Raw genomic sequence first — 115,343 nt, forward strand, 5'->3', positions numbered from 1 at the left:
ATGGCTATGGTGTCGTCATTGCGGGGGGCATTTGCGTAAGCAATTTCAGTAATGGGGATGCACTGGATCACCTCCCCCTCCAGACCCACCACAAAGTGGCTGCTGGTGGAGGTTCCGCCCTTTTGTGGATCCTGATCCGCCAGGCTGTCAAAATAATTCCTGTTGTTTTCTGCCGTGGACCCCGGATTTGCCACATAATGGATCACGATATTATTAACCCTCTGCCTGCTGACATCCGGTCTTGAAAATATATTCTTCCTTATAAAATCCTGTTTTACCCATTCAGGCACTTCCGCCGCTTTCAGGTCCACCGTATAGGGCCGTTCCCACCCCCAGAGATAATAACCTCCGCCAAATCCTGCGCCTATGCCCAGCACAAATGCAAGTAAAAGGGCGAGCACCGGTACTCCCCGCCTTTTGCCGCTCCCCCGCGAATCATTCTTCCCTTCGCGCTGGGATCTGTTTCTGGTTTCGCCGTGTGAGCCGCTTCGGGTTTCGCCTTGTAAATTGCTTCGGGTTTCATCCCGTGAGCCGCTTCGGGCCAGGCGGCTGCCTGCTCCACGGGAACTGCGGCTGCCTGCATCCGCGCGGATCTGTGCTATGTGCCCCTTCTCCGCGTGGTGGCCTTCCCCTGTGCGAAGACTTTCCCCTGTGCGGTGGCCTCCCCCCGCGCTGTGATCCTCTCCCGCTGCGGACGCGTTCCCTGAACCAGCCCGCTTTCTTAAGGCCGCTTCCTCCCTGGAACGTGAACGTCCGGCTCCTTTTGCCCTGGAACGGCCCGGAACTAACGCCCCCTCAGCGCCGTTATCCTGCCTGGTTCCTCCCATATGTGAAGCACCCACAGGCCTGTTCTGCCTGGTTCCCTGACTTTTCCCGGGCTCCAGGGGAACGTGGCGGATGTCATCCCCTATCTCCATGTCCTTTGTATAATCTTCCCTCATCTGACGTATACCTTTCATTTTGTTTCCGATTTATCTTTTTATAAAACCATACCCTCAGCGGACAAGGGGACACATGTTTTCACACAACAGATCAGTAATCCCGCGTCATTACCGCCGGACGTGCGCCCACTGGCGTTAACGCGGCCAGCCTCAAAAAAACAGCGGTTTGAGCGTATGCGATTGTCCACTAAAGGTATTATCAATATAACATTTTTTGATTTAAAACACAATGGATGTTGCATTTCACAATTCTTACGATAAAATGTAGGAATGAGTGCAACTTTATGGAATCCTCAAACGTCTAACACACAGAAGGATACGAAAGGAGGATACAATACATGGGCTTTCAAAAAAATACGGCGGACACCGAACGGATTCTCACGGACAATTATGAGAAATATTACCGCCTGGCATATAGCTATATGCGCAATGAAGACGATGCTTTGGATGTAGTCCAGGAAAGCGCCTATCGGGCGATCAGGGACTGCGGCAAGGTTAAGAATAAAGACTACCTGTCCACATGGATTTACAGGATCGTAGTCAACACTGCCCTGGATCTGTTACGGAAGAAAAAGAAGGAGACACTGACCGAGGAACTGCCGGAGATCCCGGTGGAGGATCAGTATCAGGAAACGGAACTGCGGACCATACTGAACCAGCTGGACCACAAAAGCAAAACAATTATTATCCTCAGGTATTTTGAGGACCTGAAGCTGGAGGACATTGCAGATATCCTGGGTGATAACCTGAACACGGTAAAAGCCAGGCTGTACAGGTCCCTGAAAAAGCTAAGACTAAACCTGGAGGCCGAACATTATAAAGATGTTGCAGATAAATTTTAGAAAGGAGTAATGCTCATGAAACAGGATGAAAAAAAACAGATGGACATGTTAAAGCAGGAATATGACCACATTCCTGTGCCAAAAGAAGCTAAGACGCGCATGCAGACGGGCATTGCCCAGGCAAAAAGAGAACAGAAAGGCGTGATCATTATGAAATTTGCAAAACATACAGGCGGGGTCGCAGCAGCAGCCATGCTGACCATTACCCTGCTGGCTAACTTAAATCCTACCACAGCCAATGCAATGGAGCAGATACCCGTGATCGGATCCATTGCCAAAGTAGTTACCTTCCGTACCTTTGAAGATAAAAAGGGCAATTTTGAAGCAGATATCCAGGTTCCCCAGGTAACTTTGGAGAACAGTGGAGAAACCCAGGTCCCTGCCAATAAATCCATTGAGGAATATGCCAATGAATTCATTGCCGACTACGAAAAAGAACTGGCCGCAAACAATGGTGAAGGCCATTATGGAGTGGATTCCCGATACAAGGTGGTGACTGACACTGACAAATACCTGTCCATCCGGATCGACACCACCCTTACCATGGCCAGCGGCACTCAGTTTGTTAAGATCTTTACCATTGACAAGACAACAGGAAATGTCATAACCCTGGCAGAACTTCTGAAAAACAAACCGGCAGCCCTGGAAGCTGTCAGCGATCAGATCAAGCAGCAGATGGAAGCCCAGATGGCCGCGGACGAGAATATTATCTATTTCTATCATTCCGAGATGCCTGAGGAGGACTTTAAGGGACTGACCGGGGATGAAAGTTACTATTTTAATCAGAACGGTGAACTTGTAATTGCTTTTAATGAATATGATGTGGCACCTGGTTATATGGGAGCAGTGGAATTTACCATCCCCGCTTCTGTTACCGGAACCTTTTAGGATTCAATTTCCTTCCTATCCCGTGGATGTGCGGCAGACTCCCTGTACATCCACTTTTTATACTTGAAAAAACGCATATTTTCCCGCCTTATCCTCCATACTAACCATGAGGTGATGAACATGATAGATAATGATGAACTGCCTATTGGGTTTACTATGGAGCTGGCCATGCATTCCGATGCCTTAAACCGCTTTGCAGGGCTTTCCAAACCGGAACAGGAACAAATCGTCAATGGCGCCAGAACCATTGAGAGCAGACAGGAAATGCGCAACTATGTAGAAAACATGTTTACGAAAGGATGATGGCCATGAATGCCGGACAGACACCCTTGGAGCCCTTGGAGCTTCCGGGAAGAAACAGCAGCACTTACGGCGATGGTGACATTCCGGAGATCGACCTGCCCGGAACCGCTGACGCCACCCCTTCCATCCCGGAGGAATGCCCGGGAAGAGGCATGGAGTCCTGATCCTGACCGGCCAGGACCCAGCATGGAAACGGAATTAAAACAGTCCGGGGGGCCTGCCCCCTCGGACGTTCCCGTACAGAGAGCAGCTTTGTCCAAATATGTTCAGATCCCGGAATACCTACATATTAGACCGTATCACGTCTGAGGCTGCCAGATCACCTGGCAGCTTTCCCTATTCGGCAGTTTTACGGGACTGTTGGAGCGGATATAACGGGCGATCAGCTCCGGCACCTGCACAGTGCCTTTCCACAATACAGGGCAACGGCCCAACAGCTCATATCCCCCTATGCCCGTGGCGCGGTAATTGCTGGTACACAGCCGCAATTTTCCCTTTCCCAGAGGAGTGCCGTCTGTCCTGGTCAGCTTGGTTACTCTTTGTCCCACAGGACGTCCTATGTCAAAGACATAGGAGATTCCTGCATAAAAATCGTAATTAAAATGTCCCAGCTTTGGTTCCAGGAACACTTCCGATATTGCCGGTTTTCCATCCTTTAGCGTAAAGTAGGCTGCGCACCGCTCCAGGGAGGCCCTGAGCACTGTCTCATCTGCCTCCAGGACCACTAGCGTGTTGTCAAAGGGATATGCCCTATATATCCCTTTCATGGTCACAGGGCTGTACAGGCCCACAGGAGTATTTCCCAAACTGGTACAGGATAATTCCGCACCGGTTACTGCAAGCTGTACCTGATTAAACAAGGCAGCCATACGGCTGCCCCCCAGGGCCGCCTTCAATTTTTCCTCAGGCAATATATCATTCGCCATCCATCCCACAGGCTGGTTCAGCCATTGCTCCACCATGCATTCAAAGGGCAGCAGCGTGTCATAGGGTTCCCTCTCGTGCTCTTTTTCCACAGGCAGGATCCGGGATCCTATGTCCACCTTTTTGTCTTCCTCCTCAACCTCCAGAAAAACATACCGCTCTGCTCCCCCAGGACATTGGACCGCATAAGTTTTATTTATATCTGTTCCTTCTATTGCCGCATGCTGGTGACCGGTCAGTACCAGGTCATAACCCAATTCTTCGCAAAGCTTCCAGCCAATATTTTCTCCTGTGTAGGATAAGATCCTGCCGTCCTGCAGATCACGCTCAAATCCTCCATGGTAAATACAGATACAGATATCACACTGCGGCCGGAGGCGCTCATATGCATGGGATGCTGCGGTAAAGGCATCTGTAATCCGCAGTCCTGCCAATGTTTCAGGCTGTTCCCACACATTTACATAATCTGTTACAATTCCCGAAATCCCAATCCTAAGCCCGTTTTCCAGGGTATGCACGATCTCCGGCAGGATTCCCAATTCTCCCCTCAGATCCTGCACATTGGCACACAGGCACTGTGCATCCAGCGCCTGGAGGTAATCCCTCAGGGCCTTGTACCCAAAATTAAAATCATGGTTTCCAAGAGTGATATAGTCGTATCCTGCCGCGTTAAACGCCGCAGCCATGGGATGGCATGGCGCTTTATCCGGATGTTCCAGATAATACTGGGAAAAAGGCGTGCCCTGAAGCGTATCTCCGCCGTCCAGGATCAGGGTGTTTTCATCCTTTTTCATCTGTGCGGCCAAGTTCAGGATACCGCATGTTTCAGGTACACCTGCCAGATAATCCACTGGAAATACATGTCCATGGGTATCAGAAGTATAATATATCTTTAATGTCCGTTTCATCCCCGCCCCCCTAATAGTTTTCTGCCGTTACGCTGTTCTGAACAGCCTGACCGTGCCTGTGTCATTGAGATGGCGCAGCAACGAGAGACCGATGGGAAAACCGAAAAGTCCAAGCACCCCAAAAAGCTGCGCCCCCACAAACATGCTGACCAGCGTCACCACGGGGTGAAGGCCGATCTGGCTGCCTACGATCTTGGGCTCTATGATATTGCGGATGACCGTGATGGCCAGATAAACGATCAGAAGCCCCAGAGCCAGTTTGTGATCTCCCGTAATGGCTGTGATGATCGTCCACGGTATCATAATGCCCCCTGTTCCCAGCACAGGAAGGATATCAAAAACAGCGATCAAACATGCGATCAGAAGGGAGTGCTCCACGCCGATCAGTGTAAGTCCCAGGGCAAGTTCCACAAAGGTTATGGACATGATAAGGGCATAGGAACGGATGCATACAAACAGCGTGCCTACCACATAAGCCTGGATCTTCAGAAAGATCCCCCTTGACTTTTCCCCCATCTGAAGCAGGCAGAAGCTTGTGAGCCGGTCATAATCCATTGCTGTGAAAAAGGTGGCTATGACCATAAGCAGCAGATTGATAAAAAGGCCGGGAAGGGAGGAGGCAAAACCGGATATCCACCCCATGGCGCTTATGGAAAGCCCGGAAACCATCTGGCCTGCCGACTGTACAAAATGTCCCTCCAGTTCCTCCAGAGCACCCACAAGGGATGGGTCCATGCGCAGAATGGACTGCTCAATGCTGCTGAATATCCCTGCAAGTACCGGTTCCGCCCGGTTAGTATAGATTGCCGGCAGATTTACTATGAGCGCTTTTCCCTGGGAAAACATCTTAATACAGAGCAGGGTTATCAAAAGCCCCGCTGTGCTGTAAAACAGGAGTACCAGCAGAATGGCCGTGACCTTTTGGTTCAGATGAAGCCTGCCTGACAAAAAGCAAATGGGTCCCTTTAACAGGTATGCGATCACAAATGCCGTGACAAAAGGGGTTACCATGGGCAGGCCGTATTTTAAAATAGCAAAAGCGGCCGCCAACAGGATGGCAAAATACATGCAATTGATTATAAATACCTTTCTTTCTTCTGTTTTCATCACATCGGTTCCTTTCTGTTTCCTTCCTCAGCCGGAAAGCATAAAATAAAATGGCACGGCCAACGCCAAAAAGGGCGCAGGACATGCCTCATTGTTCTGATTTCTGTGTAAAATTATAGTTCAGGGCAGCATTACGATCAGCGTCCTCCATAAAAACGGTTTTCTCCTTTTGTGTGATCTGTTTATGGCTTATTATATGGGTTTAAATGTAATAACACAAGAGGGTGGAAGTAAGTTTAACATATTTTTAACCTTATGCCCATGAATGACTATTTCAAGGTCCACTCTCATATATTGAAATAAATTGGAAACTTAGGAATGCGCTGGATGAAAATATTAGATGAGAATTATTATGACTTAATAATAAATAATGCAATAGCTCCGATTTATGCAAACGACGATAACATTACTTATATTAATGAACGGCATGCCTTGATCCATCTTCCTGCCGCTGATAATATCTGTTCTCTCGGCACAATGCCATATCACATATTCCCTAGCTTATTTGAAGCTACTTCTCCTATCAGCCTGGGAGCCTCCGGAATTATCTCCATACAGGAGAATCCCCATCTGGATTTACAGGGCCTGGGGGTACTGGTCGGTATTATTGACACCGGAATTGATTACACCCATCCTGCATTCCGCAATCCTGACAGTACTTCCCGAATCATCTCTATTTGGGACCAGACCAATCAAAATGGTACGCCGCCGGAACGATTTACCTTCGGCACGGAATATCAGACCGAGGAGATCAATCATGCTTTATCCTCAGATAACCCTCATTCTATAGTACCTGTATCTGATCCCACCGGACACGGTACATCCCTTGCCAGTATCATTGCCGGCAGCCCAAACGATACGGTTAACTTTTCCGGTGTCGTACCAAAATCTGAGTTGGTCATTGTAAAGTTAAAGGAAGCAAAGAAAAATATCAAAGATATATTTTGTGTCCCCAATGATGTTACTTGCTATATGGAATCGGACATCATGCTTGGAGTCAGATATTTATACACTGTTTCACAAGCCCTGAGGCGCCCTATTGTTATATGCCTTGCATTGGGCAGCAATCAAGGAGGGCATGACGGAAACGGTGCTCTCAGCAGCTATTTGGATTATCTTTCCCAGCTCCCATGGATAGGAATATCCATATCGGCCGGAAATGAAGGCGTAGCGGGAAGACATTATTTTCATACCACAATGACAGCGCCATTCCAAAATGATTTTGAGCTGTTGGTTGGAGATGGCGATCATGAATTTTCATTTGAGATATGGTCCTCCTATTCAAGATTATCCGTGGAGATTTTTGCACCCAATCGTGAAACCACACAGCAGGTCTTCCCTTCCCTGTTTGACTGCAGAAGATTTCAGTTTATTTTTCATGATTGCATTTTATGGGTCAATAATATGATGTTTGAGCAGGATACAGGGGACCAATTAATCCTTGTCCGTTTTCATAACGCGCTTCCCGGTACATGGACGATCCGAATACGCAATTTAGAAAATGAGGCATTTACTTTCCATGCCTGGCTGCCAACCGAATCGATTCTGTCGGATAACACATATTTTATACGGCCGGATCCCGATACAACCATCACTTCTCCAGGCAACAGCTACCATCCGCTGACAGTGACCGCCTACAATCAGCTTGATAACCGGATAATCCAAGAGTCAGGAAGAGGATTTACCCGAAACGGACACATAAAACCGGATCTGGCAGCACCAGGTTATCAGATTCCCTGCGCCTTGCCCCAAAACCGTTACGGTAATGCCTCCGGCAGCGGAGCTGCTGCCGCTTTTGCCGGCGGAGCCATCGCGATCATTTTAGAATGGTGTGTTTCCCGTGGGAACTATACCTCGATTACAGGAAATGATATCAGCAGGCTATTAACACGGGGAGCGAGACATGATCCGGAAATTTTATTTCCTAATAACATTTGGGGATATGGAGAACTGGATGTTAACAGAGTCTTTGAACAATTCGCCTCACTATAGCATGTATATTCTGTTCTTATAATGGCTTTATACGTCTAACCCGCGGGGACAGGCCCCTCCATATTCCTGCTTCTTCATTCCCCATATACAGACCATCCGGCTGCCGGTACATTTAACAAACCCATTCATCACAAAAAAGCCGCCAGCAATATCGCTGACAGCCTATGAAACGGAGGAGGAGGGATTTGAACCCTCGCGCCGGTGCTACCGACCTACTGGTGTTCGAAGCCAGACCCTTCAGCCGCTTGGGTACTCCTCCAAGAAAATACCAACTACTGCATTATACACTAAATTTTGTGTTTTGTGTAGTAGTTGGCATTAATTTTTTTACTTTCAATTCTGTTGTCTTATATCCATGCTGTCAAATCTTAGCCAGATACCGCTGCCAAGCCTTAATTAGCAGCTGCAGCTGCCGTCATATCCGTATACTCGGCAACATTGGGAACAGGAACATCCACAGGCTGGCCCGGATCTGCGATTCCCACATCTCCGTCCAGATTTACGGTAACGGTCTGGCCTTCCATGGTCATATCCATATCCATCTTAAGACGCATCTTGATCATGTCACCGTTTGGATTTACAACATATTCACCTCTCATGTTGCGAAGGTTCATGCCGGTTCCATCCATCATGCCGGTGAGGCCCGTAGAACTTAAAACAGTCTGAAGGTACTCATTCATCTTAGTATCATCAATGGTAAAACCGATCACCTTATTCTCACCCTCATCCCACAGGTTCAGGTCCCGCATAATGTCTGTGGAAACATCAAAGGCATTGGCGGATGCCATGGACTGCTCCATCATGTCGGCCATTGCCATGGGGTACTTGACTTTCTGACCCAGCATATCCATGTAGCAGTATCCGTCCAGATAATACATGGAAAACGTAATCTGCTCATTGTCCGGTCCCGTCATACGGCTGTAAGCCATATAACGCATCTGGCCGGGGTCTGTGAGATGGTTCATCTTTATGTTCATCTCAAGCCGCATGTCCATGGGGGACAGGCCTTCATTCTGCAGCATGGTGCCGCCCACTTTTATCTTAAAATCATAGTAGGCATTCATGTCCGTAATGGATCTGCTCTTCTCCTGTACCTGGTTATACAGCGCCAAAGCTTCCTCTGTCTGTCCGGCATATGCGGTCATGGGGCACAGCAGGGCGGCTCCAAGGGCGATGGCCAGCAGGCGTTTCATAAGTTTCATAAAAAGTCCCTCCTTGTTTTGACAAAAATCAAACTGTTATGCTCATTGTAAAACAGTTTTCAGTTTTTGTCTATCTCAAGAAGGGTACTGTAAGAAAATGTTAATAATCACCGGCCAAAATATTGGTTGATCCCTGCCAGAAGGCCGTCAGCCAATGTATTCAGAGTTGCCTGGGAGTGGTCTGATGCCTTGTCACCCAACTCTATGTCCACGGAAGGTATGGTGGAAAAGGAGGTCTGGGTCAGGTCCATGGCCATGGCTCCATTGGAGAATATCTTTACCCCAACGCCTTTCAGGCCTGCCACCAGACTCTCTCCAAGAGCATTGTGGGACTGCCAGTGGCTTCTCACCGGCTCCATGTTCCGGTAGGAATCCACATTGGGCACACTCATATAAAACGCCCCCTTGTTGTTGGTGGTGGAATCCCAGTGGAGCGCAATATGGCAGTCGCTGGTATTGTTGGCGATCACTGTCCTGGCTATATTATCCAACTGCACATCATCACTTTCCCTTATCATCAGCACATCATACCCGGATGCCAGAAGTTTATCCTTTAGGATCTTTGCCATGGCAAGGGTCACCTTACTCTCCGCCGTACCGTCCGCAAATGTCATCCCGCCTGAAACAGCCACGGCCGAGGTTGCGCCCGCGCCGGTTGTGCCCCCGGTGACCTTGGGCGTACCATCCGGATGGCACAGGGTCTTCACCGAAGAACCGCCTTTTGTGCCGTGTCCCGCATTGACGCAGACCGTGATATTTTTCCTGCCGGATGCATCCGAACGGTAAAGCACGGCAGAACCGGAGTTGATCTTTGAAAAATCAGCATACTTCCAGGAAGGGTTCAGGGTAACCTCCCCGCTGTCCGCGCATGATGCCCCGGACACCCCGGCTGCCCCACTTGTCTCTACAACATCGGTGGTTACATAAGCGGATGAGAGATAGCAGGATGTACCGTTGTAATCGATCCTGGTCCACTCGCTGCTCTTACCCGTGCGTTTCAGTTTTGTCCCATGGCTTGCATAGGTGACTATGTTGGAATCGCTTCCCGTGTCACAGGATGACCGGATACGCACACTGCCTCCGTCAGAGGTCTTTACATAAACCGAATCGTCCACACTCTCAAATACCGGCAAGGGCGCTGTGGTCAGCTCTGTCTCCAGACGGGTGGTTTCCGCAGTGGCGCTGATCCGGATGTCTCCCTGGCTTTGATCATCCCGGCCCTGGTTATCCCGGCGCTGATCATCCTTGCCATTCTGGCCTTCAGAAGCAGAACCGCCTTTTCCTCCCAGACCATCCACGGCCGCCTCTGCCTGGGATACCTCTGCCTGGGACTTAAGTTCCTCACTGGTGGCATACTGGCTGCAGCCCGCAGCTCCAAGGCTGCAGGCCAGTATTCCTGCCAGCACAAAAGAAACCTTTGATCCCTGTCTTTCCCACGCCTTCATTTTCATACAATAGTACCTCCGCCTGCCACATAATCCCCCTGGTAGAACACAACGGCCTGGCCCGGCGTAGCCGCCCGTACCGGCTCGTGGAACACGCACTCCACCAGGTCCGGACCAATCTCCCGTATGGTGCAGGGCGCGCCCCTGTGGCTGTATCTGATCTTGGCAATGACCTCCATCGCCTGTCCATGAAGGCCTTCCACCGCCATCCAGTTCAACTTGCTGCAGCAAAGGACATTTGTAAATACATCCTTGCCCTCTCCGATCACCACCTCATTGGTCTCGGGACGTATCTCTACCACAAACACGGGACGCCCCATTGAAAGGTTCAGGCCCTTGCGCTGGCCAATGGTATAATGGGAGATTCCTTCGTGCCTGCCCAGGACATTTCCCTGCAGATCCACAAAATTGCCCTTTGGCATCTGCTTTCCTGTGTACTCTTCAATAAAATTGGCATAATCATGGTCCGGTATAAAACAGATCTCCTGGCTGTCAGGCTTATGGGCCACCTGAAGTCCGATGTCCTGGGCCATCCTGCGTATCTCATCCTTACAAAAGCTGCCCACAGGCATCAGGGTATGGGCCAGCTGATCCTGGGTCAGGTTGTAAAGGGCATAGGTCTGGTCCTTCTCCACTGTAACCGAGGTTTTGAGGGCATATCTGCCGTTTGGCAGCTGCTCGATCTGTGCATAATGGCCGGTGGCAATATAATCCGCCCCGATCGCCATGCTGCGCCTTAAAAGGGACTCCCACTTCACATAGCGGTTGCAGGCAATACAGGGGTTAGGTGTTTTCCCCTCCACATACTCGCCCACAAAATAGTCCATTACGTTTTTCCGGAACTCTTCCCTGAAATTCATGACATAATAAGGGATACCGAGATCCATGGCAACCCTGCGGGCATCATCCACGGCGCTTAAGCCGCAGCATCCCCCTTCTGCCTCCTGGACATCCGTATCCTCATCCTGCCATATCTGCATGGTGACGCCGATAACGTCATAACCCTGCTGCTTTAACAGCCAGGCAGCCACGGAGGAGTCAACTCCTCCTGACATGCCTACTACAACTTTCCTGCTCAATAGTCTTCTTCCTCTTCCTCTTCTTCGATATTATCCTTGGGTTTTTCCAACCCTTCAATGGTAATACCCTGTTTCTGTGCATAATCCCAGAGGGCGGCGTGAATGGCTTCCTCTGCTAACAATGAACAGTGTACCTTAACCGGGGGCAATCCGTCAAGAGCTTCCATGACAGCTTTGTTGGTGATTTTCATGGCCTCCTGGACGGATTTTCCTTTTACCAGTTCGGTAGCCATGCTGCTGGTAGCCACGGCCGCGCCGCAGCCAAAGGTTTTAAACTTCACATCCCTTATGATCTGGTTATCGTCAATATCCAGATAGATCCTCATGATATCGCCGCATTTGGGATTTCCCACGGTTCCCAGGCCGCTGGGGTTCTCTATTTCACCCACATTTCTTGGGTGCTCAAAATGGTCCATTACTTTCTCGGTGTACATCTATATTCCTCCTGGTCATGGGCGCCAAACAACAGGCGCTCCGCTTTTACTGTTTGTTGTGCTTCATATAATCTTCGTATAACGGTGACATGCTGCGCAGGTAAGCCACCACTTCCTTGATCTGCTCTACCACGTAGTCGATCTCTTCCCTGGTGTTCTCCTCGCTGAGCGTCAGACGCAGGGAACCATGGGCGATCTCATGGGGCAGCCCGATGGCCAGGAGCACATGGGATGGGTCCAGGGATCCGGAGGTACAGGCGGAGCCGCTGGAACCGCAGATCCCTGCCATGTCCAGTTTGATGAGAAGGGATTCCCCTTCAATGAACTGGAAAGCAAAGTTCGCATTGTTGGGAAGGCGGCTGGAACGGGAACCGTTGATCCTGGTAAAGGGCACCTCGCTGACCACCCGCTCCATCAGGTAATCACGAAGCTCCGTCTCTTTCTGTGTGCGCTCTTTCATGTTGGCCATGGCAATCTCCACTGCCTTGCCGTAGCCCACAATGCCGGGAACATTTTCCGTGCCTGCACGGCGTTTGCGCTCCTGGGCTCCCCCATGGATAAAGGAACGGATCTTAACGCCTGTACGGATATAGAGGAAACCGATCCCCTTTGGCCCGTTCAGCTTATGCCCGCTGGAGCTGAGCATGTCGATGTTGTAATCATCCACATTGATGGGCACGTGGGCGTAGGCCTGTACCGCGTCTGTGTGGAACAGGATACCGTGTTCTTTTGCAATTGCGCCGATCTCCTTTATGGGTTCAATGGTTCCGATCTCATTGTTTGCAAACATGACGGAGATCAGGATGGTGTCCGGCCTGATCGCCTTTTTCAGTTCGTCCAGCTTGACCACGCCGTTCTCATCCACATCCAGATAGGTGACATCGTAACCCCTCTTTTCCAGATACTGGCAGGTGTGAAGGATAGCATGGTGCTCGATTTTGCTGGTAATGATATGTTTTCCCTTCCCGGCATAGGCTTCCGCGGTTGCAACCAGAGCCCAGTTATCAGACTCGCTGCCTCCTGCCGTGAAATATATTTCATTGGTCTTGGCCCCCAATGACTGAGCAATGGTTTCCCTTGCATGGCTGACTGCTTTTTTGCTGTTGGTGGAAAAATCATATACGGATGATGGATTTCCATAAAATTCCGTAAAATATGGAAGCATGGCTTCCACTACCTCCGGCCTCGTCTTGGTGGTGGCCGCATTATCAAGATAAATCAACTGTTTCATACTAAAAATCCGCCTTTCTGTAGTCCTAAAGTTAAAAGCTTCATCTACGCCTCTTACTATACCATAGTATTCCTACAATTTCAATAGGAATACTTGTATTTTGTCCAAAGCAAACATGAAGGCTGATACTTTATTATATGTCATCCACACCCCTCAGTTCACAGGGATCCCCCGCCCTCCAGGCTCTGCCTTTTGCATCCGGCCCTATTAGAATCATGCACTGCATTGACATTTCCGCCCCTTCGTCATTATAATGGAAGTTAACGATATAGAAAGAAGGAAGATACTATGGGGATGAATGAAGGGGAAAATGAACGGTACGACATGCTGGTAAACGGGGATATCAGAAAGGTGGTGCCAAGGCTTGCCGTGCCCACCATCATAAGCATGATGGTCAGTTCCATTTATAATATGGCGGACACATTTTTTGTAAGCCAGCTGGGCACAAGCGCATCGGGAGCAGTGGGGATCATCTTTTCAGCCATGGCCATTATCCAGGCTCTGTCCTTTACCATCGGCATGGGCACCGGCAACCACATGGCGCGCTGTCTGGGCGCCGGCAGGACAAAGGAAGGTGAGACAGCTGTGTCCGTAGCCTTTTTTACGGGCATGATACTGGGCACCTGCCTGGGCTTTGTGTGCCTGCTGCACATTGACCAGATCGTCATGCTTTTAGGGGCCACCGAGACCATCAAGCCCTATGCGGTGGAGTATGCGCGCTATATCTTTATAGCCACCCCGTTTATGATGTGCTCCTTTATCATGAACAATCTTCTGCGCCTCCAGGGCCTGGCCGTATTTGCCATGATCGGCATCACCGCGGGAGGGATCCTGAACATTGCCCTGGACCCCCTGTTCATATTCGGCCTGAACCTGGGGACCTCAGGCGCTGCCATTGCCACCGGGCTCTCCCAGTTCATAAGCTTCTGCATCCTGCTGGCCCAGTGCAACAGGAGGAAAGGATGCATTCCCATACGGCTCCGGAATTTCCGCCCTTCCCTTTCCCTGTACGGAAAGATCATCTACGGCGGGATGCCTTCCCTGACCCGCCAGGGCATGGCAAGCATTGCCACCATTGTCCTTAACACCACGGCCCATCCCTTTGGGGACGCTGCCATTGCCGCCATGGCCATTGTAAACCGCCTGGTCTATTTCATCAATTCAGCCGTGATCGGGTTTGGCCAGGGCTTCCAGCCCGTATGCGCTTTTTCCTATGGGGCAAAAAAATATGCCCGGGTCCGCCAGGCATATATATTCTGTGTTAAATTTACCACCTGTATCCTGATCGTGATCTGCGCCGGAGTCTTTCTTATCTCGGGACATGTCATCAGCCTGTTCCGCAGGGATGACCCGGCGGTCATTGCCATCGGCACCCTGGCCCTGCGGCTTCAGCTGATCACTATGTGGTTCAATGGGTTTCTCACCATGAGCAACATGATGTCCCAGTCCATTGGATACGGTTTCAGAGCCACCCTGCTGTCCATTTCCCGGCAGGGGCTCTTCCTTATACCGATCCTGCTGCTGGCCGCCCATTTCCTTGGACTTCTGGGAATCCAGGCCGCCCAGCCCATTGCCGATGTATGTACCCTGGTACTCACGGCCTTTATTATACACGGGATCTTTCAGAGTTTTCCCCAGGAGCCCCAGGAAGTCCGCGATATTCAGGGCTTCCAGGGCGTCCGGTCCTGACTTATGATAAAACCTGGGGGAGCCAGAGGCTGATGGCAGGAATAAAGGTGATCAGCAGAAGCGTAATGATCATGCACAGGTAAAACGGCAGGGTCGCCTTGACTACCCGCTCTATGGGAACCTTGGAAACAGCGGATCCTATAAAAAGCACCGCTCCCACCGGAGGAGTCAAAAGGCCGATGCCGCAGTTTAACACCACCATGATGCCGAACTGGATGGGGTCGATCCCAATGGATGTTGCAATGGGCATCAGAATGGGGGTGGCGATCAGGATAATGGGCGCCATATCCATGATACAGCCCAGTACCAGAAGGATCAGGTTCAACAGCAGCGCCAGGATGACGGGATTGTTTGTCAGACCTGTGATGGCGTTGGCTGCCATTATAGGCACATGCAGGCGGGTCAGGCAGTAACCGAATATGCTGGAAGTGGAAATGAGGATCAATACAATGGACAGGGTCTCCACACATTCCCCCATAACTCTCCACACGCCTTTCCAGTCAAGGCCTTTGTAGATGAACACGCTGACGATCAGGCTGTAGATGACCGCAATGGCCGCTGACTCCGTTGCCGTAAATGCACCGCCCACAACGCCCACAACCACGATCAGCACCGCTGCCAGGGCCCAGAATGATACGCTAAGCTGCTTTAACAGGTTGGCAATGCTGAACTTATCGCCCTTCGGATAGTTACGCTTCACAGAGATGATGTAGGAGCCCACCATCAGCGATACTGCCAGCAGGGCCCCCGGTATATAGCCGGCCAGGAACAGACTTCCCACGGAAATGCCTCCCGCCGTGGTGGCATAGATCACCATGTTGTGGCTTGGCGGGACCAACAGGCCTTCACAGGAGGAGGTGATGGTTACCGCGGTTGAAAAATCGTCATCATAGCCCTGTTCCACCATCATTGGGATCAAAATGGAGCCGATGGAGGCCGTGTCCGCAGCAGCGGAACCGGAGATCCCTCCGAAAAAATAGGATGCCACAATATTGACCATGGCCATGCCGCCCCGCATCCATCCCACGCAGGCATTGGCCAGTGCAATCAGCTTTTCCGATATTCCTCCGGAGCCCATCAGGCAGCCCATGACAATGAAGAAAGGCACGGCCATCAGGCTGAAGGTGCTGATGCCCTTTACCATCTGCTGGCAGATGGTGGCCAGGGGAAGCCCCTGATACAGCAGACAGAATACAGAGGACAGGGCCACTGCGTACGCAATGGGAAACCTTAAAAAGATCATGGCAAAAAAACTGGCCAGCAAAATCAGGATCGCAGCGTTTTCTCCGCTCATATACTCACTCCTCCTCTCCCATACAGATTGCTTTTACGTGATTGTACAGCGCTTCCAGTTCAAAGATCACCATCGCCACCCCGGCAAGGGGAACCGGAAAATACATCCAGAACCGTGAAAGCCAGGGCATGCTCACATAGGTCCCCTTGGAGCCAATGCCATTGGCATATTTCCAGCCCACGGTGATCATGATGACTGCAAGGGCAAGGACCGCCACATCGGACAGGATGTCAAGCGCCCTCACCACTGTCTTTGGCAGATAGATGTCAAAGGCTGTCATTCGGATATGGGCGTTCCTGCGGATCGCCAGGGCGGCTGAAAGCACTGCCATATAGGCCATACAGGTCAGGACAACCTCCTCGCTCCAGGCCGGATCCGGAATAAAGGGCACATAACGGCCAGCCACCGCCATACAGGTAATCAATATATCCACCGTCAGCAGCATTTTGCACAGGAACAAAACAAACTCATAGGTCTTATCATACACAGGTTTGATCTTGTCAATTGTTTGAAACAGAGATGACATGGTACTCTCCCTTCTATTATGAATGGCATTAAGAGACCTGACCGCAGCGAGCTCTGACTGACTTGGTCACTATAAAGATATTATAAAGGATTCGGGTGTTCAGGAATACGGTAAGTTTTTGCGAATTTTAGTATTTTTTTAACTTTTTTATAACTTATGCACAAAAATATGGCCTGTTAAGAAATCTTAACAGGCTGATTTTAACAACTCTTTAACGCAAATGCAGCATTTCATTTATGTTTTCTTTATATCATGCCTCCCATCCCCCTCCCCAGTCATAAAATCCTCCTCCATCCAATATACTTGTAATAATTCCCATTTCCCGGAGTATCCATGAAGGAGTCAATCATCGCATCTTCATCCATTTCCAAACGCCTTTCCCCACGGAAAATGGCGTTTATAACAGGTACGCTGCTCCTTACCTCCACAGGGTTCATATGCAGGATCCTGGGCTTTTTCTACCGTATTTACATGTCCAGGACCATCGGAGCCGAGGGCCTGGGCATTTACAATATGGTCCATCCCATATTCAGCATCTGTTTTGCCGTCTGTGCAGGTTCCATCCAAACCGCCCTGTCCCAGTATGTGGCCGCCAACCAGGCCCGGGGCAAGGCCGTGTTCAAGACAGGCCTTGTGATTGCCATGGGCATGTCTTTTATTCTTGCCTGGGTCATTTACACCAACAACCATTTCCTGGCTGAAAAGCTTTTGCTGGAACCCAGATGCGCGCCTTATCTTCCTGTTATGGCCGTATCTGTTCCCTTTGCAGCCCTCCACGCCTGCATTAACGGTTATTATTACGGAATGCAGAAAGCCAGAGTGCCTGCATTTTCCCAGGTGGCTGAGCAGGTCATCCGCATGGGCGCCGTGTTCCTGATCGCCGGTATCTGGCTGGATTCCGGACGTGAGATCACGGTGAGCCTGGCTGTGTACGGGCATCTGATCGGGGAAATGGCCTCAGCGGCATTTACCCTGTTCTGCCTGGGCTTTTTTCCTCCCTCGGGACGCAAAGAAGAGAGGAACATACGCAAGGTCATCCCTCTCTCCTTTGGTGCATCGGCGGCTCCCCTCATGGCTCTGGCACTGCCCCTTATGGGCAACCGGCTGATCCTTAATGTACTGGGAAGCGCAGAAGCCATATGGATTCCCAATAGGCTGATGAGCTCCGGCCTCACCAACTCCGAGGCCCTGTCCATCTACGGTGTGCTCACCAGTATGGCCCTGCCCTTTATCCTATTTCCGTCAGCCATCACCAATTCCATGGCCGTGCTCCTCCTCCCCACCGTGGCTGAAGCCCAGGCGGACGGCAACGAAGCCCGGATCTCCTCCATGATATCCATGTCCCTGCGCTACAGCTGCTATATGGGGATCCTGTGCATCGGCATCTTTACCATCTTCGGCAACCAGCTGGGCGTCAGCGTGTTCCATGACCAGAACGCAGGTACGTTCATCACCATCCTGTCCTGGCTGTGTCCTTTTATGTACCTGGCCACCACCATGGGCAGCATCCTGAACGGGCTGGGAAAGACCTCGGTCACATTTTTCCAAAACGTGTGGGCCATGGTCATACGGCTGGCCTTTGTGCTCTTTGCCATTCCCCGTTTTGGGATCCTGGGGTATCTGTGGGGTATGCTGGCCAGCGAGCTGGCCCTTGCTGTCATGTGTTTTCTGGCCGTGAAAAGGCAGGTGCCCTTTCAGTGGGATACTGCCAACATGATCATAAAGCCTGTTGTACTGCTTCTCATCTCCATCGGCATATACCTGGCATTCTCCCATGTGATGACATCCCTGGACCGCCTTCCCCTGTTTATTGAAACCTCGGTCCACATTGTATTCTTAAGTATCTGCTACATGGGGCTTTTGCTCCTGTTTCATAAGAGGAAACCGCTTCCGTAAAAGTGTTTCGGAGAACATGGTCCATACACGCGCTAGGAGGTACGGGACAGCAGGTAGTCCACGGCCTGCATCAGTCCGTCCCGGGCCACATCCCCGGTCACATAGTCCGCCGCCGCCCTGGCCTTGGCTGTCCCATTGCCCATGGCAATGCCGATCCCCGCATAGGAGAGCATGGACACGTCATTGTTACCGTCCCCAATGGCGGCCGCATCCTTGATATCGATCCCGTAATGGGCAAGAACCTGCCGGATCCCTGTACATTTTCCGCCTCCCTTTGGGGTCAGGTCCACTCCCTCCCCATCGTGCCATACAGAGTACTCGCAGCCCGGCAGCTTCTTTACCAGCTCCAATGCCCCAGGCTCATCCAGGTAAGGAATGACCTGGTAAATATCGTGGAAAAGAGCCCTCTTTATATCTCCCAGAGGAGGAATACGGGTTCCTATGCTCTGCTGCACCCGTTCCACCCGTTCATCCACATAATTCAGGTACCACCGGTGGGCTTCCATGAACAGGCAGGGAAACGGCTCCTTTTCCATGACCTCAAGGATTGTCTCCACCTGATCCCGGGCAATGGGATTCTTATACAGCACCGGTCTGCCCGGGCTTTCCTCATAACAGTACTGGCCGTTTAGGGTGACATAGGCGTCAAACACAAGGTCATCCAGCAGTTTTTCCTCCTCGATCTCCAGATAATGCCGGCCGGTGGCGATAAACAGCCGGATACCAGCCTGTCTGGCCTTATCCAGAGCCTGTCTTGTGCTCATGCTGATCCCCTTTTTTTCAAATTCCCTTAAAGTACCGTCAATGTCAAAGAATATTGCTTTTACCATGCACGTCTCTCCTTTTTCCCCTTACTTTCCCTTTACGTTCCTCCTTGCATCATGCTCCAAGGTGTCTATGGCACATTATACCAGTCCTTCCCTTAATGTAAAAGACCCGTTATTGACTTTCTTTTGGTTTGGAGATATATTTATTAGATGGCATTTTTTAGAGATAGAAAGGACTGGGTAATATTTATGGGAACATCAAAAGAAGCAAAAGAAGTAGACCTGGGTTCGGGCAGTGTGGGAAAATTGCTGTTTAATCTGGCAATTCCAGCCATTACCGCCCAAATTATCAATGTATTATATAACATGGTTGACCGTATGTACATAGGCCACCTGCCCGGCGTGGGGGCCAATGCCCTGACCGGCGTGGGCGTCACCTTTCCTGTCATCATGGCCATCTCAGCTTTTGCAGCCCTGGTGAGCATGGGCGGCGCGCCCAGGGCATCCATCATGCTGGGCAAGGGTAAAAAGGATGAGGCTGAAAATATCCTGGGCAACTGCACCACGGCCCTGATCGTGGTGGCGGTGGTGCTCACCGCCTTTTTCCTCACCTTTGGACGCAGTATCCTGCTGATGTTCGGCGCCAGCGCCAATACCATTGAGTACGGGTGGGCCTACATGCAGATCTATTCACTGGGGACCATTTTCGTGCAGCTGGCGCTGGGATTGAATGCGTTTATCAATGCCCAGGGATATGCAAAAACCGGAATGCTCACCGTACTGATCGGAGCCGTGTGCAACATCATCCTGGATCCCATTCTCATGTTTGGGTTCCATATGGGCGTGCGGGGCGCCGCTCTGGCAACCATCATCTCCCAGGGCATCTCCGCTGCCTGGGTGGTACTGTTCCTGCTTTCCAAAAAGAGTTATCTCAACATACGCCCCCATTATATGAAACCAAAAGCAGAGGTCCTCATGCCTGCCATTGCCCTGGGGGCCGCACCCTTTGTGATGCAGTTCACGGAAAGCATTTTGAACATCTGCTTTAATACTTCACTGTTAAAATACGGAGGGGATGTGGCCGTGGGGGCCATGACCATCATGGGAAGCGTGATGCAGTTCTCCCTGCTCCCCCTTCAGGGGCTGACCCAGGGCGCGCAGCCCATTATCAGCTTTAACTTTGGGGCAAAAAAACTGGACCGGGTCAGCAGAACCTTCCGTCTTCTGCTCATCTCCTGTATGTGCTATTCCACTGCCATGTGGGCGGTCAGCATGTTTGCTCCCTCGGTCTTTATCCGTATCTTCACCAAGGACCCTGCCCTCACCGCCTTCAGCACCTGGTCCATCCATATATACATGGCCGCCGTCCTGCTCTTTGGCGCCCAGCTGGCCTGCCAGCAGACTTTCATCGCACTGGGCGACAGCAAGACTTCATTGTTCCTGGCGCTGCTGAGAAAGGTCATCCTGCTGATACCTCTTATCTACGTCCTGCCTGCATTTTTTGAAAACAAGGTATTTGCGGTTTTCCTGGCAGAGCCCATTGCAGATACACTGGCAGTCTGCACCACGGTATCACTGTTTATCATTTCCTTCAGGAAATTGAAACGCGAAATGAAATAATCTTAATTCCCTTTGTTTTTATCCTTATTTTTCATGTATTCGTCCATGGCATCCACCACGGTTTTGGAGTAGGCAACCGCCTCCACCACTGTTTTGGCTCCCAGGACCACATCACCGGAGGCAAATATGCCTTCCACCGTGGTTTCTCCGTTGTCCGAGGTCTGAAGCAGCCCGTTTTTTGTGGCCTTCAGACCGTCTGTGGTGTTGACCAGCTTACTCTTTGGTCCCTGGCTGATGGAAATGATCACGGAATCCGCCTTCACCTGCTCTGTTTCTTCAGAGTATCCGGTGATATTCCCCTCCTCATCAAAACACACATCCCGGAACACCGGTCCGTCATCATTGATCTCCACAATACTTTTCCCAAACTCAAACCTGGCTCCGTCCAGCATAGCATACTGGGTCTCATGCAGGCTGGCATCGGAATGCTTTCCCCTTGCGTACATGGTCACATTATGGGATCCCTTGCGGATCACGGTCCTTGCCACATCCATGGCTGAATTGCCCACGCCGATAATGGCCACATTATCCCCCAGGTCATAGGCATCGGGATTGGCAAGGTAATCAATGGCAAAATGAACATTTCCCAGTGACTCCCCCTTTACCCCAAGGGTCTTGGGACGCCAGACGCCAGTTCCGATGAAAATGCTCTCATATCCGTCCCGGAACAGGTCCTTGATCTCCAGTGCTCCGCCAATGGTGGTGTTGGGCCTTATCCTGATCCCTATGGACTGGAGCTTTTTCTTATAACGGTCCAGAATGCTCTTGGGCAGCCGGAATTCCGGGATGCCATACTGCAGTACCCCTCCGATCTTGTCCCTGGAATCAAAGATGGTCACGCTGTACCCCCTCTGGGTCAGCATAATGGCAATGGTGATACCGGCCGGTCCGGCACCGATGACCGCCACCTTTTTTCCGTTCTTAGGTGCACATTCTATGTTGATCCGTTCCAGACAGGTGTCTGATATATAGTTCTCAATACTGCTCACATGGACCGGCTGGCCCTTTCTGCCAAGGACACAATGGCCTTCGCACTGGCGCTCATGGTTACACACCAGGGAACACACCAGGGACATTGGGTTGTTTGCAAACAGCATGGCGCCTGCGTCCTCCAGTCCCCCTTCCTTTAATGCTTTGATCATGGTCGGAATGGGTGTATGGATGGGGCATCCCTGCTGACACATTGGTTTCTTACACTGAAGGCATCTGTTTGCTTCATCAATTACATGAACTGCCATGGCATGGTTCCTCCTCAATCTTGACTTCTGTTTTTTTTGCAGACATCATCATAGCACGGACCGGTGCTTCCTGCAACAGGCCGGGTGTACTTTTTGCAAAACAGCTTGACGGAAAATTAACGGTATTGAAGGCTGCTCTCTGTTTTATTTCCAGAATGTACCATGGCTGCGCACTGCGCAAAAATGCCTCCGGCCAGCCATTTTAAAGGCGGACCAAAGGCATTTTCCTCAGACCAATGGATCGTTAATAATTTCATCAGTTATTTTTTCCAATTCGTATTCCATCCCTTAAACAGGCCGGGATCGTGCCGGGGCATCCCAAAATCATACAGCGGTCCTGGTCTTTCCCAATATGCGGAACACCCCTGTCATCTCCAGGACCTTTGCAGTATTAAAGAATATAAAAGCGTCAATGGGCCACATGATCAGATTTCTGATAATACGCGGGGCCAGGAGCACCATAAATGCCTTTCCATACACAAGAGACAGGCACAGGGTGTTGAGGAACAGGTTGCACACAACAGCCACCACCAGCTGGACGGCCAGCACCCGCCACAGGGTCAGGGGCTTTTTGTAAAGGAAACAGCCGTACAGCAGTCCTTTGAGCATCACGATCAGGGTCAGACCTGGCATAAACGGCCCCATGGGCTTGACCAGGTACTTAAGCACATCCAGGGCTCCTCCAAACATGCCCCCCACCACGGGCCCGAACAGATAGCTTACAAGGGTAACGGGGATCCCGGAAAATCCGATCCTCACCGTATCCGTAATGTAAATGGTCAGCGACCCCAAAACCACTCCTATAGCCGCCATCATGGCGCATACCGTAACGGTCCTGACCTGTCTCATCTCCTGGGATGAGCTGGTAAATAAAGCTGCCAGTTTCTTCATGAACAATTACCTCCTTTGCAGATTTCTCGTACTACAATGGGAGATATCCGACATGTTCCAAACAGGTTCAGGATCATACCTGCACCCAGGTTCCAGACATAAAAAACGGCCTTACAAAACAGCCCTGCATCAGTTTTAATCCTGATCCAAAGCCGCTCTCAGCCGCTCCATCTATCTTCCGTTGCAGCGGGATGCGGCCTATGTACCGCAGGAAACGCAAGTTTCCTTTCGTCCAGCTGACAACTCCCTGTTCAGCCGGCACTTAACGCACATATGCCTACTCTGCTTTCATTATTTTATTTTATTGCTAATGTATACTATACACTATTTTCTTAAATATGCAAGTATATTTTTCAGTACCCTCCGGGGCCCATGAGCGTTCCATGGGGATTCCGCCATGCGGGCCCTCTGTCTGCTCCACCCTCTAGGGAGCTTCCCAGTAAAAAATCCCGTCCTCCCTGGAACGGATGGCAAAGTCCTCATCATACAGGTACTCCAGGCAGGAAAAGGTCTTGCTGATCACCATCTTGAGCTTGATAAACTCCGCCTCATCCTTTGGCACGGATTCCATGCCGTAAGCCAGACAGGCCACCTCCTTGGTGGTCATCCTGCGGTGTCCGTGATCCAGAATATGTTTGATCAGGTCTGTCTTATCCAGATAGGCGAACACGATCCGGTTCACCACCCGCTTCACATCCTTGATCGGCTCCTTGTGGGCCGGCAGCACCAGACAGTCCTTATATTCATGCTTAAAATGTTCCAGGGATTCAAAATACCCCTTCAGCAGATGCTCATCCGGGTATGTGGTCCCCACAATGGGCACAATGCCGTCAATGACCTGGTCTGCGCAGAACAGGATCCTGCGTTTTTTTTCATAAAGCCCCATCTGTCCAAAGGTGTGTCCCTTCAGGGGAACGGTCTCAAAATCATATCCGCCGTAGGACAGGATCTGCCCTGCCTTTACCGGTGTATAGGCGAATCCGGGGATCTCAAATTCCCACCCCTTGTTCTCATTCACACGGCGGTTCACCTCCATGAACATGTTCCAGACCTGGGGTGTCCCTGTTTCGGTAACGCCCACTGCCCGCAGCACCTCAGGCTGGTCCTCCTGGGAGCCATGACTGTGGTTATAGTACAGACAGTCATAGCAGTGTCTGTCCTCCTGGGGATTCATGAAAAGCCTGGCCCCACGCTGGGCATACACACTGGCCAGTCCGCAGTGGTCATGGTGCTTGTGGGTCAGGAAAATATCCAGTTTATCATAAGTGATCCCAAGGCTGGCCAGGGCCTCCTCCATGGATTCCAGGCATTGTTGTTTCCTGAACCCGGCATCCACCATCAGGCTGCGCCCCCCGTCCCTGCCCGGAATCAGGAATATTTTTATTTCACTGATACTTTTTTGGTTGCTGTATAACTCCACCTCATAGATTCCCGGTGCGCGTTCCAACATATATGTCACCTGTCCTTTATTCTGTCAATCTTTCATCATCCTGTCTTTGATTTTCCTCTGATCCCTTGGCGGTCCCCATGCCACTAGCGGTCCCCATGCCTTTGGAGGTACTTATATCTTTGGCGGTACTTATGTCTTTAGCGGTACTCATCCTCTTAGCAGTTCTGGCAACAAACCATGCAATGATGATTCCCAGCGCCATGCCAGCCAGCACATCCGTGGGAAAATGCACAAACAGATACATTCTGGAAAATGCGATCAGCACTGCCAGCATCAGGGCGGGAATCCCCCACTTTCTGTTGAACATGAATATAGTCACCCCGCCTTCAAAGCTTACCAGGGTGTGGCCGGAGGGAAATGAATAATCCCTGGGCACCTGGACCAGCAGCTGTACGGTGGGATCCAGCCAGCAGGGACGGTCCCGGGCAATCAGATTCTTTAGGGCGACATTTCCCAACAGGAAACCTATGCCAATGGATACCAGCATACAGGCGCCCATGAGCCTGGTCCTTGGAACAGCAAACAGCACTGCTGCAAGCAGCAGCCAGAATATCCCGTGATCCCCAAGGGATGTGATCAATGTCATAAGGCCATCCACCAGGGGAGTATGCAGATCCTGGAGTAAATATAAAAAACGGAATTCGATATCGTCCACCTCTCTCTGGAATTAATGTCCCCTATTCGTACCATTATATCCCACGCCATATAAATTTGCAATATGTTAATATTTTAACAATTCGGCGGGTTTTCGTCAAAAATCCTTGCTTTTTTGTCAAAGTATGGTAAAATTCCTATCCATAACGTGTTAAATAATGCTTTCTGCCAAATATTCCCCGGGGCGGGATGTGCAGACGGCAGTAACGATGTTTGAATAAGGGAGAGAATGAGTATGAAAACCGAGAGTGTAAAGGAGTTTCTAAAACGGAAAAATGTTAACATCACTGTCCAGACCTATCTGATCGATGCACTGGGAGCCATGGCCTTCGGCCTGTTTGCCTCCCTGCTCATCGGCACCATATTCGGAACCCTGGGACAACAATTTGACATTGAGATTTTTAATGTGATCGCTGATTATGCCAAAAGCGCCACAGGAGCCGCTCTGGGCATTGCCATTGCCCACGCGCTGAAGGCGCCTCAGCTGGTGCTGTTCTCCGCAGCCACCGTGGGGATTGCGGGCAATACCCTGGGCGGTCCCGTAGGCGCTCTGGTGGCCACCATCATCGCTGCTGAGCTGGGCAAGATCGTTTCCAAGGAAACGCGGCTGGACATCATTGTCACTCCGGGGATCACCATTATCTCCGGCGTACTGGTGGCCCAGTTTGTGGGACCGGGCGTGGCGGGCTTTATGAACTGGTTCGGAAACCTGGTAAAAACAGCCACGGAAATGCAGCCCTTTATCATGGGAATCCTGGTATCCGCCCTGATCGGGGTTGCCCTTACCCTTCCCATCAGCAGCGCTGCCATCTGTATCGCTCTCTCCCTGGACGGACTGGCGGGGGGAGCGGCCACTGCCGGCTGCTGTGCGCAGATGATCGGTTTTGCAGTGATGAGCTACCGCGAAAACAAGGTTGGCGGCCTTATGGCCCAAGGTCTGGGCACCAGCATGCTGCAGATGGGCAATATTGTGCTGAACCCCCGGATCTGGATCCCGCCTACTCTGGCATCCATGATCACAGGCCCTGTTGCAACCGTGGTCTTTGGCCTTAAGAACATCCCGGCGGGCTCCGGTATGGGCACCTGCGGCCTGGTGGGTCCCATCGGCGTCTACACCGCCATGGGAGGCGGCGCCCGGATGTGGCTTGGGATCCTGCTGGTCTGCTTTGTGCTCCCGGCAGTGCTCACCTTTATCTTCGGGGAGATCCTGCGCAGGATGGGATGGATCAAAGAGGGGGATCTGAAGCTAGATCTGTAGGATTGGGGAAACATAGAGCAGGCGGAGCCGACCTGATATATTCATGGTCGGTTCCGCCTGCTTTTTTTATACGCAATCTTTTTGATACGTATTTCGTTCGATCCCTGTTCCGGGAATCTCTGGCCGCCGCGCCCTCAGGGCGTGCCCGCCAGTTCTATACGGATTGATTTCATGGACGGGTCATATTTCCTGTAGGCACATTTCCCGCACATCTTGGCCGCAAAAAGGGCTATGTCCGCCTTGTGGTAGAGTTCGTCAAAGTTGATCCCCTGTTCCGGGATCATGACATAGCCGGCAGAGATAGAGAATGTGATGTCCTTTCCTTCGCCGCGGCGTGTAACGGACATCTCATCCACGATCCTGTTCAGCTTTGCCTCTATGTCCTTCTCACTTATGTTCTTGCAAAGGATGATGAACTCGTCACCGCCCATCCTGCACACAATATCCTCACTCCGGAAATAACTTTTAAGCTTTCTTGCATTTTGTACGATCATGGAATCCCCGAAGTCATGGCCGAATACATCATTGGCCATCTTGAAGTTATCCAGGTCAAACATGATAAGGGCTGCCGAGGACCATGCACCCTGTGCCAGATAGGCACGGATGGCCGGCAGGGCGGACTGACGGTTGAGAAGACCGGTAAGGGAATCCGTGGACGCCATTTTTGTCAGCATTTGTTTCTGCAGCTTGTTATCCGTAATGTCCGTACAGTATCCCAGCACCACCAAAGGCGTGCCCTCCTCATCCAGAATGGTTTCCCCCGCAGACCGGAACCATATGAGGGAACCGTCATCCGCTGTTACCGGAAATTCAAAACTCAAGGTTTTGTGGCCCACATTTCTTCGCAGATGCATCATGAAATCCAAAAAGGGCTGCCTGTATTTGTCCAGTATACATGCATTTCTGTCCAGAAGTCCGGTCAGACCCGTCACGGTTTCCCCGTTTGCTTCATCCTGCCTGCAGAGGTATTTTACGAAGTTGGGGCTGGTCACATTAGTGAGGACCAGGCTGTCATCCCTCAGATCCCATTCCCAGCTGTTGATCCCTGCCAGGTGGAGAATCGTCTTCTGCTTTTGGTCCAAAAGATCCAGCTCCTGCCTTTTTTCCTGGATATCCGTCACATCCTTGTAGTTAAAGAGGTAGATGGTCTCATCTGATTCCTGTTTCACGGATCTGGCCTCCGTACGGATCCAGACCTTCTTTTTGTCCGGCCGGATAAAGGCGGATACATGGGTGAACCTTTGTCCGCTGTCTGAAAGACAGCTGATCTCATGAAGAAGTTCCGGAAATCCGTCCCCGTATCCCTGTTCCAGATACCCGCCCTTTGGCAGCATATCCCTGTATTCTTCCTTTGTATACCCCAGCGACCTTGCAAGTCCGTCCGCCATAACCTCATATTCATACCGGCCGTCCCTGGATCTGACAAGGATAAAATCTTCAGGAACATAATCCAGGAGCAGGCGCAGACGCTCACGCAGTGTCACCATCTCCGTGACATCCAGGACCACGCCCTGGAAAAATTCATTTCCCCCGTAACTCATGTACCGTGTCTGGTCAATAACCCATATATAGCCTTTGGCGGATCTCATGCGGTATTCCATGTTGTAAGCCTGTTCGCTGTCAGTGAGTATGTCCACGCCTCTCACCATACGCTCCCGGTCATCGGGATGGACCATATTGATGAACTTGTTGTCAAACAGAAGCCTGATCTCCTCCCTGGTATAGCCAAAGATGTCCAGAAAGCGGTTGCTGATATAGGTAAAATCAAACTCTTTATTTTTAGCGCAGCGGTGGTAACCGCCGGGCATATCATTATTAAGGAAATTCAGCTCCTCATTCTTGCGAAGCAACTCACTGTTGCGCTCAGTTAAGGCCTCCTGGGCTTCCATGGTCTCCGAAATATCCGTACATGCGCTGACAATGGCCAGACGGCCATCCTCCGCCTCAATGACCCGCCCCTTATCAAGGGTCCAGAACCATGAGCCGTCTTTCTTGGGCATCCTGTAGGTGGTGGTGTACTCCAACCCCGGATAATACTCCTGCCCAATGTCCCGGCTCACGCGCTCCCGGTCATCCGGGTGGATGGTATTGAGGACCAGGCCCCGGATCGCCTCCTCCAGTTCCTCAAAGGAGTCATACCCCAGCAGCTTAACCATCTCATAGTTGGCAAAATACAGTGGGAATCCCTCCTCACAGTATCCGCCGATCATGCCTCCCGGGGTCATCTGGGCAAAAATGGATGCCGCGGCCCGCCGGTTCTCCTCTGTGAGCTTCATAAAGGACTCATCCTTTTGGGCAATGTGGACCACAGCGGACAGAGCCCTTTGGGATGCCTCCAGCTTCTGCTCCCTGCGCCGCTGCTCCGTGACATCGGACACCGCTCCATAAAACAGCCTGCGCCCGTCCTGTTCTCTGAGGAAAAAGACCCGCAGATGCATCCACATATAGGTTCCATCCGCTTTCCTGCGCCTGATATCCCCTTCCGCTCCATTGAGCTGGTTCTCATACGCCTGGGTAAATATTCTTATGGCACGCGGCCTGTCCTCCTCCCGCGTGTCCTGGAGAATGGACCTGCGCTGTGATTCCAGATCCACTGCATTGGTCCCTGTGAGGGCACAGTACTGTTCGTTCACTCTCAAAAGTTCCAGTTCACTGCCCTGAAGCTGGTAGAACGCCACGGCTCCCAGGATATGGTTCATCATGGCATCGCTGGCAATATCCTCCTCAAACATGTCCTTGAGCCGGATACGGTCCATCTGCTTTGCTTTGATCCCCCTGTAATCCATCTGGTCCTCATCTGCCAGAAGGGGTTCAAATACCTCTATGGGCATGGGATGGAAAAAATAATATCCCTGACCATAGGCGCATCCCATACTCTTTAGGAAGTCGATCTGTTCCTTTGTCTCAATCCCCTCCGCGATCATGCGCAGCCCCATAATATTGGCCAGCCTTGTGACAGCCTCCAGAATCTCCACGCCCTTCCCGGCGGTATCCCCATCCATGTCAAGGAACTTCATATCGATCTTCAGAACATCCACATTCACATCCTTCAGCATGTTAAGTGAGGAATACCCGCTTCCGAAATCATCCATAAGTACGGTGAATCCGGCTTCCCGCAGGGATTCCACCACTCCGGTGATCGCTTCAAATTCTTCCACATAAGCGCTTTCCGTGATCTCCACTTCCAAAAGCCTTGGATCCAGGGAATACGTTTCAACCAGCTTCCTGAAGACATCAGCCACATCCATGGCATAGATATCCATTCGGGATACATTTACAGAAATTGGGACGGCGCGGTGCCCCCTGTCGATCCAGCTTCGCATCCTCCTGCATACCTCCTCCCAGAGGTACAGATCCAGCTTGGAGATCAGCCCGTTGTTCTCCAGAACAGGCAGGAAATCCCCGGGAGGGATCATCCCCCGCACCGGATGGTTCCAGCGCACCAGGGCTTCCAGCCCCACGATCTTGCCCGTGCTCAGATTGCACTTGGGCTGACCGTAAAAGGTAAACTCCCCATGTTCCAGCCCCTTCTGGACCTCAGAAAGAAGCTTGTGGTTTTCCTCCATCTGCCGCATCATGCGGCTGTCATACCGGCAGGCCCGCTGGGCATAGCTGCCCTTTACCGATGACAGGGCAATGCAGGCCCGGTCATACATGGTGCTGATGGACAGGCTTTTATCCTCTATTCCATAAACACCAAAGGCAGGGAGAAATCCTGCCGTACCGCCGCACTGCCTTACATATTCCATGATCCGCTTTTGCAGCTGCCCGACAGCATCCTCCTCATCAGGAAGGATGATGACAAAATCATCTCCCCCCATGTAGCCCGCCATGCCGCCGTACTGGTCCTGTATATCCCTTAAATGGCCTCCCACCCGGGCCAGAAGCCGGTCCCCCTCCTCCTGTCCGTACCACTCGTTAAACAGCTTAAAATGTTCAATATCAACCGCCACCAGGCAATAACCGCCACAGGCTTTAAGGACAAACTCCCCGGCCCGCTTAAAAAACACGGTGCGCCTGTAAAGACCGGTGAGCTGGTCCATGTCCGTGCCCTGGGAAAGGGACTTCTTCATCTCCTCCTCCCGGCGCTTCTGCTCACTGATATCCTGGATAAAGCACATGAGGATGTCCTCATCATCTCCCCCCTGATTCAGGGGAACCGCTATCTGGGCCACCCAGCAGTAAGATCCGTCCGTCCTCTTTTTCCTGAACTGTCCCTTTAAGACCGAACTCCCGTTCCGGACCCCATGCTTTAAAAACTCTTTTATCCTTTTCGCATCCCAGAACTCCCTGAACGCCCGGTCGTCATCCGGATGGATCATATAACTCCCCACATCCTCAAGCATCCTGTCCAAGGGGCCCTCCGTATGGGGGATCATATACTTGTTCTCCACATGGTACAGTATCTTATAGGAATTCCTGGTAAAATTCAATTCAAACAGCTCATCATACGCAGACATATTGGTCAGATTATAGAACAGGTTTTTATTTCCCTCATAAATTTCACGGACCAGCACCATATTGCAGGTGCCTTTTCCGGGCCAGTCTATCTTACCCGTTCCCACCTCCAGCCATTTTTGCACTACCTTATTGTAGAATACCACAGCGGATCCGTCCCTTTTGCTGAAGGGACATTCCTCACAAGGCCTGCTTTCCTGGCACAGCTTCTCATAACAAAGATCCCCGCACTGTAGCTCGGGAAATTTCTCCTGCAGAGTGGAATTATAATGAACGATCCGGTAATTATCATCAATAATGTAAATGCTGGTTTCATTACTGCATTTCATGGTGTTCATGCATGACCTCTTTTCTGCAATCTGCTGACACATATAACCCTATTATATTATTTTTTTCATGTATCCGTCAACCAAAGAATGGAATTGCGGACAGACATATAGGTGCACAAAAGGGACTTCCGGCCTTTACAGCCGGAAGTCCCCTGGTTCAACCTGTCACAGTGCCGCCTCAGAGTGCTCTTTCAGATGGTTTAATATACATTTTTTATATTCCAGAAATGCTTCCGTCACATGGAAATCCCCTGATCTGGGTTTTGGCTCCCTGACCACGATCTCACCTGTGATCCTGCCCGGCTTTCCTGTGAGCAGGTAAATACGGTCGGACAGCAGCACTGCCTCATCAATATCATGGGTGATAAACAAGGTTGACAGGCGGATCTGCTCCAACACATTCAGGTACCAGCTGTGGACCGACTGCTTGGTCAGCATGTCCAGCGCTGAAAAGGGCTCATCCAAAAGGGCCACGCTGCCTGAAAAGAGGTAGGTCCGAAGGAGCGCGGCCCGCTGGCGCATGCCGCCTGAGAGCTGGGCCGGGTATTTTTTCTGTGTACCCTCCAGTCCGAACTGGGCAAAATATCCTCCCGCCTCCTGCCTGGCCTCTTTCTTTTTCATGCCCTTTATAATAAGCGGAAGGGCCACGTTGTCCTCGATCGTACGGAAAGGAAACAGCAAATCCTTCTGCAACATATAGCTGACCCGTCCCGGGCATCCTGTGATATCCTCTCCCTCCATCAATACACGCCCCTTGTCCGGGGTACTTAAACCGGCTATGATATTGAACAGGGTGGTTTTTCCTCCCCCGCTGATCCCCAGGAGGGAAACCAGTTCCCCTTTATTAAGCTCAATGGAAATGTCCTGGATAACCGGCTCCCCGTCAAAGGATTTGGACGCCCCTTCCACCTTTAATTGTACCATCTGTTCCTCCTTGCCCCAGGGGCGCATTTCAGGGCGGCGTCTTAACAGCCGCCCTGCTGGATCTCCTCACACATGTCAGGGCAGATAATCATTGGAAAAACCTGTGTTTTCCTCAATGGGCGTTTCCACAAGCCCCTTTTCATTCAGCCAGCTGTAATACCCATTCCACCGGTCCGGTGAAATATACCCCCACCGCTCCGCGTCTGCCTGGTACTGATCCGCCAGGTAGATCTGGCTTGCCTTTACAAGTTCAGGATCCAGCTCAGGGGCGGCCTTGCAGAGAATGTCCGCAGCTTCCTCAGGTTCCTTAACGGCATCCTGATAACCTTTACTCACCGCTTCCATGAACGCCCTGGCCGTATCAGGTTCTTGTTCCAGGAAATCATTATTGGCAATGATGACCGGGGTATAAAAATCAAATACAGGATTCAGGTCCGCAAATGCAAAATAATCCGTTTCCAACCCCTCGATCTCTGTCTTTACGCCGGCCCACGCATAGAAGATCCAGATAGCGTCCACTGATTTTGTCTTAAGGGCCGTAACCTCGTCTGTTACCATACTGGGAATCAGCTGTACTTTGCTGAAATCACCGCCGTCCACCTCCATCACGTCCTGGATGGTGGCTTTTTCTATGGGCAGATCCCATGTGGCATATTTCATGCCTTCCAGCCCTTTGGGCCTGTCCATCCCTTCCCCCTTGCGGGAAATGATGCCGGATGTGTTGTGCTGGATAACAGCTGCCACCGCAGTCACGGGCAGCCGGGTATCCCCTGAAAACGCAGGCGCCAGGCTGTCCTGGAAGGACATTGCAAACTGTGCCTTGCCTGAGGCAACCAAAACCTCAGCTCCGTTTTCCGGCGGCTGCACAATGCTTACCTCCAGTCCTGCATCTTTAAAATATCCTTTTTCCTCCGCCACATAAATTCCTGTGTGGTTGGTATTAGGCGTCCAGTCCAGTACAAAGGTGATCTCCTTTGGCGGACCCTCCGCCTGCCCGGACGTCTCCTCTCCTGCCTGATCTTTATCCGGTGCCGCTTCCTGCCCGGATGGCGCCGCTTCCTGTCCTGATGAGGCTGCCTCCTGTCCGGGTGACGTCTTCTCCTGACCGGACGGGGCCGCGCATCCTGACAGCATGATTACAAGCACAGCCGCCCCAAGGACTCCTGCGTATCTTTTTTTCTTCATATTCTCCTCCTGAATCCTACTGTGTGCTCTCGAAGATTCCGAAAGTACACTACTCTATCCAACTAATTCTTAACGTTTTTCCCAGGGCATGCACTTTTTCTGAAGCAGCTCCACCAGCCACATAAGCAGCAGGCTGATCATTGAAATAAGAAAGATCACTGCAAACATTTTATCAAAGGAAAATGCCTTTCTGACCCGTGTCATGTACACGCCCAGTCCGCCGAATCCCCCCAGCCATTCTGAGATCACGGCGCCTACCACTGCATAGGATGCTGAAATCCTGAGACTGGAAAAAAACTGGTTCAGCGCTCCGGGAAGCTTAAGGTAACGGAATATCTGCATACGGCCCGCCCCCATTGCCCGAAGAAGGTTCACTGCGTCCGGATCAGCGGACTTAAAACCTGTGAGAAGTCCCACCGTGATAGGAAAAAACGTTGTGATGACAATAAGTATGACTTTGGGCGTCATCTCATACCCAAACCACAGCACTAAAAGCGGAGCCATGGCCACAGCCGGAACCGTCTGGGTCAGGACGATCAGGGGATAGAATGCCTTATATGCCTGCTCAAACCGGTCCATCAGTACTGCGGCAAAAAATCCGGTTGCAATTCCAAATCCAAGGCCCAGGGCTGCCTCCGTCAGGGTAATCCTGGCATTGTCCATCAGAGCAGGAAACTCGCTCACAAAGGTACGCGCCACATGGACAGGCGAGGGCAGCATAAAGCCCTCTATGATTCCCATGGACACGGCAGCCTGCCACAATATGAGTATGGTGACAATGGCCGAACAGGACCAGAATTTACCTGTGGTGTTTTGTAACTTTCTTTTCAATGGTAAGCACATCTCCTTCAGGGCGGTAGGATACCTTGATATATGCCGCCACGGATGGCGCACCTGCCCTGACGGCAATGTGCTGGCACTCTTTCACAATATCCATAAGCTGGTCATAGTCGCCTTCAATGGCCGTCTCAAACGGTCCTACATAATAGTTTAACCCGGTGCTTTTGATATAATCAATGACCTGGTCCACAATGCGGATCAGCTCCTCATCGTTCTCTGCTTCCGGTAATGTCTGAATTGCTACACTTGCGTTCATAATTCTCTCCTTTTCTCTTATTGTCCCATAGGATGCTCCAACAGAACAGAATATAAAAATCCCGCCAGGACAATCCTGGCGGGACATCACAGACATGGTCTGAATACTCCCTACGCTGGCATTATCCAGATCAGGTGTCAGGGTTCGGAAACCTAAGTCCCATCTCAGCCAGGCAAGCCCAGCACCCCTCTTGATTTTCTTGCTTCAGTATACTACCCGTGATATTAAAAGTCAATATATGCCATTTAATATATTATATCCCCGCTTTTATCTCCTCAGTTTGAAGATCACCATGGTCAGTGATCCCTCCGGGCCGGGAAGAGGACTGTTATAGGTCAAAGTAAATGTGGTCTCCTCCGGAACTGCAATGATAAAGGAGACAGATCCCACCGCACTGGACCGTCCTTCCCCGGTCATGAAATAGATCCCATATTCAATATGAGGTCCGCCGTTATAGGACGGCGTGATCTGCATATATGTCTTTTCAGAATACAGTACGGTCACCTCATAAAAAATGGAGTAATATCCTGGCTGGAGAGTGATATGGGTGGGATCGGTCAGCACAATATTACCTGTGTCGTCCGCCACGCCAATTCCCATGGGTATCTGCTGTGCATTGACATACAGTGCCGCAAAATTGATAAAGGAAGCAAATATGTCGTTGGGTACCACACCGGTGGGGCCGGTAGGACCGGTGACACCAGCAGCGCCTGCAGGTCCGGTGGCTCCTGTTGGGCCTGTTATTCCCGCAGGACCTGTATCTCCCTGATTTCCCTGAGGGCCGGTGGCTCCCGATGGTCCCTGGGGGCCGGTGATCCCCGGGTTTCCCTGTGGTCCCGCAGGCCCCTGGAGTCCCTGAGGGCCGGTGGGACCGGCCGCCCCCTGAGGGCCGGTGGCTCCCGTGTTCCCCTGGGGGCCGGCAGGTCCCTGGGCGCCTATGGGTCCCATAACCCCGGTACTGCCGGTAGCGCCTGTTGCCCCTGTTGCTCCCTGGGCGCCGGTGGGTCCAACCTCACCTCTGAGCCCCATGGGTCCCTGAAGGCCCTGGGGGCCGGTAACTCCCTGAGGTCCGGCTGCTCCCTGGGGGCCTCTCGGCCCTGCAGGCCCGGCTGGTCCCCGGCAGCAGCACCAGTCATTGCATCTGCATCCGCTGCCGCATCCATTTCCGCTATTGCACCCACTTCCGCTGCCGCAGCCTTTTTTGCCGCATCCATTTCCATTGCTACATTCATTTATATCGTCTTGATACATCGTACTCTCCCCTTCACATAGATTACAAAGCAAATGCACTTCCGGATCGTTCCGGCAGTGCATTGCGTTCGTTACTTTTATTATATGCACGTCTGAGTTCCCCGTTAATCCAGGGCGTACATAAGGGGAGTGCCCATTCCCGGGGGCAGCGTCTCCAGACTGCTAACAATTCCCTATAAACACATGCTTAAGGGATTTACGGGCAGTCTCTGCCAGGGAATAGACCGTACGGATATCAGTAGCCCCCCGGTCCGTCATCTTCCACCTTGGGAAAAACCGTGTGATATGGAGGGGAATGTCCGAACTGATCCCACCAACCCAGGAGGCCAGCTCCTTAATCTCCTGTTCTGAATCATTTTCCCCCGGCACGATCAGGGTGGTGAGTTCCACATGGCAGGCTTCAGCCGCCCGCTGGATGAAATGCCGGACCGTCCCCAAATCTCCGCCCAGCTTTGCGTAAAACTGGTCCGTAAACCCCTTCAGGTCAATATTCATGGCATCGGTAAGGGGCAGGATCTCATCCAGAACCGGGTCCGTCACACTTGCATTGGTTACAATCACATTCTTCATCCCGGCTGCCCTGATAAAACGGGCCGTGTCACGCACATATTCCCATCCCACCAAAGGCTCATTGTATGTGTATGCCACTCCTATATTTCCCCGGGGCCTTAGGGCCTGGGCCCGGGCAGCCAGTTCCCCCGGCTCTATATAAGCCGCTTCACTTTCCCTCTCCCCGGCCATGGATATCTCATGATTTTGGCAGAAGGGACATCTCAGATTGCATCCGAAACTTCCGGCCGACAAAATCATGGTTCCCGGACAAAACATGGCAAGAGGCTTTTTTTCAATGGGATCCAGAGCCAGGGAAGTGATCTTCCCATAATTTACAGGTATGATCCTCTCCCCCGTATTCTTCCTGGCCCGGCAGAACCCGGTCTGTTCCCTGTCCAGTTCACAATGGTGCATACACACATCACATCTGATCTTCATCCCTTATCACCATGCCTTATGACCTGGAACCGCTCCAGCCTGACATCCATATCATCCGCATCGATTCCGGCTTTCTGTTTCGCGATCTCCAGCTGCTCCTCCACTGTGTCCACACCGTCCAGATTTGGCAGAAGCAGGCCGCGTCTCTGCCCTTTGGTGACAATGACCCCGTAATGCTTTACGTCCAGTTCCTCCGTTCCGCTTATGGGCTGTGTCTCTCCCAAAACATCCACACTGTACACAAGGCGGCACAGCTCTTCCTCCATTACGGATGGGAACCTTGGATCATGGATCCCGGCGCTTACCGCGTTCTGTATGATTTCCTCAGCCACATTCCGGCACACAGGGCCAATGGTGCCGATGCACCCCCGCAATGCGCCGTTCTTATGAATGGACACAAACGTCCCAGCCCTGGTGTCCAGCATCTCCTCAGGCAGTTCATCTTTAACCGTATCCAGGGAAATCATCCTTCTTGTGCGCACATAGTGTTCCAGGGATCTTCTTGCAAGGGATACATAGGCGTCCTCCCCATCCTGCATCTGCCTGCATCTCTCCTGTTCAGCCGCCTCGTACTCCTTGAGGAAATGGCGGCTTTTATCTTTTCCTTTCACCATAAAGGTACAAATGCCGTATCCCACTCCAAAGGGGCCCTGATAGGTCAGGCGTCTGGACTCTACAGCCATGCCGTCCATGGCCCCCGCCATCATGGTAAAGCTTCTGTGGCCGCATTCCCCAGCCTTTTCACAGAATTCTTCCTTAAACTCCAAAAGCTGTCCAAACCGGGCATTCCCCATAATCTCCATGATCCGTTGGTCATACTCCGGCCCCTGGGCGCTGTACCCGTAAGGTCCGTCCCCTTTCAGCTTATGGGACAGATCTCCGCTGGCTATGATTACCACTCTCCGCCCCAGACGTGAGACTGCTTTTTCGATCAGCTGTCCGGCCTTGTAATGATCCGCAAAAGGCAGACCGGAACCACCTATGCGGACCAGCCTGTAATCCCTGTAGTGCTGGTTCACAAAAAACAGCGGTACCATGGTTCCATGATCCAGAGTCCTGTCCCGTTCCCCCTCCGTTCCCATGGGAAAATCCGCTTCATCCGCCAGACTGCGCAGTTCCTTTACCAGCTCCCTGTCATATTCAACCTCCACGGCTTCCTGAGGCGCAAGAAACTGACCGAAATCTCCCCTGGCTCCCCTTCCCGGGGAAATGTGAAAGTAATCCCCATACATTACCGCGTGAGGCGACAGCATCACAATGGTCTCGGGCCGGGATTGCGCCACCAGAAGGGCTGCCTCATGATATGCCTGGACGGTATCCCTGATCAACAGTTCCTGCCCCCTGCCAACAGCCGGTACGATAAGCGGCGGATGGGGCACCATAATTCCTGATATGATAGCCATGTTCTCTCTCCTTCCTTAGTCATGTCCTAAGTTAAGTATAGCATTCCCCATCTCATTTAAAAAGGGTCAATCTTACAGCGCGATCCACAGCAGAACGGCCAAAAAAGCCAAATTTACCGCCGTGAACCAGGCCAGATACCTGCCTCTGTACATGGGGTACAGCCTGGCTATATATTTATAGGAAATAAGACTGGCCATGGATGCGATCAGGGTGCCCAGACCGCCCAGATTCGTCCCCACTATAAGGCATTCCCATCTGTCTGTGAACCCTGACAGCAGCAGGGCTGCGGGCACATTGCTCAGCACCTGGCTGGCTGCCACGGCGGTAAGGATCTCCCTGCCGTTTAAGATATCCTCCAGCATACGGCAGAATGCGGGGACACGCCCCATATTTCCAATAAAGATAAAAAATGCCCCAAAGGTCGCCAACAGGGAATAGTCCACGGCCAGCAGCAGGCTTCTGTCTCCCATCCACACTGCCGCCAGGACAAGGATGAGAAGAAGCTGCCACGGCAGCATATGAGCCACACAGCATATGGACAGCCCAAAGAGGGCCGTGTATGTAAAAAGCGGTCCCAAGGGCAGCTTTTCCCCGGGACATGTTTTCCCTTCCCTGCATTCTTCTCCCCGTTTAAGTCCCCTGAATAATCTTCCCACAATGATCAGACCTATTCCCAGCAGCGCAAAGGATGCCAATGTATAAGGCATCATAAGGCCCACAAAATCCAGGGCCGGTATCCCGGCCCTGGAATACAGATACAGATTCTGGGGATTTCCAACAGGTGTCATCATGCTGCCCAGATTCGCCCCAATGGTTTGAAGCAGGACCACGGGCACCACCATGGCCTCCATGCCCGCCATTTTAAGTACAGTGATCCCAAATGGCACAAATGTGATAAGCGCCACATCATTGGTGATGATCATGCTGAAAAAGAAGCACAGATACACCAGCACGGCCGCCACACAGCCTGCCCGGCTGACCCTTCCCAGCAGTTTTCCGCCGGCTGCCCGAAACACCCCCAGCCGGTTAAAGCCGGCCATGACCGTCATAAGGCAAAACAGCAGCCCCATGGTCCTGTAATCCATGTACGCCAGATACTCTTTGTCCGGTTTCACCAACACCATGGATACCAGTGCCAAAACAATGGCTGCGCTGAGCACTGTTTCCTTTTTTGCAAACGCTTTTATCCGCTTCATACCATATGTCCCCATCCTTTGTTGTTTCATTCGATTGTTCCATCCGGTCCCCCTCAGGATTCCAGCCATAGGAATAATATCACCTATGGGAGAAAGAATCAATGAAGAATAATGAATCCTGCTCCAGGATTCTCCGCCTGCAGCGGGCCGCTTCAGCGGCATTTTCCCTTCCGCCGCAGTGCGGTTTCCGCGGAGCGTTTTTTATATCATAGGGAATTCCAGAGAATTTTCCTTTCATATAAAAACAACACGGACCGGCTGCATATCCTGCAACCGGTCCGTGCCTGAATTTTAAGTAAGGAAAATCAAAAATTATTATGCTGCAAAAGGAGCAAGCTCTTCCAGCAGTTCATTACATTCGTCCGTATGAAGAATAAGCTCTACTGTTTTGGATTTTGCCAGGGACAGCACTCCAACAACAGACTTTGCATCAACCACACGGCTGCCGCACTTAACATCTGCATCATATGCATAGCGGTTGATGATTCTCACGAAATTAATTATCTGGTCTGCCTGCTCGAACTTTACCATTACATGTTTCATCTTTTTTCACCTCCGTATAGTGATCTTGTAAGTCACTGTCAGGTGCATGGGGGATATGGCCCTTGCAGAGCCGGCATCTGACAATGGTTACTGCCTTTTTCTTCTGTAATTCTTTGTACGCTCTTATCATACCACGCAACCATAATGGAATTCCATGGTAATATTCTATTATATGCTGTAAAATTTTCAAATATTTTACCTAAAACTGCGTTTTCCAGTATTCCACGCTGTCTGCATCCACCCGGATGGGCTCACCGGAAATGATTTCCATACCCCCGCCACGGCCCAATTCCAGCCTGTAGCTGCTGCCGTCCGGCAGCTTGATCTCCTGTCTGCTGGTCCCGCTCTGCCCATTGGTCCCGCTCTGACCGTTGGTCCCGCTCTGACCGTTAGGATCACCCAGTTCACCGTTTGACAAGCCCAGGGAAAGATAGGCCGCTACCTCCCCCATGACCACAGGATCCCATATGTACATCACAGGGCAGACATCTTCCGCCCCATCACCGATGTGATCAGCCATCTGCCCCGGCAATCCCAGTCCGATGACCTTTACGTCCTTTTCAATACCCCGGACGCTGACCACGTCCGCGGCAGCCTTGATCCCCTCTGTGGACAGGCAGCAGATCACCTTCATATCCGGGTATGTGTCCAGCAGCCGTTTTGTCTCCTCATAAGCGGTTTCATAGATTCCTTCCCCGAATGCTATGTCCACCAGCCTCAAGTCCCGGTACCTGGTTCCCTCCAGTTCCTTTTTCATCCAATAGATCCACTCGTTCTGATTGGCCGACCGGCTTCCCGCAGACAGGATGGCCCACTGTCCGCTGCCCCCGCACACATCGCACACGGATTGTACCAGCTGCTGCCCCAGCTTCCCCGCGTCCACGGGTTTGACATAGATGCTCCTGCTCCCTGCCTCCGTATCCGCATCCAAAGTAACCACCGGTATGCCTTGATCCATTGCCTCCTTCAGTACAGGAGACAGGGCGTATTCATCATTGGCAGCCACGGCAATTCCATCCACCTGTTCGTGGATCAGGTTGCGGATCAGGCGTATCTGCTCCTGGGCCGTGGCATTATCCGGGTACAGGGTAATGCAGTTCCTTCCCGCCGCCTCGATCACCTGTCTGTATCCGCGGCTGGCCAGCTCATTATACCAGTTATTCCTGGATTTCATGATGATGGCGTAGGTCCCCTTGTCGTGGACCTGCTCTCCATAGCAGGAACTCACGAAAATACCCACGATCATAAAAATACATGCCGCCGCCCACAGCCCGCGCTTGTCTTTCATTTCCAGCCACCACCTTTGTCCCAATTCTTTTTTCCAGTATATACCTAATGAGGTATTTTGTCTATTTTCGTTGCAAATTGCCGATTTCTTGTTAAAATGATTGTATGACTGAATGAAAGGTACGTGCATATAGATGAAACTTTTGATTGCTGATGATGAAAAACTGACCCGGGAGGGGATCCGTGACAACCTGGACTTACAGAGCCTGGGGATCACCCAGGTATTCCTGGCTGACGATGGGATCCACGGGCTGGAGACAGGCCTGAGGGAGCATGCGGATATCGTACTTACAGATGTCCGCATGCCCCGTATGAACGGTGTCCAGATGGCGGAAAAACTGCTGGCAGCTCAGCCGGATACGGTTATTATCTTCATGAGCGCCTATTCGGATAAGGAATATCTGAAAGCCGCCATCAAGCTGAAGGCAGTAAGCTATGTGGAAAAGCCCCTGGATATGGAGGAACTGGCCAGTGCCGTGAGGGAGGCAGTGGAAAACTGCCGCACCATGAGCACGCGCCAGGTGGCCGCCAGGAGCCATGAAAAGGAACTGCTTGGACACCTGTCCATGCTTCTCACGGAACAGAATACGGATTTTATGGAGGAGGCATCCGGGATCATCAACCGCCTGTCCCTCTCCATCACACCCACCACCTGCTTTTGTGCATTGATCGTGGAGAGCAGGACACCCTTAAGCCTGCTTCCGGAGCAGGGGATGGAACAGATCAGGAAATCATTTACCGGCTTTGTGGCCGACAGGGGAATGCATCAGATGTATCTTCTGAGAGCGGACCGGTACATCATCATTTTCCTGTATTCCGGCACCAGGCAGGAGGAAGAGGTGATCTGGTCCTGTGCCAAATTCCTGTCCGATCAGATCCGGGATTATTTCCTCTCCTTTATATCCGTGGGTCCCATGGTCAGCGGAATGGAGCGGGCCCATGTCTCCTTCCTGGACGCCCAGGAATATCTGAAGGAAAGCTTTTTCCATGAGTACGGCTCCATCCTCACAAAAGATATGGTCAATGTCCCCTTTCATCCGCCTGCTGACGTGATGCTTGACTTTACCGTTGCCCTGGCGGAAAAACAGGAGGAACACGCTCTTAAACTGGCGGACCGGCTGTACCGCTCCATTGTGCCCAGCAGCATGCTGGGAGCCAGCCAGGTAAAGGATATCTATTACAGATATTTCAGCAAGCTGGATGAGCACAGTATGAACAACTATATTTCCCTGTGGCAGAAGGAGGGCCTGCACGCGGAAAGCATCTGGGACGGTGTTATGGGGTGCGCTACCTTAAAGGAACTCCATGAGCTTTTATGCGCCAAGCTGCGCCTGTATTTTGAGCAGCTAAAGGCAGACAGCGGGGAGAACCCCATTGTGTTCCAGATCAAGGAATTCATACGCCAGAATTACGGAACCGCATCCCTGTCCGTGCCGGATGTCAGCGAACATGTCCACCTGTCCCCCAGCTATGTGTGCACCATATTTAAAAATGAAACAGGCCAGACCCTGAACCAGTACCTGACGGATTACCGGATCAAGATGTCCAAGCAGTTCCTCAGCGATCCCCGGTATAAGATAACCGATATATCCTCCAAGGTCGGATACAGCGATGGCAATTATTACAGCAAGGCGTTTAAAAAGCTGGTGGGGCTTTCCCCTTCTGAATACAGGGAGAAAATGCTGTCATGAAAAATCCCATTAACCAGCTGGTCCACCGGTACACCTATGACCTGCGGCTGAAGACAAAACTCATCATATCCCATATCATCCTGATCCTTCTGCCCACAGCAGTGCTGTCAGGTTTCTTTTTCCTGCGTATTTACGGGATCGTGATGAAGGACAACATACGCTCCGAGCAGGTACTCTCCTCCCAGACAGTCAACTCCATCGAGAACCTGATGTCCCATGTGGCTTCCTCCTCGGATACCATCACCAACTCCCTGTTTGTGCAGGATATCTTCCGTATCCCCACCGACATAGCAGGAAACAGGACCATTACCACCTCGCGGATGAACAGCCTGTTCCACCTGGCCCAGAACATCACGGATACATCCCTGATCACGGATGTGAAGATATACTATGATGACAAGGCTTACAACGACCTTATGCAGTACAACCGGGTGGGAAATGCCCTGTTCATCCCCATGTCCTCCATTTCCAGCAGCTACTGGTATGGGATCTACAGCTCCTCCGACCGCATCCACCTGCTCTGCCCGGAGCTTTACCTGACACCGGACGAAGCGGAAAAGAACGGGAAACTGGCTTATATTACAAGGATCCCCTACACAAACGCCGATCAGATGCCGGCCGGCTCCAACACCGCTTCCGCCTATGTGGCGGTCTATCTGTCCCGGTCAGCCTTTGACGATGTGCTTAGAAAGGATGCCACGGTAAGGGATGAGGCTGCATTTATCATCAATGAACGTGATGTGATCGTGTCGGCCTCGGACATGAGCCTGGCCGGCATGTATTTCATCCCCCAATCCCAGCTTAGCACCCGTATGGGCACGGAAAAGGAATTTTCCCTTGTATCATTCCTGGACAGCACGGCCTATGCCGCTTATTTTCCCATCAATGACACGGACTGGACCATGGTTTCCATTATCCCGGCCCTTCATATCACAGATGCGGGCAGGGGGATGATGATGCATTTTGCAGTTGTCTACCTGCTGTTCACCGCGGTCGCCATGTATATCTCATTCCAGCTGTCAAACTCCATTGCGGACCGTATCATTGCCGTGGCCCTGCAGATGGAAAAGGTGCGCTCCGGGCGTCCACAGCCCATGGACATTGAAGACACCGGCTGCGATGAGGTAGGTGTACTGGCCGATACCTACAACTATATGACCGAGGAGATCGGCCTGCTTATGGACAGTCAGAAACAGGCGGCCGATGACTTAAGACGTGCCGAGTTCCGGGCATTGCAGGCCCAGATCAATCCCCATTTCCTGTACAACACCCTGGACATGATCAACTGGCTTTCCCAGACCGGCCGCAGCGAGGAGGTCACCCAGGCCATCCAGGCCCTTTCCCGTTTCTACAAACTGACCTTAAGCCGCAAAAGCCTGATGAATTCCATTGAGACGGAGCTCCAGCACGTGAGCCTGTATGTAAAGCTTCAGAACATGCGCTACGATGACTGCGTCACCTTTGTGATCGATGTCCCGGAGGAGCTTTATGAATATACCATCCCCAAGCTCACCTTCCAGCCCATTGTGGAAAACGCATTTCTCCACGGCATCATGACCACGGAAGAAAAAAAAGGCAGCATCCTGCTCACTGGTTGGAGGTCAGGGGATGACATTGAGTTCATCATCTCTGACGATGGAGCAGGCATACCGCCTGAAAAACTTGATACTTTGATGTATGATGTGGACCATACGGACACTGATTCCGGAGTAAAGCAGCCCGCCATTCCCGGACACATCGGAATCTATAACACCAATTTGCGCTTAAAGAGTCTGTATGGCGAGTCCTATGGCCTTTTCTTTACCAGCACGCTGGGGAAGGGCACGGAGGTGACCTTTAAGATTCCGGCACGGCATATTACGGATTCCCTGGAACGGATGTAGGCTCACCGGCCGGACGCTGACTCCCCAACCGGACGCTGGCTCCCCAACCGGACGCTGGCTCCCCAAGAAGTACAGACTACCAAAGGAGATGCAGGCTCCTAGTTGACCCCTTTCACCTCCCAGCAATAGGACTCATAGGCCTGCACCAGATTCATGGACGCAGTCTCCTTGGCCGCCTGCTTTTGTGCGTAGGCGGCTTCCCCTTCCAGGTACTCTGTGTTGGAGAGCAGGCCGGCCGCCTGTTTTCTCTGAAGAGACTGGTAGATAAGCAGGGCGCTTTCATAGGACTCCAGGGCTGCCTGGTATTGGATGACCCTGGATTCCAGCTCCTGGTAGGCATATTGAATGGAGGCCTCTGCCGTGCCCTCGGCCTCCCCCACCTGTTTAAATCTCCTGTTGATATCCGCTGTGCTGTAGGCCCTGGTGTGACGTTCGTTCTGGACGTTGGAATCATTGCCCACGGCTTTTTGTTTATCTGATTCAAAATCAATGGCGGCAATGGCCTCCATATCCGGGGCCGGTATGGCGCCGATGACAACATCCTCTCTATCCTCCAGACCCAGCATGGTCAGCAGGCGAAAGCGCAGTTCCCGCTCCTGCTCCCTGAGGGATTCCAGGGAATTGCGCGCAATGTCCAGACTGCTTTTTTCAGAAAGGACCTGGGCCTGGGTCGCTGAACCGGCTGTACTTTTTCTTACAAGAGCCTGATAGGACGCTTCCAAAGCCTGGACATTTTTTTCGGCAGCATATCGGTTTTGCGCCATCTGATTGTAGGAGTTCATCAGTGTCTGTGCCGTATATGTATAGGAATCCGCTGACTTTTCTATGGTCCTGGCGCTCTTTTCATCCGTCAGGTTTTTAATCTGGTTATAGATACGGCTGGCCGATGCCTTCAGCATGGATGCATTGGAGGAATAAACCGCCGATGTCTCCCCATTCTCATTTGAAAGGTCCTCGGCCTTGTCTTCCATGTTATCCTGTTCCCATTTCATGGTATCCCACATCTCCTGGTAGGCATTGATGGTATCCTCCTGGTCCGCTATGGTTTTTTTCAGGGTCAGGTTCCCTTCCTTCAGAAGTGTGCGGAGATCTTCATATTCCACCCTTACAGCCCCAGAGGGATCAGACTCCTCTCCAAAGGATGTGATGGGCGGATTCAGGGCCAGAAACGCGCACAGAAACGCGGATATGAGCACACGTTGTTTGTTCATGCCGATCCCTCCTGTCATGATACAGATGCAAGGCCGTTTACTGCCCACTGGTAATCCAGCTGCGCCCTTAAAAGTTCCAGTTTCTGGGTTTGCACATTGATCTCCGATGTGGTAAACGAGGATTTTTGTTTTTCATAAGCATTCCTGGTCATGGTGCCTGCCTGGAGTTTTCTGTCAGCCGTGTCCATGGTATTCTTTTCAAGCTCATATGTCTGAAGGGCCTGGGCATAGTCTTCCCTGGCCAGCAGCAGGTTCTGGTACGCATTTTTCACACTGTTGGACGCCACTTCCCTCTGGCTTTTATAGGACTGCTCCAGGCTCTCCCTGTTGCTGACGCTGACTGCATTTTCAATCTGTCTTTTCAGTATTTTCAGACTGTAACTATTTTCCAGGGCCAGCGGGATATCGGATTCCAGGGAAATGGATTCCATCCATTCCAGGTCCGGCTCCGGAACATCACAGATCTCCACATCCGCTCCGTAAGTCCAGCCCAGCATGAGGCAAAGTGTTTCCTTTGTCTTGCCAAGGCTGCTGTTTGCAGATACAATGGATGCCTCGGCTGTGGTCACCGCTTCTTTGGCGGAAAGCAGGTCCGCCTGAGTGCTCATGCCTGCGCTGAGTTTTGTGGCCGTTGATTCATAGGCCAGCTGGGACTGGAGCCTGCTTTCCTCCAGCCGCTTAAGGGCATAGGTCTGGCTCCAATAGTCGATCATGCTGCTCTGAGCCTGTTTTACCAGACCGGCCTCGGTCTGGTCATACCCCAGCTTCTTGGTATCGCCGTCATCCACATTGTCATCCCCCTGCTCCCTCAGCTTATCCACCTGGATCTGGCTGTTCAAATAAGAGGACAGACGGCTTGCATAGTCGGAATCACTGGAATCCGGATAATCCATGGTGCCGTACACATCATCCGCAGCATCATAATAATCCTGGGAAATATCATCCCGGCTTTCTCCTCTGTACTCCTCGTATTCAATCTGGTTCTGGATGACCGTGTTGTTATACTCATGGACCAGGTCACCGATCTCGTCAAATTCCAGCCTGTTGTCCCGAAGCTGCGCCCATTTCTCAGCGGTATAGGCAAACTCAGGGCTTCCCGCCAGGGCACTGGCAGGGGTCAGAGCCACGCATATTGCACAAAGCAGGACCCCTGCCGCCTTTCTTTTACCCGTCATGTAATCACCTTTCCTTTTCAAATCCTTTTTTGGGCCGGATCCCGCTAAATATCCAGGACCACCCGCTTCTTGTTGCCGTTCATGATCGCGTAATAGATCGGCAGTATGAACAGGGCTACCAGCACACCCGCTGTCAGTCCTCCGATATTAACCACCGCTAGTCCCTGGGTAGTGGAACCGCTGCTTCCAATGGCAAGCGCCATAGGGATCATGGACAGGATGGTGGTCAGGCTGGTCATAAGGATGGGGCGGAGCCTGGTGGCGCCTGCCTCGATCAGGGCTGTCTTTAAATCCATGGTCATTCTGTACTGGTTTACGGTGTCCACGTAAAGGATGCCGTTATTTACCACGGTTCCCACCAGGATCAGGAATCCCAGCAGGGAAGTCATACTGATGGACACGCCGGTCAGCTTCAGGAGTCCAAAGGACCCCACCAGGCTGAAGGGAATGGTGGTCATAACCATGAAGGAAAACTTTGGAGACTCAAACTGGGCCGACATGACTACAAATACCATGAACACGGCAATGGCAATGGCCTGATACAGGGCCGAGAACTCCTCCTGCATCATCCGGTCCCTGGAGTTAACGCCTGTGGTAATGGTACCGGACAGGTTGGGATTTATGACCTCGCTGTCAATGACGGATTTCACATTACCGCCCGTGTAGTCTGCTGTGATCGTGATCTCATAGGACTTATCTGTTTTGGAAATGGAAGCCGGACTGTCCTTAAAATAGATTTCCGCCACATCGGCAAGGGCCACATAACCGCCGGAGGGCTTTGACAATATGATCCCCTGTAACTGGTCCACTGTCCTGTACTCCTCCTCCGGGTATTCAGCCATAACGCTGACCTCCCGGCCATCGATATCCAGGGTGGTAACCTCCACGCCATCCAGCATCTGGCTTACCATGCTTCCTATCTCGGAAGGGGAAAGTCCCTCCGCCGCCGCCATGACAGGATCCACCTCAATGGTCACAATAGGGGCTGTATTTTCAATGCTGGAATGGACATTGGCCACATCCTCCCTGGCTGTCATCTCCTTTACGATCTTATCGCTCACTTCCTTCAGCTCATCATATTGGGTGCCGTGGAGAATGGTCTCATATCCCCTTCCTCTTCCCATAAAGCTCATGGAAGTGGACGCCTCCACGGTAATTGTACAGTTGTCAATATCCGACATTTCCTTTTCCCACAGCGTGGCCACATCCTCCGTATCCATGGTTCTGTCATCCTTCAGATAAGCGGTAATAGTACCGCTGCTGTTGTTATACCGCAGCATGTAGGAATCCACATTTTCATTGGACGCCACAATACCCTCTGCACGGGACAGCATGTCATTGGCCTGGTCGGTGAGAAGGCCGGGCCTGGTCTCTATGGATACGCTTACGGTTCCCGTGTCATCCGAAGTCATAAGCTCTGTTTCCATGCCGTTTGCCAGCACCAGGGTTGCAATGATGATCGCCACCGAAGCAATCATCACCAGGGCTTTGTGTTTTAACAGGCTTGGCATGATGCGCCGGTACGCGTTCTGCATATGGACCACGGGACGGGACATGGGTGCTTTTTCCATCTCCTTGGGTTTATACATCATATAGCTTAAGGGCACCACGGTCATGGCTGAGAACAGGGATGCGCTCATACAGAACACAATGGTATATCCCAGCGGTTTGAACATCTGGCCCGTCATACCCTGTAAGAATACCAGTGGGATAAATACCACGCAGGTTGTAATCGTAGAACCGATGATGGACTGGAGCACGATGCCGGTGCCTCCCAAAGCTGATTTGGCATAGCCCAGCAGTCCCTTGTCCTCACTTTCATCCGTTGCCCTAAAGCAGCTCTCCAGCACCACAATGGAGTTATCCACCATCATGCCCACGCCAAGCACCAGGGCGCTCATGGTTATGACGTTCAGGGAAAATCCAAAGGAGGTCATGAGGATCAGTGAAAGCAGGATGGAGGTAGGGATGGAGCTTCCAACGATCAGGGATGCCTTGTAATCCCCGAAAAACACAAAAATAATGATCATGGAAATAACCACGGCCAGCACCATGGTCACAGCCACGTCCTGCAGGGAACTTAAAATGCTGTCAGCCGTGTCCCTGGCAATGGTAACGTGGAGATCCTCATCCGCTGCTTCCAGGGAGGCAATGGTTTTCTGCACGGCGGACGACACATCCATGGCCGTGCTGCTCTGCTGTTTGGAGATGGACAGGGAAATGGTCTCCTGGCCGTCATATCTGGAAATGCCGCCTCTCTGCTCCTCCGCCTCATATACATTGGCCACATCCTCCAGGTACACGATCTGTCCGCTGGATGTGGTGATGGGAACACGTTTTAAGTCGTCCAATGTGTCATTCTCCACCGAGGTGGTGACGGACAGCTCCAGGTTCCCTGCCACAGCATCACCGGAGGGGTAGGAAAGATTGGCTGCGCTCATAGCTGTCCCGATCTGGCTCATGGTCAGTTTATACTGGGCCATCTTTTCAGACTGGAGTTCGATCCTTATGTATTCCGAGGAACCTCCCATGGCCTCCACATCGGCCACCGAGGTTATTTTTTCAAACTCAGGCACCACCTTTTGGTCCACATAATCGTACAGATCCTTTTCTGTTTTGTGGGAAATGGACAGCATCATAGTCGAGCTGGCATTGTTGTTCATTTCCATGACAGAAGTTTCCACATCATCCGGAAGCTGGCGCTCCAGACTGTCCAGTTTCTTTTTCAAGTCATCATATGCCTCATCCATATCCGTACCGTAGTCATATTCCAGCATGACCATGGAACGGCCGTCACTGGAGGATGAGGACATGCTCTTTACCCCTTCCAGGGTGCTGACCTCATCCTCTATGGGTTCTGTCACCAGTTCATTGATATCCTCAGGCCCTGCGCCGGAATATCTTCCCATGACGATCAGCATGGGAGTATCTGTGTCGGGCATCTGCTCCAGGGTAGCTGAAAATACGGAGGAGATACCGAACACCAGCAGGCAAAGCAGGGTCATGACCGTTGCTACCGGCCGTTTTAATACAAGTCTTGTAAGTCCCATGGTATGCCTCCCTATTCTGCCTGATCCGCACTGCTGTCCTGCGCCTGGCCGGATTCTTCTCTCAGCTGAACCCTGGCCCCTTCATACAGGTTGGAGCTCCAGGTGCTTACCACCATGTCATCCTCTGAAATGCCGGACAGGATCTCAGCCTTCTCGGAATCATAAAGCCCCACTTCCACCTGCACCATCTGCGCTATGCCGTCTTTATAGAGATATACATACCCGTCCCCGCCGCTGTAGTAAACAGCATCCACCGGTATGGTCATTGCATTTTCCGTATATTCCGTTACCAGACTCAGTTTAACGGTGCTGCCTGTCGCTATGCCGTCCGCGTCTTTAAGTTCTGCCTTAACCTTAAACAGACCTGTATCCGAGTCCACCATGGAACTGATCTCACTGATATTTGCCTGGTAAGTCACCCCGTCCTTCTGGATATCCAGCGCATCCCCGGATGCTATGTTACCCATCATCCGCTCCGTCACGTAAAAGGATACGCGTTTCTCTCCCTCCCCTGCAATGACGCACAGCTGGGCCGACTGGGACACGCGGTCATGTACTTCTATATCGCAGCTCTCGATCTTGCCGCTGATGGGAGCTGTCACCGTGCTGTATTCCACCTGTTTTTCATAGGCCAGCTTTGCCGATTCATACTGCAGCCTGGCTGACTTGACCTGGTTGGAGTACTGCTCATATTCCTGATCCGAGAGGTCGCCGCTGTTATAAAGGATCTGCATCCTGCTGAGATTGCTCTGGGCCTCGGAAAGGGAAACAAAGGCCGCATCCATGGAATTCTTGGATGTCTCCACCTGCTCCGTGTCAATCTCACAGAGCACCTGTCCCTGTTCCACCACATCTCCGGACTTAACCAGAACGCTGGTCACATCACCGGAGGCTTTGGCATACACATAGACAAAATCAGAGGGCTCCACGGTTCCGGTAAGGCCAGTGGTCAGTCTGATATCCCCCTTAACCGGGTTTTGGGCCTTTACAATGGTAGGGGAAGCTTCCTGGCCTGCCCCCATGGCTTTTTTCTGTCCCTTATCCATTCCTGACAGCACCAAAAGGACTGCCACAACCGCTACAGCTGCCCCAATCCCAATCTTAACCTTCATGCTCTTTTCCATTATCTCTCTCCTTTGCCTTTATCCATTCGTCTCATATAGTAAAGGTTCAAGATAAATTAAACATTAACAAATCCCTAATGTACGTAAAATAAAAGTGAACATTCTGTGATTTATTCATGTTCGCTTTATAAATGAATGCTATAAATGTATAATAGAAATCAATTGGAGGATAATGCCATGTTTCAGATATTAGTAGTGGAAGACGATAAAAACACGCGTAAACTAATGGAGGCTGTTTTAAAAAGCAATGGATTCCATCCGATCATGGCCTGCAACGGGGAGGAAGCCCTGAAGCTTCTGGACAAACACCTGGTAGACCTGGCGGTTCTGGATATCATGATGCCCGGCATGGATGGGTATGAACTTACAAAACAGCTGCGGGCATCAGATTATAACCTGCCCATTCTGATGGTCACCGCCAAGCAGCTTCCCGAAGACAAACGCAAAGGATTTATTGTGGGAACAGATGACTATATGACAAAACCGGTGGATGAGGAGGAAATGATCCTGCGCATCAAGGCTCTGCTGCGCCGTGCTCAGATCGCCAGCGAAAGAAAAATCGTGATCGGTGATGTGATCCTGGACTATGATTCCCTTACCGTGACCAGGGACAGTAACAGCCAGACCCTGCCCAGAAAGGAATTCTATCTGCTGTATAAACTCCTCTCCTATCCGGGCAAGATATTCACCCGCATCCAGCTCATGGATGAAATATGGGGAATGGAATCTGAATCCGATGACAATACCATCAATGTCCACATCAACCGGCTCCGCAAACGCTTTGAGGCATATCCGGAGTTTACCATTGAAACCATTCGCGGCCTGGGTTATAAGGCGGTCAAAAACGTATGAAGAAAAAAATCAATCACAAACCGCTGCGCACCGTTATCCTGGTACTGTCCCTGGTGATCTTTGTGATCATGTTTGCGGTCATGACACTTCAGGGAACCCTTATGTACCTATACCTGAAGATATGGTATCAGGCCGATATCCCTATGCCTCAGTTCTGGCGTCCCATACCATTTACCATACTAGTAAGCACCCTGGTGGGCGTGGTCCTCACCATACTGGCCAGCCGGATCCCTTTAAAACCCATCCGTGACCTGATCGAAGCCATTAACCAGCTTTCGGAAGGCAATTTCCATGTCAGGGTCCATCTGGACCTGACCCGGGAATTTGTCAGGCTTTCCGAGAGTTTTAATTCCATGGCTCAGGAGCTGGAGAACACAGAGCTTCTGCGATCTGATTTTATCAATAATTTTTCCCATGAATTTAAAACCCCCATTGTATCCCTGCGGGGTTTTGCAAAGCTTTTAAAAAATCCCGACCTGCCGGAGCAGGAGCGGCAGGAGTACCTGGACATTATTATCCATGAATCCAACCGTCTCTCACAGCTGGCCACCAATGTACTAAACCTGTCCAAAATCGAAAACCTGAACATCCTCTCGGATATGGAGCTGTTTGATCTGACCGAGGAGGTGCGCCAGTCCGTACTGCTCCTGGAATCCAAATGGCAGAAAAAACAGCTGGAACTCATCATTGACATGGAGGAGATTGAATATTACGGCAGCCGTAACCTGTTGAACCAGGTATGGATCAACCTGATCGACAATGCCATCAAGTTCTCTCCCGACCACGGCAAAATCAAACTGAAACTTCACCGGTCAGGCACCTCCTCTGTCTTCCATATCCTGGATAACGGCTGCGGAATGAGCGAGGAGACCAGTCAGCACATATTTGACCGCTTTTATCAGGGTGATCTTTCCCATACCACGGAAGGCAACGGGATCGGACTTACGGTGGTGGAGAAGATCATCCGCCTTCACGGTGGGAATATTACGGTTCACAGCGAGGAGGGTATCGGAACCACCTTCGTGGTTACCCTGCCGGATATCCAGCCCCGGAATACGTAGGCTTTCCAAATTCAGGCTTTATTTATCAAGTCTTATTTATCAGGCTTTATGGCCGTCTTGCAGTTATTCTGCGGGAAATTGCAGTGTGGGAAATTCCAGCTCTGTCACAAACAGGCATCCCTCCCTGCTGCAGACAAAGCTTCCCCTGTGGCGGCCCATGATCTTGGCACATGTCTTAAGTCCGATGCTGCTGCTCTCCTTCTGTGCAAGATCTTTTGCGGCATGATTGGTAAATCGGATCCACAGACGGTCCTTTCCCTGCCTGTACTCCACTGTAACAGGGTGGGAAGGATCTGCATATTTCAGGAGATTGGAGAAGATGTTCCCAAACACCCGGCGCACCAGCCCGATGTCCACCATAAGGCGGCAGTCAATGTCGTCTGAACTGCGCTCAATGGCAAATCCCTGGTTTTCCATGTCAAAGAGACTCTCCTCCACCACCTGGCCCAGGAACTCCGCCCCATTAACCTCAATGGTTTCCAGTTCCTCCTTCTCCTTACCGTAAACAATAAAATACTCAAACATCTTATCCGACATATCCTTGATCTGATAGGCTTTGTCCCTAACAGACGCCAGGCACCGCCTGTACTGCTCCTCATCCTTCCACCGCTCCATCTGAAGGATATCCACATATCCCAGAAGTGAGGTCAAAGGCGTGCGCAGGTCATGGGACATGGCTGTCACCAGATCCCGGTTGGCATCCCTGGCCGACTCCTCCTGTTCCTGACGTTCCTTCACAGCCAGGCGCATGGCATCCATCTCAGCCGCCAGGGACGCCAGCTCATCCCTTCCCTTGACCGTGATGCTGTAATCCAGGTCCCCGCCTTTCAGAATATGGATTTCCCGCTCCAGCAGGGCAATATAACGCACCTTCCTGCGGATCAGCAGGAACAAAAGGATCATAAAAGCCGAAACGGATATGATTCCATTGACCGCACTCACCGCCGTATAGTATCCGGCCTCGAAGAAATAGCTGATGACAGCCTCCACGGTCCCGTCTGCAAACTGCAGCCGGTAGGCCCACGGAATGCCCATCGCATCCATATCTGTCCTCATCTCATCTTCCCCTGCCTTTTCCTCCTCTGACGAGGTTCCGTACTCCATGTAAGGGATCGCGGCCGCAATCTTTCCGTCATTGCTGTAAAAGATATTATCATTTTTATACAGGGTGATCAGAAGGTTTTTCTGTGTTTTAGCCCATTGGTCCAGCATATTGCTGTCCCCTGAGGACAGGCTGTTTTTTGTCACATATTCCTGGAGGCTGTCTATGCCCCCCTGTTCCTTGGCCAGTATCACATCCTCCCTGAAAAGCATCCTGTCTAACATTCCATAGCCAAGGGAATTCAGTCCCATGAACAGGAACATACCGACCATGGCAGAGAGGATGGCAGACAGGGCCAGTTCCATCCCCAGCTTGCTGATCCTGCATCTTTTACTCAACCCGGTACCCCTTTCCCCAGACATTGACCACATATTTGGGATTCTTAGGATCCGCCTCCAGCTTTTTCCTCAAGTTCCGTATATGTACCATCACCGTATTATTTGCACTGTAGAAAAAAGGCTCTTCCCATACGCTCTCATAAATATTTTCAATGGTAAATATCCTTCCCCTGTTGCATGCCAAAAGGAGCAGGATCCGGTATTCCAAATCCGTTAAAAGGAGTTCTTCCCCTGCTCTCCTGACCTCATTCCATGCTTTCTGGATGGTCAGGTCCTTGACCGTAACCGCACCGTCCTCCTTTTCCTCCGTCTTGCCCTTATATACATGGTATCGCCGTATCATGGCCTTCACCCTGGCGGCCAGCTCCGTATAGGAAAAGGGCTTTGCCAGGTAATCATCCCCTCCTGCGCCAAACCCCATGGTCTTATCGGAATCCTGGGTGCGGGCTGTCAAAAACAGGATCGGCACCACGGATTTTTTGCGGATCTCCGCACAGGCGGAGAAACCGGAGCGGCCGGGCATCATCACATCCAGTATGATCAGGTCATAGGTGTCATCCGCCATGGACACTGCCGATATGCCGTCAGCAGCCTCATCCACCCGGTAGCCCTCCCCCTCCAGAAGGATCCGCACCACCTCCCTTATCTCAGCATCATCATCTGCAAACAGAATCTTTCGTTCCATCAAATTCCCATCCTCCAATGTCTGCCTCTTTCCCGGCACTTTTCCCCATTATATCTCAGGCAAGGGACGCATTCCATATAATACAGTAATTCTTAAGTTTTCTTCAGAAACACTCTTTGGGGATCAGTCATGCTTAATGGCCTCCAGGGCCGGGATCCCCACCGCCTTGTTGGCCGGATAATAACCCGCCCCCACGCCAATGGCCACTGAAAACAGGATGGCGAACAGGCTGAGCCACCACGGGATCACGGACAGGCGGGAGGGGATATCCGCCATCCCGTCTATGATCTGCATGGAGGCGGAAACCGGTAACCGGGCAGCTGCCAGGTTCATGACAGCAGAGATCCCATAACTTAGGACCGAACCCGCAATACCTCCCAACAGGCCGATGCACCCGGCTTCCAGTAAAAATATTTTTCTTACGTCTTTTACAAAGCACCCCAGTGATTTCATCACGCCGATTTCCCTTGTGCGCTCTGATATGGACATGATCATGGTGTTAGTGATCCCCAATGCCGCCACAAACAGGGAGATTGCGCCCAGGCCTCCCAGCATCATCTGCTTCTGTCTTGCCTCCTGCTCCATGGGCTTTCGTATGCTCTCCATGGAACTGGTCCTAAATCCCATCTTTTTGATCTCCAATTCCGCCCGGGCCACATCCCTGATATCTTTTACCTTTACCAGAGCGCTTTGGTATCCCTTACGTGAATCCCACTTTTTTCCAGCCAATCGGGCCTGCTGCTCCAAAAGGGACTGGTACATTTCCAGGCTCATCAGCAGGCCCATGGAAGTCTCCTCACCCTTTGCGAAATCCTCTTTCAGCCTCCCTGCTGCCTTAAATGCCTGAACCACCCTTTTTCCGTCTTCCTTTCCGCTGTCCAGTTCCATGGTGACAGGGGTTTTCATAATGTCAAAATAGGGCGGCGGCATCACCGGCATTCCCTTGTCATCCCATTCTCCGCCGTACATATCCACTGTATTTTTTCCCTGGGGCCGTTTGGTATCCTCAAACATATAAGCGAAATTCTGTCCGGCATAAATACAGTCCTTTTTATCCGGCTGCCAATCCCCCTGCGTAAGCTTATAACCCATGGCCCGGGCAGCGGACAGGTCAATTCCCACAATGGATGCGTAACCGGCCTTGTACCGCTTATCCCTTCCCCCATAGACTGTAATGGGAACATTTTCTTCGCTCAGCTTGGGAGTGGCAGCCTCCACCCCCCGGAGTTCTTTTATTTTGTTTATGGCCCTGGTATTCAGCTTTGCGGATTTAGCTCCCTTCCCGGTGGGATACACCTGTATAATGGACAGATCCCCCATCTGCGCCAGCGCCTTTTCCTGGGCGTCCTTCATACCGATCCCAATGGATATCATGATCACCACGGAGCAGCAGCCCACAATGACCCCCAGCACAGTGAGAAGGGTGCGGGCCTTGTGGCGGCTTAAATTCTGGAGGCATACGGTGATCAGATCCCTTGTCTTCATGATCGTCCCTCCCGGTCTGTGTCATCCCGGCTCATATCTTCCAGCTCATCCCACGGATCCAGCCCGGACGCCGCCTCTTTCTTTTTCCTCCTTTTTCTTCTGACTCGGACCACTGCGGCCGGAACAACAATGGCCGGCACCAAGGCCATAAGCCATATCCCGGGGCCTGCGCCGCCCCGATCCTGATCCGTTCCCGCATCCACGGGGAGCTCACTCATTTCAGGTGCAGCCTCCTGCACAGTAAAATTCACCGGAATTTGCAGGGTCTTCACCTCCATGGCCTCATCCTCATAGGTCACGATCACCTGTCCCTTAAATTCCCCCTTTGTTCCAGGCGTTACCACAAAATCAATGGTTCCGCTTTTTCCCGGTTCAAAATTCCCCAGGGTCAGGTCCCTGGACAGGGCATCGATCTCCCCCTCCAGCCTGGCTTCCACATTGTACACCTGTCCCCGCCCCTTATTTACATAGGGAATAGAAATGGCGGCCTCCTCACCCTGGCGTATGGCTTCTGTAAATGAGGGCTCCTTTACCTGGAACCGGTCCGGCTGATATACGGGTATTGCAATGGTTTCATTGGAGTTGGACTGTTTCCGCTCCCTTTTGTCCACATATTCATATTTGCAGGCAATGGTGATCTTGGGTGACTGAAGCTTGGACTGGAACAGGGCCTGTACCGTTACCTTCTCCTTTCTGCTCTCACCCGGCCCCAGCTTTGGAATATAGAATGTGTTGGAGGATGAGTTGATGGAGATGCCCTCCCCAGTGTCCAGGGACATCACCACATTTTCTACTGCTGAGGCGTTACTGGTGTTCTGAAACTCCATCTCCAGATCAAATACCTGGCCGGCCGTCACTTTTTCCCCATATGTATAATTTGTGACGATCACATTGGGTGTGGGATTCCCAGGTCCCTTTGCCTGACCATTGGTGGGGATCACAATCTTTTCACTGTAAGTGCCCTGGACTGCTCCCTTGTCGGAATCATAATCAAATTTCAGTGTCATCCCCAATAACTGGGAAGCAGCTGAGGACAGCTCAGCCCCTGCCTGAAGGCGCACAGGCACTTCCATGGACTGGCCGGCCCTCAGTTCCCCCAAACGCCTGGTATCCGTCTCCTCCAAAAGCGATATCTGGTCATTGGATTCAAAGGTGGCTGCAAGGTTGCGGATATCCTTGTCCGCACTGGTATTTTGAAGGGTCAGCAGCACCTGGAACGCCTCCCCTGGGTTGACGGTCCTTCCAATGCTCCTCCCCACCCTGATGACGGGCTGGCCTGAGACAGAGCCTCCCTTTACGGGAATCAGTACCTTTTGGGAGGAGGTGCCTGAAACCAGATTTCCCCCTGAATAATAATTATATTTCAGCTCCAGGTCAATGACCTGGGTGGGTCCGGATATCTCTGTTCCCGCAATCATGTTGAGTTTTACAGAAGCCGTCTTCCTGGAATCCAGGCGGCTGACGATCCGGGAATTGGTGTCATCCCCGATAAACACGGAACCTCCCGGGCTCACGGTGACCACCATGTCCTCTATATCCGCGTCACTGCTGGTATTTTCCATATCCAGTTCCAGGGTGAAATGGTCTCCGGGCCCCACGGGAGCCTGTGGGCTGATCCTTCTGACTTTAATGACCGGCTGTCCGTTTGTACTGCCCGAATCCCCGTGCTCCCCGGGATAGGATTCCTCACACTCCAGTATGGCGGCTTCCTGGATCTCAGATGGGATTCCCGCCTTTTTAAAACTGGTCCTGAATTTCAGGCCATTGCCCTTTCCAAGATAGGTAAGCCTGGCAAATGTAACCGTAAACTCCAGATCATCTTCCTTTTCCGATGTTACCTTTACCTTTGGATTCCCGGACATTTTAAAGCTGTCATTGAGTTTTGTGACGGAAATATTGGTCTTCCCCACATCCTTTGTGCGTATCCCCGTCCCCTTTACATGTACAAGCACTTTGGCCTGCCTGCCTTTTCGCAGGTTATCCAGCGTATCCCTTGATCCGGCCACTGCATAGATCTCATAGCCGTCTATGCTCAGGTTCAGCGGAGCGCCCGGTACTTCTTCCGTTTCATCATTTTCTTCCTTTTCTCCGCTTCCGGATGGTCTGGGAGATGCATTCGATGGGGTCCCTGTGGCTGCCCCCGCTCCTCCCCTGCCCGTCTGGGCCAGGGCACGCCCTGCAGTCCCTCCTGCAAAAACCGAGGCCATAAGGACCACGGCTGCCAGAAATACCTCCAGTCTTTTAAGTCCCCTATATTGATTCAGCATATCCGTCCATCCTTTCATCTCCAATTACATTGCCGTCCTTTAACGTCACAATGCGGTCCGCAAAGCGCGCCATACCCGGGTCATGGGTGACCAGGATAATGGTTTCATGGTATTTCCTGGCAAAGCCCATGATCATTTTCATGATCTCCTCCGTGGTCCTGGAATCCAGGTTTCCGGTGGGCTCATCTGCAAACACCACCTGGGGCCTGGTCACAAAGGCCCGCGCGATCCCGGCCCTCTGCTGCTGGCCGCCCGACATCTGCCCCGGATAGTGATGCAGACGGTGGGACAAGCCCACCCGTCTTAAAAGCACCTGGGCAATGCCCTCCCGCTTTTCCTTTTCCATTCCCCTGAACATCAGGGGCAATGCCACGTTTTCCACCGCTGTCATGGACGGCAGCAGATTGTAGGACTGGAAGATAAAGCCGATATGTTTCTGACGGAACGCCGCCAGTTCCTCCTCATCCATCTGTGATATATTCATTCCCTGGATCAGGACCCGTCCCCTGGTAGGTTTTTCCATGCCTGCCAGCTGGTTTAACAGGGTGCTCTTTCCCGACCCTGAGGTCCCGAAGATGCAGCACACCTCACCTTTATATATTTTCAGGTTGATCCTGTTTAAGGCCACCACTTCCTCATCCCCCATCCGGTAGACTTTGCGCACATCCTGAACATGGATCATCAGCTCCTTTTGCTTCATTTGTCCCACTCCTTTTTTTCATACCACCAATCATACAGGCTAAAATCTCATGATCTGCCTCATATAATTCTTAAGAAATCTGAAGTTGTGACACTGCTATGCGCAGGTTGGATTAAGATCCTAAAAAACACCCCATCCGTTTGTATCCAAATAGATGGGGTGTTTTTAATCGATATCAATTAAATATCTCTATGTTTTAATCGGCATCCCAGGAACAGGGTGCAGTCAGGCCATAGATGCACAGATCGTATATGGTCTTAATCGTTATCAGGCATTAGTTTAACCGTGACCATGATATACTTTATGAAAGAACCCTGCTCCAATGTGATATCATCATAGTGGGACTGGGATGGGAAATCGTAAGTCCCTTCCTCAAACTCCACCCAGAGCCAGTTGTATGCTGCATATCTTGCATTCTCTACTGCATCCTCCAAATCCGGTCCATCCGCCACACAGTACTCCAGATCCGGAAATTCCACATGAAAACCCGCATCTTCCTTATGGGGTGTAAATACAGCCGGGTACGTAAACGTCATAATAGTTTTCCTCCAACATTCATAGTAAACACCCCCATTATATACTTAATTTTCCCCTTTGTACAGGCTTTCATTGTTCTAAATCAGGGCCATGGGACGCTGACTGTATCCTTCAGTGTCAGGACTGCCACAATTCGTTTCCAATTATTAGGCTTTTCTTCAAATCATTTATAAAATTTCTGCTGTAGGCCTCAAAACTGATGGCATGATCATATCCTGCCCCTTTTAGCGCCTGGAAAAACGCATCATACTCCTTTCGGTTGGAATCCCTCAGAAAACCGCGGTGTTCAGGGTCTGCCATGTGCACATGGAGCAGATGTCCTTTTCCATAATTGGAAATATGGTCAAGGGATTCCTTCTCCTCACACAAATGGTAAAAATCTACCAGCACCTTTATATTCCGTTCATTGACATCCTTTGCCAGGCTGCACCCTTCTTTGAATGTGTTGATAATATTACACTCAGCTTTGCGCAGGGGCTCGATCGCCAGATCTATGCCATAAAAGCCGGCCACCGGCGACAGGCTCCTTAACAGGCCCACGATCTGGCCGTAACCGGCTTCATAGGAAATACCGTCTGGTATACACCTGGCGGCCCCGCTTCCGAAAACCACACAGGAAGCCCCCAGGCTGCCGGCCCTCTGCAGTGCTGCATAAGCATATTTAAGCGCCCTTTCCCTTTCTTGTCTCTCCCCGATCAGCCTGAGTTTTCCCGGAAAAAAATTATTGCAGGCCCTGCACCTGATCCCCCCATCTCCCAGTCTCTGTTTTAAAGCAAGAAACTCCGGTTCCATCATGTACATGATCTCTGCCAGGGGAAGCTCCAGGTAATCACAGCCCGCCATGGCGGCCTGGGGGATCCACTCCATCCCGGTTCCATCCGGTCCTGATGACACCATATTTAAGCAGCAGCCAAATTTCATCCTTCCCTCCACGTTCCGTTACAGTTCCCAAATGGTTTTAACCGCATCCACGATATGTTCTTTTGTAAGGCCGTGATGCTCCAGCACTTCCTGGTAGCTGTGTCCGCTGCAGCCAAAGGTATCATTGATCCCCACAAACTCAACGGGCCTGCCAGTCTTTGCAAGAGCCTGGGCAACCGCGCTGCCCAGACCGCCTATGACTGTGTGCTCCTCCGCTGTCACCACGCCTTTGCAGGTCCTGGCCAGTTCAATGATCATGGTTTGATCCAACGGCTTGATGGTACTCACATTCACCACCCTGACAGAGATCTTCCCTTCCAGCTCCCGGGCGGCCGCAAGGGCCAGGGACACCATATATCCGGTGGCAAACACGGTCACATCCGTGCCCTGCTTAAGGACCGAGGGCTTTCCTATGGTAAAAGGCTTTCCCTCCTCAGTTACATTGTCGTAATCGTTTCTGTTTAATCTCAGATAACACGGCCCCTTGCTCTGTATCATAGCCTTTACGGCTTCCACGGTCTCATTTGCGTCCGCCGGGCAGATCACGGTCATGTTGGGGATTGCACGCATGTATGCCATATCCTCAATGGCCTGGTGTGTGGCTCCGTCTCCAAAGTCGGACAGTCCGGCGGAAGATCCCACAATCTTCACATTCAGGTTCCCAATGGCAATGGTCTGCCTGATCTGGTCATATGCCCGTCCGGCTGAAAATACGGCAAAGGAATTAGTAAACGGGATCCAGCCCGTCAGTGATAATCCGGCCGCCACCGAGGTCATGTCAGCTTCCGCGATCCCCATCTCGTAATGCCTGTCCGGAAATGCCTGCTCAAACATCTTTCCCATGGTGGAACCACTTAGATCCGCATCCAGGACCACCAGCCTGTCATTCTTTTTTCCTTCTTCAACCAACGTGCTGCCATACGCAATTCTTTGATTTCTATAGCCCATTTCAACACCTCCTAGGATAGCTCGTTCAATGCCTTTTCATAGTTTTCCTCTGTGAGGATTCCATTGTGAAAGCCCGCCACATGCTCCGCAAAGCTGATCCCCTTTCCCTTTACCGTGCGGGCAATGATGACCGTTGGCTTTCCTTTCATAAAATCAGCCATATCCAGGGCGGCAAGGATCTCTTCCATATGGTGGCCGTCAATCTCCAGCACATTCCAGCCAAAGCTGCGCCATTTGTCCGGAAGGGGATCCGTGTCAAACCGGTCTTTTGTACCCCCTGTTGCCTGAAGTCCATTTTTATCCACTAAAACCACCAGGTTATCCGCCCGGTAAACGCTGGCTGCCATGGCGGCCTCCCAGATCTGTCCTTCCGCCATTTCTCCGTCTCCGCACAGGACATACACCCGGCTGTCCAGTTTGTCCGCCTTAAGGCCCAGAGCCATTCCCAGCCCGATGGACACCCCCTGGCCCAGAGAGCCTGTTCCGGCTTCAATTCCCGGGGTCTTCTGCACATCGGGATGTCCCTGGAGATAGGATCCTATTTCCTTGGTGGTCTTTAGATCCTCGATCGGAAAATACCCGGCCTCAGCCAATGCCGCATACTGGAGGATCGCCACATGCCCTTTGCTCAGCAGAAAACGGTCCCTGTCCTTTTTTGCGGGATTGAATGGATCGTGGCGCATTTTATAAAAATAGATTGCCGTCACCAGGTCGGCGGCGGAACAGGAACCGCCTATATGCCCTGCCACTCCCACTCCAACGCTGACCACCATATTTCTCCTGATCCTTTTAGCGGTCTGATCCAGTTTTTCAATCAACTCAGCGCTGTATCTCATGTCCGACCTCCTTATCTGCCGCCCCCTTGCAAAAAGACCGCTCCAGTTCCAGATACCGCTGCTGCTGGCCCATCAAATGTTCGGCACGCTCCGGCCCCATGCCCTCAATAAACTCTGTCTTTATAAACACATCCGCCATCTCATATGCCATATCCGCGGGCACGATCCGGCTTCCAAAAGTAAGCACATTGGCGTCATTGATGATCCTGCACAGCCTGGCGGAATAAACGCTTTCACTGACCACGGCAAAGATCCCCTGGTGTTTGTTGGCATGTATGCACATGCCCGCGCCTGTTCCGCAGATCAGGAATCCCCGTTCGGCCCCGCCTTCCCTTATCCGGCAGCACACATTGTGGGCCGCCTCAAAGTATGGAAGAGGCGCCTGCACGTCCGTGGTGCCCAAATCCTCCACCTCATGTCCTTTTTCCAGCAGATATGCCTTTACCTTTTCCTTTAACTCATATCCGGCTTGATCTGATCCAACCGCAAGTTTCATTTTATCCTCCATTTCTTTCCATTCATACAAAGGGAGTGCTCTCAAACAGCACTCCCCCGGATCACCATCTGTAATCAGGCAAAAATTCTTTGGTATGGTCTATCATTTCACAGAAGAGTGTTTTGGCAGTCCTTACGTCCAGCGTCATCAGCGGGTCATTGCAAAATGCCTGGAATGCCTGATGGTAATCCCTGTCCACACATGCCTTCAGAATCATTTCCTGATTGATTACATGTCTCAGGACCAGGATATTGACCGGGTCAGGAAGCCTTCCTGCCTGAACGGGAATGATACGGTTCCTTGTAAAAAACGCATTGCTTTCCACCACAGCCCCCTTTGGCAATCCCTGGATCTGGCCTGTGTTGGGCAGGTTCACATTGCACATAAAGTCCTCCAGCCCAAGGAGCGCTTTGATCTGGTAAACACCATCCTCCCCTGTAACCTGGAACTTGAATGTTTCCTCCCCTGACACAAGGGCACGGCTGCGCTTAAGACGTTCTTCAAGCATCTGCTCCCGCTTATCCACGGTTGTCAGCATAAAGCCCCAGCTTGCCACAACCTCCGGATTTTTCAGATACCACGGCGGACAAAATTCCGCCAGATGACGGTCACCGGCGGCAGCGATCAGACCGTACCTCTTAAACAGGTCAAATTTAACCTTGTTTCCTGATGTAAATTCTTTATTGGCCCAGTGGTTCTTCTCCACTCCCTCCAGGCCGGTTTCCCCATATTTTTCCACCAGCTTTTCATAGAGCGGAAACAGATCCCTTCCCTGATATTCCGCGCGGTCGATCCAGGTAAAATGGTTGATCCCCAGCACATTGGTCTTGATCATCCTGCGGTCCACCGTGATACCGCAGAATTCCTTAAGGGCATATGCCAGTATTTTCTGTGTTCCGAACACCTCATGGCAGCAGCCAAACGCCTTTATCTGGGGAAATCTCTCATAAAGGATCCTGGTACACAATGTCATGGGATTGGTGTAGTTGATCACCCAGGCATCGGGGCAGTGTTCCCGGATCTTATCTGCAAATCCCTCATACATGGGCAGCACGCGCATGGCCCGGAACAGGCCGCCCGGTCCCACGGTATCCCCCACCGACTGATAGATCCCATACTTTTCCGGTGTATGTACGTCTGAACGCATTTCCTTAAAGGAAAGAATAGTGCCGGGTGTAATGGAAATGATCACAAAGTCAGCTCCCTCCAGGGCACTGTCGATATCCTCGCTGACAACATAGTTCCACTGTGATCTGGCATCCTCCATCCGGGCCGCTTTATTTCCTATTATCTCATTGGCCTTGGCGGAGGGCAGATCGATATCATACAGGAACACAGTGCCTGAAATGGATTCTTCCAGGGACAGGTCGCTCATAAATCCCCACGCCCATCCCCTGGACCCTCCCCCTATGTAGGCAATCTTAATATCCTTTACGCAGTTTTTTTCATATTTTATCATGTCTTATCCTTTCATACCCGTAGTGGCGATCCCCTCAATAAAATATCTCTGTGCAAAGAAGAACAGTATGATCAGGGGCAGTATGGATACCAGGGCCATGGCCAGAACCTGATTCCAGTATACGGTGCCGCTTGTATCCAGCACCATTCTTACTCCTAATGCAAGGGGATAATTTTTAACACTGTTGATATAGATCAGGGGATTATAAAAATCATTCCACACCCACATAAACTGCATAAGTCCCACGGAAAAAAGAGCAGGTTTCGTGAGGGGAAGGAGAATGCTTTTAAAAATCACAAATGAATTAGCCCCGTCTATCTTTGCTGATTCATCCAAGTCTTTTGGGATTCCCCTTAAAAACTGTATGAGCATGAAAATAAAAAAGGGATATGCTGCCAGTAAGGCCGGCATCCAAAAGGGCTTAAAGGTGTTGAGCCATCCAAGGTTGCGAAACAGCAGGTACCGCGGAATGATGATGGCTGCATTGGGAAGCATAAGGGTGGAGATCATCAGGCCGAACAGCAGCTTTTTTCCCACAAATTTGAATCTAGCAAACCCGTATGCCACAATGCTGCAGGAAGCAATGGTAAAAAACACGGCAGGGATGACCATTTTAAAGGAATTGATAAAAAATGTGGTAAAGGTATACTGGCCGCTGCCCTTCCATCCCTTCAGGTACGCGTCAAGGCTGTAGGAGGATGGGAGAAGGGCTGTTGTGCCAAACAATTCCTTATTATCCTTAAATGTGGCAAAAAACATCCAAATCAGCGGATAGACCATGATGAATCCAAATACAACCAAGATCACATAAGCCCAAATCGTCCTCTTTGTCTTCTTTTTCATCAGAATTCTCCTTCATCTTCGTAATATACCCATGCGTCTGAACTCTTAAAGATCAGCAATGTGAAAATAAATATGAGCAAAAACATGATCCAGGACGTGGCGCTGGCATATCCCATCTTAAAGCTTCCGTTTCCAAACGCGTCATCATAGAGTTTCATGCCCAGCAGATATGTGGACTTGAGGGGCCCGCCCCCGGTTACAACAAATCCGGAAGTGAAGTTCTGCAGCGCATTGATGGTCTGCATGATCATATTAAAAAACACAATGGGTGTGATCATGGGCAGGGTGATGGTGAAAAAGTTTTTGACCGAAGTGGAACCGTCCACGCTGGCGGCCTCGTACAATTCCTGGGGAACCTGTTTTAATGCGGCCAGGAACAATACCATGGATGAACCGAACTGCCATACCTGGAGAAGGCTGATGGTGGGCATGGCCCAGGCCGTACTTCCCAGCCAGTCAATGGGTCCTACATGGATCATGCTGAGGACAGTGTTGATCATGCCCTCCTTCATGAACATCAGTTTCCACAGAGCGGATATGGCAACGCTGCCCCCCAGAATGGAGGGAAGATAATAGACCGTCCGAAAAAAATTGACCCCTTTCAGATTTACATTTAAGATCATGGCCACGATCAGTGCAAAGACTAGTTTGGCCGGAACTGTCATGGCTGCGTATTTTAACGTGGCTGTCAGGGAATTCCAAAAGTCAGGATCCACAGTAAACAGCCTGATATAATTGGCCAGCCCCACAAATTGAGGTTTGGAGAACATATTATAGTTTGTAAACGAATAACAGAAAGAGGCCACAAAGGGATAAAGCTGCAGAAGCAGAAATCCTAATATCCAGGGGCTTATATAGATAAGCCCCATATTCCTTTTGAAGAACCCTTGCCGCCTCCTTTTTTTCTTATTTTCCATTTATCCCACATCCCTTTTCTTTATTTCAATGTATTTAAGACATCCTCCAAAAGCTTCATGGTCTCATCAGCAACTTCCCCGGGAGTCCCTTTGTGGTAAGCGATCTTCTCCACCGCATTGGTAAATACCGCCTCCACTTCCGTGTTGGAGGAAGGACCGTTCTCAGCTTTTCCGCTGTGGCTGATGCCATATTCAATTGTGATAACCGAATTACTGTCCAAGATCCCTTCCTCCTCACACATGGTACGAATCTTATCCACAGACGGAATGGAGCGCACATCCCCCAAGATCTTTCCCGCCTCCTCGTCATTAAAGAAGAAATTCAGGAACTTTAGGGCCTCTTCCTTGTTCTCACAGGAAGCCGGTATGGACATGACCTGTGCGGGCCGGATCAAAAGTGCCGTATCCTTGGCATTGTCCAGAACAGGAATGGGGATAACCTGTATATTGTCTGCTCCGATCAGGCCATTGAGTTCAGAAATGTTGGAGGTCCATCCAAAGCTGGCCAGCAATTCCCCTGAAGCCACTTTGGGATTGGTATAGAACACATCATTAAAGGCGGCTGAGTCCTGAATGGGCTCAAATACCTTTTCATCATACATCCGCTGCACCAGATCAAATGCATCCGTGAGAACCTCCTTGTCGAAACCGATCGTATAATCATCATTGATTACCTGTTCCCCCGTGGTCTGCTGGATATAACCCTTAACCACATAGATGGCGGTCAAACGGGGATCGGTTACAAGAAGATAGGAGTTGGGATCCTGTTCCTGGACCTTTTTCCCCATCTCAATATAGTCTTCCCAGGTCAGCTTGTCATCCAGGCTGATATCCAATCCGAACTTCTCCGCCGATGCCTTGTTCATATAAGCGGTTCGCGCATTCATTCCCGTTGGCAGGGCAATGAGCTGGTCATTAAATACGCAGAAGCTGTTCAGGAATTCCTCGTCAAATCCGGAAACATCCATCAAATCCGGATAGTCCTGTAAATGAATAAAAAAATCTCCCTTGTTGGCATAATCCGGCATCCAGTTTGCGTTAAGCTGTATGATATCCGGCGCTGTCTGTCCTGCAAGCTGTGTGGAGATCTTCTGCTGATAGCCGTCAAACCCCCCGTACTCCGCTTCAATGGTCACATTGGGATTCCTGTCCATATACAGCTCAATGGCTTTTAATGTGGCCTGGTGCCTTCCTTCATCTCCCCACCATGCAAATCTCAGTGTTACCTTTTCCTGCTTCCCCGCAGTTTTTCCTGCCTGGGCCGTGGTCTCATTGCCGCTTTCCTTGGGCGCGGCTGTCTGGTTCCCCCCGGAACATCCTGTCAGACTTCCGGCTGCCAAAGCTCCTGCCAAAAAAAGTGCCCCCATGTTTTTTAAATTCATTTAACCTTCCTCCTGTCTGTTGCGGTATTGATGATGACCGATCCAACTGATGTTAAAATTATATCCAATATGATCCTCTTTTCAAAGGTTGCTATTCTACAAAATCGGGATGGCAATCTACAATTTGAGGCATTTTTGTTGAAATTCCATACATTTCACCGTATAATGAAAAAGCATTCATATATTTACTATTTATGGTAAAAATAATCGCACAACTCTGAGGGGGATTTTATGTACAGTCTGCTAATTGTAGATGATGAAAAGAAACTGCGGGAAGGGATTGCATCCTTATATGACTGGAACAGTCTTGGATTTGAGGTAGAAGCATGCCTGGAAAACGGAAAACTGGCCATTGATTACATTCTCCACCATCCGGTTGACGCGGTCCTCTGCGATATCCGCATGCCGGTCCTGGACGGAATCGCCTTTGCCAAGTATATCCACGACCAAAAGATACACACAAAGGTTGTTTTCCTCAGCGGTTATTCTGATTTTGAGCTGGCCCAGAAAGCCATCCGGTACCAGGTTACGGATTATATCCTGAAACCCACCACATATATGGAAATATTTACTGTTTTTAATAAGATCAAAGAAGTACTGGACAGTGAGCATTTACAGACATCCCTGATTCCCGGTACAGACCAGGGAGATTCCCCGATCATCCCCTACATAAAACGCTATGTGTCGGAAAACCTTGCCTCTGCTTCCCTGAATAAGATCTCACTGGAGCTCAATCTGACTCCCAACTACCTTTCCAAACTATTCAGGGAGCAGATGGATATCACATTTACAGAATACCTGATACAGGAAAAAATGAATTATGCGTGCCAGCTTCTCCAGAACGTAAATTTCAAGGTGTATGAGGTGTCCTTAATGTGCGGTTATGACAATCCGAAAAACTTTGTAAAAACATTCCGCCAGTCCATTGGATGTACTCCTCAGGAATACAGAAAGGGGCGTACAAAATGCTGAAACGTTCCCTGCGCAACAGTTTTCTGCGCATTGCCAGTCTGATCTGCCTGCCCATCCTCTGTGTCGGCACCCTGGTCTTTTATTTTTCATTCACCACCCTTGTAAAGGAGACTCAGAACCGTATTAATGCCTCCTGCCATCTGATGGAGCAGTCCCTGACCAATGTTTTCCGTGAAGTCAACAAGCAGAAATCGCTGTTTGAGGGCAATTCCATTCTGTATCTCACCATCCTGCAGCTTCTCAACAATGAAACGCTGACCTACGAACAGGTACAGACCCTGCGCACCATCACTCCGATCTTTAACAGCACTTTGGGATACGACAATATTTATCACTCCCTGTATGTTTACATGCCCAACCGGTTTGACAATTTCTTTTCGTCCAATAACCGCAGGGAGAACCTTAAGACAACCAGGGACCCGGAGTGGTACCAGACGTTCCTCAATATGCCGGAAGATGAAAATATACTAATCCAGCGCAGGACCATCCGGGAATCCTCCCTCCTCACCTATGATGTGATATCTATTTACCAGCGCTTTCACAAAAACAATGTGATCGTGATCAATATCCGCAGCTCCTATTTTGAGAATATCCTCACCGATGTGGCTGAGCTGGAGAACATGCAGTTTTTCCTGCTGGATCTTAAGAACCAGCCCCTGGTATCCAGCCTTAACACAGAGGACAGCCATGGCATAGATTTTACATCCATCATGGAGCAGGATTCAGATACCATCACCATCCGCCATCAGGATTATTTCGTGGAAGCGGTCAATGACAACCCTTATATGAACTATGTGTTTCTGATCCCCCGCCGATCCCTGTACGCCCTGTCCAATAAGATCCTGGCAACCACGTTTCTCACAGGAGGGCTGGGGCTTCTCATAAGCATCAGTATCGCCTGGTACACAAATGACCAGAGAAGAAACCAGATCTTCAGCATTTTGTCGGTTTTTGAAGCCGCGGAAAAACAGCAGCAGCTTCCTGAAATGGTGCCTGTTATCACAGATGAATACAGCCTGATCCTGAACAATATCATAAAGACGTTTTTGAGGAACAATGAGCTGAATATGAAGCTGACCAACTTTCAATACCAGAAGGCATCCGCTGAGCTGGTTGCCCTGCAATGCCAGCTCAATCCCCACTTCCTGTTCAATACCCTGCAGACCATTAATTTTGAACTGATGCAGCTTCCCGGCTCTGCCGGTGCTGTCCGGATGCTGGCCAACCTTTCCCACCTGCTGCGCTATACTTTGGATTCCCCTGAAAAGCTGCCTTCCCTCCAGGATGAGATATTGGCGACCAAGGAATATATCGCCCTTCAGAAGGTCCGGTACGGGGACACCTTTGACGTGCTGTGGGATTATGAGGAGGATGCATTGCAGGAACTGGTGAAGCGTCTTCTGATCCAGCCTATCATCGAGAATTCCCTTCTCTATGGCATGAAGGGAAAACAGGGAAAAATGATCATCAAGATCAAGATCCTGAAACAAAACCATGCACTGAACTATACCATTATAGACAACGGAACCGGCATGGCTCCCGCCCGTCTCCGGGAGATCGCAGAGTGCCTGAAGCAGGAGAATTACGTGCCTCATAACCATATCGGCCTGGCCAACACCAATCAGAGGATCAAACTGCAGTATCCCGGATCACCGGGCATCCATCTCTATTCCAAAGAGAATATGGGCACTATTGTATCCTGGTCCTGCCCTCTGGCAGAACCATGACAAATGCCTTTCACACGTCTCCCAGCGCCCGCTTGAGCAGCCCGTTAAAGCGCGCCACGGGTGTAAACAAAAAGGAGAAGACCTGTATCTCAGATCTTCTCCCTTTCAAACTCATCCAGAAATCCCATGGCATCCTTCAGGGTATTCCTCCAGCCAAATTTCTTCAGATCCACCCGGTTATCCGGAGATACGGCCACTCCCTCATCCATCAGGAGCTGCTTTTGCAATCCCGGATAATCAAAGCTGGCCGCCCCGCTTAGGAATCCCTGGCCATTGACCACGCGGTGGGCCGGGACCTGGCCGGACAGATCATTCCTAAGGGCGTAGCCCACCTGCCTGGCGTTCTTTGGGCGGCCGCAGAGCAGGGCGATCTGTCCATAGGTCACCACACGCCCTTCCGGCACAGCCCTCAGAACCACTCCTACGCGGCGGTAAAAATCCACGGCCGCCCCGGACCCTGTTTTCTGCTTAGGATCCGCCTTACCGGTTTCTCTGTCCATAATATGCGTTTGGACCATGCTTGCGCATGAAATGCTTATCCAGCATACACTGTGGGGCGGGCTCCACCTGTGGATTAAGCATCTCGGTCATGTAATTCATCTTGGCCACTTCCTCCAGCACCACGGCATTGTGCACTGCCTCAGCCGCATCCTTTCCCCAGGTAAAGGGCCCGTGGTTCTTGCACAGCACTGCCGGGACATAGACAGGGTTCTTGCCTGCAAAGGTCTCCACGATCACCTTGCCCGTGTTCATCTCATACCCTTCCTCGATCTCCTCCTCGGTCAGGTTCCTTGCGCATGGGATTTCTCCGTAAAAATAATCCGCATGGGTGGTCCCATAACATGGAAGCGCCCTTCCGGCCTGGGCCCAGGCCGCGGCGTGGGGAGAGTGGGTGTGCACAATGCCGCCAATGTCCTTAAATGCCTTGTACAATTCCACATGGGTTGCAGTATCTGAGGATGGGTTCATATCGCCCTCCACCTTGTTGCCCTCCAGATCTACCACCACCATCTGGGATGGTTTCAGCTTGTCATAGTCCACGCCGCTGGGCTTGATCACAAAAAGTCCCTTTTCCCTGTCAATGCCGCTGACATTTCCCCAAGTATAAGTGATCAGCCCTCTTCTGGGCAGTTCCATGTTTGCTTCATATACGATCTGTTTCAGTTCCTCTAACATCTCTGTTCCTCCATCGGTCTTTTGCCTGTTGTTCCGTCTATCTCATATGATCCACAGCCGCCCGCTCAATGGCAAGCCCCTGTGCGTACCGCTCCATAAATGCCTCAAAGCCTTCCACGTCTTCCTTCACCGGCTCCAAACGTATACCCTGATCTCCTCCGAATACCTGATCCGCCAGATACCGGTCCAGGCTCTGGCCCTCTTTCTTGTTCCTCATATAGGCTGCCAGCAGGGCAATTCCCCATGCTCCGCCTTCACCGGCCGTTTCCATCACGGATACAGGCGCGTTCATGGCCCCTGCCAGGATCCTCTGACCCACACCCTTTGTCTTAAACAGGCCTCCATGGCCCAGCAGGGTATCCACCTTCACATGTTCCTCCTTTAACAGGATATCCATACCTGTCTTAAGCGCTCCCAGAGAAGTATAAAGGTGTACCCTCATAAAGTTGGCAAGGCTGAACTTGCTGTCCGGCATGCGCACAAACAGGGGGCGTCCCTCCTCAAAGTGGGTGATGTGCTCTCCGGAGAAATAGTTATAGGCCAACAGGCCGCCGCAGTCCGGATCTCCCTCCAGCGCCTTATTATAAAGCGTTCCAAACAGGTCGTTCATATCCGCCTTCATGCCCATTGTCTCTAAAAATTCCTTAAACAGGTTCACCCATGCATTGAGGTCGGAGGTGCAGTTATTACAGTGCACCATTGCCACCATGTCACCGGCCGGCGTGGTTACCAGATCAATCTCCGGGTACACATGCTCCAATTCCTTTTCCAGAACCACCATGGCAAACACACTTGTACCAGCAGACACATTGCCGGTGCGCACCGCAACACTGTTGGTGGCCGCCATGCCGGTTCCCGCATCCCCTTCCGGGGGACACATAGGAATCCCTGCCTTCAGACTGCCGGATATATCCAAAAGCTTTGCGCCTTCCTCTGTAAGTGTGCCCGCATCCTCTCCAGCCACCAGGGCTTTGGGAAGTATATCCCGCAATTTCCATGGGAAATGCTCCCCGGCCACCAGTTCGTCAAACTGTTCGATCCTCTTCTGGTCAAAATCCTTTGTATGGATATCCACCGGGAACATACCTGCCACATCACCGATGCCCAGGACCTTCCTTCCTGTCAGCTTCCAGTGCACATATCCCTCCAGGGTAATGAGGTAGTCGATCTCCTTTACATGCTCCTCCCTGTTAAGGATGGCCTGGTACAGATGGGCAATGCTCCATCTCTGAGGCACATTGTAACGGAAGACCTGGGTCAGCTTCTCAGAAGCCGGACCTGTGATGGTGTTCCTCCAGGTACGGAAGGGAACCAGCAAATCGCCCTCCTTATTAAATGCCATGTAGCCGTGCATCATGGCTGAAAATCCAATGGAGCCAACCGTGGTAAGAGTGACGCCGTACTTATCCTTCACATCCGCCGCCATGGCTGCGTAGCAGTCCTGTATGCCGGTCCAGATATCCTCCAGGGTATAGGTCCAGATATGATCCACATACCGGTTCTCCCAGTCATGGCTTCCGGAAGCAATCGGAGTGTGGTCCTCCCCGATGAGCACTGCCTTGATCCTGGTGGAGCCCAGTTCGATTCCCAGTGATGTGTTCCCTTTTTCAATCCATTCCCTGACTGTATTATGATCTAAACTCATAAAATCCCCCTCCCTTATCTGTAGACCGCCCCATTCCAGCGCATCTCGTTCTTCAGCCCTCTGATGGTGGTATCCTTGTCAATATAAACCACTTCAATGCCCATGGACTCTGCCCAGTCTCCCATCTGCTCCGCCGTCAGGTCATAGGAGAATGCGGTATGATGGGCGCCACCGGCCAGGATCCATGCCTCCGCACCTGTTGCCAGGCTGGGCTCAGGGGTCCAGAACGCGGTTGCCACGGGAAGCTTAGGCATTGCCTTCTCCGTCTTCCTGCATTCCACATCATTGATGATCAGGCGGAACCTGGTTCCCAGGTCCACAAGTGAGGTTGCAATGCCATGTCCTGTCTTGGACGTGAACACAAGCCTTGCAGGGTCCTCCCTGTCGCCCATGGACAGCGGATTTACCTTGATGCTGATCTCCCCATCGGCGATGGACGGGCAGACCTCCAGCATATGGGCCTCCAGGATCCCCTCCTTGCCCGGCACCAGATTGTATGTATAGTCCTCCATAAAGGATGTGCCCTTTGCGTTCTTAACGCCCTGGGCCATGATCTTCATGAGCCTTACCATGGCGGCTGTCTTCCAGTCTCCCTCGCCGCCAAATCCATAGCCCTTTTCCATCAGCCTCTGGATCGCCAGGCCCGGAAGCTGCTGCAGCTCGCCCAGATCGCCGAAATGGGTCACAATGGCATGATAATCCTTTTCAACAAGGAATCTCTCAAGTCCTGCCTCGATCTGCGCCTGCACCGCCACATGGCGTTTAAATTCCTCAGGATCCCTTCCCTCCAGCAGGATGGTATATTTGCTGTAATACTCGTCAACCAGGGCTGTGATATCCCCTTTTGGAACCGCCTTCACATACTGGCACAGTTCATTTACCGGGTAGGCATCCACCTCCCAGCCGAATTTCACCTGGGCCTCTACCTTATCTCCCTCTGTGACAGCCACGTTTCTCATGTTGTCGGCAAATCTCACCACCCTCACATGGCTGCTTTCCATGATCCCCACCGCAGTGCGCATCCAGCCCGCAATTCGGCCGACCACCTTCTCATCGCTCCAGTGTCCCACGATCACCTTCCGCTCAATGCCCATGCGTGTGACCATATGGCCGTATTCCCTGTCGCCGTGTGCGGACTGGTTCTCATTCATAAAATCCATGTCAATGGTGTCATAAGGAATCTCCCGGTTAAACTGGGTATGGAAATGCATCAGAGGCTTTCTAAACTCCTGAAGTCCCAGAATCCAGGACTTGGCCGGTGAAAATGTGTGCATCCATGTGATGACGCCTGCGCACTCCTCATCAGCATTTGCCTCGTTAAACGTCCTGCGGATCAGTTCATTGGTGATCAGGGTTGGTTTCCATACCACTTCGTATGGAAGGATCCCTGACCGGTTCAGGCTTTCCACAATGATCCTGGAGTGCTCCGCCACATGTGCCAGGCACTCCTCCCCATACAGATCCTGTGAACCGGTGCAGAACCAAAACTTATAATTTTTAACTCCTGTCATTTTTATCGTCCTCCTGGATATTATAATATTTTTTTACTGCTTTGCATCATCATCTTTTATAAGCTTCACGGAATCCCGCCCAATCACATCCGGGTCAAAGCGATAGTTCCCGTCAAAACATGGATTCTCGATCATCTTCACAATATTTTCAGCCGCTTTCCGCCCCAGCTCCTCCATGGGATAGGGCAGGGATGTGATTGGCACCTCCGCCAGGGTGGAAAGCTCCGAATTGTCAATACCCACCAGGGAAAGCTGGTCCGGAATGGAGATTCCCCGTTTTTCACAGATGCCGGACAGAATATAGGCCACCTCATCATTATAACACACAACAGCCGTACAGTCCCCGATGCGGCGGAAGAGATAGTCTGACCAATACTCCATCTCCACCATATCCTCGGAATCGATCCACACCACATTCCTGTCCTTGGCCCTTAAACCAGCCTCCTCCATTCCCTGCATAAACCCCTTGTAGCGCAGGGGCCCCTGTCCGTCATCGCATTTAAAGATACCGCCGATCTTCCTATGTCCGGCCTTTACCAGGTACTCCACAGCCTTTCTGCCCACACTCACATCATCCATTGCCACAAAGGGCAGGCCCAGCTCCGGATACGTGCAGTTAAAGAACAAAACCGGTATATGCCTATTCATCAGTTCCCTGTAGCAGCGCAGGTTGGGATTAGGCAGAGCGCTTTTGGCCGGCTCCACGATCAGGCCGTCTATCATATCCTTGTCGATCAGGTTGCTCAGTATCTCCTGCTCCCTGCCGGTCCGGTTGCCTGTAAAGGCGATCTGGGTCGTATATCCCTTCTGTGACAGCACGCTTTCTATCTCCCTGAGTACGGTGGGAAATACATAGCTGTCCACATAGGTGCTGATCACGGCAATGTTCATATACCGCTCCTGACGCCCCAGCCTGCCCTCTCCGCCCACATAGGTCCCGCTTCCCCTGACCCTGGTCACCAGTTTCTGCTGTTCCAGCAGGTCGATGGCATGGCGGATCGTCTGGCGGCTCAGCTGAAACCGCTGGCTGAGTTCATTCTCCGAGGGAAGCCTGGCCCCTAGCTTCAGACTCCCATTGCTCATACTGTCCACAATCCAGTTATAGACCACCCGATATTTTGGTTCCTGTAATCCCATAAGCAGCCCCTGTTCCTCATTTTTATGTACGTACAACTTACCCGGTAATCATGCAGCCAAGTTCCGGTGCACGGGGCAGCCTATCACAGGTCTTTTTCGCAAAATGCATGCATCCATCTGCGGTTTTGATCATAATATCTGCCCATATCCCTGGATATTTCGTTTATTTAACCAATCAATCCTCTTTATTCCTACTATACATTTTTCCGATATGGATGTCAACAAGTATTGATAACTTTTTTGAATTCTAAAAATATGTATGTACAACTTTAACGCGGAGATAAACAGAGACAGATATGGCTTTGAAATCATTTCTCAAACCTTTTTTGATTTTATATTGACACAGATATCATATTATGAGATACTTTAATATATAGTTTTGATTACTACATATGGAGGTATGAGATGAAGACTGCTATTTTAATTGACTCAGGCTGCGATGTATCCGATGAACTGGCCCGAACATATCACATGAAGGTAATGCGCCTTCATATCATTTATCCTGAAAAAGATTATATTGACGGAACGGACATAACAGCTGAAACCGTTTACCAGCGTTTCCCCAGGGAGATCCCCATCACCTCCACCCCCAGTCCCCAGGATGTGAGGGAGATGCTGGACGAGATCAAATCAGAAGGTTACACCCATGTACTGGCCTTCTGCATTTCCAGCGGTTTAAGCGGCACCTTTAATACGGTGGGATGTGCCCTGGAGGAGGACACGGACCTGACCTCTTTTGTGCTGGACACCAGAAGCATCTCCTTTGGAGCCGGCATACTGGCTGTGTGGGCCGCCATGCAGCTGGAGGAGGGAAGGACCTTTGATGAACTGAAAGAGATCCTTCCCGGAAAGGTAAAGGATTCCAAGGTCTTCTATTACATGGACACCCTGACCTACCTGCGCAAGGGCGGCCGCATCGGCCTGGTCACCTCCGTGGTGGGCAGCATGCTGAACATTAAACCCATTATCTCCTGCAACGGTGACGGCGTCTACTACACAGCCGCCAAGATACGGGGCGCAAAGCAGGGCCTTACCAGGCTTCTGGAAGAAGCAGGGAAATTCGCGGGCAACGGCCCATGTCTCACCGCTCTGCTTAACGGCCAGGGACAGGACGCCGCTGATGCGCTCCGCCCCAGACTGACCACCGGCATCCCCAATGGGACACTGATCATGGAAAAGGCCATCACCGCATCCCTGGCCGTACATACCGGCCCCGGGCTTGTGGGGATCGGAGTTCTCCGCCTGTAAATTCCAGTCTTTATTTCCGTATTCAAAATCCCGGTACTGCATCACATCCCTTTCGATGCAGTACCGGGATTCTTGCTTGTGTCCATAACTCTCTGTATATGATCCGCTGCCGTCTCAGTTCTACTTATTCTTTCTCTTAAATGCCGCGATCAGGCTCTGCAGTACAATAAAGAAACAAAGCAGCGCCGCAATGGTGATCCTGGTCCACCAGGAGGACAGGGTTCCCTGGAAGGTGATAAATGATTCAATGGTTCCTTTGATCAGCACACCGAACAGGCTGCCGATCACATTTCCCACACCGCCGGTGAGCAGGGTGCCGCCGATGACGGATGAGGCAATGGCGTCCATCTCAAAGCCCTTGGCCTGCTCCACAAAGCCGGAACAGGTATTCATACAGAACAGAAGTCCTCCAAGTCCTGCCAAAAAGCCATCCAGCACATAGGCCTGGAGTTTTATCTTCCTTACATTCAAACCTAAAAGCAGGGCAGACTGCTCATTTCCGCCGATGGCGTAGATGGAACGTCCGAATTTGGTATACTTTAAAAGGATAAAGATAAGCACCAGCATCACCAGGGCAATGATCACACTTGGGTAGATATAGGGATAGATCATGATCCCCTTCTTGTTCAGATAACCGCCAAAGGGAAGATACATCTTAAAGGTTGCCATGGACTTAAAGGTCTCATTATTAATGCTGATCATTTCCTGGCTGATGATGGAGGTCATGCCCCTTGCAAAGAACATGCCTGCCAGTGTGACGATAAAGGGCTGTATCTTCAGATACGCCACCAGGAAGCCCTGCACCAGTCCAAAGACACAGCCGGTAAGCAGAACAATGATGATGGCGGGGACAGCGCCGATCCCCCCCTTTTCCATCATCCACGCCAGCATCATACACACCATGGCCACAACAGAGCCAACGGAAATGTCAATGCCGCCCGTGATCATGACAATGGTCATGCCCGTTGCCACCACGATCAATCCTGCATTGGAGATAAACAGGTTCAGGAAATTCTGCACCTTGGCAAACCCGCGGCCGCCAAACATGAGGATACCCACAATATACATGACAAAAAACAATACAATGGTCACTACCAGCAAAAAGGAGTTGCCGTCCAGTTTTTTCTTTGTGTTGCCGTTCTTCATTATGCCGCTCCTCCTTCCACTGTCTTAGACGCATGCTTTGCCGTCAAACGCTTCTTAAACTTCTTAAGTTCCTCGGACTGCACTGCCACAATGATGATGACCACAATCGCCTTGTACACCGGAATCTGGTCCGAAGGCACGCTCATGGCATAGAGGGTGGTGGTCAGGGCCTGGATGGTGTAGGCGCCGATAACAGAGCCCAGCAGTGAGAATTTTCCGCCTCCCAGGGAATTTCCTCCCAAGGCCACGGCGGCGATGGCGTCCAGCTCCATGTTAAGTCCGATGTTGTTGGCATCCGCGGAGTAGATACGTGATGATGCCACCAGCCCGGCTATACCTGCGCAAAGGCCGCAGAACGCATAAGCCATCCAGATGATCTTTGTGGACTTAAGACCCACCAGACGGGAAGCCCGTTCATTAATGCCCACGGCCTGCACGTACATTCCCATGGCCGTCTTTTTAAGGAGTACATAGGTGAGGACCACCACCAGGACCGCCACAAAAATGGGGGTGGGAATGGGGATTCCCGGGATATTGGCACCCAGCAGCTTATATCCGTCCACACGGATATAGGTGATCTGTCCGTTGGTGACCAGCTGTGAGATTCCCCTTCCTGCCGTGAACAGGATCAGGGTGGCTACCATGGGCTGTATCTTCAGCTTCGCTACCAGAAAACCGTTAAAGCAGCCGCACAGGACAGCCACGGCCAGACCGGCCAGCACGGCCAGTATGTATGGATTGGCGTATTCATTGACCGAGACCTCTCCTCCGGCCAGCACATGGGTACATACGGAAGCCGCCACCGCCATGACAGCTCCCACGGAAATATCCGTTCCCGCCGAGGCAGACACCACCAGAGTCATGCCCACGGCCAGCACCACCAGCTCGCTGGCACGGTTGATCACGTCAATGATGTACCCGTAAAGGACTCCGTTGGTAATGGATATCTTAAAAAATGTGGGGGTGGTTACAAGATTAATAAGCAGCACAATCAGCAGACAGGACAGGGGAAGAAAAAGCCTGTATCCTGTTATTTTCTTCACTTTCTCCATCATTCTTCCCCTCCTCCTGCAATTGCTTTCATTATGGAATCCTGGCTCAACTCGCCCTCCGCCAGTTCCCCTACCTTTTCGCCGTCCCGCATGACCGCCATGCGGCTGCAGGTGCGAAGCATTTCCTCTATCTCCGATGAGATGAACACCACGCTCATTCCATCCTCAGCCAGCTTCAGCACCAGCTTTTGTATCTCTGTCTTTGTACCGATATCAATACCTCTGGTAGGCTCATCCAGGATCAGGAAATCCGGCTGGGTGAGAAGCCATCTGCCCAGGATCACCTTCTGCTGGTTGCCTCCTGACAGCTGTTTAATGGGGGTTTCCCTGTCAGCTGTCTTGATTTGGAGCATATCGATATACTGGTCCGTGAATTCTTCCTGTTCTTTTCTTGACATCAGCTTAAACATGCCTTTTTTTGCCTGGAGGGCAATGATAATGTTCTCACGCACGGACAGGTCCGCTATGATTCCCTCTTCCTTGCGGTTTTCCGGAAGATAGGCCATTCCGTGCATCATAGCGTCAATGGGGGTTCCTGCCTTTAACTTCCGTCCCTTGACCGAGAGCTCACCGCTGTCCGGCTTATCCGCCCCGTAAATCGCCCTCACCAGCTCGGAACGTCCTGAACCCAGAAGTCCTGTAAGCCCGATCACCTCGCCCTTGTGGATGTCCAGGTTAAAGGGCTTGATGGTTCCCTTGTGGCCCAATCCCTTTGCGCTGATGACCACTTCCTCCTTAACCGTGGAAATGCCTTCCTTCTTAATGGCTGCCAGGTCGTCAAAGTCCTTGCCCATCATCTTTGCCACAAGCTGTACCCTTGGCAGGTCCTCGATCTTATATTCCCCCACCAGGGTCCCATTTCTCAGGACCGTAATCCTGTTGCATACCGCATATACCTGCTCCAGGAAATGGGTTACAAAGATGATACCGATCCCCTTATCCCGCAGCTGTCGCATCAGCACAAACAGCTTTTCCACCTCGCCGTCATCCAGGGATGATGTGGGCTCATCCAGGATCAGCACCTTGGCGGACATATCCACTGCACGTGCAATGGCTATCATCTGTTGGATGGCAATGGAATAGTTTTCCACTGCTGCCGACACATCAATATGGATATCCAGACTTTCCAAAAGCGTCTGGGCATTCTTTCTCATGGTCTTCCAGTCAATGAGCGGCCCGACCTTTGGTTCACGCCCAATGTACAGGTTTTCTGCAACTGACAGGTTGGGGCACAGGTTCACTTCCTGGTAAACCGTACTGATACCATTTTCCTGTGCTTCCTGGGGAGACCGGTTAATGATCATACCGGACGAACCATCCATTTGGATCGTGCCGGTCTCAAACTCCTCCACGCCGGTAAGAACCTTGATAAGCGTTGACTTTCCGGCGCCATTTTCCCCCATAAGGGCGTGGATCTCGCCTTTCCTCAAGGTAAAGTCCACGTTCTCCAGGGCCTTTACTCCGGGGAAATTCTTATTGATTCCCCGCATTTCCAAAACAATGTTCTGCTCCATGGGATTTCCGCCTTTCTACCGTTTTTTGCCCAGGTTTACAGGGCTCCCTTCCTGTCATCCGCACTCCGGGCTTAAAAAGGGAGAGAGCCGTGCAACGACTCTCCCCACCGCCTTTCCTCTGATGACTATTAATAAGCGCGCTCAGCCTTGATGGCTTCCAGATCCATGGATGTATCGAAGTAAGCCTCATCTACATACTGGATTTTCTCTACAGTCTCGCCTTTTTCCAGCTTCTTGATGATCTCATCCACACGTGGTCCGTGAAGTGGGTTACACTCAAATGCTGCGTTTAAGTCGCCTGCGATCATTGCGTCAAATGCTGCCTTAACTGCGTCAAAGGAGAAGATGATGATGTCACCATCAGGTCCGCAGGTCTTGCCTGCTGCTTTGATCGCATCGATGGCGCCAAATGCCATGTTGTCGTTCTCAGCCACTACTACATCAATATCGTCATAGGACTTTAAGAAGGACTCCATCACTTCCTGACCCTTAGCCTGTGTAAATTCACCGGTCTGCTTATCTAACATCTTCCAGTTGCTGTGCTCGGCAAGGATATTGGCAAAACCTTCTGTACGGCCAACCTGTGCAGATGCACCGATGGTTCCCTGAAGGGTTACAATGTTGATCTCCTCATCACCTCTGCCCTGATCCTCCAGGTACTTGGCCAGCCATGTGCCTGCGTCCTCGCCTTCCTTGATGAAGTTGCCTCCTACCCAGCACTCATATAAGCTCTCATCCACATCCATCATACGGTCGGACAGGATAACCGGGATTCCTGCTTCCTGTGCTTCCTGGAGCACTGCCTCCCATCCGGTCTCAACCACGGGTGCAACTACAATATAGTCTACATCCTGCTGAATGAAGCTTCTGATGGCCTTGATCTGATTCTCCTGTTTCTGCTGTGCATCATCAAAGATCAGTTTATATCCGTTTTCTTCCGTAAATGTGGACTTAAAGGACTCTGTGTTGGCAGTTCTCCAGTCAGACTCAGCGCCAACCTGTGCGTAACCAACCACGATCAGGTCATCAGATGACGCCGCATCAGCTGCAGGTGCTTCTGTGTCAGCTTCAGGAGCTGCCGTGGTGTCGGCTGCAGGGGCTGCCGTGGTTGCTGCGGGAGCTGCTGTGGTAACATCAGCTGGTTTGCTGGAACCTCCGCACCCTGAAAGCAGGGACGCTGCCATTGCTGCACCTAACATAACACTCAAAGTTTTCTTTCTCATAATACGTAAACCTCCTTGAATATGTATTTTATGATTTTTGATACCCCGTGTTGATGGTTATATGATACCAGCTGTGAATAACAAAAACAACGGAATTTCTCCGTTGTTTTGTACACGATTTTTTGAATTTTCACAGTTTATTCACACTTTCGGGTGTTTTTTTACGAAAAAAGGTGGAATTTTTCAAACTGCCTCATTTTCCATATCCAACGGGATGGTGACCACTGCCGTGGTGCCCTCCCCCTGGACGCTGTGAAACTCCAGGCTGCACCGGCTGCCATAATTCAGCCTCAGCCGTTCCGCCACATTAAAAAGCCCAAAACCGCCTTTGGAGGCAGAACCGCTTTTGGCATGGGACCTGTCCTCACCCCTGAGCTTGCGTTCCACTGCTTCCATCTCCTCCTTTGACATCCCTGCCCCGTCATCCCGGATCTCAAAAACCGCCATGTCATCCCTGGCATATCCGCGGACACAGATCCGTCCCCTTCCCCGTTTATTCTTGATGCCGTGGTAGAGGGCGTTCTCCACAAGTGGCTGAAGGGTGAGTTTGAGCATCCTGTACCCGTTGAGGGATTCATCCAGGGAGACCTCATAATCCATGATATCCTGGTAACGTATCTTCTGGATCTGAAGATAGCTCTCTATATGCCCCATCTCCTCCTTTATGGTGATAAAATCCCTCCCCCCGCTTAGGGTAGTCCTGAAAAACTCGGACAGGGAGGTTACCATGTCCACCACCTCCCGGTTCTGCCCGCCCTCGGCCAGCCACACAATGGTGTCCAGAGTATTATACAGGAAATGGGGGTTGATCTGCTCCTGGAGCAGCTGCAGTTCCATCACCCTGCGCTGGTTCTGCTCCTGCCGTATATCCTCGATCAAACGGCCGATTTCCCCCTTCATATGGTCAAAACTGCCGGTGAGGATCGCCAGCTCATCCCCTGACTCGATCTTGGGTCCTGAGGTAAAGTCTCCCCTGGCCACACGCTCCGTTTCATTGCACAATTTTTGGATGGGTTCGGTGACGCTCTTTGTGATCCTGCGGCTGAGGGTCAGGCCCAGGATCAGGATGATCCCCAGAAGGCTTAAGCTCACCACCATGGCCGTGCGCTCCTGGCTTTCCAGCTGGCGCTGGATCTCCTGCACATGGAGGGTCTCATAGTATATAAACTCCTGGCTCTGTTCCGCAATGTCCTCGGTCAGCATGTACACGCCCATTTCCAGAAGCTGCATATTCTTGTCATAGCCCCCATAGGGAAGGTTGTCCTCTATCTCATCCACCCGATCCTCCAGCTGGTCCAGGCAGTGGATAATCCAGCTGATCCTGCGCCGGTTCCCGTCATCTGAGGTGCGCTTTAGCAGCTGCCTGTACACTTTTCTGGTGGAGTTGATCATCTCGTGGGGATTCTTGATCTGCTCCCACCCGTACGGCCTGTCCTCCTCGGGCATATCATGGATATCCTGATAGGTCATGGTGCCGATGGCGATCCGGTACATGGTATAATCCATGTCCTCCCTGAAATACGCCATGGTATTGTTCACATCCGTTATATTCACAATGCTCTGGTTATAGGCATTACAGAACTTGACCACCGTGGCCATGAGATAGATGACCAGGACCGTCAGGGGGATGATGATGATAAAGGTCATGGTGTTCAGTCTTTTTTCCAGGGGAAGGCGGTCTAAGAACCGCTTTTCTTTCTCCCGGAGCCATCCTGGCGCCCTCATGAGCGCTCCCTGCTTCCGGCCCTGTACTCCTTGGGCGTGCATCCCACCGTCTTTTTAAACAGATATCCGAAGTAATGGGAATCCTTGTACCCCACCTCATAGCCGATCTCCGATGTCTTCATGTTTGAGCACATAAGCAGCTCCTTAGCGCGCTCCATACGCACGCTGGTGAGATACTCCACAAAGGTCACGCCCATCTCCTGGCTGAATATGGAGCTGAAATAACTGGGGCTGATATTCACCCTGGACGCCACAGTGTTCAGAGAGATCTCCTCCTTTGCATAATTCTCACGGATAAAAGCCATGGCCTCCTCCAGGACCTGACTGTATTTGCTGGCTGTCTGTCCGTCCCTCAGTGACATTGTCTCCTTAAAAAGGCTTACCAGGCGTTCCTTTAAGGTTTCCATGGAATGGCTCTCCTTCAGGGTTCCCTCCATGTCCGTAACCTCACGGGGCAGGTTCTTCATATCCATTCCCAGTTCCTCCAGGAAGGTCCGGGCACAGAGGTAGCAGTCCATAATGATATACTGGCGGAACATAAAGGAATGGTAGTTCTTCTCCCCTATGTTCTGGAAATACTCCTCCACAAAGCTGACGGCCTCCTCCACGGTTCCCTGCTTCAGGAAATGTTCCAGCGTCCTCCGGTTCACCTTGGACCCGTCCACGGAGTGAATGTCAATGGCTTCCCCTGCCGCTGAATATACCTGCTCCATCTCGCTGTAACTCACCACCTGGTTCATTTCCGAAAAAAAGCGGCTGGCAAAGGCACGGCCCGCCTGTCCGTAGGACTGCTGCAGATCTCCCAGCCGGTTCACGCAGCCCCCGATGCTTCCAAAAAACTGTATGTCCTTATAGGTGCGCACCAGATCCCCCAGACCGGCGGCGCAGTCCCGGGTCCTGCGCTCCACCTCCTGTTCCGATTCCCCGGTGAGGATAAAGGCCCAGCCCTCCTCCCCCCGGTCGAACACCAGGATATGCTGCCTCCCCTCCATGCGCTCCTCAATGGCCTCCTGGCAGGACAGCACCCGGTCCGACCAGACGCTGGAAGGGCCTGAGGGGATCAGCTTAAAAAGCATGAGCTGGTAAAATGAGGCGGACAGTTCCATTCCCAGCTGCTCCCCCCGCTCCAGGGCCTCCTTAAAGCCGATGCGGCTGGTCACCAGATCCTTAAACAGGCGCTGCCTGTCCAACACCGTGTTCTCCGCCATCTCCAGGCGGTACCGCTCCAGCATATTCTCCTCTTCCCGCTCCCGTTCAATCACCTCTGCAACCTTTTTCACTGCCTCCAAAAGCTTGGATGCAGTGATGGGCTTTAGGAGATAATCCGTGACTCCGATATGTATGGCCTGCTTTGCATAGTCAAACTCATTGTAGCCGCTGAGGATGATGATCTTGATCCTGGGAAATTCCTTTTTCACAAGCTCGGAAAGCTCCAGGCCGTCCATGAAAGGCATGCGGATATCTGTGATCAGTATGTCCGGCTGGACCTTCTTAATCAGCGGATAGGCCAGTTCCCCATCGCTGGCTTCCCCAGCAAATAACAGTCCTTCTTTTTCCCAGGGTATGTTATTCTTAATCCCGTTGCGCATTACAACTTCATCTTCCACAAGAAATATCTTAATCATAAAACTGCCCGCCCCTCGTTTGATTTGATTTATAGTATAGAGTATAAACCGGGCAAATTCAAGAAGTTTCCATCCCGTATGATTTCCCTACAAAAACAAAGCAGAAGCCGTTCCCTTCCAAAGAGTACCGTCTTCTGCTGCTGTTACTTCTGCTGTCTTGTGCTGTCTGCTGCCGCCTATCACTGCTGTTTATTGCGGCTGTGTCACTGCTTCTCCACATTCTTTCTGTTGATCCACTCCGTAGACACATCCATGGCTGCCCGGCAGGCCTTGGTCTGGTCCAGGGAATTAAGCATCACAAAGTCGTGTATAATGGCCTGGAAACGCACGGCAGTGACATCCACTCCCGCTTGCCTCAGCTTTATGGCATATGCCTCCCCTTCATCCCTGAGAACATCCGCCTCCCCGTTAAGGATCATTGTATCCGGCAGGCCCCTCAGCTGTTCCAGGTTTGCCCGCAGAGGTGAGGCTGTGATCTGATTCCTGTCTTTTTGCGACATGGTGTACTGATTCCAGAACCACTCCATACCTGCCCGGTACAGGTAGTAGCCCTGGGCGAATTCACAGTATGAACCCGTATTAAAGCAGGCATTGGTCACCGGATAATACAGAAGCTGCTTTTGGATCGCCGGACCTCTGCGAAACTTTGACATCAGGGTCAGGGCGGTGGCCATGTTGCCGCCCACGCTGTCTCCCGCCACGGTAAATGTATCAGGGTTTGCAGTATACCCCATGTTCCGGACCAGCTCGGGCACCATACACATCACACTGTAGCACTGCTCAATGGCAGTTGGATACCGGACCTCCGGTGAGCGGCTGTACTCCGGGAATATGAGCAGCGAACCGGTTCTGGCAGCCAGCTCCCTTACCAGCTTTTCATGGGTATGATAACTGCCGAACACCCAGCCCGCGCCGTGAATGTAAAGAATCACATTGGCGGGTGTGCAGACAGTTTCCGGCTCCACCAGATATACTGGGATCGCACCCCATCTTCCGGTATTGACCACCACCCTTTTTGCCCGGGCCGGATATTTATATACAGGGCTGTCCTGGGCCTCTTCCAGAACCATCCTCCCCTGGGCCACGGGCAGTTCAAAAATAAGGGGTGGTTTGGAACTGGCCTGACAGACAGCCTCGGCCTGAGGCTCTAACGGTACACAACGTTTCATATGGTAACTCCTTGATCCTGTTTTCTATTATCAGGATATTCCGGATTTCCTGTTATGCCCGCATTTTTGTATCTTTATCTGCTACTTTTCCTGATCCGGCCCGTCCTTACCTGTCTTGTAGCGGGTAATATCATGGCATGCCAGCAAACATGCGTCCTTCTTTCCCCAGCGGATCACGGACGCGTCCGCCAGGGACCATACCTTGAGAAGAGGATTGTATACTTCCATGGTACAGTTTATCTTATGGCGGATATCTTCCATGGGGCATCTGGCGCACGGTTCCTTTCGCCCGAAAAAGGCTTTATGGCAGCTCATGCCCAATTTGGCCTCCGGCGCGATCCGCTGCGTCTTTTCATTGATATACAGCAGTTCCCGGGTTCCGATGTCCACCACATAGATCCATGAGTTCTGGTGATCCAGGACAGCCCTCAGATCCCCCGCCAATTCCATGACATTGTCCTGGGCCCTCTGCTTTAAAAGAAACAGGGACAAAAGCTCGGAGATAAATGACAGCACCTCGATCTGGTTGATGGTCCACAGGCATTTGGACGTACAGTCGTCAAATCCCACCCAGCCCTTAAACACTCCGTTGTCTTTGATTGCACACTGGAGCATGGACTGGATCCCCTGGCTTTCCATCAGTTCCCTGATGTCCCGTGGAAACTTTCCTATATCATCACAGTAGAGGATGCCTCTCTCGTTAAAATAATCTCTGTAATCACTGTCAAACTCTGAGTATGCCATGTTCTGCATCTTATCCTTCTGCGGCTCAATGCCTTCTGCGCACCACTCAAAGGTATTGCTGTAAAACAGGTTGTCCTCGGAGTTTTCAAACACGTAGGCCCTGCTCACCTGAAGCCGCTCCCCCAGCAGTTCCAGTACACTCTCAACCGCCCGGTCCAGCTGCTCCGCCTTGCTGAGGATATTAAACGCCCTTGGAAGAAGATCGCTTAACACCAGTTCCGTCCCTTCCGACTCAATGGTAGTGTTTGCCGCGGTCTGTCTCCCCGCATTCTGCCCGTAGGCCCTGCTTTCCATGGACTGGTCATAAATCTGGTACTGGTTTTTGCCGCAGGCCTTGGCGTGGTAGAGGGCCACATCCGCCCGCTGGAACAGGGTCTGGAAATCATCCCCATCCCTTGGGCAGACAGCGATCCCAATACTGCTGGTAATGCTGCACTCTCTGGGCAGTTCCTCCAATACCCGGTCAAAGCATTCCAGGATACGCCCTGCCACCATCTTCACCTGCTCGTCCCCCAAAACCCCCTGGAGAAGAGCCATGAACTCATCCCCGCCAATCCGCGACACGATATCGCTGCTTCTGAACAGACGGGAAAGCTGGGACGCTATCTTTGTCAGCACCGCATCCCCAAACATATGGCCATACTGGTCATTGACCATCTTAAAATTGTCGATATCAATGATAAACAAGGCTGCTCCCTCAGGTTTTTCCCGGTTAGCCAGCAGATATTCGATCCTCTGTCGGGCGGAAGCTTTGTTGTACAGCCTGGTAAGGGTATCCCTCTCCGCGCGTGCCTTCAGCTCCTGGGCTGCCATCTTTTCTTCATTGATATCAATTACGATCCCGATTGCCTTGCAGGGCTTTCCCTGGTCGTCAAACTGTGTGGTTGCCCTCAGTTTGCACCACTGGTAACGCCCCCTGGAATCAGAAACCTTAAATTCCAGTTCCCCGTACCGTCTGCCTGAGCGGATCTGCTGGATAAATGCCCCAAAGGGAGCCATGTCCTCCGGGTGGAGGTGGGATATCTTAGGAATCCGCTCCGAAGCCCTGGCGGAGATGGGATCATAGCCAAACTTCCCTTTCCAGTTAGGGGAATAGTTGACCGTGTCCGTCTCAATATCCCACTCAAAAAAGATATCATTGGTCTGTTCCATGATGATCTTATACCGCTCCAGTCCAAGGCGCAGTTCCTCCTGTGCGCGCTTCGTCTGGTTGATATCAATGATCACACTGTAAAGGCACTCCTGTCCATCCTGGTCCGTGATCAGGCATCCCTTGCCTAATACCCAGTTGCTCACCCCGTCCGCATCCTGTACACGGTACTCCAGTTCAAATTCATTTCCATGGTTCAGCTGGTCCGACAGTTCCTTTTTGACCCGTGTTCGGTCATCCGGATGGATCATGTCCAGATAGTGGCCGTGGAACCGGCCGTTGATCTCATCCCTTCCATATCCCATGAATCCATCGTCAATTTCCAGGATGGTAAACCACTGGTCGTTGCGGTAACGGGATATGCCTTTCAGGATGCTGTGGAGAATTTGAACATCATCCTGAAGTTCCTCCCCTGTTTCCTGCTGTCCGCCCGTTCTTCCGGCTGAAATATGTTCCGCCTCTGCTTCCAGTGCTTTCCACAAAAGCAGGGCCTTTCTCTGGCGCGGGTGTTCGATATCGATCCTTAGGATGGTCAGGTCAAACCAGCACCATCCCTGCCCGTCCCGTACGCGGTGCTTCCATGATTTTTTCAGCATTCCCTGCTGGAAAAAACCGGGCATTCCCATAGCCCATGCCTCCCGCATATATTCCTGGTCCTGCGGATCCACCATCTCGGCAATGTAACGTCCCACCGCGTCCTCCAGACGCTCCCCCTGGAACGAACGCTTAATGCGCAGATTAGGGGCATACACCATATGGTAGCTTCCCGTGGAGAAATCCACCTCCACCACCATGGTGTTTTCATACCGCAGCATGGCCAGATACTTCATCTGCTCCAGCTGCAGGGCGCTGACGCTTCCCTCCGCCACAGGCATCAGGGAGGCTTCCTGGGACAGGGAGTGCTCCCTGGGTACATTCCCGTCCGCATACTGCCGGCACAGGCCGGCCAGCGCAGGCTGAACGGTCTTAAAACATTCCAGCATCTTTGGAGAAAAAGCGCCGCATTCCCCGTTAAGGATCATATTGGCTGCCTGCTGATAGGGGATGGCATTCTTATATACACGGTCGGATGTAAGGGCATCATATGCATCCACCACGGACACCGCCTGGGCGCAGATGGGGATTGCATCCTTGCAAAGTCCTTCCGGATATCCCTTTCCATCCCATCTCTCATGATGGTAATGACAGATGTTATATGCATATTGCAGATATTCCTTGTCACTCATCCTGCCCAAGCTGTCCAGAATCTGGCAGCCCTTTATGGTGTGGGTCTTCATGATCTCAAATTCTTCCGGGGTAAGGCGACCCGGTTTATTCAGGATCCTGTCCTCTATGGCGATCTTTCCGATATCGTGGAGGGCGGAAGCCGATGCAATAACCTCTATCTTCTGCTGGTCCAGACCGTATTCCGGACAGTTCTTTGACACCTCCTCCAGAAGTACCCTGGTGAGAAGGCGTATCCGCTTGATGTGCTGTCCCGACTCCAGGCTTCTGTACTCAATGACGGAAGACAAGGCATCCACCAGTATGTCGTTGGATTCCTTCAGCTTGCGGGCTTGGTGGTCCACCATATCCTCCAGGTTATGCTTGTGAAGGTAAAGTTCAATTATATTATGTACACGGCGCTTTACCACATGGGGTTCAAAAGGCTTTACAATGATGTCCGATGCCCCCAGGTCAAATGAGCGAAGTTCGCCCTCCAGGGAATTGTCCGCGGTGATCACCACCACCGGCACCTCATCCAGGAAACCGCCTGCCCCCATCTCCTTCATTACCTGATATCCGTCCATCACAGGCATCACCACATCCAGAAGCATGATGGCAATATTGCTGTGGTACTGCTTTAACAGCAAAAGGGCCTGTTCCCCGTTCTCCGCTTCCAACAGATGGTATTCATCCTGAAACAGGCCGCTCAGTATGACCCGGTTTATCTCCATATCATCTACAATCAGTATCGTATCCCGCTGGCGCATCTTACTTTTCCTCTCTGCGATCCGCCTGGATCCGTGGATTCAGGCGATTGATACATTCAAATAAGGCTTTTGTACAAAACTCAGGCCTTGGAAAGGATCTCACAGATCTCATCATATGCTTTCTTCAGTTCACCATACTTCCCGGACGCTTCCGCAAACTTATCCCCTCTGATACAGTCCACCATCTCTGAGGATATGCCGTAGAGCCTGGTAAGCCCCAGGTTGGCTGTCAGTCCCTTAAAGGTATGGGTGGAAGTCAGGGCAGCCTGTGTATCCTCTGCCTCAAAGGCGTTTGTCACATCCTGAAACGTGGGATCGGACAAAAACTTTGTAAGAAAGCGCTCATAAAGCCCGGAATTACCGCTGAACCGTCTTAAGGCCCCTTCTGTATCCACCCCTGCATTCTGAAGTACAAGTATTGTATTCAAATCCATATATCCTCCTTTTCCGGCCAGTAAGCCGGACCCTTTACATGGCATTATTTTATCATATTTCATCCTAAAATTACACCTGTATTTTTATGGATCCGCCTGGTATCCGGCACGATCCCGATCCTTTGCCGTATTATGATATAATACAAAAAAGCCTAGTATACACTAGGCTTTTTAGTGCGGGAGATGGGACTTGAACCCACACGAGCATACACCCACAAGATCCTTAGTCTTGCCTGTCTGCCAATTCCAGCACTCCCGCAACACGAATGGTAGTATAGCATAGAATTTTACAATTGGCAACTGGTTTTTGAAAAATATTCTAATTTTTTTTCTTTTGGCAATGTCAGGAAATTTTTTCAAAAATATAGTTGACAAATAGGCCAACCTATCTTATAATAACCTTCGTTGCTTGAGACAACAACTCGACAGCAGCAGAATGCAGAAGTGGCGGAATTGGCAGACGCGCACGGTTCAGGTCCGTGTGGTAGTAATACCTTGAGGGTTCGACTCCCTTCTTCTGCAGTAGCGGAATCCCAGATCATAACGGTCTGGGATTTTTTGTATCACGGGAAATTTAAAAACACTCCGCGGGATCACACCGCGGCGGAAGGAAAGATGTCGCTGAAGCGCCCCGCCGAAGGCGGAGAATCCTGCGAGCAGGATTCTTTGTTTCTTTTTATCATTGACCCTTTAGTCATCTCACTGCCGTCACCGGAACATATTCAGGTAATACCAGGGAGGGAACATTTTTCCCACCTGGTCAAACACATCCAGATACCTACCTGCATCTATAAACACAGGACAGAACAACAGGCTTCCTATGACAAAAAAGGGGATGATGCAGCAGAGTACCTGGGGCCTGCGGCAGGCCAGCTTTAAAAGCCAGGATACGGCCGTTACCGCCCCGCAGTAAACTGCCATGACAATTATCTCCTTTGCAGGCGCTCCCAGGCTCCTGCCGGCCCACAGAGCCATCAGGCCGGATATGGACGCCAGGAACACAGGGGCTGCCATGGACGCCAGGCGGCAGGGCGTCCTCAAGCCATAGGACAACGGAAGGTATAATCCCCTTTCTTCGTCCCCGCACAGCACCACAGCACCGTACAGGCCTGTTATAAACACATACACGGCCACCAGCCCCCTGACGGGAAATACGGTCCCGGACAGGGCATCGGAAGACGTTTGCTCACGGCCTTCCTGATCCAGAAAGCTGTACTCAAACCGGAAAGTACTTCCGTTAGCAAGCCATTTGTCATAGAGTTCCCCCGACTGTGCGGCGGCTTGTTCCCGCTGCGCGCTTCCCGGTGCTCCCAGCTGTTCAAACAGGGACTCCTCACCCACATAATCCATTAAAAGCTGCCTGTCATAGATTTCCATCAGCGCGGCAAATACCGTTTCCGTGGACAGGGACGCCGACACGGTGGAAGGAGCTGAATACACACCTATGCTGCGCCTGTAGTTTCCGGCATCCAGTTTTTCCTTAAAATCCTCATATACCACAAACCCGCACTCCGCCCTGCGGGAAGCCACCTCGTCCTTAACAGCTTCTTCATCCCGGCATTCATAAAACCGGAACATGCCGGCGTCCCGGCCCAGTCTGCGGTTTATTAGACCTTCCGCCAGTTCAGCGCCCAGTTCATTCTCCTGGCCGTTCTGGACAGCGATGGCAATCTTAATCTCCTGCCCCTTATCTCCCTGCCCCTTATCAACTGCCAGGATCACAAGCGGAAGCAGAAGAAGGATCAGCAGAAAGGAGAGCTTTTTAATATATCGCTTGCAGGAGAGCAGGAACCATACCATTACTTTTTTCATCTTCTTCCCACCTCCACCCAAAGGCTGAGCAGAAAGCATACGGCTGCCACTGCTGCCAGTTTACAGAACACCGCGATACTGAAAGCCGAAGTCACTGCCATCTTCACACCTTCCATAAAAATATAGGTGGGCAGGAAGGCTGCCGCTGTCCGTAAGGAGGCTGGCAGGAATACAAGGGGAAGGAACCCGCCTGCAAGAAAATGCATGGCCGTAACCGCCAGAAACAGGAGCATCACGCCCCCCATCAGGCTGCCCGCGGCCTGGTACAGGAATACGACCATGGAGGAAGCCGCCACGCATACGGCTGCAACAGACAGGATCCCCGGCAGGCTCCATGTGATCCAGCCAAGGCCCCATGCTGCTGCCAGGGCCAGCAGGGCGGTTACCCCCATCAGCAGGCCCAGGCCCAGGATTCTTGCGCCTATGACCGTGGCATTGCCCACACCTATAAGGGACAGTTTCTGCCTCATGGTCCGGCTGGCAGGTGACAGGTAGGCCGACACCGGAATGGCGCACAGGAGAAGGAACAGCACAAACGCGCTGATCCCGTAAAAGTGGTACGTATCCACATCCCCGGTAGCCGTGACCCTTACATTCCTGAAATAATCCATCCGGGGAAGGCTGTACCCCATAAAGATCCGGTTCAGATCCGCCTCCAGGCGGGGAATGGAATCAGTCATCCCCTCCAGAACACAAAGCTCATCGCCGGCATAGATTCCTGCCTGGCTGGCTCCCAGCGTCCTGGAGCCGGCATCTGTGAGTTCCTTGAAGATCCGGCTCTCCAAACCTGCCCCTTCCGGCAGTATGATGCGCACCGGTGTATTGGTCCCATTCATAATATCCTGGACAAATCCCTCCGGCACCTCCATTACCCCGAACAGCTTCCCTGCCCTCAGCCTGGCCACCCCTTCCTCACGGTCCATATATTCAAAATCACAGATACTCTTTACGCTTTCCAGAGAACTAACCATGGCAACCGCCTTCTTTGCCACCGCATCTCCCTCAGGAAGCACCACCCCTACGGTGATCCTCCCTGATACCTGCTTCCCATACAACATCTTACTTGCCAAAAAGGCAACCGTACCCGCCAATAGTAACAGCACGATTGCCCCTGCAATGATGTGGGGAAGCTTTTTACATGCTCGTTTTAACTCCAGTTTAAGATAAACCAGACGTGCAGACATATTTCCCCATTCCTTTTGTCACGCCCGGATCCCTGACCCTTTGGTCAAAAACCCGGGCACGTTTTTCAATTACTTGTATTTCACGGCTTTTCAGTCCGTATTAACTACAGCGCCTTAGCCGTATTTACCGCAGCTGCCTTAGCCGCCTTAATACATCGGTACATCCAGCTGTCCTGCCAGACCCATCACGCCGAATACCATTTCCATCAGCACATTGTTCCAATCCTGCTCCGTGGCTGCCAGCACATCCAGGGGCTCACCCTCCAGAGGCGTTACTTCACTGCTCAGAGGTCTGCTGTACACCTCGCCGCTGAGGACCACATTCATGGTATTGTCCATGGCCGCGATCTCCAGTGAATCGATATCCATGTGGAAATTCTTGCCCTTTTCCAGCTGATCCATCACGCCTGTGGCGGACATCTTAAGGATCTGGGAACCTTCGCCGCCCACTTCCACACCTGCATGGTAGCTTCCGTCTGCAGAATCATAAGTTCCTGTGTACATGAAATTGTAGTTGGCATCCTCCGGAAGTCCGATATCCACGGACAGGTCACAGGTCAGTTTTTTGCCGTCATAGGTTCCCTGCTTTAAAAGGTCCACTGTCACTGTGTCTGTGGCATCCTCCAAAACAACACTGCCCGTCAGATTCTGCGTCAGATAGGCTCCGCCCTGAAGCTCTAACTTAAAGTTAACTGCCACGTATCCGTCTTCCACGCCTGGTTCATCTTCCACGTACAGGTTCGTGCTTCCGTCCACTGCGGCAAGGTTTCCGCTCTTGTCAACATAAACTGTCATCTGCACATCTGTCAGTGACTTCTCCAGATATGTGATCATTTCGTCCACAGTTTCCTTGACCTCATCATAGGTCTGCTCCTGCATCTCCTGTGCAGACACGGAACCGGCTCCTGTTACAGCGCCGCCCATCAGCTCGCTCATTCTCACGGTGGCTTCCAGCTGCTTTAAGTAATCACCTTTCAGGGTCTCATCCTGCAGGAAGAAATCAGAAGATGTGCGCAGGAACTCGATCATGGAATCCTTGCTGATCACAACGTCATACCCCTGGCAGCTGACCTGTGCGCCGTTCATGGTGTAGGTACCCTTGTCCGCCTTGGTAACGGTGAGAGCCGCCTTGAAGTTGTCCTGTGCCTTGCAGCCTTCCTTATAACGGTTCATAAGGGCTTCGATATCAAATGGAGCTTTTCCCTCCTCCTCAGCCTTCTCGGCTTCATCGATCAAGTCTGTAAAATATCCTGCCAGGCCATCCACATCCACGCCGCTGTCAGCCAGCATAGGGCCGATGGTGGGTGAGTTCTTAATGCGGTCCGCCAGTCCTTCTCCCAGATCCACGGTAAACACCTTGCTGCTCAGCTCGGGGATCGCCATCATCAGGGTATCATCGCCATAGTAAGCATCAAAATTGGCAAGATCCATTCCGTTGTAGATCACACCCATGTTAAAGGCGTTCCGGTTGTTGGTCCTGTCTTCCCTGCCCTCCAGGCGCAGTCCGCTGCCTGCAAAAGCATTCACACTGGGATCCGAACAACTGTCCATCTTAAGGGTCATACCGCTTTCCCTGTCTTCTTTCAGTGCCGTGTCGGCAAAGTCCTTAAAGCCGAACAATTCCTCTGACGGGAACACCTGGCCGTCCTTGTAAATGTTTTCAAAGGCATCAATCACTACCTGCTTTGGATCCTTTGCCGTCATCTTTACATATGCCAGTGCTGCTGCGGCAGCAACAAATACAATGGCAATGACTGCAAAAAGGATCTTCATGAATTTCTTATTGGGGCCCGGCTCACCGGCTGATGTCTGAACCGGCTGGGTAACTGCCGGCTGTACAGTCTGGTCTTCCACTGCTGGCGGCTGGTCTTCTGCGGCCAATGCCTGCTCTGAGCCCGCGCCTTGTGCCGCTGTTTCTCCTGCGGTCTCTGCCACTGTTTCTCCTGCAATTTCTTCTACAATCTCTGTCTCTCCTGCAGTTTCCTCTGCAGTCTCTGCCCCTGTTTCTCCTGCGGTCTCTGCCTTTGTTTCCTGGCCTTCGCTGTCCAATGGAGCGCCGCACTGGGTACAGAATTTCACTTCATCCCCGCACTCCGCTCCGCATTTTGTGCATTTCATTCTTTTTCTCCTCCCTTGCATCGGGTCCATGCATATTCTGCATGTCCTGTTGTATTTCTATCGAAACTGGCTGATCAGCTCATTGGCCGACAGACCATTTTCAATCTTTGTCAAGCGGCCCCGCCTCAACACATGCATCTGTGTGCACAGAGCCAGTTCGGCCAGTTCATGGGAAGTCAGCACCACCGCACCGCCTCCTGCCATATACTCCCGAAGGTAATTCCTGATCAGTTCCTTGCATTCCAGATCCAGGGCAGCCCCCGGCTCATCCATGATCAGCACAGGCGCATGGTTGGACAAAGCACAGGCAATACTGACCCTCTTTTTCATTCCTCCTGAAAGCTTTCCGGCCGTGCGGTTTAACATCTTATCCACCCCCAGCATGGCGGCGGCTCCGTTTTTCAGATCCTCTTCCATTCCCTTCCTGCTTCCCCTGTACCACAAAAGCAGGTTGTCCCTGACCGTCAGTTCTTCCATCAGAGGATTCTCCTGAGGCACATAGGCGGCCTCCTCGGCAAACACCCGAGGACGTCCCACCGCCTGTCTGCCGTTAAATACAATACTGCCCTTGTCCGCCTTTAAGGCTCCTGAGATAATTGACAAAAGAGTGGTCTTTCCACAGCCGTTATATCCCACAATTCCTACACAGTCCCCCGGTTCTACCGTTAGTTCCACCCCCTCAAGGATGACTTGCCTGCGATAAGATTTGCATATTCCTGATATTTCCAGCATTGTTTTAGACCACTCCTGATGTTCGTTAAAATTGTAACTCTATTTTTCAGTGTAGCACAAATCCGCACTGATTGCAAAATAATAATTATTACGGTTTTTTAACAGGCTTCTTAATATAGAGGTTGATGGCTGCCTATTTTACTTTTCCTGAGCAGCCAGGCTGTTGCCGATCATTCCGGCCACGATCACCGCAATGCCGGCCAATCCGGCCTTGTCGGGCACACCGTCCTGCAGCAGGAAGATACCGCCCAGCAGGGTGAATACCACTTCCCCGCACTGCGTGGCTTCAACCACTGCCAGCTGCCTTGGATTGTGCTTTACCATATCCGTTGCCCGAAAGAACAGCACGGTGGCGATCACACCGGAAAACAGGGCCACACACAGCGACTGCATCACCTGTCCCCTGCCGGGAAGCCCGGACCTTACCGCTGCCCAGAGGGACAACAGAAGCCAAAAGGGCATGCTGCAAAGAGTCATTCCAAACACCCTTTTGATGGTCGACATGGATGGAGGGCAGCACGCCATCATCTTCCGGTTTCCCAGGGGATAGGAAAATGCCGCAACCAGGATGGGAACCAGGGTGAGGAACACGGTTCCTCCATCGGCCCGTTTCAGATGGGGAACCTGGAGCAGGAAGATCCCTGCCAGGATCAGCAAGGACCAGGACAGGTTCCTGACCGGTATCCTCTTTCCAAAAAGAGGGGTCAAAAGCACGCCCGCCACAATGGTCAGCTGCCATGTGGCCGCTGCCAGCCAGGACTCCCCAAACACAGACCCAAAGGTCAGCGGCGCGTAGAACAATCCGAATCCCACCGTACTCCACAGCACCCATTCAAACGGGCGCAGGCATATCTCCCTCCAAACCTCTGCCATCGCCCCCTTCTCCCTGGCCAGCATCAGAACCAGCATGGGAAGGGTGAACAGATAGCGCAGACAGGCTGCCCACAGCCAGTACCCTCCTGCAAGGTTCATGCTCCTGTTCAGTATAAAGGTAAAAGCGAAAAAAAATGATGCCAATATACCATAAAACAAAGCTTTTTTCATACGGTCTTCCTCCTGATATGGTCTATCTCCTGCTTTTGCAGAACCATGTGTATCATGGCAGAGCCTGTTCCCATAGGGACTGCTTTCCGCAGACTGAAAAAGACCCTGGGCATCCTGCTGTTCCAAGGTCTCACGTTTTAACAACTCAGGATATTGTACCTCAGATCGGGCGTTGATGCAACCAGTTCTTAGGAGCCATATGTCCATACCTCACCGCCATGCCATATGGTCACAAAAGGCATGGAGAGCCGGCGGCCCCTGAGGGCCATGTTGTCTCCATGCCTATTGGATTTCCTGTTGCCGTGGCAGATAGGGTTTTACCACGTACTATTTAATAAGAGACAGGGAAATATGCGCTTTTCCCTTTTCCTTTTTCTTTTTATCCCATTCCCATAGAAGCTGCATGGCCAGGTTCGCCACTTCCAGGTTATGATCCACCGTGCTGTTGTCATACTGGAAGGAATTCTCCACCCGGTTGGCCACCACGGTAAAAATAGCGCCTGCACGCATTTTGTAAAGGGAGCTGATGGTGAGGACGGTCGCTGCCTCCATCTCGAAGTTAAGTACTCCGGCCGCCTGCATATCCGGCAGCAATGTCTTCATGAAACTCTGGCTGTATCCGTTGTGCCCCGGACGCCCCTGTCCGCAGAAGAAGGAGGAGGCCGTGTATCCAATTCCCACATGGTAGGTATACCCCAGCTGCTCCGCCGCCTCGATCAATGCCATGGTCACCTCGTGGTCAGCCACGGCCGGATAGGAATTGGTCACATATCCATCGCTGGTCCCTTCCTTTCTTACCGCTCCTGTGCAGATGATCAGATCGCCCGGTTTGATATAGGTCTGGATTGCTCCGCAGGTTCCCACACGGATCAGTGTGTCACAGCCGACTTCCGCCAGATCCTCTAATGCACTGGCCGTTGAACCGCCGCCTGCCCCTGTGGAACAGGCAGAAATGTCCATATCCCCGATCTTTCCCGTATAGGTCACATGCTCCCTGTAGTCTGCCACAAGGTGGCCGCTGTCCCACATCCGGGCAATTTTCCCCACCCGTTTGGGATCACCGGGCAGCAGGCAGTAACGGGCCACATCCCCCTTACCGCACTGGATATGATATTGTTTGCCGTCCTTATCCGTTGGACGGGATGCATTTTCCCACTCGTTGTTTGTCATATGTCTGTACTCCTCCATTGCCATTCAGTTCTCAATATGATCTGTTCCAATATCTGTGCCGTATCAAGTCTCCACATGCTTACCCACACCTGCCGGTGCCTTGCCTCCCTTTAATCCAAAGGTAATGACAAGCAGGGTAAATACATAGGGCGTCATCATAACCAGCTGGGATGGAAGGATGCTCTGGAAAATGGTCTGCAGGGAATCAAAAAATCCAAAGAAAAGGCTGCCGCCCAGCGCACCCACCGGGTTGTACCTTCCGAATGCATTGATAACCACGGCAATGTATCCTCTTCCTGAAGTCATATCTTCCACAAACAGGTTCATCTGTCCCAGGGACAGGTAGGCCCCGCCCAGTCCGGCAAAGGCGCCGCTCATGGCCACTCCGAAATACTTGTAAATACGGACATTCAAGCCTACGGTGCTGGCCGCCTGCGGATTTTCACTGACCATTCTCATCCGCAGCCCCAGGGTCGTCTTATATAAGAAGATCCAGCTGACAATGACCAGAAGTATGGTCAGGAAAAACAGTATGTTCTGGGCTCCCAAAATCCTGCCAATCACAGGTATCTTCTGGAGTATGCCCCAGTTTGGCTTTGCGAATGCCGCCACGCTCACAGACTTTCCGCTCATGCCAAAGATAACGTTCAGCAAAAGAGGCGTCACGGCGCTGGCCAGCAGGTTTACGCACATTCCGCTGATAGACGCGTTTACCTTGTAAGAAATATGCATGACTGCGTGAAGCATGGAAAAAACAGCGCCGAACAGGATGCCGGTCAAAAGCCCGATCCACGCATTTCCTGAGATCCAGGAACCCAACACCGCAAAGAAGGAGCCTGCCAGCATCATACCTTCCAACCCCAGATCACTGACACCGGCCCGCATGGAAAAACAGCCTCCCATGGATGCCAGGATCAATGGCACGGAACTGCGCAGGGTGGACGCTAAAATGGAATATACCAAATCTATATTAAACTGCATCAGCTTTCACCTCCGTAAGATTCCTGTTTCTCCTTCTTAAATTTATGTACCTGTTTCAAGATAGCCTGGATCAGTGCCGGCGCCGCCACAAAGATGATGACCAGAACCTGGATCACATCCACGAACTCCACCGGTATGGACGTGGTCCTGTTCAGTGTGATGGTACCCGCCTTCAGGATTCCGATCAGGAATGCCGAAAGGATAACCCCCACCGGACTGTAGGCTGCCAGCGCTGCTACGGAAATGCCCGCAAATCCATAGCCGGAAGAAAAGCCCTCAATAAACCGGTAATTGACTCCCAGCACCATGGCCGCTCCCCCAAGGCCTGCCACTGCTCCGCTCAGAGCAAATGTGGTCAGGTATGTTTTGGGTACAGAGATACCGGCAACCTTGGCCGCCCTCAGGTTCAGGCCCGTCACTTGTATCTCATAGCCAAAAACGGTCCGGTCCAGCATGAACTGCAGCAGTATGGCTACAATGATCACCACAAAAATAGCGATTGTCAGCTGGGTCTGGGGAATCAGCTTCACCAGCTTGGCGCTGTCCGCGATACGCTCCGTCTGTCCCACACCGCTTCCCGGGGGTTTTAAAGGCCCGTTGGCCAGGTAACTGGTAAACAGCTGGATGATCTCATTTAACATCAAGGTCATGATGATCTCATTGGCTCCGAATTTGATCTTTGCAAGGGCTACAAAAAATGCCACTGCTCCTCCTGCCACGATCGCCGCCAGCAGGGCCAACGGCACATGGATAACGCCCGGCAGGTTTGTGATATAAGCCCCCACCAGCGCGGCCGCCATGGCCCCTGCATAGAGCTGTCCTTCCGCTCCTGTATTGATCATACGCACCCGGTAAGCCAGGGCAAAGGAAAGTCCTGTAAACATGATCGGTGTGGCCTGGCTCAGTGAAAGTGCAAATCCCTTGACCGTTCCCAGGGACACGCCGAAAATAGCTTTATAGCTTTCCAGCGGTGAATATCCGCTGATGCCGATAAATATCATTCCTAAAAGGAGGGAGAATACTAAAGCAAAAAAGGAGTTGATGAAGGAATTTTTCATGGCTGTCCTTTTTGCGCTCTTCATTTGTTCGTTCATGCCTGCACCTCCTTTTCCACCATGGTATGGCCGCCGGTCATCAAAAGTCCCATTTCAACCTCATCCAGTTCTCCCGGCATGCTTTCTGATACGATCTCACCTTCGTAGATCACAAGGAGCCTGTCGCTTAAAGTCCTCACCTCATCCAGATCCGCGGAGATCAGCAGGATAGCTGCCCCCTGGTCCCTGAGTTCGATCAGCTGGCTGTGTATATATTCCATTGCCCCTATATCCACCCCTCGGGTTGGATGGGCAATGATGATCGCTTTCGGATCCCTGCTGAATGCCCTGGCAATGATGATCTTCTGCTGGTTGCCCCCTGACAGGGAACTGACCGCAGCCTCCACATTGGGTGCCTTGACCTGGAATTTATCCTTCAGCTTCTGGGCATACCGGAATATGGATTTTTTCTCCAGCAAGCCACTCTTCCTGCAAAAATCCGATTCCCGGTGATACCCCAGGATCATGTTGTCCATAATGGACATCTCTTTTACCAATCCCATGGACAAACGGTCCTCTGGAATATGTCCGATGCCGTCCTGAAGGAAATCCCGGCAATTGCCCGTAACTTCTTTTCCATTCAGGGTCATTTTCATGGATTCCGGTTCCCGCAGTCCGGTCAGGGCCTCGATCAGCTGGCTCTGTCCATTTCCCTCAATACCCGCGATCCCCAGGATCTCACCGTGGCGGATATCAAAGGACACGTCTTTTACTTTTTCCTGTCCGTCTTCCTTTACGGTCAAATGTTCCAGATGAACACACACTTCCCCGATGTGCTCTGCCGGGCGCCGCTTCTGAAGATTGACTTCCCGGCCTACCATCATCTCCGACAGCTGTTTGGTGGTCACGTCCGCCGGGTTCACATCATCCACCACCAGGCGGCCGTCCCTAAGAACCACAACTCTGTCCGCCAGCGCCTTTGTCTCCTTCAGCTTATGTGTAATGATAATGATACTCTTTCCCTCATCTCTCAGCCGTTTCAGGATCACAAACAAGTCATCCACTTCACTCGGCGTCAGGACTGCGGTAGGCTCGTCCAGTATGATCACATCCGCCTTACGGTAGAGCACCTTAAGGATCTCCACCCTTTGCTGCTCTCCCACGGACAGCTTTTCCACCTTCACATCAGGATCGATGTTAAAATGGAACTGGGATATCAAATCCTTTACCTGCTGCCTTGCCTTTTTCATATCCAGGAACTTATTCTTGCTGGGTTCACTTCCCGCTATGATGTTTTCCGTGACCGTGAATGCCGGCACCAGCATAAAATGCTGGTGCACCATACAGATCCCTTTTTCAATGGCATCCACCGGCTTACGGAACCGGATGGGCTCTCCCCGGTAAAAGATCTCACCGGAACTTTGCGGTGTCATCCCGTACAATATCTTCATCAGCGTGGTCTTTCCCGCGCCATTCTCTCCCAATAGCGAAACGATCTCCTGCTCATGAAGCGTAAAATCCACTGCGCTGAGAGCCGTTGTTCCCGGATAGATCTTTGTTATCTTCTCCATCCGTATCAGTTCCATCTTTTGTCACCTCCGAATCTGCTGCCGCCTTCTGTTGATATTACTGCTCCAGATGGTTCTCCTTTGCCCAGTCATCGATCTGATCCAGGTCGGTAGGAAGAACCAGCTTGCCGTCAGCGATCAGCTGTCTGGTATCATTCAGAATTTGTGTAACATCATCAGGGATCTGTACATCCAGTCCCTCTACATCATAGTCGCAGATTCCTTCCGGAATACCCACCATCTTGGAGCCGGGTGCCCATGTTCCGTCTGCCAGCATACCGATCTCTTCTACGATAAACAGCCAAACCTTTTTACAGGAAGTGCTCAGGCTGTGTTTTGGATCTACCATGGCCAGGGAAGTTCCGATAACATAACGGTCAGTCTCTTCCGCTGCATAGAAAACACCCTGTGTGGAGCTTCCTGCGTTGGCGCTGACAATATCTGCGCCTCTCTCATACATAACAAGCGCCAGTTCCTTTGCCGTTGCCGGATCGCTGTAGCCTCCGATAAAATTGGTCAGTACTTCCACGTCAGGATTGGCATATTTGGCGCCTGCAATAAAGCCTGCTGCCTGTCCTCTGGAGGTAGGTGTGTCCATAGCGATACAGAAACCAACAATATTCTCAGGATTGCTTAATGGGAATCTGTCATCCTTTGTTGCAAGTCCTGCCAGTACGCCGGAAAGGAAATGCTGATCCGGGTAAGCGGCTGCCAGACAGTTGATATTGTCAAATCCCTCGATCACCGTATCCAGCATGCAGAACTTCTGGTCCGGATAGTCCTCAGCCACCATCTGAAGTGCATCGGCCTGCTCGGTGCTGATAGCGATAATTACGTCATACTCAGCTGCGTCCGCATACATGCGCAGCTGGGTCTCAAATTCCGAAACATCCTTTGGCTCACAGTAGTCAAAGCTGCATCCGTATTGTTCCACGGCCATTTCACATCCCTGGTATACCTCATCATTATAACCATTGTCTCCCAAACCGCCTGTGCCGAAAATAACGGCAAACTTAATGTCGCTTCCTGCCTTTTTCTCTCCCTCAGCCTCCTGGGACTGTGCCTGGGTATCCTTTTCAGCCTCTGTCTTACTCTCCTTTGGGGCCTCTGTCTTTGTTTCCGGCGCATTTGTCTGGGGAGCGGATGTTGTCATCCCGCATCCTGACAAAAGGCTGATTCCCATTGACAGTACCAACGCACAGCTTAAAATCCTCTTTTTCATCTTCGTTTTCCTCCATTATTAGAACTCTTAAGTATATTTTCAATTGCCTCCATCAGATATTTCAGGTCGGCCAATTGCACATGTATTATGGATTTAGATGGTTTTCTTTCGCCCATTCTTCCACCTGATCAATATCGGTCGGAAGCACCAGTTTACCGTCTGCGATCAACTGCCTTGTATCATCAAGGATTTTTGTTATATCATCAGGAATCTGTACATCCAGCCCCTCAACATCATAATCACAAATTCCTTCAGGAATACCGACCGTTTTTGAACCAGGCGCCCAGGTTCCATCTACCAACATTTGAATTTCTTCAACAACAAACAACCATACCTTTTTACATGAAGTACTCAGGCTATGCTTTGGATCTGCCATAGCTAAAGACGTTCCTATCACATATCGATCTTTTTCTTCTGCCGCATAAAATACACCTTGTGTCGAGCTGCCGGCATTAGCGCTTACAATATCCGCGCCTCTTTCATACATAACCAAAGCCAATTCCTTCGCTGTGGCCGGATCTCCGTAGCCTCCAATATAGTTAGTTAAGACTTCTACGTCTGGGTTGGCATATTTTGCACCTGCAATAAAGCCAGCTGCCTGTCCTCTGGAAGTAGGCGTATCCATTGCAATACAGAATCCCAAAATATTCTCCGGATTACTCAGAGGAAATCTGTCATCCTTTGTTGCCAATCCAGCCAGAACGCCGGAAAGAAAATGCTGATCCGGGTAAGCTGCAGCTAGGCAGTTAATATTATCATAACCGTCTATAGCGGTATCAAGCATACAGAACTTCTGATCCGGATATTCCTCCGCTACCATCTCCAAAGTATCTACCTGATCCGTATTGATGGATATAATAACATCATAATCCCCTGCATCCGCATAGCTTCGCATCTGGATTTCCACCTCGGATACATCCCTGGTTTCTACATAGTCAAAGCTGCATCCAAATTTTTCAACCGCCATCTGGCAGCCCTTATATACCTCATCATTGTATCCGTTATCTCCGAGAGCTCCGAAGATTACAGCAAATTTAATATCACTTCCATCTTTTCCCGTTTCTGTCTCCTGCACTGTTTCATTTTCTTCTTTTTCATTTTCAGATGTCTCCGGCTCCGATACCTGAGTCTCTTGATTTTCTGGTGCCTGAGAAGAGCTTGTCTTTCCACAACCGGATAAAAGAGACATACTTAATGAAGCAATCAAAACTCCACACAAAATCTTTTTCATTGAAATTCCTCTTTCCTTAGACCATTTCCAATGCAATTTCCATCATGTTGGTAAAACTGTTCTGTCTCTCCTCTGCAGTTGTCTTTTCTCCGGTAACAATGTGGTCGGACACTGTCAGGATGCCCAGTGCATTTTTCCCAGCCGCCGCTGCCACAATGTAGAGGGCCGCTGTCTCCATCTCCACACTTAGGATTCCCATATCCTTCCACTTAAGCTGGCAGTCATCTGCCGGATAGAACACATCCGTGGACAGTACATTGCCCACGCGGTAGCCAACCCCCAGCTTTTCTGCGCTTTCTACAGCCCTGCGCAACAGGTCATAAGATGGAATGGCTGAAAATGTGCCTGAAAGATGGAACTGGTTAATATAAGGAGTGTCATAGCAGGCGCCCATGGCAATGATGACATCCTTCAGTTTCAGATCCGGGGCCAGCCCGCCCGTGGTCCCCACACGTATGATATTTTCCACATCATACAGACGATACAGCTCATAGGCATGAACCGCCATGCTGGGTGCACCGATGCCGTGGGCCATTACAGATACGGGTTTTCCCTTATAAGTGCCTGTATAGGCATACATACAGCGTATTTCGTTGATCTTCACCACATTGTCCAGATAATTTTCTGCGATATACTGGGCACGCAGCGGATCTCCGGGCATGAGTACGGTTTTTGCAAATGCTCCCGGCGCAGCTCCAATGTGATGGGTTGGTGCGGTTAATCCCATAAATCGTTCCTCCTCAATTCTTTCATTTGTTTCTGCCCCTGTCTATCTCTTTAGTTTTGCCAGATTTTCTATGTATGGAGCACGGATAACGCCGGCCTCTGTGATAATGCCGCTGATCATCTCATTGGGAGTCACATCAAATGCAGGGTAAAGCGCTTCTGTATTTTCTGATGTGATCAGCTGGCCGTTCAGGTGGGTCACTTCGCTTCCCGGCCTGAATTCCACCTCCAGATCCATACCATGCTGTAAGGTAAAGTCAATGGTGTGGGAGGATGTGGCCGTATAGAACGGCACTCCGTTTTCTTTGGCAGCCACAGCGTGCATATAAGTTCCTATTTTATTAATTAAATCCCCGTTGGCAGCCACCCGGTCAGATCCCACTACCACCTTCTGTATCCTGCCCAGCTTCATCAGATATCCTGACATATCATCTGTGATCAGCGTATGAGGAATCCCGAATTTCTCCAATTCATAGGCAGTGATCCTGGCTCCCTGCAGATACGGCCTTGTCTCACAGGTAAAGACATGGATCTTCTTACCCTGTAAAAATGCGGTCCTGATAACGGAAAGCGCCCTTCCGCCGAATCCGGAACCGGCCAGTGCACCGGAATGACAGTGGGTGAGAATCGTATCCCCATCCTCGATCAGCTCTGCACCGTTCTTTCCCAGCTGCCGCTCGAACGCCAGCTGCTCTTCCAGGATATCACATGCCCTGTCCTCAAACAGTTCCATGAACCCGCTGTCAGGACAATTCTTCACAAAGGCGATCAGACCGTCCACTGTCTTCATTAAATTAACTGCTGTCGGCCTTGTAGCCTTCAGTTCCAAGCCTGACTGTATGACCGCACCGCGGTCACCTCTGGTATTCATGGCTTCCAGAAGCATTCCATACACGCCTGCGATTCCGATTGCCCCTGAACCTCTGATGGACATTACTTTGATCGCTTCGGCAAGCTGGCTTACCTTCCGCAGCTCCACCACCGGTGCCTCCTTAGGCAGCTTCAGCTGATCCACCATACACAGGTGATCCTCCTCTGCCCAGATAGGCAATAACAGGCCTTCCCCTTTCCATTCCTGTGTTAATTGCTCTAATCTTTTCAATGTTTTCTCCTATCTGATCCTTTCGTTTACTTCCGCTTTCTTAATGTTTTATCCCCGGGACATCACACCTGAAAAAGTTCCCTGAATTTGTCCCTGTTTACCGCTACCTGCACCTGGATGCAAGCCTGTTTAGCAGTCTGCTCGATCAGATCAACCACGTTGTAGGCCGCTTCCAGAGATGGACCCACCGCGCATACGCCATGTTCCTTCATCAGAATCCCCTTGCTTTCCGGATGATCCCGGAATGCATCGATCACATACCGGCGCAGATCTTCACTGCCCGCAGGAGCGGATTCGATAAACGGCACATGACCCACAACTTTTCTGGCTGTAACTGATGTGAAGGGAAGTTCAATATTATTGTTGGCCAGCGCGATCGAATAATTTGGATGGCAGTGGATAAAGGCGTTCATTTCAGGACGAAGTTTGAGAACACCTAAATGGAAACCCGCTTCTTTGGACGGCTTGCCGTCTCCATATACCACATTGCCCTCCATGTCCACAATCAGAACATCTGCGTCTGTCATGACCCGCATGTTCACTGCAGTCTTCTTGATCGCGACTAATTCTGTTCCCGGCACACGGCAGCTTAAGTTGCCCCCTGATGCCTGAGTATACCCTTTTTCATAAATATAATGGCAGAATTCTGCCACTTCCTGTCGGACCGCTCTAAAATCCATCTATTTTCTCCTCCTGTTTTTTCATCTCGTTGGACGTCCAACCACTCGTGTTAATGTTATGATAACATAGCAATTTTGCTATGTCAATTGTATGGTTTATATTAAAAGTTATTGATACTTTTAGTTGTTTTTCACAAATAAACTCCCATTTTTTTCCATCTCTTTCATGCACTCTATCTTGACAAATGATTCTTTTCTACGTTATACTCAAAATGCGGTGATCACCGCGATATCATTCAAAGGAGTATGAAATTCATGAAGCTGACAAACAAAACCCTGTCCGCACAGGTTAAAGAAGCGGTATCCGATATGATCCGTAAATCTGAGTTTATGGATAAACTGCCTTCCGAACAGGATCTGGCCGCTCAATTAGGGGTCAGCAGAAATACAGTCCGGGAAGCATTGAAAGGACTTGAGAATGAAGGCCTGGTCATATCCCGCCACGGGATCGGCACGTTTGTTACACGCTATAACGGCAGCGAAAATATCCGTTACAATATCTCAGCTTTGGACAGCACCACAAAGATCATCTCGGAACACGGCTATGTGCCCGGTACCCAGAGTGTGTTTGTGGATGTACGTATGGCCGGCCCTGAGATATCCAAACGCCTGGGCAGCGATACCCCTGTGAAGATTCTCTACATTGAGCGTGTCAGGACTGCCGATGACACTCCCATCGTATTTGTGGAAGACTACATACCATATGTGGATGGAATGCTGGAGGATTTCTCCTCCCATGCCATACCGTCCCTATTCCAATTCATCAACCGCTATGCACCGGTCTCCTTTGCAAACTGCTCGATTCACGCGGTGCTCAGCGACAAACGCCAGATGGATAAGCTGTCCCTGACAGATCCGAAAGCGCTGCTTTTGCTGCAGCAGATCCACTATTCCTCCAAGGGAAATCCCATCTTTTATTCTGACAGTTATTTCATCACCGAGAAACTGGAATTCAACCTGATCCGGCGGTGCGTGGAATAGACACGGAAGAAAGGTCCGGGTTAAAAGCAAATGCCGGATTTTTTATTTTGTATATTGACAGTGCGGATTTTTTTTGCTAGATTTGTGGTAGGACGACCACCGTGTTAGATATTTTAAGAGACGTTAAGGAAACTTGGAGTCCCCCATGCAGGGGGGCTCTCATCATGGAGAGAGGGTTACATATGACGAACTATCTTTATCTACAAAGTATGCTTCAAACAGGTCCTGAACTGGCTGAGAAGGCCAGGTCCTTATTCCAGTATCTTTCTGAAAAAACAGGTGATCAATTTGTATCGGCACCCGCAGAAGCTCTCACAAAAGAGCCGGTCTCTATCGTTTACGTGGCTTCCGGCGGTACGGCGGGTGCTTTTAAAAATGCCCTGCCCTATCTAAAGGAACCTATTATCATCATTACCAGCGGGAGCGACAATTCCCTGTCCGCATCCATGGAAATGATGACCTATCTGGCAAACCACAAGATAAAGGGAAGGCTTCTCCACGGCACGCAGGAAGAACTGGCTTCTGACTTTGAACATGTCATGCGTGCCGCAAACGCGAAACATTCCCTTCAGGGAATGCGGCTGGGCCTGGTGGGCGCTCCCTCAGACTGGCTGATCTCCACGGATGTGGATTATGATGCCCTTGCTGAGAAAACCGGCATTCAGGTTGTAGAGATCGGAATGCCTGAACTTCTGGAAGAGATTGCAAAGAAATCCTATCCGGACAATGATTCCTGCCGTGCCCTTCTGGCGCAGGATTTTGATAAGGATCAGATCACACAGGCGCTGGAGATCTATGGCGCTTTCAAACGTCTGGTGGAACGGTATGACCTGGACGGTTTTACCGTACGCTGTTTTGATCTGCTCACAGCGGTAAAAAATACAGGATGCCTGGGCCTGGCCCTTTTGAATCAGGAAGGTATCTACAGCGGATGCGAGGGTGACCTGCCTTCCCTGATCTCCATGGCAATTCTCGGTCAGATCTCAGGGCAGCCCGTATTCCAGTGCAATCCCTCCCGTGTGGACAGACACAAGGATGAAATCATATTTGCCCACTGCACATTGCCGTTAAATATGCCGGTGCGCTACCATCTGGACACCCATTTTGAGTCAGGGATCGGTGTGGCCGTGGCTGGAGATATTCCCAGCGGCAAGGCAACTGTATTCAAGGCAACCGGACTGCTGGAGCGCTGCTTTATCTCCGGTGCGCAGATTGAGGAGAGCCTTCACGAATGTAATCTCTGCCGCAGCCAGATACGTCTGCACTGTGACGCAGGAACCGGCCATTTCCTGAATACCCCTGTGGGCAACCACTATCTTGTATGCATGGGCGACTGGTCCGAGAGTCTCCGTGAATTTTTCACAATGTTTTAAGGCTGTTATACGACCATTTTAAGACTAGAGCGCATTAAAAAATTGCTTTCCGTCAGATGTGCGTCACACTTTGTGAGAGATTTGACTCCGGGATCTGTCCCCATAGGAACTTCCCGATTTTGGAGGAACGTAATATGATACTTGCCAATGGCAGACGAATACAATTTCACAATGCGGATATCACCTTTCAACGAGGTGATATCCGCATTCTCAATCATCAAATCGCAGAAGTGGGCACCCGCCTGACTCCTGCTCCGGGAGAGACCTATATGGATCTTAAGGGCGACTATGTGCTTCCCGGAATGGTAAACAGCCACTCCCATTCCTACACCAATCTCCTGCGGGGCACATCATACGGGGAGCCGCTGGAGATCTGGTCCTCAGACACGGTTGCATTGGGCGGCCTGCTCTCAGAGGAGGACATGGTTCTCTCCACCTCTCTGGGTATCTGCGAAATGCTTCACAGCGGGGTCACCGCCTGTGTGGATCACCTGCCCCATCTGTCCACGGCAGCAGCTGCCGCCGCTGTCTATCAGTCCAGTGGATTCAGGGCTGCTCTGGCACCCATGATGCATAACAAAAAAGACAGCCAGATCTTATGCGGTCTGACACCGCCTGTTTCAGCAGCCCCTTCCCCCTCCCCCTTTTTGCCGGTCCCTGCATATATGGAATACTACGAGGATTTTATAAAGCGGTTTCACCATCCGGAGGGAACGGTCCAGGTAATGGCCGGCATCAATTCTCCCCAGCGGGCAGACGAGTCCCTTCTGAATGCGGCCTCTGATCTGGCTGCCAGACACGGACTTGGCATCCACTGCCATCTTTTAGAGACCCGCTGGCAGCAGGCTTCTGCCCGGGAAAGCGGGATCTCCCCGGTCTTTCTTATGGACCGCTGCGGCCTGCTCACCCAAAAAACCTCCCTTGCCCACTGTGTGTGGCTGGATGATGAGGAGATAGCCCTTGTGGCCCAACGGGGATCCATACCAGTTTCCAACCCGGCCAGCAATCTTTTCCTGGGCAGCGGCGTTTTCCCTCTTAACAAGTGGATGGACTTCCATGTCCTGCCCGCTCTGGGATCAGACGGCGTAAACTGCGGCACGGATCACAGCATTCAGGAGATACTGCGCCTGTTTCTCCTCCTCCAGCGGGGACAGACCCCTGATTACCGCAGATGGCCGGGAGCAGCCGATGCTTACCGCATGGCAACGACCCGGGGACTGCAGGTTCTTGGAAAAGCATCCTCGCCATCTGAACGCAGGGATACCCAAAGCAGTCCCATCCAAACAGGCATGGACGCTGATCTTGTGATCATTGACCAAACATCCTTACTGCCTGTTTCCGATTCTGCCATTGCCAACCAGCTGCTGTTCCACAACCATCTACAGGCAAAACACGTGCTGATCCACGGCAGGTTTGTTCTGGAATCAGGCGTTGTCACCTGTCTGGATGAAAAAGGGCTCCGGGCAGAGACCGTAAAACGCCTTCCCTATCTGGCCGGACGCTATGATGAGGCGCTGAAAAAGGCCGGGATGGAGAAGCCCCTGTTCCGGCAAGGTTATGGAAGAATCTGGAACCTAGAAAAATGATAATCCTTGAATACTTCCCTCCGGTCCGATAGATGTGGTATTTTTCCCCCACAGGTAATATAATAGAAACACCAAATGTAAAAAGGAGGAGTTGTATGAAAATCCGTAAACGAATCTTCGCAGGTCTGGGAGCAGCTGCCCTGGCAATGATGATGTCATTTCCCGCCCTGGCATCCGGATGGCAGCAGAATGACTCAGGCTACTGGTATGAACGGGAAGACAAGTCATATCCGGCCGGTACATGGGAACTGATCCAGGGGAAGTGGTATCTCTTTGACCAGAATGGGTACATGCTGACAGGATGGCGGCAGGTAAACGGTATCTGGTACTATCTTGACCCAAACGGCGCCATGGTAAGCAACACCACCCTGACCATTGACGGTGTGCCTTACACCTTTGACAGCAATGGCGCCATGGTGGAGAATACCCTTGGTGAAGTGACTCTCGGCCGCTGGGAAGGTTCTGTCTTTATCAATGACTGGTCTAATATCCGGCTTACCCTGCCCCAGGGATTCATTAATTTTGACTCTGATTTCATGACTGATTTCTCAGATTCCGAAGCTGTGGTGGACATGCTGTCCATGAAAAACAAGAACTGTGCTGTCATGGTCTTTTACACAGTCAACACAGACGGGGATGATATGGACCAGATGACAGCTTTCCTGAACATGTTCTATGGCGGCTCCACTGATATGGACGGCCTGGGGAGGATCGATACCGTTAAAGTGGGTGACCTTGAATATCTCCGGTGCTTTTTTTCAGCCTCCCAGGAGGATCCCCAAACCGGCTACCTGTATATACGCAACCTTGGCAGCCACTACAGTGTGATCGCCACCATATCGGACACGGACAATCTGCCTGTCATCGATTCCGTCCTGTCCACCCTGACAACGGCCCATTAACCTTGCGCCAATCTTTTCACCATCTTTATCCTATATTCATTTGTTATTCATAATCATTTGATACATTATATAGTGTATAAAGCTTAATTGCTTTTTCATTATTCTTTTTCATCGGGACCGGCGGAAACTGCCGGTCCCATTTTGTTACTTTCCCCGTTCTTCCTGTATCTTTTTCCAAATAACTTCAAACTCATCCGGAGCCGGCTTGGGAACGGCATCATCCGGGATGTGTTCCTTGGCCCATTCATATTCTCTTAAAAGTTCCTCTTCGTCAGGTTCCTCCGGTGGTTTGTCCTTTTGTTTTTTCTCCATGGCCTATATCCTCCTTATACAGCCATTGTACGACTTTAAACCGGAAAGTGTATGTGGTATATTATGGTATTTATTATGTAAACCGCCGGGAGAGTCATTAATGTCCTTACTCGGGCAGCCGGGAGGGAGGGCCATTCGTTCTGAATCTTGACAGAAAGGATGGTTGCTTATGAGTACATATGAGGAGTTTCAGCTTATATTAGGCGTTGCCTTATTAATCATTGCAATCCTGAACATAAAAAATAAGTAAGCCGCCCTGTTCCTTGGCCGGATGGGCGACTTACTATATTCAGCCCATTGCAAATTCAATTAAACAGGCATCAAAAAACCTCGTAAAACCAATGTTTACGAGGTTATATAAATATATTAAGCAATTTTGGACTTAGCCAGTTCAGCTAACTTTGCAAATCCCTCTGCATCATTGATAGCCATATCGGACAGAACCTTACGGTTTAAATCCACCTCAGCCAGCTTTAAGCCGTACATGAACTTGCTGTAGGACAGACCATTGATACGGGCTGCTGCGTTGATACGGGCAATCCACAGCTGTCTGAACTGTCTCTTTCTCTCTTTTCTGCCTGCGTAGGAGCTGGTCAGCGCACGCATAACGGACTGCTTTGCTACTCTATACTGTTTGGAACGGGCGCCTCTGTAGCCCTTTGCCATCTTTAAGACTCTATTGTGTTTCTTCTTTGCATTTAAACCGCCTTTAACTCTTGCCATCGGTATTTCCTCCTTCTACAATTCAACTTACAGATATGGTAAAATCTTCTTCATTACCTTTGAGTTGGTAGCATCGGTAACGATATCTTTTCTAAGATTTCTCTTTCTCTTAGTGGACTTCTTAGTTAAGATGTGAGACTTGTAAGCTTTATTGCGGACTAACTTACCGGTTCCTGTCTTTTTAAAGCGTTTTGCTGCTGCTCTGCTGGTTTTTAACTTTGGCATTTTAATTTCCTCCTTAAAACTTTCTATTTTAACGTTTTGCAGTTAAAAACATTACCATGCTTCTTCCTTCTACTTTGGAGGGCTTATCGACCACTGCAATATCTTTAAGACTCTCAGCGAAATCATCCAAAATATACTTGGACTTGAACATATGGGCCATCTCACGGCCACGGAAACGAAGGGTTACCTTCACTTTGTCGCCCTTTTCCAGAAACTTTCTGGCAGCCCCTACTTTGGTATTCAGGTCATTGGTATCAATGTTGGGGGACAAACGAACTTCCTTTATTTCGATTACCTTCTGTTTTTTCTTGGCTTCTTTTTCTTTGCGTGCCAGTTCATAACGGTATTTCCCGTAGTCGATAATCTTACATACCGGCGGCTTCGCGGTAGGTGCGATCTTAACCAGGTCCAGTTCTGCTTCCTGAGCCATCTTCATCGCATCCTTCAAAGGCAAAATGCCTAACTGCTCTCCGTCTTCACCAATCAGTCGTACTTCTTTATCCCTGATTTGTTCGTTAATCATTAAATCGCTAATAGTCGTACACCTCCATAATAATTCATAATGTTTAGGAATCAGCACACCCCGGCTTCGCTCCCCAGGGCAAAAAATAAAGCGGACAGTCAAACCATCCACTCTAACACACATAAAATCATCTGCTGCTCCATCTCCCACAAGGGAAATGCCACAGCACATCATTCCATCTATGAACCCAGGTCACTTACTCGTGCCAGGGTGAGGCGGATACCTGCTTTCCTGTCAGTCGTTCTCACAACTTATATTACATTACTATATTTGAGGAGATTTGTCAACTGTTTTTTTGAAATTACATTTACTAAAGCATACACCTTAAAGCATACACAGAAGAAACGGGCTTAATACGCCCGTTTCACGATCTCCTCCATATGGATCTGAGCCTCATGCCGTATCCTCTCCTCGTCCAGGGTGAGGACCTCCCTGTTTTTCATGACGATCCTTCCATTGATAATGGAGTCCGTCACATCATGTCCATTGGCCGCCTCCACAATGGTGTTAATAAGGTTCTGTGTCGGGGTCAGGTGGGGCTGGTCAATATTCAAAAGGATCACATCCGCTTTTTTTCCTTCCTCCACGGTTCCCAGGACATCTTTCTTTCCCAGGGCGCAGGCTCCGCCCAAGGTCGCCATTTTCAAAAGGGTGGGGCAGGGCATGACCACCGGATTAAAGGAGGGAGGCAATTGGCAGGGAAATGAAAATGGTCCCCAGGTTGCCGAACTCCTGAAG

99 protein-coding genes, 3 tRNA genes and 2 riboswitches (2 of these 104 cut by a window edge) are annotated in these 115,343 nt (G+C 51.2%); of the genes, 21 read left to right on the forward strand and 81 right to left on the reverse strand.

The features are described from left to right. Positions 1 to 959, reverse strand: the 5' portion of a protein-coding gene (locus CLFS41_RS30805; RefSeq protein WP_242856892.1) for a peptidoglycan recognition family protein. The gene continues 226 nt to the left of window position 1, outside the view; 959 of the gene's 1,185 nt are visible here — the first part of the coding sequence; its start codon is at positions 957 to 959; its stop codon lies beyond the left edge, outside the window. A 320-nt stretch (positions 960 to 1,279) separates the two neighbouring features. Between CLFS41_RS30805 and CLFS41_RS18605 the strand changes: the two genes are divergently transcribed. The 4 genes from CLFS41_RS18605 to CLFS41_RS30270 all read left to right on the forward strand — a co-directional run bounded on the left by CLFS41_RS18605 (position 1,280) and on the right by CLFS41_RS30270 (position 3,138). Continuing rightward, positions 1,280 to 1,783, forward strand: a complete 504-nt coding sequence (locus CLFS41_RS18605; RefSeq protein WP_007867769.1) for a sigma-70 family RNA polymerase sigma factor — start codon at positions 1,280 to 1,282, stop codon at positions 1,781 to 1,783. A 15-nt stretch (positions 1,784 to 1,798) separates the two neighbouring features. Continuing rightward, positions 1,799 to 2,671, forward strand: a complete 873-nt coding sequence (locus CLFS41_RS18610) for a DUF3298 and DUF4163 domain-containing protein (protein WP_045093118.1) — start codon at positions 1,799 to 1,801, stop codon at positions 2,669 to 2,671. 120 nt (positions 2,672 to 2,791) lie between these two features. Then, positions 2,792 to 2,974: a hypothetical protein gene (locus CLFS41_RS18615; RefSeq protein WP_007867773.1), complete on the forward strand. Its 183-nt coding sequence runs from the start codon at positions 2,792 to 2,794 to the stop codon at positions 2,972 to 2,974. 5 nt (positions 2,975 to 2,979) lie between these two features. Continuing rightward, on the forward strand, positions 2,980 to 3,138 hold the full coding sequence (locus CLFS41_RS30270; protein ID WP_162531738.1) for a hypothetical protein: 159 nt from the start codon (positions 2,980 to 2,982) through the stop codon (positions 3,136 to 3,138). Positions 3,139 to 3,273: 135 nt separating this feature from the next. On the opposite strand, the gene CLFS41_RS18620 is transcribed toward CLFS41_RS30270, so the two are convergent. After that, positions 3,274 to 4,806 (reverse strand): bifunctional UDP-sugar hydrolase/5'-nucleotidase, encoded by a 1,533-nt coding sequence (locus CLFS41_RS18620; protein WP_045093119.1) that lies wholly within the window; start codon positions 4,804 to 4,806, stop codon positions 3,274 to 3,276. 27 nt (positions 4,807 to 4,833) lie between these two features. Then, a complete protein-coding gene (gene ytvI, locus CLFS41_RS18625) occupies positions 4,834 to 5,913 on the reverse strand; it encodes a sporulation integral membrane protein YtvI (RefSeq protein ID WP_045093120.1) in 1,080 nt (359 codons plus the stop codon). Positions 5,914 to 6,240: 327 nt separating this feature from the next. On the opposite strand from ytvI, the gene CLFS41_RS18630 reads away from it, so the two are divergent. Beyond that, a complete protein-coding gene (locus CLFS41_RS18630; protein WP_045093121.1) occupies positions 6,241 to 7,905 on the forward strand; it encodes a S8 family peptidase in 1,665 nt (554 codons plus the stop codon). 170 nt (positions 7,906 to 8,075) lie between these two features. Here the strand turns inward: CLFS41_RS18630 and CLFS41_RS18635 are convergent. The 6 genes from CLFS41_RS18635 to nifS all read right to left on the reverse strand — a co-directional run bounded on the left by CLFS41_RS18635 (position 8,076) and on the right by nifS (position 13,296). Then, positions 8,076 to 8,164, reverse strand: a tRNA-Ser gene (locus CLFS41_RS18635). Positions 8,165 to 8,297: 133 nt separating this feature from the next. Continuing rightward, positions 8,298 to 9,107 carry a DUF6612 family protein gene (locus tag CLFS41_RS18640; protein ID WP_007867786.1) on the reverse strand — a complete coding sequence of 270 codons (810 nt, stop codon included), beginning with the start codon at positions 9,105 to 9,107 and terminating at the stop codon, positions 8,298 to 8,300. A gap of 107 nt (positions 9,108 to 9,214) precedes the next feature. Continuing rightward, positions 9,215 to 10,558 carry an N-acetylmuramoyl-L-alanine amidase gene (locus CLFS41_RS18645; protein WP_152649051.1) on the reverse strand — a complete coding sequence of 448 codons (1,344 nt, stop codon included), beginning with the start codon at positions 10,556 to 10,558 and terminating at the stop codon, positions 9,215 to 9,217. Beyond that, positions 10,555 to 11,631, reverse strand: coding sequence for a tRNA 2-thiouridine(34) synthase MnmA (gene mnmA / locus CLFS41_RS18650; protein WP_152649052.1), 1,077 nt, complete (start codon positions 11,629 to 11,631; stop codon positions 10,555 to 10,557). The genes CLFS41_RS18645 and mnmA overlap by 4 nt, the downstream gene beginning before the upstream one ends. Continuing rightward, entirely contained in the window at positions 11,628 to 12,065 is a 438-nt protein-coding gene (gene nifU / locus CLFS41_RS18655; protein ID WP_007867790.1) for a Fe-S cluster assembly scaffold protein NifU, read from the reverse strand. The genes mnmA and nifU overlap by 4 nt, the downstream gene beginning before the upstream one ends. A gap of 46 nt (positions 12,066 to 12,111) precedes the next feature. Continuing rightward, positions 12,112 to 13,296, reverse strand: a complete 1,185-nt coding sequence (gene nifS, locus CLFS41_RS18660) for a cysteine desulfurase NifS (RefSeq protein ID WP_007867791.1) — start codon at positions 13,294 to 13,296, stop codon at positions 12,112 to 12,114. A gap of 288 nt (positions 13,297 to 13,584) precedes the next feature. Here nifS and CLFS41_RS18665 point away from each other — a divergent pair, with 288 nt between their 5' ends. Further along, positions 13,585 to 14,985: an MATE family efflux transporter gene (locus CLFS41_RS18665; RefSeq protein WP_045093122.1), complete on the forward strand. Its 1,401-nt coding sequence runs from the start codon at positions 13,585 to 13,587 to the stop codon at positions 14,983 to 14,985. Between the two features lies 1 nt (position 14,986). Here the strand turns inward: CLFS41_RS18665 and CLFS41_RS18670 are convergent, their stop codons facing one another. Next, positions 14,987 to 16,279 carry a TRAP transporter large permease gene (locus CLFS41_RS18670; RefSeq protein WP_045093123.1) on the reverse strand — a complete coding sequence of 431 codons (1,293 nt, stop codon included), beginning with the start codon at positions 16,277 to 16,279 and terminating at the stop codon, positions 14,987 to 14,989. Positions 16,280 to 16,283: 4 nt separating this feature from the next. After that, entirely contained in the window at positions 16,284 to 16,805 is a 522-nt protein-coding gene (locus tag CLFS41_RS18675; RefSeq protein WP_007867796.1) for a TRAP transporter small permease, read from the reverse strand. 333 nt (positions 16,806 to 17,138) lie between these two features. Here CLFS41_RS18675 and CLFS41_RS18680 point away from each other — a divergent pair, with 333 nt between their 5' ends. Further along, positions 17,139 to 18,701 carry a polysaccharide biosynthesis protein gene (locus CLFS41_RS18680; protein WP_007867798.1) on the forward strand — a complete coding sequence of 521 codons (1,563 nt, stop codon included), beginning with the start codon at positions 17,139 to 17,141 and terminating at the stop codon, positions 18,699 to 18,701. A gap of 32 nt (positions 18,702 to 18,733) precedes the next feature. On the opposite strand, the gene CLFS41_RS18685 is transcribed toward CLFS41_RS18680, so the two are convergent. Further along, on the reverse strand, positions 18,734 to 19,531 hold the full coding sequence (locus tag CLFS41_RS18685) for a Cof-type HAD-IIB family hydrolase (protein ID WP_007867801.1): 798 nt from the start codon (positions 19,529 to 19,531) through the stop codon (positions 18,734 to 18,736). 186 nt (positions 19,532 to 19,717) lie between these two features. On the opposite strand from CLFS41_RS18685, the gene CLFS41_RS18690 reads away from it, so the two are divergent. After that, positions 19,718 to 21,088: an MATE family efflux transporter gene (locus tag CLFS41_RS18690; protein WP_007867803.1), complete on the forward strand. Its 1,371-nt coding sequence runs from the start codon at positions 19,718 to 19,720 to the stop codon at positions 21,086 to 21,088. Positions 21,089 to 21,090: 2 nt separating this feature from the next. On the opposite strand, the gene CLFS41_RS18695 is transcribed toward CLFS41_RS18690, so the two are convergent. The 5 genes from CLFS41_RS18695 to CLFS41_RS18720 form a co-directional block, all read right to left on the reverse strand. Further along, positions 21,091 to 22,326: an NAD(P)-dependent oxidoreductase gene (locus CLFS41_RS18695; RefSeq protein ID WP_007867804.1), complete on the reverse strand. Its 1,236-nt coding sequence runs from the start codon at positions 22,324 to 22,326 to the stop codon at positions 21,091 to 21,093. Between the two features lie 116 nt (positions 22,327 to 22,442). Further along, entirely contained in the window at positions 22,443 to 22,583 is a 141-nt protein-coding gene (locus tag CLFS41_RS30120; RefSeq protein ID WP_156200172.1) for a hypothetical protein, read from the reverse strand. A 67-nt stretch (positions 22,584 to 22,650) separates the two neighbouring features. Then, entirely contained in the window at positions 22,651 to 23,217 is a 567-nt protein-coding gene (locus CLFS41_RS18705; RefSeq protein WP_007867806.1) for a folate family ECF transporter S component, read from the reverse strand. 182 nt (positions 23,218 to 23,399) lie between these two features. Further along, positions 23,400 to 23,504: riboswitch (THF riboswitch) on the reverse strand. Between the two features lie 137 nt (positions 23,505 to 23,641). After that, on the reverse strand, positions 23,642 to 24,667 hold the full coding sequence (locus tag CLFS41_RS18715; RefSeq protein ID WP_007867809.1) for an MBL fold metallo-hydrolase: 1,026 nt from the start codon (positions 24,665 to 24,667) through the stop codon (positions 23,642 to 23,644). 16 nt (positions 24,668 to 24,683) lie between these two features. Beyond that, positions 24,684 to 25,253 (reverse strand): phosphatase PAP2 family protein, encoded by a 570-nt coding sequence (locus CLFS41_RS18720; RefSeq protein WP_007867811.1) that lies wholly within the window; start codon positions 25,251 to 25,253, stop codon positions 24,684 to 24,686. Positions 25,254 to 25,556: 303 nt separating this feature from the next. Between CLFS41_RS18720 and CLFS41_RS18725 the strand changes: the two genes are divergently transcribed. Next, positions 25,557 to 26,579 (forward strand): PTS sugar transporter subunit IIC, encoded by a 1,023-nt coding sequence (locus CLFS41_RS18725; RefSeq protein ID WP_007867813.1) that lies wholly within the window; start codon positions 25,557 to 25,559, stop codon positions 26,577 to 26,579. Between the two features lie 134 nt (positions 26,580 to 26,713). Here CLFS41_RS18725 and CLFS41_RS18730 read toward each other — a convergent pair whose 3' ends face one another. The 11 genes from CLFS41_RS18730 to CLFS41_RS18780 all read right to left on the reverse strand — a co-directional run bounded on the left by CLFS41_RS18730 (position 26,714) and on the right by CLFS41_RS18780 (position 41,243). Beyond that, positions 26,714 to 31,375 carry an EAL domain-containing protein gene (locus tag CLFS41_RS18730; RefSeq protein ID WP_045093125.1) on the reverse strand — a complete coding sequence of 1,554 codons (4,662 nt, stop codon included), beginning with the start codon at positions 31,373 to 31,375 and terminating at the stop codon, positions 26,714 to 26,716. Between the two features lie 156 nt (positions 31,376 to 31,531). Beyond that, positions 31,532 to 32,290: an ABC transporter ATP-binding protein gene (locus tag CLFS41_RS18735; RefSeq protein ID WP_045093178.1), complete on the reverse strand. Its 759-nt coding sequence runs from the start codon at positions 32,288 to 32,290 to the stop codon at positions 31,532 to 31,534. A 75-nt stretch (positions 32,291 to 32,365) separates the two neighbouring features. After that, positions 32,366 to 33,475 carry an ABC transporter substrate-binding protein gene (locus tag CLFS41_RS18740; protein WP_045093126.1) on the reverse strand — a complete coding sequence of 370 codons (1,110 nt, stop codon included), beginning with the start codon at positions 33,473 to 33,475 and terminating at the stop codon, positions 32,366 to 32,368. 69 nt (positions 33,476 to 33,544) lie between these two features. Next, on the reverse strand, positions 33,545 to 34,306 hold the full coding sequence (locus CLFS41_RS18745) for an ABC transporter permease (protein ID WP_007867822.1): 762 nt from the start codon (positions 34,304 to 34,306) through the stop codon (positions 33,545 to 33,547). Then, positions 34,275 to 34,571, reverse strand: a complete 297-nt coding sequence (locus CLFS41_RS18750) for a thiamine-binding protein (protein ID WP_007867824.1) — start codon at positions 34,569 to 34,571, stop codon at positions 34,275 to 34,277. The genes CLFS41_RS18745 and CLFS41_RS18750 overlap by 32 nt, the downstream gene beginning before the upstream one ends. A gap of 89 nt (positions 34,572 to 34,660) precedes the next feature. Continuing rightward, positions 34,661 to 34,770, reverse strand: a riboswitch (TPP riboswitch). 68 nt (positions 34,771 to 34,838) lie between these two features. Further along, positions 34,839 to 35,822, reverse strand: coding sequence for a collagen-like protein (locus tag CLFS41_RS18755; protein WP_045093127.1), 984 nt, complete (start codon positions 35,820 to 35,822; stop codon positions 34,839 to 34,841). A gap of 162 nt (positions 35,823 to 35,984) precedes the next feature. Then, a complete protein-coding gene (amrS, locus tag CLFS41_RS18760) occupies positions 35,985 to 36,812 on the reverse strand; it encodes an AmmeMemoRadiSam system radical SAM enzyme (RefSeq protein ID WP_045093128.1) in 828 nt (275 codons plus the stop codon). Then, entirely contained in the window at positions 36,809 to 38,215 is a 1,407-nt protein-coding gene (amrA, locus tag CLFS41_RS18765; protein WP_045093129.1) for an AmmeMemoRadiSam system protein A, read from the reverse strand. The genes amrS and amrA overlap by 4 nt, the downstream gene beginning before the upstream one ends. Positions 38,216 to 38,287: 72 nt before the next feature. After that, positions 38,288 to 39,412 (reverse strand): SLC13 family permease, encoded by a 1,125-nt coding sequence (locus tag CLFS41_RS18770; protein WP_007867834.1) that lies wholly within the window; start codon positions 39,410 to 39,412, stop codon positions 38,288 to 38,290. A gap of 315 nt (positions 39,413 to 39,727) precedes the next feature. After that, positions 39,728 to 39,955, reverse strand: coding sequence for an HPr family phosphocarrier protein (locus tag CLFS41_RS18775; RefSeq protein ID WP_007867837.1), 228 nt, complete (start codon positions 39,953 to 39,955; stop codon positions 39,728 to 39,730). Positions 39,956 to 40,154: 199 nt separating this feature from the next. Continuing rightward, positions 40,155 to 41,243, reverse strand: a complete 1,089-nt coding sequence (locus CLFS41_RS18780; RefSeq protein ID WP_082082635.1) for a substrate-binding domain-containing protein — start codon at positions 41,241 to 41,243, stop codon at positions 40,155 to 40,157. Positions 41,244 to 41,376: 133 nt separating this feature from the next. Between CLFS41_RS18780 and CLFS41_RS18785 the strand changes: the two genes are divergently transcribed. After that, complete coding sequence (locus tag CLFS41_RS18785; protein ID WP_007867842.1) at positions 41,377 to 42,933, forward strand: response regulator; 1,557 nt, start codon at positions 41,377 to 41,379, stop codon at positions 42,931 to 42,933. After that, positions 42,930 to 44,816, forward strand: coding sequence for a histidine kinase (locus tag CLFS41_RS18790; protein ID WP_007867843.1), 1,887 nt, complete (start codon positions 42,930 to 42,932; stop codon positions 44,814 to 44,816). The genes CLFS41_RS18785 and CLFS41_RS18790 overlap by 4 nt, the downstream gene beginning before the upstream one ends. 98 nt (positions 44,817 to 44,914) lie before the next feature. Here CLFS41_RS18790 and CLFS41_RS18795 read toward each other — a convergent pair whose 3' ends face one another. Genes CLFS41_RS18795 through CLFS41_RS18810 form a run of 4 tightly spaced genes read right to left on the reverse strand, consistent with a single transcriptional unit; the run spans position 44,915 to position 51,376 of the window. Then, positions 44,915 to 46,027: a hypothetical protein gene (locus CLFS41_RS18795; RefSeq protein WP_045093130.1), complete on the reverse strand. Its 1,113-nt coding sequence runs from the start codon at positions 46,025 to 46,027 to the stop codon at positions 44,915 to 44,917. Between the two features lie 14 nt (positions 46,028 to 46,041). After that, positions 46,042 to 47,202, reverse strand: coding sequence for a TolC family protein (locus CLFS41_RS18800; protein ID WP_007867847.1), 1,161 nt, complete (start codon positions 47,200 to 47,202; stop codon positions 46,042 to 46,044). 44 nt (positions 47,203 to 47,246) lie between these two features. Further along, positions 47,247 to 50,252: an efflux RND transporter permease subunit gene (locus CLFS41_RS18805; RefSeq protein WP_045093131.1), complete on the reverse strand. Its 3,006-nt coding sequence runs from the start codon at positions 50,250 to 50,252 to the stop codon at positions 47,247 to 47,249. A gap of 11 nt (positions 50,253 to 50,263) precedes the next feature. Continuing rightward, complete coding sequence (locus tag CLFS41_RS18810; RefSeq protein WP_007867851.1) at positions 50,264 to 51,376, reverse strand: efflux RND transporter periplasmic adaptor subunit; 1,113 nt, start codon at positions 51,374 to 51,376, stop codon at positions 50,264 to 50,266. A 177-nt stretch (positions 51,377 to 51,553) separates the two neighbouring features. On the opposite strand from CLFS41_RS18810, the gene CLFS41_RS18815 reads away from it, so the two are divergent. Both CLFS41_RS18815 and CLFS41_RS18820 read left to right on the forward strand, forming a co-directional pair. Then, a complete protein-coding gene (locus CLFS41_RS18815) occupies positions 51,554 to 52,228 on the forward strand; it encodes a response regulator transcription factor (RefSeq protein WP_007867854.1) in 675 nt (224 codons plus the stop codon). Next, positions 52,225 to 53,289: a HAMP domain-containing sensor histidine kinase gene (locus CLFS41_RS18820; protein WP_007867855.1), complete on the forward strand. Its 1,065-nt coding sequence runs from the start codon at positions 52,225 to 52,227 to the stop codon at positions 53,287 to 53,289. The genes CLFS41_RS18815 and CLFS41_RS18820 overlap by 4 nt, the downstream gene beginning before the upstream one ends. Positions 53,290 to 53,352: 63 nt before the next feature. Here the strand turns inward: CLFS41_RS18820 and CLFS41_RS18825 are convergent, their stop codons facing one another. From CLFS41_RS18825 to CLFS41_RS18890, 14 genes are all read right to left on the reverse strand, one after another. Further along, entirely contained in the window at positions 53,353 to 54,729 is a 1,377-nt protein-coding gene (locus CLFS41_RS18825) for a HAMP domain-containing sensor histidine kinase (protein WP_052665812.1), read from the reverse strand. Continuing rightward, positions 54,722 to 55,414 carry a response regulator transcription factor gene (locus CLFS41_RS18830; protein WP_007867859.1) on the reverse strand — a complete coding sequence of 231 codons (693 nt, stop codon included), beginning with the start codon at positions 55,412 to 55,414 and terminating at the stop codon, positions 54,722 to 54,724. Before CLFS41_RS18830 ends, CLFS41_RS18825 begins: the two co-directional genes overlap by 8 nt. A gap of 123 nt (positions 55,415 to 55,537) precedes the next feature. After that, complete coding sequence (locus CLFS41_RS18835) at positions 55,538 to 56,899, reverse strand: ABC transporter permease (protein WP_007867861.1); 1,362 nt, start codon at positions 56,897 to 56,899, stop codon at positions 55,538 to 55,540. After that, positions 56,896 to 59,166 (reverse strand): hypothetical protein, encoded by a 2,271-nt coding sequence (locus CLFS41_RS18840; RefSeq protein ID WP_007867862.1) that lies wholly within the window; start codon positions 59,164 to 59,166, stop codon positions 56,896 to 56,898. Before CLFS41_RS18840 ends, CLFS41_RS18835 begins: the two co-directional genes overlap by 4 nt. Next, on the reverse strand, positions 59,150 to 59,866 hold the full coding sequence (locus CLFS41_RS18845) for an ABC transporter ATP-binding protein (protein ID WP_007867867.1): 717 nt from the start codon (positions 59,864 to 59,866) through the stop codon (positions 59,150 to 59,152). Before CLFS41_RS18845 ends, CLFS41_RS18840 begins: the two co-directional genes overlap by 17 nt. Before the next feature lie 257 nt (positions 59,867 to 60,123). Further along, positions 60,124 to 60,402, reverse strand: coding sequence for a type II toxin-antitoxin system HicB family antitoxin (locus tag CLFS41_RS18850; protein WP_007867869.1), 279 nt, complete (start codon positions 60,400 to 60,402; stop codon positions 60,124 to 60,126). A 118-nt stretch (positions 60,403 to 60,520) separates the two neighbouring features. Then, entirely contained in the window at positions 60,521 to 61,324 is an 804-nt protein-coding gene (locus CLFS41_RS18855) for a sugar phosphate isomerase/epimerase family protein (RefSeq protein WP_048930770.1), read from the reverse strand. Between the two features lie 18 nt (positions 61,325 to 61,342). Continuing rightward, a complete protein-coding gene (locus CLFS41_RS18860) occupies positions 61,343 to 62,272 on the reverse strand; it encodes a transketolase C-terminal domain-containing protein (RefSeq protein WP_045093133.1) in 930 nt (309 codons plus the stop codon). A gap of 11 nt (positions 62,273 to 62,283) precedes the next feature. After that, positions 62,284 to 63,108, reverse strand: coding sequence for a transketolase (locus tag CLFS41_RS18865; RefSeq protein ID WP_045093134.1), 825 nt, complete (start codon positions 63,106 to 63,108; stop codon positions 62,284 to 62,286). Further along, positions 63,092 to 63,604 (reverse strand): RpiB/LacA/LacB family sugar-phosphate isomerase, encoded by a 513-nt coding sequence (locus CLFS41_RS18870; protein WP_045093135.1) that lies wholly within the window; start codon positions 63,602 to 63,604, stop codon positions 63,092 to 63,094. The genes CLFS41_RS18865 and CLFS41_RS18870 overlap by 17 nt, the downstream gene beginning before the upstream one ends. A 61-nt stretch (positions 63,605 to 63,665) precedes the next feature. Continuing rightward, positions 63,666 to 65,063, reverse strand: a complete 1,398-nt coding sequence (locus tag CLFS41_RS18875) for an alpha-glucosidase/alpha-galactosidase (RefSeq protein WP_207642653.1) — start codon at positions 65,061 to 65,063, stop codon at positions 63,666 to 63,668. A 3-nt stretch (positions 65,064 to 65,066) separates the two neighbouring features. Next, complete coding sequence (locus CLFS41_RS18880; protein ID WP_045093136.1) at positions 65,067 to 65,906, reverse strand: carbohydrate ABC transporter permease; 840 nt, start codon at positions 65,904 to 65,906, stop codon at positions 65,067 to 65,069. Next, positions 65,906 to 66,823, reverse strand: a complete 918-nt coding sequence (locus tag CLFS41_RS18885) for a sugar ABC transporter permease (protein WP_045093137.1) — start codon at positions 66,821 to 66,823, stop codon at positions 65,906 to 65,908. The genes CLFS41_RS18880 and CLFS41_RS18885 overlap by 1 nt, the downstream gene beginning before the upstream one ends. Before the next feature lie 20 nt (positions 66,824 to 66,843). Further along, positions 66,844 to 68,205: an ABC transporter substrate-binding protein gene (locus CLFS41_RS18890; RefSeq protein WP_045093138.1), complete on the reverse strand. Its 1,362-nt coding sequence runs from the start codon at positions 68,203 to 68,205 to the stop codon at positions 66,844 to 66,846. Positions 68,206 to 68,436: 231 nt separating this feature from the next. Here CLFS41_RS18890 and CLFS41_RS18895 point away from each other — a divergent pair, with 231 nt between their 5' ends. Together CLFS41_RS18895 and CLFS41_RS18900 are read left to right on the forward strand one after the other, a co-directional pair. Next, on the forward strand, positions 68,437 to 69,177 hold the full coding sequence (locus CLFS41_RS18895) for a response regulator (RefSeq protein ID WP_045093139.1): 741 nt from the start codon (positions 68,437 to 68,439) through the stop codon (positions 69,175 to 69,177). Beyond that, a complete protein-coding gene (locus tag CLFS41_RS18900; protein ID WP_045093140.1) occupies positions 69,171 to 70,904 on the forward strand; it encodes a histidine kinase in 1,734 nt (577 codons plus the stop codon). The genes CLFS41_RS18895 and CLFS41_RS18900 overlap by 7 nt, the downstream gene beginning before the upstream one ends. A gap of 89 nt (positions 70,905 to 70,993) precedes the next feature. Here the strand turns inward: CLFS41_RS18900 and CLFS41_RS18905 are convergent, their stop codons facing one another. From CLFS41_RS18905 to CLFS41_RS18925, 5 genes are read right to left on the reverse strand one after another with little or no spacing between them, the layout of a single operon-like run. Further along, the gene (locus CLFS41_RS18905) at positions 70,994 to 71,404 is read right to left on the reverse strand and encodes an MGMT family protein (protein ID WP_347468643.1); all 411 of its coding nucleotides are present in this window, start codon (positions 71,402 to 71,404) and stop codon (positions 70,994 to 70,996) included. After that, positions 71,385 to 72,080 carry an L-ribulose-5-phosphate 4-epimerase gene (locus CLFS41_RS18910; protein WP_007867889.1) on the reverse strand — a complete coding sequence of 232 codons (696 nt, stop codon included), beginning with the start codon at positions 72,078 to 72,080 and terminating at the stop codon, positions 71,385 to 71,387. Before CLFS41_RS18910 ends, CLFS41_RS18905 begins: the two co-directional genes overlap by 20 nt. Before the next feature lie 37 nt (positions 72,081 to 72,117). Beyond that, positions 72,118 to 73,725 (reverse strand): FGGY-family carbohydrate kinase, encoded by a 1,608-nt coding sequence (locus CLFS41_RS18915; RefSeq protein ID WP_045093141.1) that lies wholly within the window; start codon positions 73,723 to 73,725, stop codon positions 72,118 to 72,120. Positions 73,726 to 73,739: 14 nt separating this feature from the next. Further along, positions 73,740 to 75,236 (reverse strand): L-arabinose isomerase, encoded by a 1,497-nt coding sequence (araA, locus tag CLFS41_RS18920; protein ID WP_007867893.1) that lies wholly within the window; start codon positions 75,234 to 75,236, stop codon positions 73,740 to 73,742. Positions 75,237 to 75,269: 33 nt separating this feature from the next. Further along, positions 75,270 to 76,373, reverse strand: a complete 1,104-nt coding sequence (locus tag CLFS41_RS18925; protein ID WP_007867895.1) for a GntR family transcriptional regulator — start codon at positions 76,371 to 76,373, stop codon at positions 75,270 to 75,272. Between the two features lie 405 nt (positions 76,374 to 76,778). Here CLFS41_RS18925 and CLFS41_RS18930 point away from each other — a divergent pair, with 405 nt between their 5' ends. Continuing rightward, entirely contained in the window at positions 76,779 to 77,621 is an 843-nt protein-coding gene (locus CLFS41_RS18930) for a DegV family protein (RefSeq protein ID WP_007867898.1), read from the forward strand. A 120-nt stretch (positions 77,622 to 77,741) separates the two neighbouring features. Here CLFS41_RS18930 and CLFS41_RS18935 read toward each other — a convergent pair whose 3' ends face one another. From CLFS41_RS18935 to CLFS41_RS18980, 10 genes are all read right to left on the reverse strand, one after another. Then, positions 77,742 to 78,767, reverse strand: a complete 1,026-nt coding sequence (locus CLFS41_RS18935) for an ABC transporter permease (protein ID WP_007867900.1) — start codon at positions 78,765 to 78,767, stop codon at positions 77,742 to 77,744. Next, positions 78,767 to 79,819, reverse strand: coding sequence for an ABC transporter permease (locus CLFS41_RS18940; RefSeq protein ID WP_045093182.1), 1,053 nt, complete (start codon positions 79,817 to 79,819; stop codon positions 78,767 to 78,769). Before CLFS41_RS18940 ends, CLFS41_RS18935 begins: the two co-directional genes overlap by 1 nt. Continuing rightward, the gene (locus tag CLFS41_RS18945) at positions 79,819 to 81,333 is read right to left on the reverse strand and encodes a sugar ABC transporter ATP-binding protein (protein WP_045093142.1); all 1,515 of its coding nucleotides are present in this window, start codon (positions 81,331 to 81,333) and stop codon (positions 79,819 to 79,821) included. Before CLFS41_RS18945 ends, CLFS41_RS18940 begins: the two co-directional genes overlap by 1 nt. Positions 81,334 to 81,461: 128 nt before the next feature. Further along, positions 81,462 to 82,556, reverse strand: coding sequence for an ABC transporter substrate-binding protein (locus CLFS41_RS18950; RefSeq protein WP_007867919.1), 1,095 nt, complete (start codon positions 82,554 to 82,556; stop codon positions 81,462 to 81,464). A 183-nt stretch (positions 82,557 to 82,739) separates the two neighbouring features. Continuing rightward, the gene (locus CLFS41_RS18955) at positions 82,740 to 84,281 is read right to left on the reverse strand and encodes a sensor histidine kinase (RefSeq protein WP_045093143.1); all 1,542 of its coding nucleotides are present in this window, start codon (positions 84,279 to 84,281) and stop codon (positions 82,740 to 82,742) included. Next, on the reverse strand, positions 84,278 to 85,906 hold the full coding sequence (locus CLFS41_RS18960; RefSeq protein WP_045093144.1) for a response regulator: 1,629 nt from the start codon (positions 85,904 to 85,906) through the stop codon (positions 84,278 to 84,280). Before CLFS41_RS18960 ends, CLFS41_RS18955 begins: the two co-directional genes overlap by 4 nt. 203 nt (positions 85,907 to 86,109) lie before the next feature. Further along, entirely contained in the window at positions 86,110 to 87,075 is a 966-nt protein-coding gene (locus tag CLFS41_RS18965) for an alpha/beta hydrolase (protein ID WP_045093145.1), read from the reverse strand. A gap of 81 nt (positions 87,076 to 87,156) precedes the next feature. After that, positions 87,157 to 90,942, reverse strand: a complete 3,786-nt coding sequence (locus CLFS41_RS18970; protein ID WP_045093146.1) for a diguanylate cyclase — start codon at positions 90,940 to 90,942, stop codon at positions 87,157 to 87,159. An 80-nt stretch (positions 90,943 to 91,022) separates the two neighbouring features. Then, positions 91,023 to 91,376 carry an Hpt domain-containing protein gene (locus tag CLFS41_RS18975; RefSeq protein WP_007867935.1) on the reverse strand — a complete coding sequence of 118 codons (354 nt, stop codon included), beginning with the start codon at positions 91,374 to 91,376 and terminating at the stop codon, positions 91,023 to 91,025. A gap of 175 nt (positions 91,377 to 91,551) precedes the next feature. Further along, positions 91,552 to 91,635 (reverse strand) — tRNA-Leu (locus CLFS41_RS18980). A gap of 179 nt (positions 91,636 to 91,814) precedes the next feature. On the opposite strand from CLFS41_RS18980, the gene CLFS41_RS18985 reads away from it, so the two are divergent. Further along, positions 91,815 to 91,898: transfer RNA gene (locus tag CLFS41_RS18985), tRNA-Leu, on the forward strand. Positions 91,899 to 92,084: 186 nt separating this feature from the next. On the opposite strand, the gene CLFS41_RS18990 is transcribed toward CLFS41_RS18985, so the two are convergent. The 14 genes from CLFS41_RS18990 to CLFS41_RS19055 all read right to left on the reverse strand — a co-directional run bounded on the left by CLFS41_RS18990 (position 92,085) and on the right by CLFS41_RS19055 (position 107,980). Then, positions 92,085 to 93,188 carry a hypothetical protein gene (locus CLFS41_RS18990; protein WP_045093147.1) on the reverse strand — a complete coding sequence of 368 codons (1,104 nt, stop codon included), beginning with the start codon at positions 93,186 to 93,188 and terminating at the stop codon, positions 92,085 to 92,087. Continuing rightward, on the reverse strand, positions 93,185 to 94,372 hold the full coding sequence (locus tag CLFS41_RS18995) for an ABC transporter permease (RefSeq protein WP_007867941.1): 1,188 nt from the start codon (positions 94,370 to 94,372) through the stop codon (positions 93,185 to 93,187). The genes CLFS41_RS18990 and CLFS41_RS18995 overlap by 4 nt, the downstream gene beginning before the upstream one ends. 147 nt (positions 94,373 to 94,519) lie before the next feature. Beyond that, complete coding sequence (locus CLFS41_RS19000; RefSeq protein ID WP_045093148.1) at positions 94,520 to 96,490, reverse strand: zinc ribbon domain-containing protein; 1,971 nt, start codon at positions 96,488 to 96,490, stop codon at positions 94,520 to 94,522. Between the two features lie 57 nt (positions 96,491 to 96,547). Continuing rightward, entirely contained in the window at positions 96,548 to 97,222 is a 675-nt protein-coding gene (locus CLFS41_RS19005) for an ATP-binding cassette domain-containing protein (protein WP_045093149.1), read from the reverse strand. A gap of 138 nt (positions 97,223 to 97,360) precedes the next feature. Continuing rightward, positions 97,361 to 98,266 carry a multidrug resistance efflux transporter family protein gene (locus tag CLFS41_RS19010; RefSeq protein ID WP_007867954.1) on the reverse strand — a complete coding sequence of 302 codons (906 nt, stop codon included), beginning with the start codon at positions 98,264 to 98,266 and terminating at the stop codon, positions 97,361 to 97,363. A 327-nt stretch (positions 98,267 to 98,593) separates the two neighbouring features. After that, positions 98,594 to 99,436: a nucleoside phosphorylase gene (locus tag CLFS41_RS19015; protein WP_007867955.1), complete on the reverse strand. Its 843-nt coding sequence runs from the start codon at positions 99,434 to 99,436 to the stop codon at positions 98,594 to 98,596. Positions 99,437 to 99,499: 63 nt separating this feature from the next. After that, positions 99,500 to 100,417, reverse strand: a complete 918-nt coding sequence (locus CLFS41_RS19020) for an ABC transporter permease (protein WP_007867956.1) — start codon at positions 100,415 to 100,417, stop codon at positions 99,500 to 99,502. After that, complete coding sequence (locus tag CLFS41_RS19025; RefSeq protein ID WP_007867958.1) at positions 100,417 to 101,511, reverse strand: ABC transporter permease; 1,095 nt, start codon at positions 101,509 to 101,511, stop codon at positions 100,417 to 100,419. The genes CLFS41_RS19020 and CLFS41_RS19025 overlap by 1 nt, the downstream gene beginning before the upstream one ends. Then, complete coding sequence (locus tag CLFS41_RS19030; RefSeq protein WP_007867963.1) at positions 101,508 to 103,037, reverse strand: ABC transporter ATP-binding protein; 1,530 nt, start codon at positions 103,035 to 103,037, stop codon at positions 101,508 to 101,510. The genes CLFS41_RS19025 and CLFS41_RS19030 overlap by 4 nt, the downstream gene beginning before the upstream one ends. A 40-nt stretch (positions 103,038 to 103,077) precedes the next feature. Beyond that, positions 103,078 to 104,241: a BMP family ABC transporter substrate-binding protein gene (locus tag CLFS41_RS19035; RefSeq protein WP_007867973.1), complete on the reverse strand. Its 1,164-nt coding sequence runs from the start codon at positions 104,239 to 104,241 to the stop codon at positions 103,078 to 103,080. Positions 104,242 to 104,326: 85 nt separating this feature from the next. Beyond that, positions 104,327 to 105,472: a BMP family ABC transporter substrate-binding protein gene (locus CLFS41_RS19040; RefSeq protein WP_045093150.1), complete on the reverse strand. Its 1,146-nt coding sequence runs from the start codon at positions 105,470 to 105,472 to the stop codon at positions 104,327 to 104,329. Positions 105,473 to 105,488: 16 nt separating this feature from the next. After that, the gene (deoD, locus tag CLFS41_RS19045) at positions 105,489 to 106,199 is read right to left on the reverse strand and encodes a purine-nucleoside phosphorylase (protein ID WP_045093151.1); all 711 of its coding nucleotides are present in this window, start codon (positions 106,197 to 106,199) and stop codon (positions 105,489 to 105,491) included. Positions 106,200 to 106,241: 42 nt separating this feature from the next. Beyond that, positions 106,242 to 107,300 carry an S-methyl-5-thioribose-1-phosphate isomerase gene (gene mtnA / locus CLFS41_RS19050; RefSeq protein WP_007867983.1) on the reverse strand — a complete coding sequence of 353 codons (1,059 nt, stop codon included), beginning with the start codon at positions 107,298 to 107,300 and terminating at the stop codon, positions 106,242 to 106,244. 62 nt (positions 107,301 to 107,362) lie between these two features. Further along, positions 107,363 to 107,980 (reverse strand): class II aldolase/adducin family protein, encoded by a 618-nt coding sequence (locus tag CLFS41_RS19055; protein WP_007867989.1) that lies wholly within the window; start codon positions 107,978 to 107,980, stop codon positions 107,363 to 107,365. A gap of 255 nt (positions 107,981 to 108,235) precedes the next feature. On the opposite strand from CLFS41_RS19055, the gene CLFS41_RS19060 reads away from it, so the two are divergent. From CLFS41_RS19060 to CLFS41_RS19080, 4 genes are all read left to right on the forward strand, one after another. Further along, positions 108,236 to 108,961: a GntR family transcriptional regulator gene (locus tag CLFS41_RS19060; RefSeq protein ID WP_007867993.1), complete on the forward strand. Its 726-nt coding sequence runs from the start codon at positions 108,236 to 108,238 to the stop codon at positions 108,959 to 108,961. A 164-nt stretch (positions 108,962 to 109,125) separates the two neighbouring features. Further along, complete coding sequence (locus CLFS41_RS19065; RefSeq protein WP_007867996.1) at positions 109,126 to 110,334, forward strand: hypothetical protein; 1,209 nt, start codon at positions 109,126 to 109,128, stop codon at positions 110,332 to 110,334. Between the two features lie 134 nt (positions 110,335 to 110,468). Next, positions 110,469 to 111,920 (forward strand): amidohydrolase family protein, encoded by a 1,452-nt coding sequence (locus tag CLFS41_RS19075; protein ID WP_007867999.1) that lies wholly within the window; start codon positions 110,469 to 110,471, stop codon positions 111,918 to 111,920. Positions 111,921 to 112,015: 95 nt separating this feature from the next. Further along, positions 112,016 to 112,822: a hypothetical protein gene (locus CLFS41_RS19080; protein WP_007868001.1), complete on the forward strand. Its 807-nt coding sequence runs from the start codon at positions 112,016 to 112,018 to the stop codon at positions 112,820 to 112,822. 144 nt (positions 112,823 to 112,966) lie between these two features. Here CLFS41_RS19080 and CLFS41_RS30125 read toward each other — a convergent pair whose 3' ends face one another. The 6 genes from CLFS41_RS30125 to CLFS41_RS29525 form a co-directional block, all read right to left on the reverse strand. Next, the gene (locus CLFS41_RS30125; RefSeq protein ID WP_007868468.1) at positions 112,967 to 113,134 is read right to left on the reverse strand and encodes a hypothetical protein; all 168 of its coding nucleotides are present in this window, start codon (positions 113,132 to 113,134) and stop codon (positions 112,967 to 112,969) included. Between the two features lie 366 nt (positions 113,135 to 113,500). Then, a complete protein-coding gene (gene rplT, locus CLFS41_RS19085; RefSeq protein WP_007868471.1) occupies positions 113,501 to 113,857 on the reverse strand; it encodes a 50S ribosomal protein L20 in 357 nt (118 codons plus the stop codon). Between the two features lie 27 nt (positions 113,858 to 113,884). Continuing rightward, positions 113,885 to 114,082, reverse strand: a complete 198-nt coding sequence (rpmI, locus tag CLFS41_RS19090; protein WP_002565216.1) for a 50S ribosomal protein L35 — start codon at positions 114,080 to 114,082, stop codon at positions 113,885 to 113,887. Between the two features lie 28 nt (positions 114,083 to 114,110). Further along, entirely contained in the window at positions 114,111 to 114,605 is a 495-nt protein-coding gene (gene infC / locus CLFS41_RS19095; RefSeq protein WP_040417281.1) for a translation initiation factor IF-3, read from the reverse strand. A 350-nt stretch (positions 114,606 to 114,955) separates the two neighbouring features. Continuing rightward, entirely contained in the window at positions 114,956 to 115,270 is a 315-nt protein-coding gene (locus CLFS41_RS19100; RefSeq protein WP_007868478.1) for an amidohydrolase family protein, read from the reverse strand. 10 nt (positions 115,271 to 115,280) lie between these two features. Further along, a protein-coding gene (locus CLFS41_RS29525) for a DUF3100 domain-containing protein (RefSeq protein WP_330412837.1) crosses the window boundary here: on the reverse strand, positions 115,281 to 115,343 show its 3' end. The gene runs 177 nt beyond the window's last position; 63 of the gene's 240 nt are visible here — the last part of the coding sequence; the start codon falls outside the window, past its right edge; the stop codon is at positions 115,281 to 115,283.

It is taken from the genome of Clostridium sp. FS41, assembly GCF_000954015.1.
Classification (GTDB): Bacteria; Bacillota; Clostridia; order Lachnospirales; family Lachnospiraceae; genus Enterocloster; species Enterocloster citroniae.

What these genes read in the sequence shown, in the direction of transcription:
- ytvI (WP_045093120.1), bottom strand. Translation starts at nt 5,913, where the DNA reads ATGAAAACAGAAGAAAGAAAGGTATTTATAATCAATTGCATGTATTTT.
- CLFS41_RS18990 (WP_045093147.1), bottom strand. Translation starts at nt 93,188, where the DNA reads ATGAAAAAAGTAATGGTATGGTTCCTGCTCTCCTGCAAGCGATATATT.
- CLFS41_RS19080 (WP_007868001.1), top strand. Translation starts at nt 112,016, where the DNA reads ATGAAAATCCGTAAACGAATCTTCGCAGGTCTGGGAGCAGCTGCCCTG.
- CLFS41_RS18905 (WP_347468643.1), bottom strand. Translation starts at nt 71,404, where the DNA reads ATGGACAGAGAAACCGGTAAGGCGGATCCTAAGCAGAAAACAGGGTCC.
- CLFS41_RS18830 (WP_007867859.1), bottom strand. Translation starts at nt 55,414, where the DNA reads ATGGAACGAAAGATTCTGTTTGCAGATGATGATGCTGAGATAAGGGAG.
- CLFS41_RS18735 (WP_045093178.1), bottom strand. Translation starts at nt 32,290, where the DNA reads ATGGTACAATTAAAGGTGGAAGGGGCGTCCAAATCCTTTGACGGGGAG.
- CLFS41_RS18620 (WP_045093119.1), bottom strand. Translation starts at nt 4,806, where the DNA reads ATGAAACGGACATTAAAGATATATTATACTTCTGATACCCATGGACAT.
- CLFS41_RS18835 (WP_007867861.1), bottom strand. Translation starts at nt 56,899, where the DNA reads ATGAAGACAAGGGATCTGATCACCGTATGCCTCCAGAATTTAAGCCGC.
- CLFS41_RS19075 (WP_007867999.1), top strand. Translation starts at nt 110,469, where the DNA reads ATGATACTTGCCAATGGCAGACGAATACAATTTCACAATGCGGATATC.
- CLFS41_RS19010 (WP_007867954.1), bottom strand. Translation starts at nt 98,266, where the DNA reads ATGAAAAAAGCTTTGTTTTATGGTATATTGGCATCATTTTTTTTCGCT.
- CLFS41_RS18895 (WP_045093139.1), top strand. Translation starts at nt 68,437, where the DNA reads ATGTACAGTCTGCTAATTGTAGATGATGAAAAGAAACTGCGGGAAGGG.
- CLFS41_RS18730 (WP_045093125.1), bottom strand. Translation starts at nt 31,375, where the DNA reads ATGAACACCATGAAATGCAGTAATGAAACCAGCATTTACATTATTGAT.
- CLFS41_RS19060 (WP_007867993.1), top strand. Translation starts at nt 108,236, where the DNA reads ATGAAGCTGACAAACAAAACCCTGTCCGCACAGGTTAAAGAAGCGGTA.
- nifU (WP_007867790.1), bottom strand. Translation starts at nt 12,065, where the DNA reads ATGTACACCGAGAAAGTAATGGACCATTTTGAGCACCCAAGAAATGTG.
- CLFS41_RS18780 (WP_082082635.1), bottom strand. Translation starts at nt 41,243, where the DNA reads ATGAAAGACAAGCGCGGGCTGTGGGCGGCGGCATGTATTTTTATGATC.
- CLFS41_RS18615 (WP_007867773.1), top strand. Translation starts at nt 2,792, where the DNA reads ATGATAGATAATGATGAACTGCCTATTGGGTTTACTATGGAGCTGGCC.
- CLFS41_RS18640 (WP_007867786.1), bottom strand. Translation starts at nt 9,107, where the DNA reads ATGAAACTTATGAAACGCCTGCTGGCCATCGCCCTTGGAGCCGCCCTG.
- deoD (WP_045093151.1), bottom strand. Translation starts at nt 106,199, where the DNA reads ATGGGATTAACCGCACCAACCCATCACATTGGAGCTGCGCCGGGAGCA.
- CLFS41_RS18865 (WP_045093134.1), bottom strand. Translation starts at nt 63,108, where the DNA reads ATGAGATACAGCGCTGAGTTGATTGAAAAACTGGATCAGACCGCTAAA.
- CLFS41_RS18605 (WP_007867769.1), top strand. Translation starts at nt 1,280, where the DNA reads ATGGGCTTTCAAAAAAATACGGCGGACACCGAACGGATTCTCACGGAC.
- CLFS41_RS18725 (WP_007867813.1), top strand. Translation starts at nt 25,557, where the DNA reads ATGAAAACCGAGAGTGTAAAGGAGTTTCTAAAACGGAAAAATGTTAAC.
- CLFS41_RS18810 (WP_007867851.1), bottom strand. Translation starts at nt 51,376, where the DNA reads ATGGAAAAGAGCATGAAGGTTAAGATTGGGATTGGGGCAGCTGTAGCG.
- CLFS41_RS18995 (WP_007867941.1), bottom strand. Translation starts at nt 94,372, where the DNA reads ATGTCTGCACGTCTGGTTTATCTTAAACTGGAGTTAAAACGAGCATGT.
- CLFS41_RS18740 (WP_045093126.1), bottom strand. Translation starts at nt 33,475, where the DNA reads ATGAAGAAAAAAAGATACGCAGGAGTCCTTGGGGCGGCTGTGCTTGTA.
- CLFS41_RS18955 (WP_045093143.1), bottom strand. Translation starts at nt 84,281, where the DNA reads ATGAGGGCGCCAGGATGGCTCCGGGAGAAAGAAAAGCGGTTCTTAGAC.
- CLFS41_RS18930 (WP_007867898.1), top strand. Translation starts at nt 76,779, where the DNA reads ATGAAGACTGCTATTTTAATTGACTCAGGCTGCGATGTATCCGATGAA.
- CLFS41_RS19065 (WP_007867996.1), top strand. Translation starts at nt 109,126, where the DNA reads ATGGAGAGAGGGTTACATATGACGAACTATCTTTATCTACAAAGTATG.
- CLFS41_RS30270 (WP_162531738.1), top strand. Translation starts at nt 2,980, where the DNA reads ATGAATGCCGGACAGACACCCTTGGAGCCCTTGGAGCTTCCGGGAAGA.
- CLFS41_RS18820 (WP_007867855.1), top strand. Translation starts at nt 52,225, where the DNA reads ATGAAGAAAAAAATCAATCACAAACCGCTGCGCACCGTTATCCTGGTA.
- CLFS41_RS18925 (WP_007867895.1), bottom strand. Translation starts at nt 76,373, where the DNA reads ATGGGATTACAGGAACCAAAATATCGGGTGGTCTATAACTGGATTGTG.
- CLFS41_RS30120 (WP_156200172.1), bottom strand. Translation starts at nt 22,583, where the DNA reads ATGAAATTATTAACGATCCATTGGTCTGAGGAAAATGCCTTTGGTCCG.
- CLFS41_RS19100 (WP_007868478.1), bottom strand. Translation starts at nt 115,270, where the DNA reads ATGCCCTGCCCCACCCTTTTGAAAATGGCGACCTTGGGCGGAGCCTGC.
- CLFS41_RS18790 (WP_007867843.1), top strand. Translation starts at nt 42,930, where the DNA reads ATGAAAAATCCCATTAACCAGCTGGTCCACCGGTACACCTATGACCTG.
- rpmI (WP_002565216.1), bottom strand. Translation starts at nt 114,082, where the DNA reads ATGCCAAAGTTAAAAACCAGCAGAGCAGCAGCAAAACGCTTTAAAAAG.
- CLFS41_RS18690 (WP_007867803.1), top strand. Translation starts at nt 19,718, where the DNA reads ATGGGAACATCAAAAGAAGCAAAAGAAGTAGACCTGGGTTCGGGCAGT.
- CLFS41_RS18875 (WP_207642653.1), bottom strand. Translation starts at nt 65,063, where the DNA reads ATGATAAAATATGAAAAAAACTGCGTAAAGGATATTAAGATTGCCTAC.
- CLFS41_RS18785 (WP_007867842.1), top strand. Translation starts at nt 41,377, where the DNA reads ATGAAACTTTTGATTGCTGATGATGAAAAACTGACCCGGGAGGGGATC.
- CLFS41_RS18800 (WP_007867847.1), bottom strand. Translation starts at nt 47,202, where the DNA reads ATGACGGGTAAAAGAAAGGCGGCAGGGGTCCTGCTTTGTGCAATATGC.
- CLFS41_RS18665 (WP_045093122.1), top strand. Translation starts at nt 13,585, where the DNA reads ATGGGGATGAATGAAGGGGAAAATGAACGGTACGACATGCTGGTAAAC.
- CLFS41_RS19030 (WP_007867963.1), bottom strand. Translation starts at nt 103,037, where the DNA reads ATGGAACTGATACGGATGGAGAAGATAACAAAGATCTATCCGGGAACA.
- CLFS41_RS18805 (WP_045093131.1), bottom strand. Translation starts at nt 50,252, where the DNA reads ATGGGACTTACAAGACTTGTATTAAAACGGCCGGTAGCAACGGTCATG.
- CLFS41_RS18705 (WP_007867806.1), bottom strand. Translation starts at nt 23,217, where the DNA reads ATGAAGAAACTGGCAGCTTTATTTACCAGCTCATCCCAGGAGATGAGA.
- CLFS41_RS18675 (WP_007867796.1), bottom strand. Translation starts at nt 16,805, where the DNA reads ATGTCATCTCTGTTTCAAACAATTGACAAGATCAAACCTGTGTATGAT.
- CLFS41_RS18900 (WP_045093140.1), top strand. Translation starts at nt 69,171, where the DNA reads ATGCTGAAACGTTCCCTGCGCAACAGTTTTCTGCGCATTGCCAGTCTG.
- rplT (WP_007868471.1), bottom strand. Translation starts at nt 113,857, where the DNA reads ATGGCAAGAGTTAAAGGCGGTTTAAATGCAAAGAAGAAACACAATAGA.
- CLFS41_RS18885 (WP_045093137.1), bottom strand. Translation starts at nt 66,823, where the DNA reads ATGGAAAATAAGAAAAAAAGGAGGCGGCAAGGGTTCTTCAAAAGGAAT.
- araA (WP_007867893.1), bottom strand. Translation starts at nt 75,236, where the DNA reads ATGACAGGAGTTAAAAATTATAAGTTTTGGTTCTGCACCGGTTCACAG.
- infC (WP_040417281.1), bottom strand. Translation starts at nt 114,605, where the DNA reads ATGATTAACGAACAAATCAGGGATAAAGAAGTACGACTGATTGGTGAA.
- CLFS41_RS18815 (WP_007867854.1), top strand. Translation starts at nt 51,554, where the DNA reads ATGTTTCAGATATTAGTAGTGGAAGACGATAAAAACACGCGTAAACTA.
- CLFS41_RS30125 (WP_007868468.1), bottom strand. Translation starts at nt 113,134, where the DNA reads ATGGAGAAAAAACAAAAGGACAAACCACCGGAGGAACCTGACGAAGAG.
- CLFS41_RS18935 (WP_007867900.1), bottom strand. Translation starts at nt 78,767, where the DNA reads ATGAAGAACGGCAACACAAAGAAAAAACTGGACGGCAACTCCTTTTTG.
- CLFS41_RS18870 (WP_045093135.1), bottom strand. Translation starts at nt 63,604, where the DNA reads ATGAAACTTGCGGTTGGATCAGATCAAGCCGGATATGAGTTAAAGGAA.
- amrS (WP_045093128.1), bottom strand. Translation starts at nt 36,812, where the DNA reads ATGAAGATCAGATGTGATGTGTGTATGCACCATTGTGAACTGGACAGG.
- CLFS41_RS18610 (WP_045093118.1), top strand. Translation starts at nt 1,799, where the DNA reads ATGAAACAGGATGAAAAAAAACAGATGGACATGTTAAAGCAGGAATAT.
- CLFS41_RS18840 (WP_007867862.1), bottom strand. Translation starts at nt 59,166, where the DNA reads ATGCTGAATCAATATAGGGGACTTAAAAGACTGGAGGTATTTCTGGCA.
- CLFS41_RS18970 (WP_045093146.1), bottom strand. Translation starts at nt 90,942, where the DNA reads ATGCGCCAGCGGGATACGATACTGATTGTAGATGATATGGAGATAAAC.
- CLFS41_RS18720 (WP_007867811.1), bottom strand. Translation starts at nt 25,253, where the DNA reads ATGACATTGATCACATCCCTTGGGGATCACGGGATATTCTGGCTGCTG.
- CLFS41_RS18860 (WP_045093133.1), bottom strand. Translation starts at nt 62,272, where the DNA reads ATGGGCTATAGAAATCAAAGAATTGCGTATGGCAGCACGTTGGTTGAA.
- CLFS41_RS18945 (WP_045093142.1), bottom strand. Translation starts at nt 81,333, where the DNA reads ATGGAGCAGAACATTGTTTTGGAAATGCGGGGAATCAATAAGAATTTC.
- CLFS41_RS18695 (WP_007867804.1), bottom strand. Translation starts at nt 22,326, where the DNA reads ATGGCAGTTCATGTAATTGATGAAGCAAACAGATGCCTTCAGTGTAAG.
- CLFS41_RS18795 (WP_045093130.1), bottom strand. Translation starts at nt 46,027, where the DNA reads ATGAACAAACAACGTGTGCTCATATCCGCGTTTCTGTGCGCGTTTCTG.
- CLFS41_RS19015 (WP_007867955.1), bottom strand. Translation starts at nt 99,436, where the DNA reads ATGACAAACAACGAGTGGGAAAATGCATCCCGTCCAACGGATAAGGAC.
- CLFS41_RS18680 (WP_007867798.1), top strand. Translation starts at nt 17,139, where the DNA reads ATGAAGGAGTCAATCATCGCATCTTCATCCATTTCCAAACGCCTTTCC.
- CLFS41_RS18645 (WP_152649051.1), bottom strand. Translation starts at nt 10,558, where the DNA reads ATGAAAATGAAGGCGTGGGAAAGACAGGGATCAAAGGTTTCTTTTGTG.
- CLFS41_RS18750 (WP_007867824.1), bottom strand. Translation starts at nt 34,571, where the DNA reads ATGAACGCAAGTGTAGCAATTCAGACATTACCGGAAGCAGAGAACGAT.
- CLFS41_RS18965 (WP_045093145.1), bottom strand. Translation starts at nt 87,075, where the DNA reads ATGAAACGTTGTGTACCGTTAGAGCCTCAGGCCGAGGCTGTCTGTCAG.
- CLFS41_RS18890 (WP_045093138.1), bottom strand. Translation starts at nt 68,205, where the DNA reads ATGAATTTAAAAAACATGGGGGCACTTTTTTTGGCAGGAGCTTTGGCA.
- CLFS41_RS18630 (WP_045093121.1), top strand. Translation starts at nt 6,241, where the DNA reads ATGAAAATATTAGATGAGAATTATTATGACTTAATAATAAATAATGCA.
- CLFS41_RS18960 (WP_045093144.1), bottom strand. Translation starts at nt 85,906, where the DNA reads ATGATTAAGATATTTCTTGTGGAAGATGAAGTTGTAATGCGCAACGGG.
- CLFS41_RS19035 (WP_007867973.1), bottom strand. Translation starts at nt 104,241, where the DNA reads ATGAAAAAGAGGATTTTAAGCTGTGCGTTGGTACTGTCAATGGGAATC.
- CLFS41_RS18715 (WP_007867809.1), bottom strand. Translation starts at nt 24,667, where the DNA reads ATGTTGGAACGCGCACCGGGAATCTATGAGGTGGAGTTATACAGCAAC.
- CLFS41_RS18685 (WP_007867801.1), bottom strand. Translation starts at nt 19,531, where the DNA reads ATGGTAAAAGCAATATTCTTTGACATTGACGGTACTTTAAGGGAATTT.
- amrA (WP_045093129.1), bottom strand. Translation starts at nt 38,215, where the DNA reads ATGGCTATCATATCAGGAATTATGGTGCCCCATCCGCCGCTTATCGTA.
- nifS (WP_007867791.1), bottom strand. Translation starts at nt 13,296, where the DNA reads ATGAAACAGTTGATTTATCTTGATAATGCGGCCACCACCAAGACGAGG.
- CLFS41_RS18755 (WP_045093127.1), bottom strand. Translation starts at nt 35,822, where the DNA reads ATGTATCAAGACGATATAAATGAATGTAGCAATGGAAATGGATGCGGC.
- CLFS41_RS19055 (WP_007867989.1), bottom strand. Translation starts at nt 107,980, where the DNA reads ATGGATTTTAGAGCGGTCCGACAGGAAGTGGCAGAATTCTGCCATTAT.
- CLFS41_RS19000 (WP_045093148.1), bottom strand. Translation starts at nt 96,490, where the DNA reads ATGAAATGCACAAAATGCGGAGCGGAGTGCGGGGATGAAGTGAAATTC.
- CLFS41_RS18855 (WP_048930770.1), bottom strand. Translation starts at nt 61,324, where the DNA reads ATGAAATTTGGCTGCTGCTTAAATATGGTGTCATCAGGACCGGATGGA.
- CLFS41_RS19025 (WP_007867958.1), bottom strand. Translation starts at nt 101,511, where the DNA reads ATGAACGAACAAATGAAGAGCGCAAAAAGGACAGCCATGAAAAATTCC.
- CLFS41_RS18915 (WP_045093141.1), bottom strand. Translation starts at nt 73,725, where the DNA reads ATGAGTTTAGATCATAATACAGTCAGGGAATGGATTGAAAAAGGGAAC.
- CLFS41_RS18770 (WP_007867834.1), bottom strand. Translation starts at nt 39,412, where the DNA reads ATGAAGCGGATAAAAGCGTTTGCAAAAAAGGAAACAGTGCTCAGCGCA.
- CLFS41_RS18670 (WP_045093123.1), bottom strand. Translation starts at nt 16,279, where the DNA reads ATGAGCGGAGAAAACGCTGCGATCCTGATTTTGCTGGCCAGTTTTTTT.
- CLFS41_RS18880 (WP_045093136.1), bottom strand. Translation starts at nt 65,906, where the DNA reads ATGAAAAAGAAGACAAAGAGGACGATTTGGGCTTATGTGATCTTGGTT.
- CLFS41_RS18850 (WP_007867869.1), bottom strand. Translation starts at nt 60,402, where the DNA reads ATGACGTTTACGTACCCGGCTGTATTTACACCCCATAAGGAAGATGCG.
- CLFS41_RS18950 (WP_007867919.1), bottom strand. Translation starts at nt 82,556, where the DNA reads ATGAGAAAGAAAACTTTGAGTGTTATGTTAGGTGCAGCAATGGCAGCG.
- CLFS41_RS19005 (WP_045093149.1), bottom strand. Translation starts at nt 97,222, where the DNA reads ATGCTGGAAATATCAGGAATATGCAAATCTTATCGCAGGCAAGTCATC.
- CLFS41_RS19020 (WP_007867956.1), bottom strand. Translation starts at nt 100,417, where the DNA reads ATGCAGTTTAATATAGATTTGGTATATTCCATTTTAGCGTCCACCCTG.
- CLFS41_RS18975 (WP_007867935.1), bottom strand. Translation starts at nt 91,376, where the DNA reads ATGGATTTGAATACAATACTTGTACTTCAGAATGCAGGGGTGGATACA.
- CLFS41_RS19040 (WP_045093150.1), bottom strand. Translation starts at nt 105,472, where the DNA reads ATGAAAAAGATTTTGTGTGGAGTTTTGATTGCTTCATTAAGTATGTCT.
- CLFS41_RS18775 (WP_007867837.1), bottom strand. Translation starts at nt 39,955, where the DNA reads ATGAAACATGTAATGGTAAAGTTCGAGCAGGCAGACCAGATAATTAAT.
- CLFS41_RS18940 (WP_045093182.1), bottom strand. Translation starts at nt 79,819, where the DNA reads ATGGAGAAAGTGAAGAAAATAACAGGATACAGGCTTTTTCTTCCCCTG.
- CLFS41_RS18910 (WP_007867889.1), bottom strand. Translation starts at nt 72,080, where the DNA reads ATGTTAGAGGAACTGAAACAGATCGTATATGAAGCAAACATGGAACTG.
- CLFS41_RS18845 (WP_007867867.1), bottom strand. Translation starts at nt 59,866, where the DNA reads ATGAAGCAAAAGGAGCTGATGATCCATGTTCAGGATGTGCGCAAAGTC.